At 71.3% G+C, this 115,343-nt stretch carries 91 protein-coding genes and 3 pseudogenes (1 of these 94 running past the window's edge); 55 read left to right on the top strand and 39 right to left on the bottom strand.

The features are described from left to right. Positions 1 to 98, bottom strand: partial view of a DUF808 domain-containing protein gene (locus LXN57_RS02335; protein WP_251796303.1) — the 5' end (the start) only. The gene continues 1,126 nt to the left of window position 1, outside the view; 98 of the gene's 1,224 nt are visible here — the first part of the coding sequence; it begins with the start codon at positions 96 to 98; its stop codon lies off the left edge, out of view. A gap of 83 nt (positions 99 to 181) precedes the next feature. Next, positions 182 to 2,845: a helix-turn-helix transcriptional regulator gene (locus LXN57_RS02330; protein WP_251796302.1), complete on the bottom strand. Its 2,664-nt coding sequence runs from the start codon at positions 2,843 to 2,845 to the stop codon at positions 182 to 184. Between the two features lie 135 nt (positions 2,846 to 2,980). Here LXN57_RS02330 and LXN57_RS02325 point away from each other — a divergent pair, with 135 nt between their 5' ends. From LXN57_RS02325 to LXN57_RS02315, 3 genes are read left to right on the top strand one after another with little or no spacing between them, the layout of a single operon-like run. Then, complete coding sequence (locus tag LXN57_RS02325) at positions 2,981 to 3,706, top strand: tetratricopeptide repeat protein (protein WP_251796301.1); 726 nt, start codon at positions 2,981 to 2,983, stop codon at positions 3,704 to 3,706. A gap of 31 nt (positions 3,707 to 3,737) precedes the next feature. Then, a complete protein-coding gene (locus LXN57_RS02320; protein WP_251796300.1) occupies positions 3,738 to 4,544 on the top strand; it encodes an alpha/beta hydrolase in 807 nt (268 codons plus the stop codon). Positions 4,545 to 4,600: 56 nt separating this feature from the next. Further along, complete coding sequence (locus tag LXN57_RS02315; RefSeq protein WP_251796299.1) at positions 4,601 to 6,361, top strand: hypothetical protein; 1,761 nt, start codon at positions 4,601 to 4,603, stop codon at positions 6,359 to 6,361. A gap of 6 nt (positions 6,362 to 6,367) precedes the next feature. Here the strand turns inward: LXN57_RS02315 and LXN57_RS02310 are convergent, their stop codons facing one another. Together LXN57_RS02310 and LXN57_RS47815 are read right to left on the bottom strand one after the other, a co-directional pair. Next, complete coding sequence (locus LXN57_RS02310) at positions 6,368 to 8,914, bottom strand: EAL domain-containing protein (protein WP_251796298.1); 2,547 nt, start codon at positions 8,912 to 8,914, stop codon at positions 6,368 to 6,370. Between the two features lie 57 nt (positions 8,915 to 8,971). Continuing rightward, positions 8,972 to 9,286: a cold-shock protein gene (locus LXN57_RS47815; RefSeq protein ID WP_285904583.1), complete on the bottom strand. Its 315-nt coding sequence runs from the start codon at positions 9,284 to 9,286 to the stop codon at positions 8,972 to 8,974. A 73-nt stretch (positions 9,287 to 9,359) separates the two neighbouring features. Between LXN57_RS47815 and LXN57_RS02300 the strand changes: the two are divergent. Further along, positions 9,360 to 9,668, top strand: a pseudogene (locus LXN57_RS02300) (NAD/FAD-dependent oxidoreductase); the annotation flags it as partial. 1 nt (position 9,669) lies between these two features. Here LXN57_RS02300 and LXN57_RS02295 read toward each other — a convergent pair. Beyond that, positions 9,670 to 12,438 carry an FAD-binding and (Fe-S)-binding domain-containing protein gene (locus LXN57_RS02295; protein WP_251796296.1) on the bottom strand — a complete coding sequence of 923 codons (2,769 nt, stop codon included), beginning with the start codon at positions 12,436 to 12,438 and terminating at the stop codon, positions 9,670 to 9,672. A gap of 16 nt (positions 12,439 to 12,454) precedes the next feature. Between LXN57_RS02295 and LXN57_RS02290 the strand changes: the two genes are divergently transcribed. Further along, complete coding sequence (locus LXN57_RS02290) at positions 12,455 to 13,108, top strand: GntR family transcriptional regulator (protein ID WP_251796295.1); 654 nt, start codon at positions 12,455 to 12,457, stop codon at positions 13,106 to 13,108. Here the strand turns inward: LXN57_RS02290 and LXN57_RS02285 are convergent, their stop codons facing one another. Next, positions 13,109 to 15,427, bottom strand: coding sequence for a bifunctional glycosyltransferase/CDP-glycerol:glycerophosphate glycerophosphotransferase (locus tag LXN57_RS02285; RefSeq protein WP_251796294.1), 2,319 nt, complete (start codon positions 15,425 to 15,427; stop codon positions 13,109 to 13,111). Positions 15,428 to 15,799: 372 nt separating this feature from the next. Here LXN57_RS02285 and LXN57_RS02280 point away from each other — a divergent pair, with 372 nt between their 5' ends. After that, positions 15,800 to 16,858 (top strand): FAD-dependent oxidoreductase, encoded by a 1,059-nt coding sequence (locus LXN57_RS02280; protein ID WP_251796293.1) that lies wholly within the window; start codon positions 15,800 to 15,802, stop codon positions 16,856 to 16,858. A gap of 72 nt (positions 16,859 to 16,930) precedes the next feature. Here the strand turns inward: LXN57_RS02280 and LXN57_RS02275 are convergent, their stop codons facing one another. After that, positions 16,931 to 17,359: a PPOX class F420-dependent oxidoreductase gene (locus LXN57_RS02275; RefSeq protein ID WP_251796292.1), complete on the bottom strand. Its 429-nt coding sequence runs from the start codon at positions 17,357 to 17,359 to the stop codon at positions 16,931 to 16,933. 75 nt (positions 17,360 to 17,434) lie between these two features. On the opposite strand from LXN57_RS02275, the gene LXN57_RS02270 reads away from it, so the two are divergent. Then, on the top strand, positions 17,435 to 17,854 hold the full coding sequence (locus tag LXN57_RS02270) for a Fur family transcriptional regulator (protein WP_285904582.1): 420 nt from the start codon (positions 17,435 to 17,437) through the stop codon (positions 17,852 to 17,854). Beyond that, complete coding sequence (gene katG / locus LXN57_RS02265) at positions 17,854 to 20,088, top strand: catalase/peroxidase HPI (protein ID WP_251796290.1); 2,235 nt, start codon at positions 17,854 to 17,856, stop codon at positions 20,086 to 20,088. Before LXN57_RS02270 ends, katG begins: the two co-directional genes overlap by 1 nt. A gap of 48 nt (positions 20,089 to 20,136) precedes the next feature. Here katG and LXN57_RS02260 read toward each other — a convergent pair whose 3' ends face one another. Continuing rightward, the gene (locus LXN57_RS02260) at positions 20,137 to 20,529 is read right to left on the bottom strand and encodes a DUF6188 family protein (protein ID WP_251796289.1); all 393 of its coding nucleotides are present in this window, start codon (positions 20,527 to 20,529) and stop codon (positions 20,137 to 20,139) included. 325 nt (positions 20,530 to 20,854) lie between these two features. Between LXN57_RS02260 and LXN57_RS02255 the strand changes: the two genes are divergently transcribed. Genes LXN57_RS02255 through LXN57_RS02240 form a run of 4 tightly spaced genes read left to right on the top strand, consistent with a single transcriptional unit; the run spans position 20,855 to position 25,071 of the window. After that, positions 20,855 to 22,801: a bifunctional copper resistance protein CopD/cytochrome c oxidase assembly protein gene (locus LXN57_RS02255; protein ID WP_251796288.1), complete on the top strand. Its 1,947-nt coding sequence runs from the start codon at positions 20,855 to 20,857 to the stop codon at positions 22,799 to 22,801. Positions 22,802 to 22,853: 52 nt separating this feature from the next. Continuing rightward, the gene (locus LXN57_RS02250; protein ID WP_251796287.1) at positions 22,854 to 23,402 is read left to right on the top strand and encodes a copper chaperone PCu(A)C; all 549 of its coding nucleotides are present in this window, start codon (positions 22,854 to 22,856) and stop codon (positions 23,400 to 23,402) included. Continuing rightward, positions 23,399 to 24,568, top strand: a complete 1,170-nt coding sequence (locus LXN57_RS02245; RefSeq protein ID WP_251796286.1) for a Dyp-type peroxidase — start codon at positions 23,399 to 23,401, stop codon at positions 24,566 to 24,568. Before LXN57_RS02250 ends, LXN57_RS02245 begins: the two co-directional genes overlap by 4 nt. After that, positions 24,565 to 25,071: a copper resistance CopC family protein gene (locus LXN57_RS02240; RefSeq protein WP_251796285.1), complete on the top strand. Its 507-nt coding sequence runs from the start codon at positions 24,565 to 24,567 to the stop codon at positions 25,069 to 25,071. The genes LXN57_RS02245 and LXN57_RS02240 overlap by 4 nt, the downstream gene beginning before the upstream one ends. A 776-nt stretch (positions 25,072 to 25,847) precedes the next feature. Here LXN57_RS02240 and LXN57_RS02235 read toward each other — a convergent pair. The 5 genes from LXN57_RS02235 to LXN57_RS02215 form a co-directional block, all read right to left on the bottom strand. Then, complete coding sequence (locus LXN57_RS02235; protein WP_251796284.1) at positions 25,848 to 28,793, bottom strand: 3-keto-alpha-glucoside-1,2-lyase-like domain-containing protein; 2,946 nt, start codon at positions 28,791 to 28,793, stop codon at positions 25,848 to 25,850. Between the two features lie 165 nt (positions 28,794 to 28,958). Then, positions 28,959 to 30,911 carry a LysM peptidoglycan-binding domain-containing protein gene (locus LXN57_RS02230; protein ID WP_251796283.1) on the bottom strand — a complete coding sequence of 651 codons (1,953 nt, stop codon included), beginning with the start codon at positions 30,909 to 30,911 and terminating at the stop codon, positions 28,959 to 28,961. A gap of 128 nt (positions 30,912 to 31,039) precedes the next feature. Beyond that, complete coding sequence (locus LXN57_RS02225; RefSeq protein WP_251796282.1) at positions 31,040 to 32,011, bottom strand: aldo/keto reductase; 972 nt, start codon at positions 32,009 to 32,011, stop codon at positions 31,040 to 31,042. Positions 32,012 to 32,074: 63 nt separating this feature from the next. Continuing rightward, positions 32,075 to 33,466, bottom strand: coding sequence for a cellulase family glycosylhydrolase (locus LXN57_RS02220; protein WP_438872819.1), 1,392 nt, complete (start codon positions 33,464 to 33,466; stop codon positions 32,075 to 32,077). Positions 33,467 to 33,522: 56 nt separating this feature from the next. Continuing rightward, positions 33,523 to 34,266 carry an esterase family protein gene (locus tag LXN57_RS02215; protein ID WP_251796281.1) on the bottom strand — a complete coding sequence of 248 codons (744 nt, stop codon included), beginning with the start codon at positions 34,264 to 34,266 and terminating at the stop codon, positions 33,523 to 33,525. A gap of 321 nt (positions 34,267 to 34,587) precedes the next feature. On the opposite strand from LXN57_RS02215, the gene LXN57_RS02210 reads away from it, so the two are divergent. The 3 genes from LXN57_RS02210 (at position 34,588) to LXN57_RS02200 (ending at position 39,912) form a co-directional block, all read left to right on the top strand. After that, positions 34,588 to 36,705, top strand: a complete 2,118-nt coding sequence (locus LXN57_RS02210) for a transglycosylase domain-containing protein (protein WP_251796280.1) — start codon at positions 34,588 to 34,590, stop codon at positions 36,703 to 36,705. A 58-nt stretch (positions 36,706 to 36,763) separates the two neighbouring features. Next, positions 36,764 to 38,545, top strand: a complete 1,782-nt coding sequence (locus tag LXN57_RS02205) for an alpha-amylase family glycosyl hydrolase (RefSeq protein ID WP_251796279.1) — start codon at positions 36,764 to 36,766, stop codon at positions 38,543 to 38,545. Between the two features lie 203 nt (positions 38,546 to 38,748). Next, positions 38,749 to 39,912 carry an MFS transporter gene (locus tag LXN57_RS02200; protein WP_251796278.1) on the top strand — a complete coding sequence of 388 codons (1,164 nt, stop codon included), beginning with the start codon at positions 38,749 to 38,751 and terminating at the stop codon, positions 39,910 to 39,912. Between the two features lie 4 nt (positions 39,913 to 39,916). On the opposite strand, the gene LXN57_RS02195 is transcribed toward LXN57_RS02200, so the two are convergent. Then, complete coding sequence (locus LXN57_RS02195) at positions 39,917 to 41,539, bottom strand: RecQ family ATP-dependent DNA helicase (protein WP_251796277.1); 1,623 nt, start codon at positions 41,537 to 41,539, stop codon at positions 39,917 to 39,919. Between the two features lie 134 nt (positions 41,540 to 41,673). Here LXN57_RS02195 and LXN57_RS02190 point away from each other — a divergent pair, with 134 nt between their 5' ends. Both LXN57_RS02190 and fdhA read left to right on the top strand, forming a co-directional pair. Continuing rightward, a complete protein-coding gene (locus LXN57_RS02190) occupies positions 41,674 to 41,862 on the top strand; it encodes a Flp family type IVb pilin (RefSeq protein WP_251796276.1) in 189 nt (62 codons plus the stop codon). Positions 41,863 to 42,029: 167 nt separating this feature from the next. Then, positions 42,030 to 43,271, top strand: a complete 1,242-nt coding sequence (gene fdhA, locus LXN57_RS02185; RefSeq protein ID WP_251796275.1) for a formaldehyde dehydrogenase, glutathione-independent — start codon at positions 42,030 to 42,032, stop codon at positions 43,269 to 43,271. 21 nt (positions 43,272 to 43,292) lie between these two features. On the opposite strand, the gene LXN57_RS02180 is transcribed toward fdhA, so the two are convergent. From LXN57_RS02180 to LXN57_RS02165, 4 genes are all read right to left on the bottom strand, one after another. Further along, positions 43,293 to 44,501, bottom strand: coding sequence for a YndJ family transporter (locus LXN57_RS02180; RefSeq protein ID WP_251796274.1), 1,209 nt, complete (start codon positions 44,499 to 44,501; stop codon positions 43,293 to 43,295). 174 nt (positions 44,502 to 44,675) lie between these two features. Beyond that, positions 44,676 to 45,524, bottom strand: coding sequence for a hypothetical protein (locus LXN57_RS02175; RefSeq protein WP_251796273.1), 849 nt, complete (start codon positions 45,522 to 45,524; stop codon positions 44,676 to 44,678). A gap of 178 nt (positions 45,525 to 45,702) precedes the next feature. Next, positions 45,703 to 48,660: an AfsR/SARP family transcriptional regulator gene (locus tag LXN57_RS02170; protein ID WP_251796272.1), complete on the bottom strand. Its 2,958-nt coding sequence runs from the start codon at positions 48,658 to 48,660 to the stop codon at positions 45,703 to 45,705. Continuing rightward, positions 48,657 to 49,760 carry a class I SAM-dependent methyltransferase gene (locus tag LXN57_RS02165; RefSeq protein WP_251796271.1) on the bottom strand — a complete coding sequence of 368 codons (1,104 nt, stop codon included), beginning with the start codon at positions 49,758 to 49,760 and terminating at the stop codon, positions 48,657 to 48,659. The genes LXN57_RS02170 and LXN57_RS02165 overlap by 4 nt, the downstream gene beginning before the upstream one ends. Before the next feature lie 139 nt (positions 49,761 to 49,899). Here LXN57_RS02165 and LXN57_RS02160 point away from each other — a divergent pair, with 139 nt between their 5' ends. Continuing rightward, positions 49,900 to 52,806 carry a helix-turn-helix transcriptional regulator gene (locus LXN57_RS02160; RefSeq protein WP_251796270.1) on the top strand — a complete coding sequence of 969 codons (2,907 nt, stop codon included), beginning with the start codon at positions 49,900 to 49,902 and terminating at the stop codon, positions 52,804 to 52,806. Positions 52,807 to 52,885: 79 nt separating this feature from the next. Here the strand turns inward: LXN57_RS02160 and LXN57_RS02155 are convergent, their stop codons facing one another. From LXN57_RS02155 to LXN57_RS02145, 3 genes are read right to left on the bottom strand one after another with little or no spacing between them, the layout of a single operon-like run. Further along, positions 52,886 to 53,596, bottom strand: a complete 711-nt coding sequence (locus tag LXN57_RS02155) for a VanW family protein (RefSeq protein ID WP_251796269.1) — start codon at positions 53,594 to 53,596, stop codon at positions 52,886 to 52,888. Beyond that, positions 53,566 to 53,754 (bottom strand): hypothetical protein, encoded by a 189-nt coding sequence (locus LXN57_RS02150; protein ID WP_251796268.1) that lies wholly within the window; start codon positions 53,752 to 53,754, stop codon positions 53,566 to 53,568. The genes LXN57_RS02155 and LXN57_RS02150 overlap by 31 nt, the downstream gene beginning before the upstream one ends. Then, on the bottom strand, positions 53,751 to 54,620 hold the full coding sequence (locus LXN57_RS02145; protein ID WP_251796267.1) for a serine/threonine-protein kinase: 870 nt from the start codon (positions 54,618 to 54,620) through the stop codon (positions 53,751 to 53,753). Before LXN57_RS02145 ends, LXN57_RS02150 begins: the two co-directional genes overlap by 4 nt. A gap of 133 nt (positions 54,621 to 54,753) precedes the next feature. On the opposite strand from LXN57_RS02145, the gene LXN57_RS02140 reads away from it, so the two are divergent. Continuing rightward, the gene (locus LXN57_RS02140; protein ID WP_251796266.1) at positions 54,754 to 55,626 is read left to right on the top strand and encodes a universal stress protein; all 873 of its coding nucleotides are present in this window, start codon (positions 54,754 to 54,756) and stop codon (positions 55,624 to 55,626) included. A 50-nt stretch (positions 55,627 to 55,676) separates the two neighbouring features. Here the strand turns inward: LXN57_RS02140 and LXN57_RS02135 are convergent, their stop codons facing one another. Then, entirely contained in the window at positions 55,677 to 55,973 is a 297-nt protein-coding gene (locus LXN57_RS02135; RefSeq protein WP_251796265.1) for a hypothetical protein, read from the bottom strand. Positions 55,974 to 56,393: 420 nt separating this feature from the next. Between LXN57_RS02135 and LXN57_RS02130 the strand changes: the two genes are divergently transcribed. From LXN57_RS02130 to LXN57_RS02105, 6 genes are all read left to right on the top strand, one after another. Further along, positions 56,394 to 57,725 carry a radical SAM protein gene (locus LXN57_RS02130; protein ID WP_251796264.1) on the top strand — a complete coding sequence of 444 codons (1,332 nt, stop codon included), beginning with the start codon at positions 56,394 to 56,396 and terminating at the stop codon, positions 57,723 to 57,725. A gap of 274 nt (positions 57,726 to 57,999) precedes the next feature. Beyond that, positions 58,000 to 58,899, top strand: a complete 900-nt coding sequence (locus tag LXN57_RS02125) for a hypothetical protein (protein ID WP_251796263.1) — start codon at positions 58,000 to 58,002, stop codon at positions 58,897 to 58,899. Between the two features lie 144 nt (positions 58,900 to 59,043). Further along, a complete protein-coding gene (locus tag LXN57_RS02120) occupies positions 59,044 to 63,105 on the top strand; it encodes a SpoIIE family protein phosphatase (RefSeq protein WP_251796262.1) in 4,062 nt (1,353 codons plus the stop codon). Next, positions 63,102 to 63,407, top strand: a complete 306-nt coding sequence (locus LXN57_RS02115) for an STAS domain-containing protein (RefSeq protein WP_251796261.1) — start codon at positions 63,102 to 63,104, stop codon at positions 63,405 to 63,407. Before LXN57_RS02120 ends, LXN57_RS02115 begins: the two co-directional genes overlap by 4 nt. Before the next feature lie 249 nt (positions 63,408 to 63,656). Continuing rightward, the gene (locus LXN57_RS02110; RefSeq protein ID WP_251796260.1) at positions 63,657 to 66,071 is read left to right on the top strand and encodes a penicillin-binding protein; all 2,415 of its coding nucleotides are present in this window, start codon (positions 63,657 to 63,659) and stop codon (positions 66,069 to 66,071) included. Beyond that, positions 66,068 to 67,339: a diacylglycerol/lipid kinase family protein gene (locus LXN57_RS02105; protein WP_251796259.1), complete on the top strand. Its 1,272-nt coding sequence runs from the start codon at positions 66,068 to 66,070 to the stop codon at positions 67,337 to 67,339. The genes LXN57_RS02110 and LXN57_RS02105 overlap by 4 nt, the downstream gene beginning before the upstream one ends. A gap of 197 nt (positions 67,340 to 67,536) precedes the next feature. Here LXN57_RS02105 and LXN57_RS02100 read toward each other — a convergent pair whose 3' ends face one another. The 3 genes from LXN57_RS02100 to LXN57_RS02090 form a co-directional block, all read right to left on the bottom strand. After that, positions 67,537 to 68,307, bottom strand: coding sequence for a metallophosphoesterase family protein (locus LXN57_RS02100; protein ID WP_251796258.1), 771 nt, complete (start codon positions 68,305 to 68,307; stop codon positions 67,537 to 67,539). Positions 68,308 to 68,459: 152 nt separating this feature from the next. Beyond that, positions 68,460 to 69,035: a dihydrofolate reductase family protein gene (locus LXN57_RS02095; protein ID WP_251796257.1), complete on the bottom strand. Its 576-nt coding sequence runs from the start codon at positions 69,033 to 69,035 to the stop codon at positions 68,460 to 68,462. Positions 69,036 to 69,155: 120 nt separating this feature from the next. Continuing rightward, complete coding sequence (locus tag LXN57_RS02090) at positions 69,156 to 70,262, bottom strand: glycoside hydrolase family 12 protein (RefSeq protein ID WP_251796256.1); 1,107 nt, start codon at positions 70,260 to 70,262, stop codon at positions 69,156 to 69,158. 320 nt (positions 70,263 to 70,582) lie between these two features. On the opposite strand from LXN57_RS02090, the gene LXN57_RS02085 reads away from it, so the two are divergent. The 8 genes from LXN57_RS02085 (at position 70,583) to LXN57_RS02050 (ending at position 78,161) form a co-directional block, all read left to right on the top strand. Beyond that, on the top strand, positions 70,583 to 72,004 hold the full coding sequence (locus LXN57_RS02085; protein ID WP_251796255.1) for a family 43 glycosylhydrolase: 1,422 nt from the start codon (positions 70,583 to 70,585) through the stop codon (positions 72,002 to 72,004). 89 nt (positions 72,005 to 72,093) lie between these two features. Then, on the top strand, positions 72,094 to 72,795 hold the full coding sequence (locus tag LXN57_RS02080) for a DUF3159 domain-containing protein (protein ID WP_251796254.1): 702 nt from the start codon (positions 72,094 to 72,096) through the stop codon (positions 72,793 to 72,795). A gap of 136 nt (positions 72,796 to 72,931) precedes the next feature. Next, positions 72,932 to 73,105: a CsbD family protein gene (locus LXN57_RS02075; protein ID WP_251796253.1), complete on the top strand. Its 174-nt coding sequence runs from the start codon at positions 72,932 to 72,934 to the stop codon at positions 73,103 to 73,105. Between the two features lie 312 nt (positions 73,106 to 73,417). After that, a complete protein-coding gene (locus LXN57_RS02070; RefSeq protein ID WP_251796252.1) occupies positions 73,418 to 73,996 on the top strand; it encodes a DUF3455 domain-containing protein in 579 nt (192 codons plus the stop codon). A 392-nt stretch (positions 73,997 to 74,388) separates the two neighbouring features. Continuing rightward, a complete protein-coding gene (locus LXN57_RS02065; protein ID WP_251796251.1) occupies positions 74,389 to 75,213 on the top strand; it encodes an alpha/beta fold hydrolase in 825 nt (274 codons plus the stop codon). Positions 75,214 to 75,304: 91 nt separating this feature from the next. Beyond that, positions 75,305 to 76,249: a S1 family peptidase gene (locus LXN57_RS02060; RefSeq protein WP_251796250.1), complete on the top strand. Its 945-nt coding sequence runs from the start codon at positions 75,305 to 75,307 to the stop codon at positions 76,247 to 76,249. 104 nt (positions 76,250 to 76,353) lie between these two features. Beyond that, positions 76,354 to 77,337 (top strand): ATP-binding cassette domain-containing protein, encoded by a 984-nt coding sequence (locus LXN57_RS02055; RefSeq protein WP_251796249.1) that lies wholly within the window; start codon positions 76,354 to 76,356, stop codon positions 77,335 to 77,337. Continuing rightward, positions 77,334 to 78,161, top strand: a complete 828-nt coding sequence (locus tag LXN57_RS02050) for an ABC transporter permease (protein ID WP_251796248.1) — start codon at positions 77,334 to 77,336, stop codon at positions 78,159 to 78,161. Before LXN57_RS02055 ends, LXN57_RS02050 begins: the two co-directional genes overlap by 4 nt. Here LXN57_RS02050 and LXN57_RS02045 read toward each other — a convergent pair. Beyond that, entirely contained in the window at positions 78,143 to 81,535 is a 3,393-nt protein-coding gene (locus LXN57_RS02045; protein WP_251796247.1) for an AfsR/SARP family transcriptional regulator, read from the bottom strand. The two genes, LXN57_RS02050 and LXN57_RS02045, sit on opposite strands and share 19 nt — an antisense overlap. 161 nt (positions 81,536 to 81,696) lie before the next feature. Here LXN57_RS02045 and LXN57_RS02040 point away from each other — a divergent pair, with 161 nt between their 5' ends. The 5 genes from LXN57_RS02040 (at position 81,697) to LXN57_RS02020 (ending at position 86,918) form a co-directional block, all read left to right on the top strand. After that, entirely contained in the window at positions 81,697 to 82,692 is a 996-nt protein-coding gene (locus LXN57_RS02040) for a Bug family tripartite tricarboxylate transporter substrate binding protein (protein ID WP_251796246.1), read from the top strand. After that, positions 82,689 to 83,186, top strand: a complete 498-nt coding sequence (locus LXN57_RS02035) for a tripartite tricarboxylate transporter TctB family protein (protein ID WP_251796245.1) — start codon at positions 82,689 to 82,691, stop codon at positions 83,184 to 83,186. The genes LXN57_RS02040 and LXN57_RS02035 overlap by 4 nt, the downstream gene beginning before the upstream one ends. Position 83,187: 1 nt before the next feature. Then, the gene (locus LXN57_RS02030; RefSeq protein ID WP_251796244.1) at positions 83,188 to 84,696 is read left to right on the top strand and encodes a tripartite tricarboxylate transporter permease; all 1,509 of its coding nucleotides are present in this window, start codon (positions 83,188 to 83,190) and stop codon (positions 84,694 to 84,696) included. 76 nt (positions 84,697 to 84,772) lie between these two features. Next, positions 84,773 to 86,008 carry an SGNH/GDSL hydrolase family protein gene (locus LXN57_RS02025; protein ID WP_438872821.1) on the top strand — a complete coding sequence of 412 codons (1,236 nt, stop codon included), beginning with the start codon at positions 84,773 to 84,775 and terminating at the stop codon, positions 86,006 to 86,008. 49 nt (positions 86,009 to 86,057) lie between these two features. Beyond that, the gene (locus tag LXN57_RS02020) at positions 86,058 to 86,918 is read left to right on the top strand and encodes an alpha/beta fold hydrolase (protein ID WP_251796243.1); all 861 of its coding nucleotides are present in this window, start codon (positions 86,058 to 86,060) and stop codon (positions 86,916 to 86,918) included. Here LXN57_RS02020 and LXN57_RS02015 read toward each other — a convergent pair. Beyond that, the gene (locus LXN57_RS02015; protein WP_251796242.1) at positions 86,883 to 87,716 is read right to left on the bottom strand and encodes an alpha/beta fold hydrolase; all 834 of its coding nucleotides are present in this window, start codon (positions 87,714 to 87,716) and stop codon (positions 86,883 to 86,885) included. The genes LXN57_RS02020 and LXN57_RS02015 overlap by 36 nt on opposite strands. 90 nt (positions 87,717 to 87,806) lie before the next feature. Next, positions 87,807 to 88,709: a TetR/AcrR family transcriptional regulator C-terminal domain-containing protein gene (locus LXN57_RS02010; protein ID WP_251796241.1), complete on the bottom strand. Its 903-nt coding sequence runs from the start codon at positions 88,707 to 88,709 to the stop codon at positions 87,807 to 87,809. A gap of 84 nt (positions 88,710 to 88,793) precedes the next feature. Here LXN57_RS02010 and LXN57_RS02005 point away from each other — a divergent pair, with 84 nt between their 5' ends. The 3 genes from LXN57_RS02005 (at position 88,794) to LXN57_RS01995 (ending at position 92,920) form a co-directional block, all read left to right on the top strand. Further along, complete coding sequence (locus LXN57_RS02005) at positions 88,794 to 89,528, top strand: ABC transporter ATP-binding protein (protein ID WP_251796240.1); 735 nt, start codon at positions 88,794 to 88,796, stop codon at positions 89,526 to 89,528. Beyond that, the gene (locus LXN57_RS02000) at positions 89,525 to 90,823 is read left to right on the top strand and encodes an FtsX-like permease family protein (protein ID WP_251796239.1); all 1,299 of its coding nucleotides are present in this window, start codon (positions 89,525 to 89,527) and stop codon (positions 90,821 to 90,823) included. Before LXN57_RS02005 ends, LXN57_RS02000 begins: the two co-directional genes overlap by 4 nt. Before the next feature lie 216 nt (positions 90,824 to 91,039). After that, on the top strand, positions 91,040 to 92,920 hold the full coding sequence (locus tag LXN57_RS01995) for an elongation factor G (RefSeq protein WP_251796238.1): 1,881 nt from the start codon (positions 91,040 to 91,042) through the stop codon (positions 92,918 to 92,920). Positions 92,921 to 92,975: 55 nt separating this feature from the next. Here the strand turns inward: LXN57_RS01995 and gap are convergent, their stop codons facing one another. Both gap and LXN57_RS01985 read right to left on the bottom strand, forming a co-directional pair. Continuing rightward, on the bottom strand, positions 92,976 to 93,971 hold the full coding sequence (gap, locus tag LXN57_RS01990; protein ID WP_251796237.1) for a type I glyceraldehyde-3-phosphate dehydrogenase: 996 nt from the start codon (positions 93,969 to 93,971) through the stop codon (positions 92,976 to 92,978). A gap of 63 nt (positions 93,972 to 94,034) precedes the next feature. Continuing rightward, on the bottom strand, positions 94,035 to 94,988 hold the full coding sequence (locus LXN57_RS01985) for a GlxA family transcriptional regulator (protein ID WP_251796236.1): 954 nt from the start codon (positions 94,986 to 94,988) through the stop codon (positions 94,035 to 94,037). A 47-nt stretch (positions 94,989 to 95,035) separates the two neighbouring features. On the opposite strand from LXN57_RS01985, the gene LXN57_RS01980 reads away from it, so the two are divergent. Both LXN57_RS01980 and LXN57_RS01975 read left to right on the top strand, forming a co-directional pair. Continuing rightward, a complete protein-coding gene (locus tag LXN57_RS01980; RefSeq protein ID WP_251796235.1) occupies positions 95,036 to 95,968 on the top strand; it encodes a thioredoxin family protein in 933 nt (310 codons plus the stop codon). Positions 95,969 to 96,142: 174 nt separating this feature from the next. After that, on the top strand, positions 96,143 to 96,325 hold the full coding sequence (locus LXN57_RS01975) for a hypothetical protein (RefSeq protein WP_251796234.1): 183 nt from the start codon (positions 96,143 to 96,145) through the stop codon (positions 96,323 to 96,325). On the opposite strand, the gene LXN57_RS01970 is transcribed toward LXN57_RS01975, so the two are convergent. Continuing rightward, positions 96,297 to 97,178, bottom strand: a complete 882-nt coding sequence (locus LXN57_RS01970; RefSeq protein WP_251796233.1) for an aldo/keto reductase — start codon at positions 97,176 to 97,178, stop codon at positions 96,297 to 96,299. The genes LXN57_RS01975 and LXN57_RS01970 overlap by 29 nt on opposite strands. Before the next feature lie 278 nt (positions 97,179 to 97,456). Between LXN57_RS01970 and LXN57_RS01965 the strand changes: the two genes are divergently transcribed. Then, positions 97,457 to 98,137, top strand: coding sequence for a response regulator transcription factor (locus tag LXN57_RS01965; RefSeq protein ID WP_251796232.1), 681 nt, complete (start codon positions 97,457 to 97,459; stop codon positions 98,135 to 98,137). Positions 98,138 to 98,302: 165 nt separating this feature from the next. Here the strand turns inward: LXN57_RS01965 and LXN57_RS01960 are convergent, their stop codons facing one another. The 3 genes from LXN57_RS01960 to LXN57_RS01950 all read right to left on the bottom strand — a co-directional run bounded on the left by LXN57_RS01960 (position 98,303) and on the right by LXN57_RS01950 (position 99,534). Further along, the gene (locus tag LXN57_RS01960; protein WP_251796231.1) at positions 98,303 to 98,626 is read right to left on the bottom strand and encodes an STAS domain-containing protein; all 324 of its coding nucleotides are present in this window, start codon (positions 98,624 to 98,626) and stop codon (positions 98,303 to 98,305) included. After that, positions 98,623 to 98,907 (bottom strand): hypothetical protein, encoded by a 285-nt coding sequence (locus LXN57_RS01955; protein WP_251796230.1) that lies wholly within the window; start codon positions 98,905 to 98,907, stop codon positions 98,623 to 98,625. The genes LXN57_RS01960 and LXN57_RS01955 overlap by 4 nt, the downstream gene beginning before the upstream one ends. 141 nt (positions 98,908 to 99,048) lie before the next feature. Next, complete coding sequence (locus LXN57_RS01950; protein ID WP_251796229.1) at positions 99,049 to 99,534, bottom strand: hypothetical protein; 486 nt, start codon at positions 99,532 to 99,534, stop codon at positions 99,049 to 99,051. 206 nt (positions 99,535 to 99,740) lie between these two features. On the opposite strand from LXN57_RS01950, the gene LXN57_RS01945 reads away from it, so the two are divergent. The 7 genes and pseudogenes from LXN57_RS01945 to LXN57_RS01915 all read left to right on the top strand — a co-directional run bounded on the left by LXN57_RS01945 (position 99,741) and on the right by LXN57_RS01915 (position 107,902). Next, positions 99,741 to 101,429: an aminotransferase class V-fold PLP-dependent enzyme gene (locus LXN57_RS01945; RefSeq protein WP_251796228.1), complete on the top strand. Its 1,689-nt coding sequence runs from the start codon at positions 99,741 to 99,743 to the stop codon at positions 101,427 to 101,429. A 61-nt stretch (positions 101,430 to 101,490) separates the two neighbouring features. Further along, positions 101,491 to 102,969 (top strand): family 43 glycosylhydrolase, encoded by a 1,479-nt coding sequence (locus LXN57_RS01940; protein WP_251796227.1) that lies wholly within the window; start codon positions 101,491 to 101,493, stop codon positions 102,967 to 102,969. Positions 102,970 to 103,072: 103 nt separating this feature from the next. Further along, positions 103,073 to 104,089 carry an arabinan endo-1,5-alpha-L-arabinosidase gene (locus tag LXN57_RS01935; RefSeq protein ID WP_251796226.1) on the top strand — a complete coding sequence of 339 codons (1,017 nt, stop codon included), beginning with the start codon at positions 103,073 to 103,075 and terminating at the stop codon, positions 104,087 to 104,089. Positions 104,090 to 104,307: 218 nt separating this feature from the next. After that, positions 104,308 to 105,207: a dioxygenase family protein gene (locus tag LXN57_RS01930; RefSeq protein WP_251796225.1), complete on the top strand. Its 900-nt coding sequence runs from the start codon at positions 104,308 to 104,310 to the stop codon at positions 105,205 to 105,207. 270 nt (positions 105,208 to 105,477) lie between these two features. After that, positions 105,478 to 106,128: pseudogene (locus LXN57_RS01925) on the top strand (DUF1800 family protein); the annotation flags it as partial. A 70-nt stretch (positions 106,129 to 106,198) separates the two neighbouring features. After that, the gene (locus tag LXN57_RS01920) at positions 106,199 to 106,690 is read left to right on the top strand and encodes a DUF1800 family protein (RefSeq protein WP_251796224.1); all 492 of its coding nucleotides are present in this window, start codon (positions 106,199 to 106,201) and stop codon (positions 106,688 to 106,690) included. 12 nt (positions 106,691 to 106,702) lie between these two features. Continuing rightward, positions 106,703 to 107,902 (top strand): DUF1501 domain-containing protein, encoded by a 1,200-nt coding sequence (locus tag LXN57_RS01915; protein WP_251796223.1) that lies wholly within the window; start codon positions 106,703 to 106,705, stop codon positions 107,900 to 107,902. Between the two features lie 3 nt (positions 107,903 to 107,905). Here the strand turns inward: LXN57_RS01915 and LXN57_RS01910 are convergent, their stop codons facing one another. The 4 genes and pseudogenes from LXN57_RS01910 to LXN57_RS01900 all read right to left on the bottom strand — a co-directional run bounded on the left by LXN57_RS01910 (position 107,906) and on the right by LXN57_RS01900 (position 110,928). Continuing rightward, the gene (locus LXN57_RS01910) at positions 107,906 to 108,457 is read right to left on the bottom strand and encodes a hemerythrin domain-containing protein (RefSeq protein WP_251796222.1); all 552 of its coding nucleotides are present in this window, start codon (positions 108,455 to 108,457) and stop codon (positions 107,906 to 107,908) included. Positions 108,458 to 108,488: 31 nt separating this feature from the next. Then, on the bottom strand, positions 108,489 to 108,935 hold the full coding sequence (locus LXN57_RS48555) for a hypothetical protein (protein WP_438872822.1): 447 nt from the start codon (positions 108,933 to 108,935) through the stop codon (positions 108,489 to 108,491). A 3-nt stretch (positions 108,936 to 108,938) separates the two neighbouring features. Further along, positions 108,939 to 108,983 (bottom strand): annotated as a pseudogene (locus LXN57_RS48550) (hypothetical protein); the annotation flags it as partial. A gap of 388 nt (positions 108,984 to 109,371) precedes the next feature. Beyond that, positions 109,372 to 110,928 (bottom strand): pectate lyase family protein, encoded by a 1,557-nt coding sequence (locus LXN57_RS01900; protein ID WP_251796221.1) that lies wholly within the window; start codon positions 110,926 to 110,928, stop codon positions 109,372 to 109,374. 229 nt (positions 110,929 to 111,157) lie between these two features. Between LXN57_RS01900 and LXN57_RS01895 the strand changes: the two genes are divergently transcribed. After that, positions 111,158 to 111,337, top strand: coding sequence for a hypothetical protein (locus LXN57_RS01895; protein WP_251796220.1), 180 nt, complete (start codon positions 111,158 to 111,160; stop codon positions 111,335 to 111,337). A 416-nt stretch (positions 111,338 to 111,753) separates the two neighbouring features. Here the strand turns inward: LXN57_RS01895 and LXN57_RS01890 are convergent, their stop codons facing one another. Beyond that, positions 111,754 to 112,926 (bottom strand): spore photoproduct lyase family protein, encoded by a 1,173-nt coding sequence (locus LXN57_RS01890; protein ID WP_251796219.1) that lies wholly within the window; start codon positions 112,924 to 112,926, stop codon positions 111,754 to 111,756. Positions 112,927 to 113,053: 127 nt separating this feature from the next. Here LXN57_RS01890 and LXN57_RS01885 point away from each other — a divergent pair, with 127 nt between their 5' ends. The 3 genes from LXN57_RS01885 (at position 113,054) to LXN57_RS01875 (ending at position 115,316) form a co-directional block, all read left to right on the top strand. After that, positions 113,054 to 113,533, top strand: a complete 480-nt coding sequence (locus LXN57_RS01885) for a glutathione peroxidase (RefSeq protein ID WP_251796218.1) — start codon at positions 113,054 to 113,056, stop codon at positions 113,531 to 113,533. Positions 113,534 to 113,890: 357 nt separating this feature from the next. Then, on the top strand, positions 113,891 to 114,805 hold the full coding sequence (locus LXN57_RS01880; RefSeq protein WP_251796217.1) for an AEC family transporter: 915 nt from the start codon (positions 113,891 to 113,893) through the stop codon (positions 114,803 to 114,805). A 28-nt stretch (positions 114,806 to 114,833) separates the two neighbouring features. Beyond that, positions 114,834 to 115,316 carry a flavin reductase family protein gene (locus LXN57_RS01875; RefSeq protein ID WP_251796216.1) on the top strand — a complete coding sequence of 161 codons (483 nt, stop codon included), beginning with the start codon at positions 114,834 to 114,836 and terminating at the stop codon, positions 115,314 to 115,316. Positions 115,317 to 115,343: the final 27 nt, after the last annotated feature.

The raw sequence follows: 115,343 nt of genomic DNA, 5'->3' as shown, positions 1-115,343 counted from the left end.
GCTTTCGCCGCCGCCGCCCCGATGTCGTCGACCGACGCGGCAGCGGCGCGAGCCAGCACCGCCACGTCGTCCAGCAGGGCTACGAGTCCACCGGCCAAGACAAGGTCCTTCCTCAGTTGGGCACACGTCCGTGCACCCACATTCTCGCCTAAGCGGGCCCGCCGCGCCGTCGGGGCCGGTATCAGGCGACGGAGAGGCCTGCCGTGATGACCCGGGCCAGCTCGGCCCGCGACCGGACGTTCACCTTCGGATAGATCCGGTAGAGGTGGGTGCTGACCGTCCGCGGCGACAGGAACAGCCGCTCGCCGATCTCGCGGTTGCTCAGTCCCTCGGCGGCCAGCCGCGCGATCTGTTGCTCCTGCGGGGTGAGGGCGTCCAGCGTGTCCATCGGCTTGCGGCGGGTCTCACCGCTGGCGCGCAGCTCGGCGCGGGCCCGGTCGGCCCACGGGGTGGCCCCGAGGGCGTCGAAGGTCGTCGCGGCGGCCCGCAGCAACGGACGGCTCTCCGAGATCCGGAAGGAACGGCGCAACACCGAGCCGTACGTCAGTTGCAGGCGGGCCCGGTCGAACGGCCAGTCGGTCAGGTCGTCGGCCAGGGCCGTCTCGTAGTCACCGGTCAGCACGGCCCGGGCGTAGCCGAGCCCCACGCGCAGGGCCGGCGACTGGCTGCGCTCGGCCACCGGTTCGAGCTGCTCGGCGACCGGCCGCAGCTCGTCCAGCAGGCCACCGAGCACGGCCGCCTCGGCCAGATGCCCCAGCAGGTGGAGGTGCTGGTGGGGGAAGTACGCCGTGTCGGCGGGGTCGAAGACTCGCAGGAGCTGCCGGAACGCGTCCTCGGCGTGGCCCTCGGCCAGGGCCGCCAGCCCGCGTGCCCGCTGCACGAGAGACAGCATGGGGAACCGCCGGGCCGAGGACAACGCCTGTTCCGCCTCGGCGGCCCGGCGCCGGGCTGATTCGGTGTCGCCCCGCAGCGCCTCGGCCTGGGCCGTGATGAGGATGCCGCCCAGCACCCAGGTCCGCTGCCCGATCTCCGTCGCGAGCGCGATGCTCTCGGCGGCCAGCGGCAGTGCGGAACGGGTGTCGCCCAGCGAGGCGTGGGCGGCGGCGGCCGCGTTGAGCGACACCGACAGGGTGCCGATCCGCCCCTGGTGACGCAGGTCGGTGGCGCTCGCGAGGCCGATGGTGGCGGCGATCTCGAAAGCCCCGACGGCCCAGGCGGCCACGGTCAGGTCGGCTCGCCACGTCGGCGGGATGTCCGTCCGGTGGACGAAGCGCCGCAGTCGCTCCAGCACGACGGCACCCTGTTCGACGGGCGCGATCAGCCCGAGGATGGCGGTCAGGCGGGGGCTGTCCTCGTCGAGACCGAGCGCGAGGGCCGCGTCGACGAGTTGCTCGCGGATGTGCGCCGGCGCGTTGCTGTAGTGGACGCCGAGCGCGATGTCGCACATGGCCTGGACGGCCATGTCGGGATCGCCGCCGTCCAGCATGGTGCGGATCATGCCGGCGTAGGCGGGCAGCCTTTCCGGGCCGTTGCTGACGCCGGGGAAGTAGTGGTCGCGCATGAAGACCACCCGGACGCGGTCGGGCGCCCGCAGCTCGCGGTCGTCGATCTCGGTCAGGATCCGCCGGGCCGTCTGCGGGTCGCCCTGCTCGTGCGCCGCGTGGACGGCCCAGATCTGCCGCCGGGCCCGCTCGGCCGGATCCTCGCTGAGCTGCACGGCCCGGTTCGCCGCGGCGAGGGCGAAGGCGACCGTCTGCCGCTGGACGGCGTCGGCTGCCAGCACGGTGAGCTCGCGGGCCAGGGCCTCGTCGCGGCCCGGCACGGCCGACGCCCGGTGCCAGAGCCGGCGGATCGGGCTGTCGCCGAGCACCTCGGCCAGTGCCGCGTGCATCCGGCGGCGGTCCCCGGGTGCCGCCTGCTGGCGCAGCGCCGAGCGTAGCAACGGGTGCCGGAACCGCAGCTCGTACTGCTCGTCGACGGTCACCAGCCGCGAGGTCACCGCGGGCTGGATCGCCTCGGTGGGCACCTCGGCGCCGGTCAGGATCGCCCCGGCGGCCCGGATCTCGTCGAGGCTGCTCCCGTCGTTCAGCGCCGCGAGCAGCAGCAGGTCGCGGGTCAGCGGGGGCAGCTCCGCGACCAGTCCGGCGAAGGTCCGTTCCACCCGGGCGCTCAGCGGCAGCGACGACGGCAGCAGCGCCGGCCCCCCGAAGCGGGCCGCGGCCGAGCCGAGCTCGACCACACCGAGCGGGTTGCCGGCGGCCTCGTCCAGAACCCGGGCCCGCAGGGTCGCGACGAGATCGGGCGCATGGCGATCGAGCAGGATTCCGGCGTCGGCGGCCGGCAGGGGGTCGAGCCGCAGCTCGGGCATCCCGGCCGCGGCCAGCCGCCGGTCGACGTCCTCGCCGTCGCGCACTGCCATGAGCACGGCGATCTGGTCGGATCCGACGCGCCGCCCCAGGAATGTCAGGGTCTCCCAGGTCTCCGCGTCCAGCCAGTGCGCGTCCTCCACGGCCAGCAGCACCGGCTCGTCCGCCTCGCCGAGCAGACCCAGAACGTCAACTGCGCGGCGGTACGGCGATCCGGCCCCCACCGCGGCGGTGCGCACCGGACGGAGCAGCTGGTCCAGCCCGGCGTACGGGATCTGGCCCTCGGCCTGCACGCCGGTGACCCGCAGCACGCGCATCCCGCGCTCGCGGCCGGAGTGGACCGCGTGCTCGAGCAGAACGGTCTTGCCGATGCCGGGCTCGCCCCGCAGCACGACCGTCGCCCCGTGCCCGCCGACCGCCTCGCCGAGAAGCGCTTCGATGGCGCTGATCAGCGCATCCCGCCCGACGATCTTCCCCATGCCCCCCATACTGCAACGGCACCCGGCCCGGCCCCAACCGGCGATGCGTGTGCCGCGTCAACTGGTTGTCAACTCGGCCCGGATACCGTGCCCGCGGAGCGTGATGGACGCGACATCGGACAGCACGGAGAAACGATGAGCTTCAGCGACCGGGTGCGATCGGCCTTCCGGCGGGGCGAGACCGACGCCGTGGTGAGCATGAGCGAGGCCGAGATCGCACGGGCCTCGGCCGCGGGCGACCCGGCGGGCGAGGTGGAGGCCCGCTACAGCCTGGCCCGGGTCGCCATCCGCGAGGGTGATCTGGCCACCGGCGAGGCCCGGGCCCGGAAGGCGCTCGAGGTGGCTCAGCTCGCCGGCGACCGGCGGCTCGAGGAACGGCCCCGGCACGTGCTCGCCGGGGTCGCGCGCATGTCGGGCGACCTGCTGCGGGCCCGCGACCTCTACCGGGCGAGCATCGCGCTCAACGAGGAGCTGGGCCGGCCGGTCCAGGTCAACTCGGAGTACCACAACCTCGCGTTCGTCGAGCTGAAGCTGGGCCGGCTCGACGAGGCGCGCCGGCTGTTCGCCGAGGGACGCGAGCGGGTGTTCGGCCACGGGTGGAAGGACTTCGTCCCGTACGTCTGCCTGGCCGAAGCCGCCCTCGGCGCCGCGGAGGGCGACCTCACCCGGGCCGCGCTGATGGTCGGCGTGACCGATGTCGCGTTCGCCGAACTCGGCCAGGTGCCCGACCCCGACGATGCCGCCGACCTGGCCGCCGTCCGCGCCGCTGCCCTCGAAGCGCTCGGCCCGGTCGCCTACGCCGCCGAGTACGCCCGGGGCCGGCTCACCGATCCGCGGGCGGCCTTCGCCGGAATCCACTGATTGTCCAGTGGGCCGTCCTAGCGTGCCCCGCATGAACAAGATTCCGATGGCGGCGGCCCGGACCGTGGTCTTCATCCACGGCCTGTGGATCCATTCCGGCTCGTGGCAGCCGTGGCAGGAGCTCTTCGCCGGGCGGGGCTACGAGACGCACGCCCCGGGCTGGCCGGGGGACGCCGAGTCGGTGGCGGCAACGCGGGCCGACCCCACCGGCATGCACGGGGTCGGCGTCGAGGAGGCCACCGACGCGTACGCCAAGTTCCTGGCCGGTCTCGACGAGCGGCCGATTCTCGTCGGGCACTCCTTCGGCGGCCTGATCGCACAGAAGCTGCTCGACCGTGACCTGGCCGCGGGGGCGGTGACGATCTCGCCCGCGCCGATCAAGGGTGTCCGGGCCGTGCCGTTCAGCCTGTTGCGCTCGGCCTTCCCGGTGCTGCGCTCGCCGGCCAACCGGGGCCGGGCAGTCGCCCTGACCGAGAAGCAGTTCGCGTACGGGTTCGGCAACGCGCTCGCCCCGGCCGAGTCCGCCGACATCTACCGCCGGGTGGCCATCCCGGCGCCCGGCCGTCCGCTGTTCGAGGTGTCGTCGGCCAATTTCACCCGCGACGCGCCTTCGGCAGTCGACACCGCCCGCGCCGGCCGGGCCCCGCTGCTGATGATCGCCTGCGGCCGCGACCACACCGTGCCGGCCGTCGTGGTCCGCGGCGCGCACCGTCTCTACGCGGGTTCCCGCACCGACCTCGTCGAGTTCCCCGACCGCGGCCACAGCGCGCCGCTCGACCGCGGCTGGCGTGAGCTGGCCGAAACCTCCCTCACCTGGATCGGCACGCACACCGCATGAGCTTCGTCACGACGGCGTCCGGCCGTGCGAGTCGGCGGGCACGGTAGTTTGCCGAAGTGGGGAGCGAGGACGAGCTGCGGCTGCTGCGGGCGTACGAGCCGGTGGCGCGGTTCACGCAGGGCGAGTACTTCTTTCCGGTGTCGGCCGGGAAGTACGTGGCCCGGGCCGGGCTGTGGCGGCTGGAGGCGGGTGAGAGCCCCCTCGAACAGGCGCCGCCGGGCGGGTTGACGCTCGACGGGCTGGCCGGGTCGGCCGGCGCCGGGCAGGGGCTTCAACTGTCGCTGTCGGGAATCGGCAACGGGCGCGGGCAGCTCGGGGTGGCGCACATCCCGTTGCGTGAGCGGCCGTCGCATCTGCGGCGGGCCAGCCGTCTCGCCTCGGTGGGGCTGACCGCGCGGTTCATCGACACGGCCAACAAGGTCTCGCTGTTGTTCCGGGGCAGCGTGCCCGGCGGCAGCGCAGCTCGCTCGTGGCTGCTCCAGCGCGACCACCTCGAGCCGGAGCGGCCCACCTACTACGGCCGGGTGCTGCGCGACGACCCGTGGATCGTCTGCCAGTACTGGTACTTCTACTGCTTCAACAACTGGCGGTCGGCGTTCGGCGGGGTCAACGAGCACGAGGCCGACTGGGAACAGGTGACCGTCTACCTCGACGGCAGCGGCGGCGCCGGGGCGGACGGGTTGCCGCCGCCGCGCTGGGTGGTGTTCTCGGCCCACGACGAGGTCGGGGACGACCTGCGGCGGCGCTGGGACGACCCGGACCTGGCGCTGGTGGACGGGCGGCACCCGGTGGTCTACGTCGGGGCGGGGTCGCACTCGGGGGCCTACCTGCCGGGCGACTACCTGATCACCGTACGGCCGCAGCGGTTGCGGGGTCTGGTCGGCGCGCTGCGCTGGTCGGGCCGGCTGTTCGCGCCGTGGGCGGGGGAGGGGCAGCACGGTGTCGGCATCCCGTACGTCGACTACGCCCGCGGGGACGGCCGTTCCGTCGGCCCGGGGCAGCCCGAGGCCTGGCATCCGGTCGCCATCGACGACGACACGCCGTGGGTACGGGATTTCCGCGGCCTGTGGGGGCGGGACACCCGCGACCGGCTCGGCGGCGAGCGCGGGCCGGCCGGTCCGCGCTACGAGCGGGACGGCACGGCCCGGCAGTCGTGGGCCGATCCGGTCGGGTGGGCCGGCCTGGCCAAGGTCGCCCCGAATCCCCGGGCCGAGCGGGCGCTGATCGAACGCCGTACGCGCGAGAACGACGACCGGCTGAAGGCGCTCGACGCCGAGATCGTGGCCCTGCGCCGCGAGTTGTCCCTGGCCGCGGCCGGTCTGCCGGTGGCCTCGCCCGAGGTGCGGGCGCTGCATCCGCAGGAGCGCCGGCTCCTGGCCCTGCGGATGGAACGGACGCGGCTGGCCGACGAGCAGGCCCGCACGGTCACGGCCGAGACGGTCGCGCAGCCCCCGCATGCCCACCTGATGCACCGGCGGCTGCCGATGGAGCCGGCGGCGGGGTTCCGTGCGCGCGCCTTGTCGTGGTGGGCGGTGCTCAGCACCCCGCTCATCCTGGTGGCTCTGGGCGCGGCGGTCTCGCCGCTGGGCGTCGGCGGCCTCGACATCGCCGCCGTCTGGCTTCTGGGCCTGCTGTGCGTCGAGGGTCTCGTACGCGGAAAGCTCCTGGCTGTGCTGCTGCGGCTGCTGCTGGTCGCGACCGCGCTGGCCCTGCTGGTGGTGTTGTGGTTCGAGGGCCGCTACGTCGTGGCCTTCGGCCTGTTCGCCGCCGCGGCCGGGGTGCTGCTGGTCAACGTGCGCGAGGCCTGGCGGCGCTGACCGGCCTCACCGCCGCCCGATGTCGTGGTGCTCTGCGAGCAGGGCCTCCAGCCGCTCGGCGGGCATCGGGCGAGCCAGCAGGTTGCCCTGGCCCAGGCGGCACCCGGCGGTCTGGGCGGCGTCCAGGTCGGCGTCGTCCGCCAGCCCCTGGGCGATCACCTCGAGGCCCAGGCGCCGGCCCAGCGTCACGGCCACGTCCATCACCGCTCCGGGCTGGCGGAACGACAGGGCCGGGTCGAACACCTCGCGGTCGATCTTGAGCAGGTCGATCGGGAGGATGCGCAGGCGGCTGAGCGTGGTCGGGCCGGTGCCGAAGTTGTCCACGGCCGTTCGCACGCCCCACGCCCGCAGCCGGCCCAGCGCGGACGAGATGTCCTCGACCGGTGGCTGATGGGCCTCATCGCGTACGTCGGAAAGGTGATGCTCGGCGATCTCGAGCACCAGGGCCGAGGGCGGCAGGCCGTGCTCCTCCAGGGCCGTCTGGAGGGCGGCCTGGAACGCGGGATCGACCAGTTCGCGGGGCCGGACGTTCACCGCCAGCCACAGGTCGCCGTGCAGCCGCCGCCAGCCCGCGAGCAGGCGGCACGCCCTTCGCAGCACCCCCTGCCCGACCGTGGCCAGCAGGCCCAGATCCTCGGCCAGGGCCAGCAGTTCCTCCGCGTCCACCGGGCCCGCCGTCGGGTGCCGCCACGCCGGCGCCGCCTCGACGCCGGCCGGGCGGCGGCCCGGGAGCTCGAAGATCGGCTGGTAGCTCACGTCGATCTCGCCCCGCCCGGCCGCGCCCGGCAGATCCTGCTCGAGGGTCGAGCGGCGCAGCAGCCGGGCCTCCATCTCGGTCTCGTACCACTCGACCGCGCCCGGCGGCCCCGAGCGCACGGACCGCAGCGCGAGCGACGCCCGGCGGATGACCTCGTCGGTGCCGTTCTCGGCGGTCAGGTCGGCCAGGCCGGCCCATGCGGAGAGGTGGGCGACCGTGCGGCCCGCCAGGTAGGGGGCGGACAGCGCGTTCACGAGCTGCCCGGCCATCAGCTGGGCCCGGATGGCGCCGCAATGGGTCAGCACCGCGAAGCGGGTCTCGGTCAGCCGGGCCGGCACGTCGGCGTCGCCGACCCGGGAACGCAGCCGCCGGGCCGCCTCGACCAGCACCACCTCGGCCAGGTCGCGCCCGTGCACGTCGCCGACCGCGGTCAGCCCGCCCAGCTCGACGACGATCATCGCGGCCGCGTCCGGGATGAAGTCGGCCGCCCGCGACAGCCCCTCCCAGTTGGCCAGCCCGGTCTGCGGGTCGAGGTGGGTGGCCTGGCTCAGCGCCTGTTCGAGGTCGTGCGTGTTGGTGACGTCGCGGATGTGGACGACCAGCGTAGCGCCGGGCTCGGCCGGGTCGGCCCCGGTGGTGGTCCACTCCGTCTGCCGCCACCGCCCGAAGCCGTCGCGCAGGCGCACCGGAAGGGCGCTCGCCTGCGGCTGCTCCATCCGCGCGGTCAGGTAGTCGTGCACCGCCTCGACCTGGTCGGGGTGCACGAGCACCGACACCGCGCGGCCCAGCACCTCCTGTTCGGACAGTCCGAACTGGCGGGCCGCGGCCGGCGACTGCCAGCGCACGGCCAGGTTGGCGTCGAGGATCATCGCCACCTCGGTGGAGCCGAACATCAGGCTGCGCAGCCGGTTGCCCTGGTCGGTGAGGTGCCCGGCCTGCCGGCGCAGTGCCGTCGCCGACATCCACTCCCGGACGGCCACGGCCGTGATCGCGACCGCGCCCAACATGATCGAGATGGAATCGAGGTGACCGCCGTTGATCAGGTGGTACACCGTGGCCAGGGCGGAGCCGAGGACGAGCAGCCCGAGCAGCGGGAAGCTGGCGATCGACTCGCTGCCGGGCGGCGGCACCGGGCGGGTGTCGGGGGCGATCCGCACCGAGCCGTGCCACAGCCCGGCCGCGGCCACGTTGATCGCGGCCGCCGCGGCCAGCCCGGCGATCACGGCGTTGGGCTCACCCGGGAAGTCCCGGGCGATGACCAGGGCGGTCAGGCCGGTCAGCGAGAACGCCGCCGCCGTCCCGCACCACTGGAGCGCGGCCCGATGGCGCAGCGCGTGCACTCCGGTGACGGCGGCCAGGGCGATGGCGCCGCCGCCGAAGATCAGCGCGGTGATCGACGCGCCCCGGCGTTCGCCGACCGTGAAGAGCAGCATCCAGCCCGCGTACATGATGCTGGCCCAGACGCCGAGTGTGTCGAGCCCGACCCGCAGCCGGGCCAGCGCGTCCCGGCGCTGCGGCGGGCGCAGCAGGGCGGGCAGGTAGAGCAACGCCGCGAGGAACACACACACCAGCGGGATCTCGGCGGGGAGGGGGACGCCGCCCACGAGCATGTCCGGCCGCCAGAGAGCGGCCAGGCCGCTGCCGATCCCGGCCAGCGCGGTGAGCGCGACGCCGGCGGCCAGAGCGAGCGCGCGCGGGCTGGGCCCGGCCGCCTGTCCCTTCCCGACGGCGCGCGCCATGAGCACGGCGAATACGCCGGAGCAGCCGGCCAGCAGGCCGGCGACCACACCTTCCATCACAGTCGTCCAGATCGTTCCGAGGGGTTCTGTTTCAACGAGCGACCGCGGCCGTGGTTACGGCCGCGGAGCGTCCGGTTCATCGAATGTCAGCGTCAGGGTGCTGGAGTAGGCCACGGAGGCGCCCCGGGTTCGAGGCTGATCGGGAGGCTCCTCTGCCCCGGTCCACACCTTCGTCGCCCGGAAAGCGAACCCGTCCTGGCGCGCCGCTTCGGCGCGGAAGGTTACCCGCTGCCCCGGCTCCAGCGACCGGAACCCCTCCATCTCGAGGGCGGAGAAGTGCACCCAGCACCCGCCGGGCACATCCGGGCCGTCGATCACGCCCCATCCTTCGTCGGCGTCGAACGCGCGCACTGAACCCGAGCTCGTCATGGGCCCAGTCTGCCTGAGCGGCGCCGTGTCCCAGCGGGATGCGGGCGCGGGAACTGGGTAGGTTCCGGTCATGGACGGCGACCGGCGGGGGGACGGAGCCCCGGTCCTGGTCGCGCATTCAACCGCCGAGCTGGCCGCCCGGCACCTCGACAATCCGGAGAGCGCCGGGCCGGTCCTGGCCGCCGCCGTCCGCGAGGTGCTCGCCCTCTCCGCGGAGCCCGAGGTGCACGTGCACCGCTGGACCTACGCCCAGCCCGAGCGGATCGACGGCCCGTACGCCGTCGACGGCCGCGTCTGGCTCTGCGGCGACGCCTTCGGCCGCCCGCGCGTGGAGACCGCCTGGCTCTCCGGTCACGCCGTGGCCCGAGCCCTGCTCGGCTGATCTACCCGGACGTGCGGTCCAGCAACTGAGCCAGGTGGACGGCCGGGCGGTCGCGCAGATCGGCCACCTGCGTGCGGCACGAGAATCCGTCGGCCAGAACCACCGCGCCGGGGGCAGCGTCCAGGGCCGGCAGCAGGTTCTGCTCGGCCACCGCCACCGAGACGTCGTAGTGACCGATCTCGACGCCGAAGTTGCCGGCCAGGCCGCAACAGCCCGCGAGCCGCTGGACCTGAGCGCCGGTCGAGGCGAGCAGGTCGGCGTCGGCCTTCCAGCCGAGGACGGCGTGGTGGTGGCAGTGCGGCTGGGCGACCACCGTGACGCCGGACAGGTCGGGCGGCGTCCAGCCCGGGGTCTCGGCCAGCAGTTCGGCCAGCGTCCGCACCGAGGACGCGACCACGGCCGCGTCGTCGGAGCCGGGGAGCAGCTCGTGCACGTCCGAGCGGAGCACGGCCGTGCAGGAAGGCTCGATGCCGACGATCGGGATGCCGTCGCGGGCATCGGGCGCCAGGGCGGTCACCGTACGGGAAAGGATCTTCTTGGCCGAGTCCAGCTGGCCCGTCGTGATCCAGGTCAGGCCGCAGCACACCGAGCCGGACGGGAGCCTCGGCTCGTAGCCGGCCGCGCGCAACACCCGTACGGTCGCCTCGGCCACCTCAGGCGAGAAGGCGTCCGAGAACGAGTCGGCGAACAGGATCACCGGCCGCCTTTCCGAGGACGCCGGCCGGAACGTGCGCCGGAACGGGCGCCGGGCGAAGGCCGGAACCGACCGTCGCTTGTCGACACCGGCCACCCACAGCGCCAGCGTCCGGATTCCCGGCAGCCGCGTGCCGAGGTTCGCCAGCCGCGGTGTCCATCCGGCCAGCCGGGCCCAGAACGGCAGCTTCCCGAGCGTGTAGTGCGACCTCGGCCGCAGGCGGCCCCGGTACGTCTGGTGCAACACCTCGGACTTGTACGTGGCCATGTCGATGCCGGTAGGGCAGTCCGACGCGCATCCCTTGCACGACAGGCAGAGGTCGAGCGAGTCGTGCACCGACGGGTCCGACCACGACAGCTCGCCCCGGACGACCTCCTGCAACACCCGCGCCCGGCCCCGGGTCGAGTCCTTCTCCTCACGGGTGGCCAGATAGGACGGGCACATGACGCCGTGCGCCGCCGAGTTGTCAGCCCGGCACTTGCCGACACCGGTGCAGCGGTGCACGGCCTGAGCCAGGTCGCCGCCGTCGTGCGGGTAGGCCAGCGCGAGGCCCTTGACCGGGAAGTGCCCGGCCGGTCGCACGTCCGCGTCGACCGGGTCGGGGTCGACCAGCACGCCCGGGTTCAGCAGGTTGCCCGGGTCGAAGGCGCGCTTGATGCCCGCGAACAGGGCGAGCGCGTCGGGGGAGTACATGTGGGGCAGCAGTTCCGAGCGCGCCCGCCCGTCCCCGTGCTCGCCCGACAGCGATCCGCCGAACTCGCCCACCAGCTTCGCGGCGTCGACGAGGAACTCCCGCATCACCTTCGTGCCACCGGGTTGGTCGAGCGGGAAGTCGAGCCGTACGTGCATGCAGCCGTCCCCGAAGTGCCCGAACGGCGCCGAGGTCATGCCGTACGTGGCCACGAGCTCGTCGAAGCGGGCCAGGTAGGCGCCGAGCCGCGCCGGCGGGACGGCCGCGTCCTCCCATCCCGGCCACGCGGGCCGGTCGGAAGGCGCCCGCCCGGCCAGGCCCGCGCCGTCCTCGCGGATGCGCCACAACCGGGCCTGGGTCGCCGGATCGGTCACCACCAGCGCGTCGTCCGCGATGCCGTCGCCGGCAAGCTTCCGCGCCCGGGATTCCACCTCGCCCAGCTCGTCGCCCGCCAGCTCGACGAACAGCCAGGCGCCCCCGCGGGGCAGCGGCGGCACAGCGTCCGGTCCGCGCCGCGCCCGCAGCACGTCCAGCAGCCGGGAGTCGAGCCCCTCGCACGAGGTCGGCCCGTACGCCACGACGGCGGGGGAGGCTTCACCGGCCGCCACGATGTCGCGGAATCCGAGCACCACGACCACGCGTACGGGGGAGTCGACGACCAGTTTCACCGTCGCCCGAGTGATGACGGCGAGGGTTCCCTCCGAGCCCACCATGGCCTGCGTGAGGTCGAAGCGCTCCGGCAACAGGTGCTGCACGGCGTAGCCCGAGACCTGCCGCCCGAAGCGGTCGAACTCGGTCCGCGCCGTGGCGAGGTGCTTCCCGACGACCGCCTTCAGGCCCTCGACGACGGGCCCCTGCGGCGCGGTCGTGCTGAGGGAGGCGCCGTCCGCGGTCAGCAGCTCGAGCCCCGCCACGTTGTCGGAGGTCCGCCCGTACGCGAGGGACCGCGAGCCGCAGGCGTTGTTCCCGATCATGCCGCCGATCGTGCAGCGCGGATGCGTCGACGGGTCGGGCCCGAACCGTACGCCGTGCGGCATGACCGCCTTCTGCAGAACCGCATGCACCGTCCCCGGCTCGACCACCGCCGTCCGCGCCGCCGGGTCGACCTCGAGCACCCGGTTGAGGTGCCGCGAGAAGTCGAGCACGATGCCCCGCCCGACCGCGTTCCCGGCCACCGACGTGCCCGCCCCGCGAGACGTGAACGGCGTCCCCGTCGCGCGGGCCACCGCCAGCGCCGCCGCCACCTCGTCGACGTGCCGCGGGCGCACCACCGCGAGTGGCGGAATGCGGTAGAGCGAGGCGTCGGAGGCGTACATGCCCCTCGTGCCCGCGTCGGCCCGGACCTCGAGCCCGGCCTTCTCCAGTGCCGCCACCACGTCGCTCATGGGTAACATGTTACCCATGCCGTCGCTGAAGTTGCCGCCGGAGGCTCCGTCCCTGGCCGATGCCGTCGCCCGGGCCGTGCGGGAAGGGATCGCCGCGGGGGAGCTGGTGCCCGACACCACGTACTCGGTGTATCAGCTCGCCGACCTGCTCGGCGTCTCGCGCAGCCCGGTCCGCGAGGGCATGCTGCGGCTGGCCGAGGCCGGCCTGGTCGAGATCCATCGCAACCGCGGCTTCCAGGTGCTGCCGCCGCGGGCCCACGACATCGAGGAGATCGTCGAGATCCGCCTGGCGCTCGAGCCCGCGGCCGCCCGCAAGGCCGCCCTGCTCGGCACCGACGAACAACACGCTGCCATCCGGGCCGCGCTGGACGCGATGGCCGTGGCCGACGAGGCCGCCTTCTGGCCCGCCGATCGCGCCCTGCACGACCTGTTGCTGCTAGCGGCCGGCAACGCCCGGGCCGCAGCCATCGTCGCCCAGCTGCGCTCCACGACAGCCCTGCTCGGCCCGCCGACCACGGCCAGCGGCCGCACCCTGGCCGAGATCCACGCGGAACACGAGCCCGTCGTCACCGCCGTGCTCGCCCGGGACGGCGACGCCGCCGAGGCAGCCATGCGCAGCCACCTCGAAGCGACGGGCCGCCTGCTGGTGACGAACCTCGCCGGCCGCTGATCAGCGGCCGACGACGGCGCTGGGCTCCTCGGAGATGTCGGTGTCGTCCTCGGTGGTGGCCTGGGCGGTGGACAGGTCCCGCGGCTGGGACTCGTCGAAAACGCTCCGCAGCTCTTGCAGCTGCTCGGTGTGCACCACCGGCACCGCGCCCGCATCCGGCAGGGCCGGGGCCGGCTGGTTGAGGAACACGCGGCGCACGACCCGCTCGGACGCGTGGCCGTCGTCGAGGTAGCAGAAGCGGTCGCGGAACACCTTGCGGGTGGCGGCCGCCGTCTCGCCGAAGACCTCGCCCGAGATGAACAGGTCGACCAGCTCCGACTCGTTGCGTGCCGTGACGCCCGGGCCCTCGGTGAACACGTCGAGGTAGGCGCCGCGGTTGGCCTTGTACTTGCTCCAGTCGGCCGCATAGATGGCCAGCGGCCGGTCGAGGACCGCGTAATCGAACATGACCGACGAGTAGTCCGTGATCATCGCGTCGGCCGCCAGGTAGATGTCCTCGACGCTGGGGTAGTCGCCCAGGTCGATGACCCGCGGGTGGGTGCCGGCCACGTGCGAGCGGTCGAAGTGGTGCACCCGCACGAGCAGCACCGTCTCGGGCGGCATCCGGTCGGTGAAGCGCTCCACGTTCAGCAGCGCGTCGCTGCCGAACTCGTAGTCGCGGTAGGTCGGCAGGTAGGCGATGGCGGTCTGACCCGGCTTGAGGCCGAGCCGCTCGCGGGCCGCCGCGACGTCAGCCGGGGTGGCGTTGGCCAGCGAGTCGTTACGCGGGTAGCCGACCTCGAGCGTCTCGTAGTCGCACGGGTACGCCCGCTCCCAGATCTCGGACGTGTAGGCGTTCGGGCTGATGTTGAACGTCCACCGGTCGCACCGCTTGAGCAGCCAGTTCATGTTCATGCCCTGCAGGCCGGCCGGGAACTTCAGCTGGTCGACGCCCATCGCCTTGACCGGGGTGCCGTGGTTGGTCGACAGGTGCACGGCGTCCCGTCGCTTGACCACCCAGCCCGGGTAGTTCACGTTGGTGATCAGGTATTTGGCCCGCGCCAGGGCCTTGTAGTGCTCCATCGTGCCGATGGTCACGGTCGCGATGCCGGCCGGCACGCTGTCTTCCTGGCCCGGCTTGATCTCCCAGACTCCCCGTACGCCCGGAGCCAGCTCGTTCATCTTCTCGTACACCGCCTTCGGGTTGCAGGCGTAGCCCTTGCCCCAGTAGGCGGAGTAGACCGCGAGGTTCTTGTCGACCGGCCGGCGCAGCTGCTGGCGGTAGTACCTCATCCGCAGCCGGCTGCGCAGACGCACCTTGCGCTGCAGCTTGTCCTTGCGGAACTTGACCGAGTTGGTCAGCCGGAGCGTGATCCGGGCGATCCGGTAGCGCGTCCAGGAACCGCGGGCGACCAGCCGCTGCCGATGACCCTCTTGTCCCTCGGGCAGTTCGTAGCCCCCGCTCGGCAGGTGCCGCTTGTACGCCTTGGCCAGAGCCTGGAAGAACTCGCGCCGGTCCGACTTGGCCACCCGCTCGCGATTCTCGAGCACCAGCAGGCACTGATAGAGCATCCGGCCGAAGACCAGCCCCCGGAACGGCTCGGCCCGCGCCCCGATCTTGTCGAGCCGCTCGAACAGCAGGTCGTACTGGTCGAAGACCTCGAAGTGGCGGCGGCCGGGGGTCGAGGTGATCGCCCCGCGGCGGCGCTGGCGGTAGTAGATGCAGACCCGTTCGAGCACGGTGATGCGGTCGGCCACCATGAGGACCGGGTAGCCCACCGGCACGTCCTCGTACAGCCCGGTCGGGTACGTGATCTCATTCTTGACCAGGAAGTCGCGCCGGAAGATCTTGTTCCACGCGACGTGGAACGTCTTGATCATGTTGGGGTACTCGGCCAGCGTGAAGACCCGCGGCAGTTCCTCGGCCCGGACCAGGCCGGAGAGCTTGCTGCGCCGGCTCTTGTTGTTCCACCACACCTTGGCGTAATCGACCACCAGCACGTCCGGGTCGGCCGTGATCAGACGATCGGCCACCGCGGCGAGGGCGCCGGGCGCGATCCAGTCGTCACTGTCGATGAACCAGACGAACTCGCCCGTCACGTGCCGCATCCCGGCGTTGCGGGCCTCACCCAGGCCGGCGTTCTCGGCGAGGTGGACGACCCGGACGCGCTTGTCGCGGGCGGCGTACTCGTCGAGGATCGCGCCGCTGTGGTCCGGTGAGCAGTCGTCCACGGCGATCACCTCGACGTCGGTGAACGTCTGCTCGAGGATCGAGTCGAGGCATTCCCGCAGGTACGCCTGGACGCGGTAGACCGGGAGAACAACACTCAAGAGGGGCATGTGGTTGAACCTTCGATCGAGCGATCGATCCGGGCCCACGGGTCGCCCACGGACGGCTCACCGCCGGCAGAATCCGGCACCGTCCAACGCGTTGCTCCCCGTGTGCCCTCGCCGATCAGACGGAGGGGGTGTTCCGCCTTGCCGGACAATGGCGGCGTGACGCTATCAAAGCGATCACCGGATGATCAGTTCCGTGTAATCAGCCGTTCATCTACGGCGACCGATTTGCCGTGTTGGTAAGAGATGTGAAGAAATTTCGGCACGTTCGGTTGACCTCGATGGTCTGATCGGACGAGAACGTGCCGGGAATAGGTGGTCCCTCCGTAGATGTTCTCCTCGCGCGGCGGTTTCCACAGCAAGGGGAGCGACACCATGACCGACAGATCAGCGACTGTCGTGGTCATCGGAGGCGGCCAGTCCGGGCTGTCCGCCGCCTACCATCTGCGCCGGCGTGGTCTTGATCACGTCGTCCTGGACGCCGAGCCCGCGCCGGGCGGCGCGTGGCGCCATCGCTGGGAATCGCTGCGGATGGCCACCGTGAACGGCATCTTCGACCTGCCTGGCCTGCCCCAGGATCCGCCCGACCCGGCCGAACCGAGCCGGGTGGCCGTTCCGCGGTACTTCGCCGAGTTCGAGCGCAAGTTCGATCCGCCGATCCTGCGCCCGGTGCGGGTCACCGCGGTCCGCCGGGCGGACCCCGGCCTGATCGTCGAGACCGACCGCGGCCGCTGGACGACCCGGGCGGTCATCAACGCCACCGGAACCTGGACCAACCCGGTACGCCCGCGCTATCCGGGCCAGGAGAGCTTCCAGGGCCTTCAGCTGCACACGTACGACTATGTGTCCGCCGGCCAGCTGGCCGGCCGCAGGGGCGCGGTCGTCGGCGGCGGCATCTCCGCCCTGCAGCTGCTCGAGGAGATCTCCCGGGTCGCCAAGACCTTCTGGTACACCCGGCGCGAGCCCTGGTTCCGCACGGACGGCTTCCAGCCCGAGGGGGCCGGTCGCGAAACCATCGCCAAGGTGGTCGCCGACGTCGAGGCGGGCCGCCCCTCCGGCAGCGTCGTCTCGTACACCGGGCTCGCCTGGACCCCGTACGCGCTGGAAGCGAAACGACGCGGCGCGCTCGAACGGCGTCCCGTGTTCACCGCGATCGAACCGACCGGCGTGCGCGAGGCCGACGGCACCTTCACGAGCGTGGACGCCATCGTGTGGGCCACCGGCTTCAAGGCCGCCCTGGCCCACCTCGACCCGCTGGGACTGCGCAACGAGTTCGGCGGCATCCGGATGCTGGGCACCCAGGTGGCCGACGAGCCCCGCGTGCACCTCATCGGCTTCGGCCCGTCCCAGTCGACCGTCGGCGCCAACCGGGCCGGCCGCGACGCGGTCAACGCGATCGTCAAGCGCCTGGCTCACCACCCGGCAGCAATCTGATTTCCCGTACGCGGGCCGGGCCGGCCTCGCCGTTGTCGGCGAGCCCGGCCCTCGCGTTCCCCGCCGCTTCGTTCAGCCGCGCAGGGACTGGCCATAGACATGCTCGACGCGCAGAACCAGCAGGACGCGACGGTCGGACACCATGACCTCCCGGTACTCCCGCCAGTCCGGGTGCTCACCGGCGGCCCGGCGGTAGTAGTCGACCAGGGCGTCGACCTCGGGACCGTCCGGGTCGTCGCCCGGGCCGATCAGCTCGACCGTGCCCTCGGCGGTGGCCCAGGCCCAGCCTTCGGGGTGGGTCACCTCGAGGGCGGCCCTCGGATCACGGCGTACGTTGGCCGTCTTGGCCCGGCCGTCGGTGACCGAGACGGAGATCGTGCCGGCCTCCCGGTCGTAGAACGGGGTGACGGGGGAGAGCTGCGGCAGGCCGCTCGACTTGATGGTGGCCAGCACGCCCAGCCGGCTCTCGGCCAGCAGCGACCGGGGATCGAAGTCAGTCATGCCTCATTCTCCGTCCCGCAACCTCACCGTTCCTAAACTTGATTTGTTCCAATCTAGGGGTCTAGGGTTCTGCGGGTGATGGTCGACTTCGAGGCACAACTCAGGTGCGCCTCGTTGCGGGTGACGAGGCCGCGGCTCGCGGTTCTCGCCGCTCTGCACGACCACCCGCACGTCGATACCGACACGGTGATCGCGCTCGTCCGCGCCGATCAGCCCAAGGTCTCCCACCAGGCGATCTACGATGTGCTGCGAGCGCTCACCGAAGCCGGGCTGGTGCGCCGCATCCAGCCCGCCGGCGCGACCGCCCGCTACGAGTCGCGCGTGGCCGACAACCATCACCACGTCGTGTGCCGCTCCTGCGGCGCCATCGCCGACGTCGAGTGCGTCGTCGGTCATGCCCCATGTCTCACCGCCTCGAACAATCACGGCTTCGTGATCGACGAGGCGGAAGTCGTTTACTGGGGCGTCTGCCCCGACTGTTCGGAAGGAAACTGATGAGCGACATTGACCCGAAGGGCGCCGGCTGCCCGGTCGCGCACGACTCCGTGACCGCGCACGGCAGTGAGAGCGAGAACCCGGCGATCGACTCGCCGACCCCGAAGACCGGTGGCCGTCCGCGCAGCAACCGCGACTGGTGGCCCAACCAGCTCGACCTGTCGGTGCTGCACTCCCACTCGTCCAAGGCCAACCCGCTCGGCCCCTCGTTCGAGTACGCGAAGGAGTTCGCCAAGCTCGACATCGAGGCGCTCAAGAGCGACATCGTCGACGTGCTCACCACCTCGCAGGACTGGTGGCCGGCCGACTTCGGCCACTACGGCGGCCTGATGATCCGGATGAGCTGGCACGCGGCCGGCACCTACCGCATCCAGGACGGCCGCGGTGGCGCCGGCGACGGCGGTCAGCGGTTCGCCCCGCTGAACAGCTGGCCCGACAACGCCAACCTCGACAAGGCGCGCCGCCTGCTGTGGCCGGTGAAGCAGAAGTACGGCCAGAAGATCTCGTGGGCCGACCTGCTGGTGCTCGCGGGCAACGTGGCCATGGAGTCGATGGGCTTCAAGACCTTCGGCTTCGGCTTCGGCCGGGTCGACACCTGGGAGCCGGAAGAGATCTTCTGGGGTCCCGAGGACACCTGGCTGGGCGACGAGCGCTACGTCTCCGAGCAGTCGATGTCCGAGGGCGTCGGCGCGACCGAGATGGGCCTCATCTACGTCAACCCCGAGGGCCCGCGCGGCAGCGCCAACCCGCTGGCCGCGGCACACTTCATCCGCGAGACCTTCGCCCGCATGGCCATGAACGACGAGGAGACCGTCGCTCTCATCGCCGGCGGCCACACCTTCGGCAAGACCCACGGCGCGGCCCCCGCCGACAACCACGTCGGCCCCGAGCCTGAGGGCGCCCCGATCGAGGCGCAGGGCCTGGGCTGGCTGAGCACGCACGGCAGCGGCAAGGGCAAGGACACCATCACCAGCGGGCTCGAGGTCACCTGGACCGACAAGCCGACGCAGTGGAGCAACCGCTTCTTCGAGATCCTTTTCGGGTACGAGTGGGAGCTCACCACCAGCCCGGCCGGGGCCAAGCAGTGGGTCGCCAAGACCACCGACGAGATCATCCCGGACGCGTTCGACCCGGCCCGGAAGCACAAGCCGACGATGCTGACGACCGACCTGTCGCTGCGCGTCGACCCGGCGTACGAGAAGATCTCGCGCCGCTTCCTCGAGAACCCCGACGAGTTCGCGCAGGCGTACGCCAAGGCCTGGTACAAGCTGCTGCACCGCGACATGGGCCCGGTCAGCCGCTTCCTCGGCCCGTGGGTGCCTGAGGCGCAGCTCTGGCAGGACCCGGTTCCCGCCGTCGAGGGCCCGCTCGTGTCGGACGCCGACGTCGAGTCCCTCAAGGCCAAGGTGCTCGAGTCGGGCCTCACGGTCGAGCAGTTGGTCTCCGCCGCCTGGGCTTCGGCCGCCAGCTTCCGCTCCACCGACAAGCGTGGTGGCGCCAACGGCGCCCGCATCGCCCTCGAGCCCCAGCGCAGCTGGGAGGTCAACCAGGGCGTCACGCCGACGATCGACGCGCTCAAGGGCATCCAGCAGGAGTTCAACGCGGCCGGCGGCGCGCAGGTCTCGCTGGCTGACCTGATCGTGCTGGCCGGCTCGGCCGCGGTCGAGAAGGCGGCAGCCGACGGCGGCGTCAAGGTGACCGTGCCGTTCCGCCCGGGCCGCACCGACGCCACCCAGGAGCAGACGGACGTCGAGGCGTTCCGCGTCCTCGAGCCGCGCGCCGACGGCTTCCGCAACTACCTGCGGCCGGGCGAGAAGACCCAGCCCGAGGTGCTGCTCGTCGACCGGGCCTACATGCTCAACCTGACCGCGCCCGAGATGACCGTGCTGCTCGGCGGTCTGCGCGCCCTCGGCAACAACTTCGGCGGCGCGCGGCACGGCGTCCTCACCGACCAGCCGGGCAAGCTCACCAACGACTTCTTCGCCAACCTGCTTTCCCCCGGCACCCGGTGGACGGCGTCGAAGACCGAGGAGCACGTGTACGAGATCCGCGACCTCGCCACCGACGAGGTGAAGTGGACCGCCACGGCGGTCGACCTCATCGTCGGCTCGAACTCGCAGCTGCGGGCCCTGGCCGAGGTCTACGCGAGCGACGACGCCCGCGAGAAGTTCGTGGCCGACTTCGTGGCCGCGTGGACGAAGGTCATGGAGCTCGACCGCTTCGACCTCGTCTGATCGTTCCGCAGGACGAGGCCCGGCCGGTGTACCGGCCGGGCCTCGCGCCTATCGTGCCTCGCGTCGGATGACCACTTTGGACGGCCCTTCGGTCCAGGCCGCCACCTCGCCCCCGGGCAGGCAGACGACCAGGCAGCCGTCCTCGCTCGCCACGGCCCACGACTCGGCGTCCTCGTCGGGGCCGACCGCCAGTTCCGGTCCGCCCTCGAAGCCGAGCGTCAGCTCACCGCTGTCGCGCACCGCGGCCGTACGCACAACGTCGCCGAGCACCGCTCCGAGCGCGTCCGAGGGGCGGTAGCCGGGCTCGACCTCGGCCCGTCCGTCCGGCCCGTCCAGCCGGGCCACCGTCTCGATCACCACCCGGCTGCCGCCCGAGAAGCCCAGCACGAGAGCCGGCCCGAGTTGCACGTAGTCCAGCCTCTGCCCGGCGAGCAGACCCACTGCTGCCGCTCCCTGCGGACACCGTCCGGCGACTGCGGCTGGCACCATGACAAACCTCGATCAGCTCGTATCGATCAGCGACCGCAGGAACGTAACGCGCGCTTTCATAAAGGATCCTTAAAGGCGTCGAAAAGGCGCTGGAAAATCGACGGGGAAACAGTAAACAATACTTCCCGTTAAGTCGATCGGCCTTTACCGATCGACGAGCGGGCGACGGCTTGATTTTCTGCAGCGCCGCCCAGGGAACTTCGGCGGCCGCTGCGGCGACTGATGGGCTGTGCGGAAAGGTCTGGTAGGAGCGGGCGCGGCGGCTGTCCTCGCGTTGGTGGCGGCATTGCGGTTCGGTGGGGCGGTCGACGACACGGTGCTGCCGGGCATCCCGAGCCCCGGGCCGGTCACCGAATGGGCCCTGCCGGTGCTCACGATGGTGGCGACCGTGCTCGGCGTGCTCACCGTCGGGCTCAGCGTCACCGCGGCCTTCCTGCTGCCGGGCGACGGCCGCAGCGTCGCCGCGCACGGCTGGGTGCTGTTACGACGCGTGACCTGGCTGGCTCTGCTGTGGGCGGCCACCTCGGCAGCGCTGGTCGTCCTCACCGTGTCGGACGTGCTGGGCGTGCCGGTCGACCGCCTGGGCCGCTCGTCCGTCCTGAGCTTCGCGCTCTCGGTCTCGCAGGGGCAGTCCCTGATGTGGCAGGCCGGCCTGGCGATCGCGGTGGCCGTGGCCTCCCGGGCCGGGCTGTCCCGCGGGCTCGCCGCCGCGACGGCCGGCCTCGCCCTGGGCGCCGTGCTGCCGCCCACCTTCACCGGCCACTCGGCGGGCGCGGGCAACCACCAGCTGGCCGTCAGCAGTCTGGCCCTGCATGTCGTGGCGGCGTCGCTCTGGGTGGGCGGTCTGACCGGCCTCCTTCTCGTACGCTGCCATCGCCGCTTCGGTGAGACGGCGGCGCGCTACAGCCGGCTCGCCCTGGCCTGTTTCGTGGCGACGGCGATCAGCGGCGTCGTCAACGCGGGCATCCGGCTGGGCGACTGGCCGGCGCTCTGGTCCTCCCGGTACGGGGCACTGGTGCTGCTCAAGACGGTCGCGCTGCTCGCCGTGGGGGCGATCGGCGCCGCTCATCGCGCCCGCACACTGCCCGCGCTGCGATCCGGCACTCCGGGGGTTTTCGTACGACTGGCCGTCGGCGAACTGATCGTGCTGGCCGCCGCCGTCGGCCTGTCGGTCGCGCTCTCGCGCAGCCCCACCCCGGTGCCCGGGACCGCGGCGGAGCCCGACCCGCTCGTCGAGCTGCTCGGCTTCGCCCAGCCGGGACCGCCCAGCGCCGTACGCATGCTCGCGGACCCGCTGCCGGACATGTTCTTCCTGACCGTGGTCGCCGCCGGCATCCTCGCCTACCTCGCGGGCGTGCGCCGCATGCGCCGTGCCGGCCACCCGTGGCCGGTGAGCCGCACCGCCTCGTGGGTCGGCGGCCTGCTGTTGCTGGGCGCGATCACCTGCCTCGGCGTGGCGCGGTACGCGTACGTCCTCTTCAGCGCCCACATGGTGCAGCACATGGTGTTGTCGATGGTGGTGCCGATCCTGCTGGTCGGCGGCGCACCCGTGACGTTGGCGCTGCGCGCCTTGCGCCGCCCGGCCGACCCGCAGGTGCGCGGGGCCCGCGAATGGCTGCTGCTGGCACTGCACAGCCGTCCCGCGCGTGTCCTCAGCCATCCGCTGGTCGCCCTCGCCATCTATGTGACCAGCCTCTACGGCCTCTACCTGGGTGGCCTGCTCGGCACGTTGATGCGGTACCACCTGGGCCACCTCGCCATGCTGACGCACTTCGTGCTGGCCGGTTACCTGCTGTTCTGGGTGCTCATCGGCGTCGATCCGGGCCGCCGCCGCGTGCACCCCGCGCTGCTCGTCGTCGTGCACTTCCTGGCCATGGTGGCGCACGCCTTCTTCGGCCTCGTGCTGCTTCAGTCCACAACGGTCGTCGCCGACGACTGGTACACCGCCGTCCACCCGCCCTGGGCCTCCTCCCTGCTGGCCGACCAGCACCTGGGGGCCGGGCTGGCCTGGGCCTTCGGCGAGCTCCCGGCCGCGGCGATCCTTCTTCTTCTCGTACGCCAGTGGATCCGTTCCGACGAACGCGAGCAGGCCCGCCTCGACCGTGCCGCCGACCGCGCCGAAGCCACCGGCGAGGACGACGATCTGGCGCGCTACAACGCCTTCCTCGCCGCCACCCGGCCCGGCTCGTCCACCATGCCCGAGCATCACGCTGACAAGTCCTGAAATTTCCCGCCACAGCGGGAACTATTCGCCGGCGGTCGCCGACCTATGCAGCATGCGAACCAACGTTCTCCGCGCGGCTGCCGCGCTGGCTGTGGCCACCCTCGGGCTCGCCGGTTGCGGCGGCAGCGGCAGTGACGCCGCGGCGCCCGCCCCGGCTCCCTCGGCCACCGCGGCGGCCACCACTCTGACGATGAAGGACCCGTGGGTGAAGGCCGGTCCGGCCGGCGAGATGACCGCGGCCTTCGGCACGATCGTCAACGACACCGACGCCGACATCACGGTCATGTCGGCCGAGTCCCCGGCCTCCCCGCTCGAGCTGCACGAGATGACCATGAAGGACGGCAAGATGGTCATGCAGCCCAAGACGGGCGGCTTCGTCATCAAGGCCAAGGGCGACCACGAGCTCGCCCCCGGCGGCGATCACCTCATGCTCATGAAGCCCGCGAAGGCCATCGAGCCCGGCGACGAGGTGACGTTCACGCTGAAGCTGGCCGGCGGCCGGACAGTCCCGTTCACGGCGATCGCCAAGCCGTTCGCGGGCGCGGGGGAGAGCTACGACCCCGGTCACTCGATGGCGCCGATGGGCAGCGCCGCTCCGTGACCTCGCGCCGACACCTGCTCACCGGGGCCGCGGCGGCCGGCCTCGGTGCGGCGGCGGGCGCTGGACTGGTCGCCGCGGCCGGCGCGGACAACGCCGTGCCGGCGGCGGCGGTCGAGCCGCTGACCACCGGCACGGCCACCGTCCCGTTCCACGGGCCGCGTCAGGCCGGTATCGCCGAGGATCCGCCCGCACACGCCGCGTTCGTGGCGTTCACGCTGCCCGCCGGCACCGACCGGCGGGCCCTGGCCCGGATGATGCGGCTGCTCACCGACGACGCCCGCCGCCTGACCCAGGGCGTTCCCGCGCTGGGCGACACCGACGCGACCCTCGCCCCGCTGCCGTCCCGCCTGACGGTCACCTTCGGCCTCGGCCCGGGCCTCTACCGCGCCGCGGGCTTGAAGGCGCCCGTCGCCGATCTCCCCCAGTTCCGCATCGATCGCCTCGAACGGCGCTGGTCCGGTGGCGACCTGCTGCTCCAGATCTGCGCCGACGATCCGCTGACCGTCGCCCACACCCAGCGCATGCTCATCAAGGACGCCCGCCCGTTCGCCGCCGTCCGCTGGGTGCAGCAGGGATTCCGGCGCAGTCCCGGCGTGCAGGCCCCCGAGCACACCCAGCGCAACGTGATGGGCCAGCTCGACGGCACGGCCAACCCGCGCGGCCCCGAGATCGACCCCGCGGTCTGGAACGCCGACGGCTCGACGACGCTCGTGGTGCGCCGGGTCCGGGCCGAGATCGAGACGTGGGACATCCTCTCGGTCGCCGACAAGGAGAACGCCGTCGGCCGCCGCCTCGACTCAGGCGCACCGCTGAGCGGTGCCCAGGAGCACGACGAGCCCGACTTCACCAAGCTGGACTCCTCCGGCCTGCCCGCGATGCCGGACTTCTCGCACGTCACCCGGGCCCACGTCACCGACCCGGCGTTGAAGATCCTGCGCCGGCCGTACAACTACGACGGCGTGCCCAACGCGGCCGGACAGCCCGATTCGGGCCTCATCTTCGCGTCGTACCAGAAGGACATCGCCCGCCAGTTCGTGCCGATCCAGCTGCGCCTGGCCGAGAAGGACCTCCTCAACGAGTGGATCACCCCCATCGGCTCGGCGGTCTTCGCCGTTCCGCCCGGCTGCGACGAGGACGGCTGGATCGGCGAGCAGGTGCTCGGATGAGGCGCCTGCTGCTCTCGGCGGCCGTCTTCGTCGCCGTGCTGGCCCCCGGCGCTCCCGCTTGGGCCCACGCCCAGCTCGTCAAGGCAGTCCCGGCCCGGGACGCCGCCCTGCCGAGCGCGCCGACGACCGTCGAGCTCACCTTCAGCGAAGACCTCAACCCCGAGTTCACGACGATCGTCGTCAGCGACGCCGCCCGGCAGCGCGTGCCCGCTGCCGCTCCAGTGGTCGACGGGGCCGCCGGCACACTGGCGCTGAGCCGGCCCCTGACCGACGGCGCCTACACGGTGGCCTACCGCGTGGTCTCGGCCGACGGCCACACGGTCCAGGGGTCGTACGGTTTCACCGTCGGCGAACCGATCCCGGCCGTAGCCGCTTCGGCTCCCGGATCCGGCGGTCTGCCACCCGCGGTCCTCATCGGACTGTGTGGAGTAGGCGTCGTGCTCGCTGGTGTCGCCGTGTACCTGTATCTCTCCGGAAAGCGAAGGCGCACAATCAATTCCTAGGCTGCTGCTCGACCGGTTCCGAGCTGTTTTCCATTGTGGGTCGGAGCGATAGACCCTGGGCTCTGCCCCAGACCCCGGCCGCTCGAGAAGATCAGTGAAGTTCCACTGCGAGGCTTGGCTGGTCTCCCCGGGACGGCGGCCAGAGCGAATCGCAAGATGAGGGGATCCGCAACCAAACCCCAGTTGCGGATCCCCTCATCTCACGATGAGCCAAGGCTGCCGCCCCGGGGAGACCAGCCAAGCCAAGGGCGAACAATGCCCGGGGGAGGGCAACAGATATCTACGCGCTGGCTTCCACGTCGCGCGTTCTCATCTCAGCCAACGAATCCGAGCCAGGTGCGCCGATGCCTCAACTTCAGGCGGCCGCCCCGACAACATGCGGCCGCGCGTAGGTAGCTCTCCCCCCTGCAAGGAGCCAATCCCCAACCACCCACCGGCCCTTGTCCACCCGGCCGCGCAAGCGGCACGGTGCGAACGCGCACCCCACCACCCAGGCCCGCCTGCGTGAGTATCCCGCCCAGCTCCGTCCACAGCGCGGAAGCCGGACCACCCACCCGCACGGGTCTCCTGAGCCCAACCCCGCACCCGGAGAAGCGCCGACCACTCACTCACCGCAAGGTGAAACCCCCGCAAGGCTGGGGCCGAGAGTGACCACGCCAGGCGTAGTTGCTTTTCAGCCTGGCGTGGTCACTCTCGGCCCCAGCCGTCCAGCGCAAGAAAGCCACAAAAGACAACTCCCCGGCGGCCTCTTCAGGCCGCCGAGGAGCCATCAACACCTACGCAGGCTCAATCCAGATATTCCGGTACTGCACCTTGTTCCCGTGATCCTGAAGCCGAATGGCTCCAGTGGAAGGCCCCTCAGGGATGTTCCCCCCCGTCCCGTTAGGAAGCTCGACATCACGATGCACAACACGACCATTCCAAACAACTGAAACGCGAGCATTAGACGATTTGGCGCCAGCATCGTCATACCTTGCTGCGCGGAACGTGATGTCGTAGGTTTGCCAGGTTTCGGGGGCGGTGGACATGTTGGCGTCCGGGGCCTTGATGGTGTAGAACGCGCCGGCTTCGTTGTCGGCGAGGGTGGTGTCGCCGAACGAGTCGAGGATCTGGAGCTCGTATCTTTCCTGCTGGTAGACGCCGCTGTTGCCGCGGTTCTGGCCGGTCACGTCCGGGGGCAGCAGCGGGACCTTGAATTCCACGTGCAGTTTGTAGTCGCCGAAGGCTTCCTTGGTGCGCAGGTCGCCGCAGCAGACTTCTACCGCGTTGCCGGCTACTGCGGGCCACTGCGGCTTCCGGCCGTCGGTGTGGATCCAGTTGTCCAGGCCCTTGCCGTCGAACAGGGTGATTCTCTTGCTGGGCTTGCGGACGCTGAGCAGGTCGAGGTTGACGTGGCCGCTGTCGAGGGCGTCGACCCGGTACTGGATCGCGTTCACGCCCTTCTTGAGGGTCAGCCTCTCGGTTACTGTCGCCCATTCTTCCCAGGTCACCGTGGAGGGCAGCGACACCTGCTTCACCTTTTTGCCGTTCACGTGGACGCTGATGGTCTTCGTGCCGGCCGAGGGGTTGGGGCCGTTGGAGTAGCGCAGGCCGACCTCGTACTCGCCGGCCTTGTCCACCGTGACGTGGCTGGTGGTGGCGGCGTTGAGGTTGCCGAGGCCGGCCACGAAGCCGATGCCGGAGAAGCCCCTGTGGTCCGTCGCCAGGGCCGCGCTTCCTTCGCGGTAGCCCTCCTCAGCCTCGTAGAAGACCTCCTGCGTCTGCCGGCCGGGCTTCTCGTTCATCGTGTACCAGGCTTCGGTGCTCCACAGCGTCTCGCCGTCACGGGCGCTGAACGGGCGCGGGGAACGCAGGTGCACCACGCGGTCGCCGCGCAGGCCGGGCACTGTGAGCGTGACTGTCTTCTTGTCGCTGGAGACTTTGGCCGCGGTTACTGCCAGCGCCTCGCGGTCGACCTCGGGGCCGCCGTACTGGGCGGTCGGCACGTAACGCCACTGCTCCAGGGCGTACGCGGAAGGCAGTTTGGCGATGGTGTCGTCGGACAGGGGCTTGGTGTACTCGATTTTGAAGCCGGTCTCGGTGGCTTTCATGGTCTTCATGTCGAAGACCTGCTTGCCGTTGGGGGTGAGCTTCTGGAGGCCGAAGCGCAGCTTGCCGTCCTGGCCCCAGTTGCCGTCGGCGCCGAGGCCGCCCAGGTAGATAGCGCCGTCCGGTCCGAGCGCGACCCGGTTGATGCCGGCCTCGAGACCCTGCGTGTGCCGGAAGACCGCGCCCTGTTCCTGGCCGTTCACCGTTTCGAGCGCGGCCCGCTGCAGGCCACCGTAGGTGACGTCGCCGATGACGAGCTGGCCCTGGAACGGGCCGGACTTGAGCAGCACGGGGGTGCTGGGGGAGTTCGCGATCTGGTTCTGCGGCAGCCACAGGACGGGCTTGGTCGGCGGCTGGGCGTCGTACCTGCCGTCGGGGTTGGTGTAGTGGTTGTAGAAGGCGCCCTCTTCGATTTTGAGCAGCTTCGAGGAGGGGAGCCAGCCGCCCTGGTTGTCGGTGACGTAGAGGTCGCCGCCGGCGCCCCAGCCGAGGCCGTTCGGGGTGCGCAGGCCGCCCGCGACTGTCGTCACGTCGCCGGTTCTGCGGTTGACCACGATGCTGGTGCCGCGGCCGCCGACCGGTTGCGGGTCGGTCGTGGCGCCGCCCAGGTTGATCGACACCGACAGGTTGACGTAGAAGTTGCCGCCCTTGTAGAGCAGGCCGAACGCGAACTCGTGGAAGTTGCCGCCGAACGGCCACACGGCGACCGTGCGCCGGGTGTCGAGCACGTCGTCGCGGTTGGTGTCGCGCAACTCGGTCAGTTCGTGCTTCTGCGTCACGTACACCAGGCCGTCGACCACCGCGACGCCCATCGGCTCCTTGAGGTTGCCGGCGATCTTCTTGTACGTCACCTTGTCCGGCCCGGCCGTGCCGGAGGTGCCCGAGACCAGGTAGACCTCGCCGGCCACCTTGTCCGTGCCGCCCCACGTGCTCAGGACCATTTTGCCGTCGGGCCGCCACGCGATGCCGGTGACCTGCGGCTCGAAGCCCGGCGGGCGCAGGTCGGTGAGGGTGTAACCGGGGTTGACAGCGGTCAGCGGCAGGCCATCGCCCGGGGCGTCCGTGCCGGCGACGCATTCCTTGGTGCCGGGGGCGGTCACCCGCACCACGCCGGCGTCCGTGCTGAGGGCGCTGGTCGGCACCACGGCGAACTCGCCGGCGCCGGGCGGGCGCCACGACAGTGTCAGCCGCTGGCCGCCGTCGCGGTCGAAGTGCTCGACCCGCAGGGGGTGCACGCCCGCGGTCAGTTCGACCGTGCCTTCCTTGGGCGGCTCGACGTCGTGCGGACCGTCGTGGTCGACGACGAGCTTGTCGTCGATGAACAGCTTCGACCCGTCGTCGCTGACGAGCCGGAAGGTATAGGTACCCGCGGCGGGCGCGGTGAGATTGGCGATCACGTGCGTCACGAACTGGTTGTCCAGCCCGAACTGCTCGGCGGTGGACCAGTCCACGGTGGGCATGAGCTTGTCCACATTGGGGGTCTGGCCGGGCTTGAGCTCACAGACGCGGCTCATCGGCTGCCCGATGTGGTAGGTCCGGAGCGTGACGCCCGGTTCCTGGGGCGGGTCAGCCGCGTACGCGGGCGCCGCGGCGAAGGTGGAGACGAGCAGTGCGGCCAGCAAGATACGTTTCATCGCGCTCCCCGGTTACCGGTTCTATTCAACGTTGTGAACATCCTGGGTCACTTCTGCCGGGGCGTCCATATCTTTCAATGTTTCAATCCAAACTTTTGTCCGTCTGGGCAAAAGCGACGGACCAAGCCGGGTGGCGGCTTGGTCCGTCGGGCTGTGGCGCGCGGGTCAGGCAGCGGGCAGGATCAGCACCTGGCCTGCGATGATGCGGTCGGGGTGGGTCAGGATGGCGCGGTTGAGGGCGAAGATCTCGGGCCAGCGGTCGGCGTCGCCCAGTGTGGCCCGGGCGATGCCGCTCAGGGTGTCGCCGCGCTGGACCGTGTGCAGGCGCGGGATGTCACCGACCGGCCGCAGCGGCGGCAGCACGAAGACCTGGCCCGCGAAGATGCGGTCGGGGTCGCGGATCAGCGCCTGGTTCAGCGCGTAGATCTGCGGCCAGCGGTCGCCGTCGCCCAGCTTCGCCTCGGCGATGCCGAAGAGGGTGTCGCCTTCCTGCACCGTGTGGGTCGCGGGAGTGACGGCCCCGGCCAGGACGCCGGCCAGACGGAGGATGTCGGCCAGCTCGAACGCGCCGGGCTTGGCCGACGGCAGCGACGGCGTCCAGCCGGGCTGGGCCAGGATCGAGTCGGGGCTGCGGCGCACCAGGCCGACGAGCACCTCGGCGATGAGCGTGCTGCCGACCGGGCCGAGACGATTGCCGTTGCCCAGCACCTTGGCCTCGGCCAGGACGTAGTACCAGAGCGGCGTACGGAACTGGAACCCGCCCGCCTCCAGCGCGAGACGCTGGTCCTCGCCGGCGGCCTCGAGGATCTCGTCCTTGGTGAGCACCGGGGCGCCGATGTGCTCGGCGACCGCCTGACCGGTGGGCAGGCGCAACCGGTAGCCGCGCAGCAGGTTGCGTACGGCGAGGCGGGCGGCCAGGTCGGGCTGCTCCGGCTGGCCGGTCACGTCCTGCAGCGCGAACAGCGCCTGGAACCGGTTGTTCTTGACCGCGGCCAGGCTGGGATCGAGCAGTCGGGCCAGGCTGATGTCCGGGTCGTCGCCGATGATGTTCTCCCACTGGATGATCCAGTTCTCCGGGAGCGTGTCGAAGTCGCCGAGGCCGTCACTCAGCGCGGTGAAGGTGAAGAGCAGGTCGAGCGTCGCCGGGATCCCGCCGCGCAGGTTGAAGTTGTCGTTGAAGTGGTAGGCGAAGCGCACCATCGAGTGGCCGAAGCGGTAGCCGGCGACCGAGAACTCCAGCGGCATGAACGACGGCTCGCTCAGCGGGTCGAACCAGCGGTTGCCGTTGGCGACGATGTCGTCCACGACGGCCGGGTCGGCCACCCGCTTGAGGAAGTCCTGGATCACCACGTGCTGGTAGTGCTGGCGCAGCACCCGGCGGGCCTGGTCGAAGGAGAGCCCCTGGTCGGCCAGCGCGTTGTGAGCCCGCAGGAATGCGGTGTGCAGCTGGCCGATGATGGTGTTCTCGTCGTTGCGCGGGTCGCCGATCACGGCCGCGCGGTCGTGATCGATGTTGCCGGGGCTGCGGCCCTCGCGGGGCAGGTCGTGGAAGTCGTCGCCGGCCTTGCTGTCGGGACGCTTGCCGGGCGGGGTGGTCGAGCCGGTCGGCGACACCTTGCCGACCAGCATCTTGTTGCCGTCGGCAGGGTCGCGCGGGGCCGGCAGCCCGTACACGCTGTCGAGGTCGAGCGCCGGCGTGCGCTGGTTGAGCAGGGCGTTGCGGATGGCGGCCACGCCCAGCGGCACCATCGCCGGGTCGAGCAGCTGGGCCATGGTGGCCGAGCCGAAGCCCTGCTGGATCTCGAGCGTGATGTCGTGGTCGACGAACTGCCCGAAGTAGGTGTATGCGGCGGGGATGTCGCTGTCCTGGCCCACCACGTCCGTGTCGACCATGGCGTTGCCGAGGTCCTTCAGCAGGCCCGGGGTGTTGGCCGCCTGTGGCAGCAGATTGGCCTCGTCGTCCTGCAGGCCGGGGAACAGGAAGTCGAAGCTGTGCCCCTCGACCGGCCGGACCAGCGAGAATGCGCCTGCGCTGGTGGCGGCGGCCTGGGCGAGACTTCGTTCTGCGGTTTCGAGATCGTTCTGCGTGATCGACTTTCCGTGTCCGAGTCGCGGCATGGTCACTTCCCCCTGTGACGAGATGACTGACGGCTGCGGTCACGGTAGGTAGTCAATGTGGCCGAGGCAGGCGGAAAACCGACACTGACGGATCAGGTGCACTTATCGTCATCTCGCCATCGGGGACGTCAGTAGCCCGAGGGCAGTCGCGGGGTGTAGTGCTCCTCGAGGGCCGTGACCTCGTCGTCGGTCAGCTCGAGGTCGAGGGCCGCGACCGCGTCGGTCAGGTGGTGGGGCTTGGTCGGGCCGACGATCGGCGCGTCGACGACCGGGTTGTGCAGCACCCAGGCCAGCGCCACCTGGGCCATCGGCACGCCCCGGGCCTCGGCGACCCGGCGGACGGCCTCGACGATGGGCTTGTTCTCGTCGCCCTCGTACCGGGCGTGCATCGGATCGACCTTGGCCCGCTGAGTGCTCCGCTCGTCCCACGGGCGGGCGAGGCGGCCCTTGGCCAGCGGGCTCCACGGGATCGAGCCGACGCCCTGGTCGGCCAGCAGGCCGAACATCTCGCGCTCCTCCTCGCGCTGCACGAGGCTGTACTGGTTCTGCATCGACACGAACCTGGTCCAGCCGCCGCGGTCGGCCGCGTGCTGCAGCTTCGCGAACTGCCAGGCCCACATGGACGAGGCGCCGAGATAGCGGGCCTTGCCCGAGCGGACCACGTCGTGCAGCGTCTCCATCGTCTCCTCGACCGGGGTCTCGGGGTCGAAACGATGGATCTGGTACAGGTCGACGTAGTCGGTGCCGAGGCGGGCGAGCGACGCGTCGATGTTCTCCAGGATCGCCTTGCGGGACAGCCCGGAGCCGCCGGGCCCGTCGTGGAGCCCGAAGAACACCTTGGTGGCCAGCACGATCGAGTCGCGGTCGGTGTACTTGCGCAGGGCCCGGCCGACGATCTCCTCGGAGCTGCCGGCGCTGTAGATGTTGGCCGTGTCCCAGAACGTCACGCCGAGCTCGACGGCCTGCCGGAACAGCGGCTCGGCCGCCTCGTCGCCGAGGGACCACTGGTTGGCGCCCCGGTCGGGCAGGCCGAAGCTCATGCACCCGAGCGCGATCCGGCTGACCTTGAGACCCGAGCTGCCCAGACGTGTGTATTCCATGATTTCAACCTATGCCCGTCCGGTGCGGGCCCCGCGGCCCGCACCGGAGAGGGCGTCAGGGCGTCAGAAGTCGTCCGGGGTGCGGATCCGGTCGCGGATCCACACGCCGGCCTCCTTGAGGCGGCCGGTGCCGGAGTAGGCGCCGGCGGCGCACGTGCCGGTGGTGAACACCGCGCCCGTCCGGCCGTCGTCCGAGTAGTTCCAGTTGGTCCAGCTCACCTTGTTCTGCGCCATCAGGTCGAGGTATCGCTGGGCCTGGACGAAGTTGTTGCCGCCGTCGCCCGAGGCCTGCTGGGTGCCGAACTCGGTGACGAACAGGGGCAGCTTCGCGATCGCGTCGCGGAACGTGCTGAGGTAGTAGTCGTCGTGCGAGGCCGCGTAGAAGTGGAACGTGTACATGATGTTCGCGGCGTTCACCGGGTCGGCCAGGATCCGGGCCACGCCCTGACCGTCGCCCGAGGCGCCCAGCGACGACCAGTCCTCGGTGCCGACGAGCACGACGCCGTCCGGGTCCTGGGCCCGGATGACCGGGATGATCTGGTCGGCGTACGACTTGATGGACGACCAGTGCACGTCGCTCGGCTCGTTCGCGATCTCGTACAGGATGTTCGTCTTGTTCCTGTGCCGCGCGGCGATCTCGGTGAAGAAGGTCCGGGCGCGCGCGAGGTTGAAGTTCGGGTCACCCGGCGAGAGCATGTGCCAGTCGACGATCGCGTACATCCCGCGCGCGGTGGCCTTCTCGATGTAATCGTGCACCTTGGCCGTGAAGCCGGCCGGGTCGGTCTCGTAGCCGCCCTCCTGGATGTACATCGAGATCCGCAGCACGTCGGCGTTCCACTCGTCGGCCAGCACGGTCAGCGAGGCGTCGTTGACGCAGCTCGAATACCACTGCAGGCCGTGCGTGCTCATGCCGCGCAGCTGGATCGCCTTGCCCTGCGCGTTGCACAACTGCCGGCCGCAGACCTTCAGCTGGCCGTTGCGGGCGACCGGCGTGGCGCCGGCCGGCGGCGTGGTGGTGGGCGGCGTGGTGGCCGGGGGAGTCGTCGGCGGGGTGGTCGTGCCGGTGCAGGACACGCCGTTGAGCAGGCAGCCGGTCGGGCTGCCGGCGCCGGCGCCGACGAAGCCGAACGTCACCGCCGCGCCCGGGGCGATCGTGCCGTTGTACTCACGGTTCCTGAACGTATAACGCCGGCCGGACTGGGTGAGCAGGGAATCCCAGTACGAGCCGACGCTCGTGCCGGACGGCAGCGTGAACTCGACACGCCAGCCGTTGATCGGGGTCGAGCCGCCGTTGGTGATCGTGTACTCGCCCTGCCAGCCCGATCCCCAGTCGGAGACCTTGGCGAACGTGGCGGTGGTGGCGGCGGCGGAAGCGGGGGAGACGGCGAACAGGGACAGGCCGGCGGCGACGACCGCGGCCGCCATGGCCAGTAACAGGGAACGGGAACGGCGCATTGACGTCCTCCACCAGGTCGGGGAGAACGATTATTAATTAAGTTAACTAACGTTGTCTAGGGTAGATGAGTATCGATGTGTTTCGCGAGCTGGGCGCGCCACGACGGCCAGTCGTGCGGCGTGTCGGCGTCCCACAGGTCGTACTCGTGCCGGATGCCTTTGACCGCAAGCAGTTCGGCCATCCGGGGCGTCGACGCGAGCGCGCCGGTGGTGTCCTCCCACCGGCCCTGGCCGCAGACCAGCAGGATCGACAGCCGCTGGCGGAGCCAGTCCAGGTGGTCGCCGTGCAGGTGGGCCACGTAGTCGGCCGGATTGTTGAAGTAGACGGCGTCGCCCCGCTCGCCCCAGCCGTTCCAGCTGCCCGGGTCGTAGTTCCCCGAGAAGCACAGGGCCGTCGGAAACAGGTCGGCTCGGCGGAAGGCGAAGTTCAAGGCGTGGTACGCGCCCAGCGAGCATCCGATCGCCCCGAGTTCCGCCTCGTCACCGCAGTCGGCGCGCACGTGCGGCACGACGCTCTCGAGGATCCACGTCTCGTAGCCCGCGTGCATTCGCGCCCGTTCCTCGAGCGGCAGGTGGTGGGCCGACCACGTGCCCGCGTCGAACGAGTCGACGCAGTACAGCTTGAGCCGCCCGGCCTCGATCAGCGGCTCGACGGTGTCCACCATGCCGTTCGCGGCCCACTCCCACGCGTTGCCGCCCTCAGTGGGAAACACGATCATCGGCCGGCCCCAGTGACCGTAGGCGGCCACGGTCCCGCTCGCGCCGTTCGAAGCTTCCAGCTCTACGGAGTAGTGGCGCATGAATGACCAGTCTGCCGCACCGGCCGGCGTTGTGACATTTTCCGTAGTGATCCGCGTCATGGCCCACGGGCGCCCGCCCCGACCGGTCCGGCCCGGGGCGCTCGTGAGCAACCACCGGTTCGCAGGCAACTGCCAGGCACTCTTGAGAGGTTGTCGGGAGTGCGCGGGCACGGTCGCGGGTAAGGAGCCAGGCGGCTGGGGCCCACCACAAGATCACGTACGCTTTCGGGCGATCCGTGCGCGGGTGGCGTACTGTGCCGAGTCGCTGTGCCGCTTGCCGTTGAGAAAGGTGTCTGGAGATCCGTGACTGTGGGTGACCGGATGAAGAATCGATCGTTCGCCGGCAAGGCCGGGCTGCTGCTCACGTGCGGCCTGCTGACCGCCGTGGTGGTTTCCGCCGCCTCGTTCCCGGCCGTCGCGCTCGGCGGCCTGGTGGCCAAGGCCGGCGCCGAAGGCTTCGCCGCGATGCCGAGCACGATCGAGCAGCAGTCCGCCCCGCAGGTGACGCGGGTCTTCGCGAGCGACGGCAAGACGCAGATCGCCGTCCTCTACGACGAGTTCCGCAGCGACGCGCCGCTGAGCCAGATCAGCCAGAACATGCAGAACGCCATCATCGCCGCCGAGGACCACAAGTTCTACGAGCACAACGGCGTCGACGTGAAGGGCATCGCCCGCGCGTTCGTCAACAACAGCCAGGGCGGGTCGCAGCAGGGTGCCTCGACGCTGACCATGCAGTACGTGCGCATGGCCCAGGCGTACGGCGCGAAGACGCCGCAGGAGGCGATCGACGCGACCAAGGACAGCCCCGAGCGGAAGATCGCCGAGATCAAGTACGCGCTGCAGATCGAGAAGGATCTCGACAAGAAGGAGATCCTCCGGCGCTACCTGAACCTCGCGCCGTACGGCAACGGCGCGTACGGCGTCTACGCCGGCAGCCAGGTCTACTTCAACAAGTCGCCCAAGAACCTGACCATCGCCGAGGCCGCGCTGCTGGCCGGCATGGTGAAGGCGCCGTCGGCGTTCGACCCGACCACCAAGACCGGCTACCCGCAGGCGCTCGACCGGCGCAACTACATCATCGACAACATGGTCGCGCTCAAGCAGATCACCAAGGCCGAGGGCGACGCGGCCAAGAAGACGAAGCTCAAGCGCACCGCCAACCGGCCCGGCAACGGCTGCACCTCGGTGTCGGTCAACAGCTGGGGCTTCTTCTGCGACTACTTCTACCGCTGGTGGATGGAGCAGAAGGCGTTCGGGGCCAACGCGTACGAGCGGGAGCGTCAGCTCAAGACCGGCGGCTACACGGTCGTCACGTCGCTCGACATCAAGGCGCAGACCGCGGCCCGCAAAGAGATCACCAGGAAGATCGACGACGACAACAAGAACGCCGTCCTGATCGCCGGGATCGAGCCCGGCACCGGCCACGTCAAGTCGCTGGCGGCCAACCGCAAGTTCAAACTCGACGACGGTACGAACCCCAAGAGCTCGAACCCGCAGGCGCGCAAGGCCGGCGCCCGGGCCACGTACCCGAACACCACCAACCCGATCATCACCGGTGGCGGCGACATCAACGGCTACCAGGCCGGCTCCGTGTTCAAGATGTTCACCATGGTGGCCGCGCTCGAGAACGGCTACGAGCTCGACCACCAGATCACCTCGGGGTCGACCTACAAGTCGAGCTACCCGATCGCGGCCGGGGCGCCGGCCGCCTGCCCGGGCACGACGTTCTACTGCCCGAGCAACGCCTCGCCCAACGAGAAGGGCACCTTCAACATGTGGACCGGCTTCGGCAAGTCGGTCAACACCTACTTCGTGCCGCTGCAGGAACAGGTCGGGGCCGAGAAGGTCGTCGACGTGGCCAAGCGGTTCGGCATGCAGTTCCGCTCGCAGAGCGAACGTGATCTGGTCGACACTCCCGAGGCCGCGCACAACTTCGGCGCGTTCACCTTGGGCGTGACCACTTCGACGCCGCTGGACATCGCCAACGCGTATGCGACCCTGGCCGGCGACGGCATGTTCTGCGCGCCGACGCCGATCCGGCAGATCACCGCGGCCGACGGCTCCAAGCTGAAGACGGGGCAACCGTCCTGCCGGCGGGTCACCGACGCCGACGTGGCCCGCAAGGCGCTCGACGCGGCCCGCTGCCCGGTCGGCGACCGCGCCCAGCTGGGCAGCTGCGGCGGCGCCACCGAGCCCAACGCCTACCGCACGATCGGCCACCCGGTGTTCGGCAAGACCGGCACCACGGACGCCGACAAGACGGCGTCGCTCGTGGTGGGCTCGCGCAGCATGGTCGTGGCCGGCTACCTGGTCAACCCCGACTGGGCCAACCACACCGACCGCATGCGCCACAACATCATCAACCCGGTCGTCTACCGCACGCTCGCCGACTACATGGAGGGCGCGGAGCGTCAGGAGTTCAAGAAGCCCGGCGAGTAGCTGTCGGATCTGGGATGCACCCGGTGAGCTCGATCGCCGGGTGCACTTGGATGGCCTCATGGGTTTCCGACGTGTCTCCGACATCGACTTCGACCGGCTGACCGGCGACCGCGCGTTCCATCCGTCACCGCCCGCCTGGGAGGACGAGGTCCTCTACTTCCTGATGCTCGACCGGTTCGCCGACGGAGACGACACGACGCCGTTGCTCACCGAAGCCGACCGGGACAGCGCCTGGCGTACGGCGGAAAGCAAGCAACAGTGGCAGCGGGCCGGCACCGAATGGGCCGGGGGCACGCTCGCCGGCCTGCGCGGCAGGCTCGGATACCTGAGCCGGCTCGGCGTGACCGCGGTGTGGATCAGCCCGATTCTCAAGCAGGCGCCGCGGACGAACAGCTACCACGGCTACGCCACGCAGAACTTCCTCGAGGTCGACCCGCACTTCGGCCGCGCCGACGAGCTGCGTGACCTGGTCGCCGAGGCGCACGGGAGGGGCATCCGCGTCATCCTCGACGTGGTGCTCAACCACGCGGGCGACGTCTTCGCGTACGAGGAAGGGGACGTCCGCTGGGACGGCCGTACGCACGCGGTGGCCGGGTTCCGCGACGCTGATCGGGCTCCGACATTGCCGTTCGGCCCCGTCGACCCGGCTGCGGGTCCGGACGCCGCGGTGTGGCCGGCCGAGTTGCAGAACCCGGGCACCTTCACCGCCAAGGGCCCGATCAGCAACTGGGACTGGCACCCGGAATACCTCGAGGGCGACTTCGAGGGACTGAAGGACATCGCGCTCGGCTCCGGCCCGGCCGACGGCTACCGGCCGTCGCCGGCGCTGCGGGCGCTGACCCGGGTCTACCAGTACTGGATCGCCTTCGCCGACCTCGACGGCTTCCGCGTCGACACGGTGAAACACATGGACCCCGGGGCGGCTCGGTACTTCGCCTCGGCCGTCCACGAGTTCGCGCAGTCGCTCGGCAAGGAGAACTTCTATCTGATCGCCGAGATCACCGGCTCCCGCGAGTTCGCGTACCGGACGCTCGAACAGGTCGGGATGGACGCCGCGCTCGGTCTGGCCGACGTCCAGGACCAGATGGAATGGCTGGTCAAGGGCTTCCGGGACCCGCGCGAATACTTCGGGCTGTTCCGCGACTCGCTGCAGCTGGGCAAGGACTCGCACACCTGGTTCCGCAACCGGGTGGTGACCGCGTTCGACGACCACGACCAGGTGCGCAAGGGCACGAGCAAAGCCCGGTTCGCGGCCGACGACCTGGGTCGGAAGCTCGGCGTCGCGGCGATCGCGTTCAACGCCGCTACGCTCGGCATCCCGTGCCTGTACTACGGCAGCGAACAGGGTCTCGACGGCAGCGGCCCCAGCGACCGCTACCTGCGCGAGGCGATGTTCGGCGGCGAGTTCGGCGCCTTCCGCAGCCGGGGCGCGCACTGCTTCGACGAGAACAGCCGGACGTACGCCCAGGTCTCGCGCATCCTCGCCCTGCGCCGCCGCCTGCCGGCCCTGCGCCGGGGCCGGCAGTACCTGCGCCCGATCTCCGGCGACGGGGTGAACTTCGGCTACCCGCAGCTGTTCGGCGGCGAGATGCGGTCGGTGCTGGCGTGGTCCCGCCTGTTCGCCGGCGCCGAGGTGGTGGCGGCCATCAACACGGATCCGGATCACCCCCGTACGGCGTGGGTGACGATCGACGTCGACCTGCAGCCCGCGGGCGGGAAGCTGACCTGCCTGTTCAGCACGGACCCGGGGCAGGAGGGCTCGCAGCTGCCCATCGAGCCCCGTAACGGCAAGGCCGTCGAGGTGACGGTGCCCGCCGCGGGCTTCGTGGTGTACGGCTGAACGGACTTCACGGGGCCCTGGCCACCCGCCACGACCGGCGCGACGTCGACCACGGGGATTTGGCCGATGCCGCGATGCGTCGGTGAGGCGCTCATGCCCCGACGCTAACGGCTCCCGCGGGCCCGCGCTCGGTGAGCAGCCAGAGCCCAGGACTTCGGGTGGGCGCTGTGCCGGCGCAGGCGGGCGTGGGGTAAGCCTTGATCATGACACGTCGGCTCACGCTTCTGTTCGCTGTGGCCGCGGGGGCGGCCGTGGCGAACCTCTACTGGTCGCAACCGCTGCTCGACCTGATCGCCGACGATTTGGACGCCGGGCCGGCCGCGGCCGGGTGGCTGATCACCGCGACCCAGCTCGGGTACGCCGCGGGCATCCTGTTCCTGGTGCCGCTGGGCGACGTCGTCGAACGACGCCGTCTCGTGCGGACCGTTCTGTTGTGCTCAGCCGGCGCCGCGCTGCTGTGTGCCGTGGCGCCCTCGCTGGGGCTGCTGATGGGGGCGCTGGTCCTGCTCGGGGTGACAACCGTGTCCGGGCAGATCCTGGCGCCGCTGGCCGGGGATCTGGCCGACGACGCCGAGCGGGGTCACGTGGTCGGCACGGTGATCTCGGGAATTCTGGTCGGCATCCTGATTTCCCGTACGGTGGCGGGGTTCGTGGCCGGAGTGGCGGGGTGGCGGGCCATCTATGTGGTCGCGGCCCTGATCGCCGTCGGCTCGGCGGTGGTGCTGTCGCGGCGCATCCCCGTGCTGCCGGCGCGGGAGCACATCCCGTACTGGAGCCTGATCGCGTCCGTCGGTCAGGTGCTGCGGCGGGAACGGACCGCGCGGTGGACCGTGGTGCTGGCGGCGACGGCGTTCGGCGCCTTCACCATGTTCTGGACGGCGTTGACGTTCCTGCTGAGCGGCCCGCCCTATCACTATTCGGTGCAGGCCATCGGATTGTTCGGGATCGCGGGGCTGGCGGGCGCGCTCGCCGCCCAGCGCGCCGGGCGGCTGCACGACCGCGGGCTGTCCCTGCCGGCCACCGGCGTCGCCTGGGCCCTGCTGCTGGTGGCCTTCGGGCTCGCGCTGGCCGGACGGAACTCCGTCGTGACGATCGTGATCGCCGTCGTGCTGCTCGACGCGGCGGCGCAGACGATCGGCATCCTCAACCAGACGCGGCTGTTCACGCTGTCGCCGGGGGCCCGTAGCCGGCTCAACACCGTCTATGTCACCAGCAACTTCCTCGGCGGCGCTGCCGGTTCGGCGGCGGCCACCCTGCTGTGGTCGGCCGGCGGCTGGGCCGCCGTCTGCGTGGCCGGCCTGGCCGCGTCCGGCTTCGCCCTGACGGTGTGGGCCGTCGGCCGTCGCGGGGCTCTGGTCCCGGGCTGAGGCACTACACCTGGTCGATGGTGAGCAGGCCGTTGGTGAGCACCGCCGGGGTCAGGTGGCGGTAGCCGACCGAGTCGAACAGCACCGAGATCTCGTGGTCGTCGCGGGCGAGCAGCAGGCCGGAACCCCAGTACTTGTGGGTGACGCGCGTGCCGTCGCCGGTTGTCGGTGACCACGACGGGCCCGGGGGCGGGGCGTCGTCGTCGTTGTCGCAGTTGCCGCAGGGGGCGGCGTAGTGCTCGCCGAAGTAGGCCAGCAGCTCGGCCCGCCGGCACCGGGTGGTCTCGGCGTAGTGGCGGGCCGTGTCGATCTGGCTGGCCAGGATGGTCTGGCGCCGGTCGCCCGAGGCCAGCACAGCGTCGCGGGCCGAGGCCGGCACCGGGACGCCGACCGTCACCTCGTCATGGCCGGACGGGGTCAGGAAGTGCTGCTCGACGAGCTCGGCGGCGACCCGCTGGGCGGCGGCGTGGCTGACCCCGGCCGCCCGGGCCACGTCGGCCAGCGCCACCCGGCCGTGGGCGGTCTCGAGCTGGTCGACCACGGCGGTGACGGTGTCGGCGGGCACCCGCGCCCGCGCGGCCAGCAGCCGGGGGATCCGCATCGCGCGGCTGTCGTGCACGAGCACGGCCGCCCCGGGCCGGCCGTCGCGGCCGGCCCGGCCCACCTCCTGGTAGTACTCGTCGAGGCTGCCGGGAACTCCCGCGTGCACCACCGTACGGATGTCGGGCTTGTCGATGCCCATGCCGAAGGCGCTGGTGGCGACGACGATGTCGAGCTCGCCGGCGAAGAACGCGTCCTGGACGCGGCTGCGCTCGGCGGCCGGCACCCCGGCGTGATAGGCGGCGGCCTTGTACGAATCCCTCCGCAACCGTTCGGTCAGCTCCTCGCAGTGGGCGTGGGTCAGCGCGTACACCAGGGCCGGTGTCTCGTGGGCGAGCATCACCTCGACCGTACGATCCTCGATCGCCTGCGCCTCGGGCCGGTCGGGCCGGGTGAGCCGCACCGACAGGCTCAGGCTGGGGCGGTCGAAGCCGGCCACGATCACCTTCGGGTCGGTCATGCGCAGCCGGCGGGTGATGTCGGCCTGCACGGGCGGCGCCGCGGTCGCGGTCAGCGCCAGCAGCGGCGGCCGCCCGAGCGTTTCGGCCACGTCGGCCAGGCGCAGGTAGTCGGGCCGGAAGTCGTGGCCCCACTGGCTGATCAGGTGGGCCTCGTCGATCGCGATCAGCGTCACCGGGCGGCTGCTGCCGGCGATCGCGGCCAGCGTCTCGTCGTTGGCCAGCTGCTCCGGTCCGAGCAGAACGAAGTCGGCCGACCCGTCGCCCACGGCGGCCAGCGCCTCGACCCGTTCGGCGTGCCGCAGGCCCGAGTTCAGCATCCGCGCCGCCACGTGCCGGCCGGTGAGCGAGCGCAGCTGGTCGCGTTGCAGGGCGACCAGCGGCGAGACGACGACCGTCAGGCCGCCGCGGGCCAGGCCCGCCACCTGATAGATGGCGCTCTTGCCGCTGCCGGTCGGCAGCACGGCCAGGGTGTCCCGGCCGGCGGCGGACGTGGCCGCCGTTTCCTGCTGGACGGGCCGGAGGGTGAACCCGAGCACCGACTCGGCGATGGCGTTGACGTCAGACACCCGGTAAGTGTGGCCTACGGTCGCGGCGGTCACGGCAACGAAGCTGCACCCGTGGCCCTCTCCGACCGTCACCGGCCGGACCGATAGGAGCTTTCGACCGGCTCGACGGGCCGGCTGAAACGGGGGAGACAGCGATGTTCCATTACCTGACCGCGTGGTTGCAGTCCCACCTGCCGGCGAAGGACGAGGAGGGCGCGACCGCCGTCGAGTACGGCCTGCTCGTCTCGCTGGTGGCCGTCGTGATCATCGTCGGCGCCACCGTGTTCGGCCAGCAGATCAGCGACCTGTTCGGCGCCGTCGCCGGAAAGATCAAGATGCCGTGAGCTCGCCGGGCCGGCCCCGCGGGGCCGGCCCCGCGACGAATGAGGTGGATGTCGGTATCGACCTCTTTCGCCACTACTCGGGGTTCTGTTTCCGCTGCCGTCCGTGAAGCATGGCGGTCATGGCGGCGTGACCATCCCGGCCGCCGGTCCGACGATGGGAGGCAACGATGCCAGCCAATCGCGCGGTGGTCTACGAGGGCCCCGGCACCGTCGAGGTCCATGACATCGACTACCCGACGTACGAGCTGAAGGACGGCCCGGGCGTCAACAAACTGAACATCGGCCGCAAGGTGCCGCACGGCGCCATCCTCAAGACGGTCGCCACCAACATCTGCGGCAGCGACCAGCACATGGTCAGGGGTCGCACCACCGCCCCGCACGGTCTCGTGCTCGGTCACGAGATCACCGGCGAGGTCGTCGACGTCGGCCCCGGCGTCGAGTTCATCAAGGTCGGCGACGTGTGCTCGGTGCCGTTCAACATCGCCTGCGGGCGGTGCCGCAACTGCAAGGAGGGCAGGACCGGCGTCTGCCTGAACGTCAACCCCGACCGTCCCGGATCGGCCTACGGCTACGTCGACATGGGCGGCTGGGTCGGCGGGCAGGCCGAGTACGTGCTGGTGCCGTACGCCGACTGGAACCTGCTGAAGTTCCCCGACCGCGACCAGGCCATCGAGAAGGCGCTCGACCTGGCCATGCTGGCCGACATCTTCCCGACCGGCTACCACGGCTGTGTGTCCGCGGGCGTGACGACCGGCTCGACCGTCTACATCGCCGGCGCGGGACCGGTCGGCCTGGCGGCGGCCACGTCGGCGTGGCTGCTCGGCGCCGCGGTCGTCATCGTCGGCGACCTGAACGAGGAACGTCTGGCCCAGGCCCGCAGCTTCGGCTGCGAGACGGTGAACGTGGCCCAGAGCGACCCGGTCGAGCAGGTCTCCCGGATCCTCGGCAGCGACGCTGTCGCGATCGGCGAGCCGCTGGTCGACGCCGCGGTCGACGCGGTCGGGTTCGAGGCCCGCGGGCACGGCGAGAACGCCGGCGTCGAACAGCCGGCCACGGTGCTGAACTCGCTGATGCAACTGACCCGCGCGGGCGGCGCGATCGGCGTTCCCGGCCTGTACGTCACCGGTGACCCGGGCGGCGTCGACGAGGCGGCCAAGGTGGGTTCGTTGTCGCTGCGCCTGGGGCTCGGCTGGGCCAGGTCGCACTCGTTCGTGACCGGCCAGTGCCCGGTGATGAAGTACAACCGGAGCCTGATGATGGCCATCCTGCACGACCGGGTGCAGATTGCGAAGAACGTCAACGCCGTGGCGATCCCGCTCGAGCAGGCCCCGGAGGGCTACCGGGACTTCGACCAGGGCGCGGCCAAGAAGTACGTCCTCGACCCGCACGGCATGGTCGGCAAGCGGTAGGCCCTGCGCGGCTCCGGCTCGTCACCGGCGAGCCGGGGCCGCGACCGGTTTCGCGGTACGCAGCGCGGTGGCGCAGCGGGCGATGAACAGCCACTGCGCGACCGGGACGAGCGGGCCGGCCAGCCGCGCCACCAGCAGGACGGGCTGCGAGCGTACGGTCACCTCGAAGCGCACTGCCCCGTCCGGGGCGAGCAGCACGGTGAAGCTTTCGTCGCCGGCGAAGGTGTGACCCGGCAACGCGACGTAGTGCATCATCGTGCGGTCCGATCGCCGGACCACGTCGGTCACCCGGCACGGCTCGTGAACCCGCAGGCGGCCGAAGCCGAGCGAGGAAAGCATGTGCAGCCCGGGGGTGGCCGGGGGAGTGGCGGGGTCGACCCGGGCGCCCGAGCGGCGGTGCATGTCCCACGTGAGGAGCGCGTCCGACGCCGCCTCGAAGCGGCCGCGGCCGGCGCCGATCCGGTGCGACCAGGTGTGCTGCGACCAGGGCTGGTCGCGGCCGGCCCAGGCCACGACAAGGGCGGCCAGGACGGCGGCCGCGTTGAGCACGCCGTGGGTCAGCACCATCCAGGTCAGGTCGAGGTGGGGCAGCCCGGTGACCTGTCCGGCCGCGTAGAGCAGGGCCAGCGACATCGTCACCAGGCTGAGGGCGAACAACCAGCGGGCGCCGCGGCCCGCGTGAGTGGCCAGGGCCAGCCAGAGCCCGGCGGTCAGCACGCCGGCGCCGACCAGCTCGACGACGTCGCCCGCGGCGCCGCCGATGAGAAAGCCGATGCCCACGATCGCCACGCCGACCGGCGCCGGCAGGCGGTAGCGGGACCTGGTCAGCGCCAGCAGCAACAGCGCGCCGAAACCGGCCACGTGGAAGTGGGCCGCGGTCAGCCCCAGGACGCCTGCCGGGAAGCCGAGCAGCGCCACCCCGGCCCGCTCGGCGAGCAGCCCGGCCGCGGCCACCGGCAGGCACGCCGCCGCGAAGGCCACGAGCCGTTGCTGCCGAAGCACCACTGGCACCGCGAGGCAGGCGGCCAGGTAGGGAAGGCAGAGCAGCGCCGCTGTCACCCCGCGTGGCAGAGCGAGCGCCACCGCGGCCGGCACGGCGACGACCGGCCACCACCGTACGAGCTGACGCCCGCGGCCGAGCGCGCCCAGCGCGAGCGGAACGAAGAGCAGAACGCACACCGCCACCACGAGGTGCAGGACTGCCCAGCCCGGTCCGGTCAACCTGTCCATGGGTTCCTCGCTCTCTTGAACGCGTTCAACTTAGCACGGTGGTGCGTGGGATCGGATGTCGGAGGACGCGGCGAAGGTGGCGCGGCACAGCGCCGAGCTCATGCTCAGCCGGTTGGGGCAACCACGAAGAAGCGCCCTCCGACGGGTGTCGGAGGGCGCTCCTGCTGGTGATGGTCAGCGGGCACAGATGGCGTATCCACGCAGACGCCAGGAGCCGCTGAGGCCGTCAGCATCCTCGACGGCGTGGATCGAGGCGCCCCGGCCGGCCTTGCCCAGCCGGTGGACGTGCGTCTCGCCGGCGCCGCCGCCGCTGGGGCCGGTGATGTCGAAACCGAGGCTGTGGACCTGTTCGGTCGACGGGCACTGCGGCGTCGCCACCTTGACCGGATCGGTGTCAAAGCCGTCGGCCGCGCCGACCGGATGCTGGCCGGCGACCGGGTTCATGCACACGGCGGTCGCGTAGGTGCGCCAGTTGCCGCTGAACCCGGTCTGGTCCTCGAACCCGGTCGCGGTCACCTCGGTGCCGGCCGAGTTGGGCCGGATCCCGGTGAGCACGACCTGGCTGCGGTCGGACAAGCTGCTGTACCACCCCTCGCCGCCCATTCCGATCAGGTGCTTGCCGGGGCTGCAGACAGCTTTCGCCTCGAGGGTCTTCGGAGAGCCGAAAGCGGACTGGTCATTCTTGTACTCGAGGCCGGGCAGCGAGGCGGTCGGCGCACAGATCGCCGTGCCCTCGATCCGCCAGTTGGCCGTGGCGCCGGTCTCCTGCTCGCTCGCGACGATGCCGAACCCACTGCCCGAGGAGCCCGAGCCGCTCGGCACCGCAGCAAGGATGCGTACCTGGTTCGTTCCGTAGATGGAGGCGGTACCGCCGATCGCGCTGTGGAACGGCGGGCACTCGACGCTGAGCTGCTTCAGCGCCACCGAGTTGTACGCGGAGACCTCGCCGCGTTCCACCACGCCGCTCACCGCCGACGCGGGGGACGAGACAGCGGCGATGCTCGTGGCCGCTCCGGTGAGCATCGTGGCCGTCAGGATGACCCGGCGCCATCGGTGGGTTGCCGGCCGGTTTCCGCGGCGCGGTGGATTGGAGCTGGTGCCAGTGGTCGTAGTCGACAACGGACTGTCCCTTTCTCTCATGGTGGTCGTTGCTGATGTCCACTGTTCCGGCGGGCACTCGCAGCCCTCTTCCACAGCGCTCTCACGCCGGTGTCACCCCTCCGACAGCCGCCGGACAGGCCGGCTCCGCCTCGGGTGTCCGCTCCGCCGACAGGACCCGGATCACCGCGTCCACGGTCAGCAGCTCGCCCGCGCGCACCAGATCGCGGTCGGCGGGCCGTCGGGTCATCTCGCTGTGCGCCGCGTCGAACTGGCGCCGGATCCACGGTGAGAGGGTCAGCTGGAAGCGTTCCAACTGGCGTTGCGCCGCGCCCAGCACGAGCGCGGCCGCACGGTTGCGGCCGCCGCGGAACAGCGCGCAGGCGCAGCCCACGATCGCCTCGGCCACCCAGCGCCGCTGGTCGGTGCGTGCGACCTCGTCGGCAAAGGTCTGGAACCACCGCAGGGCGGTCACCGGGTCGCCGGTGGCGAGATGGGCCCAGCCGAGCTTGATCCGGTATCCCAGCAGCCCGTCCGGGATGTTCCGCAGCTCACGGAGCCCGCTGTTCAGCACCTCCACTGCCACGAGACCCTGGCCGGCTTCGATGAGCGCCTGTGCCGCGTTGGTGCGGGTGCCGGCCCGCAGCGCGAGCGAGTCGACGTCGTCCAGCATGGCCAGCGCTTCCACGGCGACCTCGGCCGCGCGCGCCGGGCGGTCCGCCGCGACGTACGCGTACGCCAGGTAGCCCAGCGCCTCGGGCAACCGGCGCGGGACACCCGCCCGAGCCGCCCGGACCCCGGCCTCGGCGCACCGCACGGTCTCCTGGGCGTCGCCGCGGTCGTCCGCCAGCGCCGCGCGCAGAGCTTGCGCGGTGAGCAGCCAGTCCTGGTTCCCTGCCGTCGCGAGCACGGCTGTGCCGCGCGAAGCCAGCTGGGCAGCCTCGTCGAGACGGCCGAGGTTGCGCAGGAACGCCGCGTGCAGCACGTCGGCACGTGCCCGCCACGACGGTGAGCCCGCGAGGCGAACCGCGATCCGGTCGAGCCACCCCAGGGCCGGCTGCGGTAGTTCCCGCCAGAGCCAGTAGAGAACCATCGCGATGGCCAGGCCACCGAAGTCTCCGTCGTCACCGGGATGTGCCATGCCGTACCGGAGTGCGGCGAGGAAGTCCGGGTAGCCGGTCTCGATCCGGCCGAGCAACTCGTCGTCGAGGAACTGCGGATTCCGGCACTGGCCGGCGTGGTACCGAAAGTGGGCGATGCGCGCGGCGGCACGCTCCTCCTGGCGCCGCTGATCCCGTTCCAGGTACGCGGAGATCATCTGCGGGACCGAGTACCGAACCTCTGACCCGCCTCGATGTGCAACCAGCAACCCGAGGGCGGTGAGCCGCTCGACCGCCGTTTCCAGCGTGGAGTCAATGCCCGCACATACCGCCCGCGCGGCGGCGATGCCGAACGGGCCGCTGAACGCGCACAGCCGCAACAGCACGCCCCGCTGCTCGGATCGCAGCCGTTCGTAGCTCCATCCGATTGAGGCGGCCAAGGGGCCGGCCACGTCGTGTGCGGCTGCGGACTCCCGCAGCGACCGCATCAATCGGTCAGCCATATCGTCGATCGATCGGTGGGCGGCGAGCGCGGCGGCCATTTCGATGGCCAGTGGCAGCCCGCCCAGTTCTCGGCACAACTGGCCGATGCGGGACACCAACGCCTGTCCATCCGGCCACGCAGCGGGGAAGGGGCGGGGAATGCGCTCGAGGAACAGCGTCACGGCCGCGCTGCCGACCACATCGTCCGAATCGGCGTCCACTGCCGGCACCGGCAGCGTCCGCACCGGAAACTCGATCTCTCCCGGCGCCGCGAGCCGCTCCCGGCTGGTAACCATCGCCACCGCGCCAGGGCAGCGGGACAACAGATCCACCAGGAAATCCCGGGCCGGCAGCACCTGCTCGAAGCCGTCCACCACGATGAGCAGTTCCTCCGAGCCGACCGCCGCGGCGACGACCGCCGTCGGGTCCTGCCCCGCGCGGCCGGCGCCGTGGGCGCGGGCGAAAGCGTCCGGCACGTCGGCCGCTGTGCTCACCTGCGACAAGTCCACGAACACGGCGGCCGCATTCCACTTGCGGCGCGCCACCTCGATGGCGAGTCGTGTCTTGCCCACCCCGCCGGGGCCGGTCAGGGTGATCAGCCGGTGCCCGCCGCCGAGCATCTGGACCAACTGGCCGGCCTCGGCTTCCCGGCCCACGATCGGGGACACCGGCTCGGGCACCGCCGTGACCGTCGGCGGTGCCCGGCGGGGCTGCTCGACCGGGTCGGCGGACGCGCCTCGCGCTTCCTGGGCGATCAGCCGTTCGTACGCCGCTTCGATGGCGGGGCCCGGGTCCAGGCCGGTCTCGTCGATCTGCGCCCTGCGGTAGGCGTGGTACTGGGCGACCGCCTCGGCCGTGCGGCCCTCGGCGGTGTGGGCGCGCATCATCAGGATCCGGGACTGCTCACGCAGCGGGTCCTCGGCGACAGCACGGCGCAGATAGGCCGACGCGGTGGCGGTGTCACCGGCGTCCAGCAGTCGTGCCGCGGCCCGTTCCATCCAGGACAGCTTGAGTTCGGTCAGCCGCCGGGCCTCGTCCCGCAGGGCGGGGATGTCGCTCATTCCCAGGTAAGCCTCGCCGCGCCAGAGCGCAAGCCCGGTGGCGAGCAGATCCGGCACGGCCGCCGGTTCGCAGTCTTCCACCCGGGTGCGCGAAACCAGCGCCTCGAAGGCCAACGCGTCAAGGTCGGACGGCTCCGCCAGCAGCACGTAGCCCGGGCCCCGGCGTTCCAGCCGCAGCCCCGTGGCGGCCAATGTCCGGCGCAGCCGCCAGACCTGGCTGTGCAGCGCTGCGGCCGGGTCCCGCGGCCCATCCCCCGGCCACAACAACTGCACCAGCCGGCCGGCCGGCACTATCCGCTGGACTCCGGCGCACAGGAGCGCGACCAACTGCTCCTGGCGGCGCCCGCCGAGGGCTATCGGATCGCCGTCCGCCCCGGTCAACTCGACGGGACCGAGGACCCGCAGCCGCGTGGTCAACGCTCCAGCCGGTACAGGCGGAAGCAGGCGTCCTGGACCGGTAGATCGACGCTGCGCGTGAAGCCTGCCTGAGCCGCCCACCGGTGAAGCGTGCCCGGACGCAGCACGGTGCCGGTGGCGACGGATCCCCGGTCGGCCAGTTGGCTCGGCAGGCAGTGGGTGACGCTCCAGCCGTACATCATCCGTTCGACCTCGGTGCCCGGAGCGGTGAAGCGGTCGGCCACGCGTTCGTCCACGATCAGCACCACGCCGTCCGGCGCCAGCGCTGCCCGGGTGGCCCGCAGCGCCTCCACCGGCTGGGGCATGTCGTGCAACGCCTCGAGGAAGAGCACCAGGTCGTACGGGCCTTCGTCAGCCGCCCGGGCGACGTCGGCGTGCACGAAGCGCACCCGCCCGTCGAGTCCGGCGTCCGCGGCGTTGCGACGCGCGTCATGGATCGATGCCGAGTCGGCGTCGATGCCGTCCACCCACGCGCGCGGAAACGCACGTGCAAGCGACTGCACGGACCAGCCCTGCCCGCAACCGACGTCCGCGATCCGGGGGCGGGACGCCGACTCCAGCCGCGACACCACGTCCGGCATCGCGCCCAGCCATGCGGCGGGCAGCTGATGGGTGAACGCCGGCCGGTTGATGTGGCCTTGGCCGTACCGGAACGCCGGACCGTACGCCGCGTAGGCGACGCCACCACCCTCACGATAGGCGGCGGCCACCGCGGGCAGGACACTCCCGATGCCGGCCAGCAGGTGTGCGAAGGGCGCGACGTGCGCTGGATCGTCGACGTCGACCAACACCCGGGCGTGCTCGGGGTCCAGTCGGTAGCGGCGGTCGCCGGCATCCGCCCCCGAGCCCGGGGCGGCCGGTTGATCGACAGTCAACAGGCCGGCCACGGCCTGCTGCTCGAGCCACTCGACGGCATAGCGGGAAGCGATTCCCGCCCGTGCGCTCAACTCGGCTGCGGTCAGCGCGCCGTCCCGGCTGAGCGCACGGTAGAGCCCGAGCTCCACGCCGAGGTAGATCGAACAGAGCTCCAACGCCGAAACCGTCGCCGAGAACAGGCGATCTACGAGTTGGCCGGTGAGGTCGGTCGTCGTGGTGTCCAACGGAGTGTCCCTTCTGGGCGAGATACCGGATACCTCGGATAGTGGCCGGTGCCCGCCCGAGCCGGTATGGGTGGCGGCACCCACCGGAGCACCCAAATTCGCGTTTCCCGACGGCGGCGGTACGCGTAGGGTCGGGTTCGTGACACGCCGTCGGCTGGCACTGGTCGGGCGAGAATCCGAGCTCGCCGCGACGCGACGCGCGTTCGAGGAGATCGCGGAGGGGCGGGCCTGGACGCTGTGCCTGCGCGGTGAGCCAGGCATCGGCAAGTCCCGCTTGTTGATCGAGCTGGGCGAGCGCGCGCGGGAGCACAGCATGCTGCTGCTCGTGGGCAGGGCAGCGGAGCTGGAGCGGGATCTGCCCTTCGCGCTTCTGGCGGACACCTTCGACGGCGCCTCCGTCGAAATCACCCGGGCTCTGGCCGGCCTGCAACACGACGATGTCGAGCAACTCGCCTCCGCCCTTCCGGCATTTCGCCGGCACGGCCACGGATCCCCGGCACTGTGGACCGAACGCCACCGGGTCGCCGGAGCGGTGCGCACCCTGCTCGAGCTCCTGGCCGCCCATGGCCAGCCCGTCGTGCTGCTCCTCGACGACGTGCACTGGGCGGATCCGGCCACCGTCGACGTGCTCGCGCTCCTGCTCCACCGTCCGCCACGCGGGCCTGTTCTGCTGGCGCTCGCCACCCGGGCTGGACTGACCGACACCGTGGCGCTCGCGCTCGCGCAGGCCGTCCGCGACGGCCGGGGCGAGCTACGCGATCTTCAGCCGTTGTCTGCTGAGGACGTCGCCCGCCTCCTGCCCGATCTGCCCGGCGGAGTGCGGGACAGGCTGTATCGGGAATCAGGTGGCAATCCGTTCTACCTCGAGGAGCTGGCGCGCGGATTCGCCGGACGGCCGACGCCGGCATGGGGTGATCTCCTGGGAATTCCACGGGTCGTGCGTGCCGCACTCGCCGGAGAGGTGCGCCACCTCTCCACCGGCGCACGGCTGGTGCTGGAGGGCGGAGCTGTGGCCGGCGATCCGTTCGACCTCGAGCTGGCCGCCGCGGCAGCCGACCTCGGCGAAGCCGACGTGCTCGCCGGGCTCGACGCGCTACTGGCCGCGGACCTGCTCCGCCCGACCGGCCGGCCACGACGCTTCCGGTTCCGCCATCCACTCGTCCGCCGTTCGGTCTACGAGGATTCGGCCGGCGGCTGGCGTATCGCCGCGCATGCCCGCGTCGCCGAGGCGTTGCGGGCGCTCGGCGCCACGCCGGCGCGGCGGGCGCACCACGTCGAACGATCGGCCCGCCCCGGGCAGCTCACCGCGATCTCCGAGCTGGTCGAGGCAGCCGAAGAAGCCGCCGCGGCGGCGCCGGCGACCGCCGCCGGCTGGTACGAGGCGGCGTTGCGGCTGCTGCCCGACGACGCCGAGCACCACGAACGACGCCTCTCCCTGCTGCGGGCGCAGGGTGGCGCACTCGCCTCCGCCGGGCGTCCGGCACACGCCCGGGACGTGCTGCGCAGACTGCTGCGGCTGATGACGGCCGGCGCCGGACGTGCACGGGTCGAGGTGGTCGAACAGCTCGCCCAGCTGGAAGGGATGTGGACCGGCAACACGGCCGACGCGGACAGGCTGCTGGAACAGGAACGCGCCGCGCTCGGCGCGGGCACATCTTGGGAAGCGGCCGTGCTGACCCTCGCCGTGGCCCGCAACCACGGCACCAGCGGAGAGCACACGACGGCGCTCGTCCTCGCCGAGGAGGCCGCGGCGCTGGCACGCGCTGCCGGCGACAGCGTTCTGGAGGCCGACGCCGCGTGCGAGGCCGCGGACGCCGCGCACTGTGCCCAGCGCAGCGCCGACCCGGCCGGGCGGGCGGCCGCCGACGAGCGCATACTCCGCGCAGCGGCCTTGGTCGACGCGCTGACTGAGGACCAGGTCGCCGAACGGCTGCAGATGCTGCTGTGGCTCGGCGTCGCCCGCGCGTTCACCGGAGACCTGACCGGCGCGGTCGCCGACGGCGACCGCGGTCTGGTGCTGGCTCGCCGGACCCGTCAAGGTCTGCTGGCGCCGTCCTTTCTGATCCTGCGTGGATACGCCGACGAGGAACTCGGCCGGCTCGACGCCTGCCAGGTGGCCGCGGAAGAGGTCCTGGACAACGCCATCGTCTCCAACAATCCGCAGCTCGGTCTGTGGGGCGCCATGGTCGCCAGCCGGATCGCCCTGATCCAGGGTCGGATCGACGCGGCACTCAGACACGGCGAGGCCGCCTGGGCCTTCTGCGGTGTGGATCCGGGGTCCGCGGCCGGTTGGACCCTGGCCGACGCCCGGCTCTCCGCGGGTGACCTGGACGGGGCCACCGCGGCCCTCGACGCGTTCGGCTGGGTCGGTCCAGGGCTGTGGACCCGTGACCGGGTGCGTGCTACCGACGTCGGGGTCCGGGTGTTGCTGGCTCTCGGCCAGGTCGAGAAGGCAAGCGACCTGGCGGCCCGCGCCCCGGCGGAAGCCGGCGGGCGATGCTCCGGCACCTTCGCCGGCATGATGGCGCGCATCGACGCTTCGGTGGCGCTCGCCCGCGGCGATGCCGCCACCGCCGCGCGAGTGGCCTTGTCGGGGGCACATGCCGCGGATGCCGCCGGCACACCGTTGTGGGCGGGGCACTGCAGGATCCTCGCCGGAGCGGCTCTCGCCGAGCGCGGCCGGGCCGACGAGGCCCGCCGCCACCTGCACGACGCTGACCGCGACCTGCGAGCGCTGGGCGCCCATGGCATCCGCGATGGTGCCCTCGCTGCCCTTCGCCGGCTCGGGGACCGCCCGCGCGTGCCGACGAAGCCGCCAGATCTCGGCAACGACCGTCTCGCCGCCCTGACCGTAAGGGAACGGGAGATAGCCGAACTGGTCGGTGCGGGACACACCAATGCGGGCATCGCGCGCCGGTTGCACCTGAGCGAACGCACGGTCGAGAAGCACGTCTCCAGCGTCCTGGCCAAGCTGGGCCTGCGATCCCGCAATGCGGTAGGTCGCTTGCTCGCCGCACAACCACGAACCGTCCACCCGCCGCGCTGAGCTTGCTGTTCACCTCAACTCGACCGCCGGCGCCGTCCGCGGCCGGCCTGCGGGAGCGGCTCGGCCGGGACTGAGGCGGTCAGTCGAGACCCTGATAGGTCCAGTTCAGGGTGTCGGCGCCGCGCTCGGCGCCGTCCTGCTTGACCGTGCGGGTGACGGTGATGCGGAAGCCGCCGTTGTCGCGGGGGCGGCGGGGGCCGGTCACCGACTCGACCTCGCGGTTGCCGGTGTGGCCGTAGATGCCGACCGTGACCGACGTGTCCGTGGTGCGCACGCGGATGACGAACGGGGCCTCGGTGTCGTTGTGGATGACCTGATCGATCGAGCGCCAGTCCAGCGTCGCCTCGCGGCCCGGGGGATAGCGGCTGGTGTAGAGCGAGTGCGGCTGGTGCTCGCGGATGTCGAGACCGGCGAACCAGGCCGCGTTGAACAAGGTGGTCGAGAACTGGGAGACGCCACCGCCCAGCTGGTCCTCCAGCTCGCCGTCGACGATGGCGGGAGCGGGCACGAAGCCGGCGGACCGGGTGCGCTCGCCCGCCGCGTCGTTCAGCGAGAACGTGTCGCCGGCGGGGACGACCGTGCCGTCGATCAGCTCGGCGATGCGGTGGATGTTCGTGACGCGCGGGGCGCAGCACGGGTGGTAGGTGGTGAACGTGCCGATCAGCTGGTCGACGCCGGCCAGCTTCGGGGTGTCGTCGCCGGGCGGCAGCGTGGTCACGGGCAGGCTCAGCGTGGCGCCGCCGCTGCGGACGGTCTCGGTCAGCAGCCGTACGGCGTCGGTCGACTGCACGCCACGGCCGGGCTCACCCCGGTCGAGGGTGCGGCCCCCACCACGACCACGAGCAGGCCGATGGTGAGCCACAGGATCCAGCGGCGCGATCGCCTCGGTGGCGGCGGCGCCGGGATCGCCGCCGAGGCCGTCCAGCGTTGATTCCCGTACGTCGTCATGCCTTGATCATGCGCCGGGCGCAGGTCTCCGGCATCGGTCGTCTGACTGCCGTCACGTCCGCTGCGACCAGCGCCTCGCGGGCCTGGCCGAGGGTACACCGGCGGGCCGGATCGGCTGCCAGCAGGCCCTCGATGACCGGCCGCAGCGGCCCCGCGAGGCGGAACGGCGCCGGAGTGGCCTCGGTCACGGCCAGCATCGTCGCGAACAGGTCGCCCCGGTCGAACGGCGAGCGGCCCTCGACGGCGGCGTAGAGGGTCGCGCCCAGCGTGAACAGGTCGCTCGCGGGCTCGGGCGGCGCCCCGCGCAGCTGCTCGGGCGAGACGTAGGCCGGGCTGCCCTCGAAGCCCTCGGCGGGCGGCCGCGGTCCGTACGCCCAGGAGCAGGCGATGCCGAAGTCGATGAGCACCACCCGGCCCTCGGCGCAGAGCTGCACGTTGCCCGGCTTGACGTCGCGGTGCACGATGCCCGCCCGGTGCACCGCTTCCAGCGCGTCGAGCAGGCTCAGCCCGACGCGGCGCACCCGCTCGACCGCCAGCGGCCCGTCCTCGCGCAGAACGTCGGCCAGCGTCCGCCCGCTCAGCGCCTCCATCACGATCCAGGGCTCGCCGCCGTCACGCACCAGGTCGAGGATGCGTACCGTGCCGCGGTGCACGACGCTCGCCGCGGCCCGTGCCTCGTCCAGCGTCCGGCCCGGCTCGTCGGCCCGCTTGAGCGCGACCGGCCGCCCCAGCAGCTCGTCGTCGGCGAGCCACACCGATCCCATCCCGCCCCGGCCCAGCAGCGCGCCGAGCCGGTAGCGTCCGGCAACCAGCCGGCCGGCCGGTCCGGTCCCCGCGTGCCGGGGTTCGTACGGGAGAGTTTCCATGCCCTTGACAATGGCGATCTCCCGCGCCCGTGTCGTCACGGCGAGCACCCAACCGCACTACCGGCTACCCGGAAACCCTGTCACGTTTCCCGCGGCCCGCTGGTCATCGAGGGTGGAGCGAGAGGGGCTGCCCATGAGGGAGCGAGTGATCGTCGGTATCGACGGATCCGAACAGGCACTGGCCGCAGTGCGGGCGGCCGCGGGCGAGGCTGCCCGCCGCCGCATGCCGCTGCACGTCGTGCACGCCTTCGTCTGGCCGATGTTGCGTGTGGACACCGGGCCGGTCTCGGCGGACATGCCCGACACCGGGCTGGAGAACTTCGCGAACGACATGCTGGCCGAGGCGGTCCGCGCCGCGCAGGCCGCGGAGCCGGGGCTGCGCGTGACCAAGGCTCTGATCGACGGGCCGGCGGCGCCGGTGCTGATCGAGGCGTCGCGGGGAGCGGCCCTGCTGGTGCTGGGCGACCGCGGCCTGGGCGCGATCAGCGGTGTGATCATCGGCTCGGTTGCCGTGCACGCGGCTGCGCTCGCCGACTGCCCGGTGCTGGTGGTCCGCGGGGACGAGCCGACGGCGGGGCCGGTCGTGGTGGGCGTCGACGGGTCGGAGTCGTCCGAGCTCGCGGTCGGCTTCGCGTTCGACGAGAGCTCGCGGCGCGGGGCGCTGCTGATGCCGGTGATCGCCTGGAACGAGGCCGGCGCGTCCGGCGCCCACCAGTGGCACTCGGCGTCGATCGCGGCCGAGGCGCTGGCCGGGGAGGCGGAGCGCACCCTCAGCGAACAGCTGAGCGGGTGGCGGGGGAAGTATCCCGAGGTCGAGGTTGCCCCGGCCGCGCGGCGCGGGCATCCTCGCAAGGTGCTGGCCGACCTGTCGCACGAGGCTCAGCTGACGGTGGTCGGGGCCCGCGGCCTCGGCGCCTTCAAGGGCCTGATGCTCGGGTCGGTCAGCCAGTCGCTGCTCTACCACTCGGCCGGCCCGGTGGCGGTCGTCCGAGGGGAATCGTCATGAGGGTCGCCGTGCTGGCCGAGACCACCTGTCGGCAGTGGTTGCGGGCCTGATCAGGCGCCCATCCGGATCAGGGCGTTGCCGCCGAGCATGAGCAGGTCGGCCCCGGCCACCAGGGCCAGGCTCAGGTGCAGGTGGCGGGCGGCGATCTCGGGGTCGTCGCCCCGGATGCCGCGCAGCGCGAAGACCCCGGCCGCGATCACCAGCGGGACGCCGCCGATCAGCAGCAGGCCCACCGTGCCCGGCGTGTGACCGCCGGTCACCAGCAGGGTCAGCAGCACCGTCGGCACGATGCCGAACACCACCACGGCGATCCCGCTGTACCAGCGCAGCGGCCTCGTCGCTTCCATGTCTGTCACCCTCGACCTCATCCTCGGACGATCTTCATGTGGTCCGCCCGGCGAACGCTATGACGATCTTCGTGTTGCCCGCACGGCGACCGCGGTGCGGACGTTGACCCCCTGGATTCTGACGGCTCCGGTCGATCAAGCCCGGCTCGGGTACGGGATCTTCCCGCCGGCCGGGTCACGCTACCGGCACACTGGCGGAAGGCTGCCCGGTACGTCTCCGGTCCCGCCCCGTACGCGCCGGAACTGCCGCCGCAGCGTCATCGTTCTCGCTCCGGTGCTTCCGGCGCTCGTCAGGGGGCTGTTCCCGACACGGAATCCTCGTGCGGCAAGTGACCCATCGCGCATCCGTTTGCGGGTGCTGGGGCTTCGGCGGCAGTGTGGGGGAGGATGGAGCGGTTGCTTGTTGATCAGGAGGGGCCCATGCGGTCACGCACCGACGTAGTCGAAGACTTGATGGCACGCTTTCCGCACGTTCCGCGGGAGGCCGTCGTCAAGGAGGACCTGCTGCGTGGCGGGCTGGCGTTCGACGACTCGGCGCTGACCGACAACGAGAACGGCGACGTCAAGCCGAAGTCCTACTTCATCTTCTCGTTCGACCACCGCACGCTGCCCGAGCTGGGCACGGCCGCGCTGCGCCGCCCGCCGGAGGAGATCGTGCTCACCGGCGGCCCCTACGACTTCCGCCGCACGGTGGTGTCGGTCCGCGTCAACCCGAGCTCCCCCTACCGCGTCAAGACCGACGACGACGGCGTCATGCACCTCTACCTCGACGGCAAGCCGATCGCCGACGTCGGGCTGCCGCCGATGCCCGACTACTACCGGCACACGCTGGCCAACGGCAAGCAGGTGATGGAGGTGGCCCCGACGATCCAGTGGGGCTACCTGATCTACCTGACCGCCTTCCGGGTCTGCCAGTACTTCGGCGCCAAGGAGGAGTGCCAGTACTGCGACATCAACCACAACTGGCGCCAGCACAAGGCGGCCGGGCGGCCCTACACCGGCGTCAAGCCGATCGACGAGATCCTCGAGGCGCTCGCGATCATCGACAAGCACGACACGGCGCGGACGTCGCAGGCCTACACGCTGACCGGCGGCAGCATCACCTCGCAGGTGCAGGGCAAGGCCGAGGCCGACTTCTACGGCCAGTACGCGCAGGCGATCGAGGAGCGCTTCCCCGGCCGGTGGATCGGCAAGGTGGTCGCCCAGGCGCTGCCCAAGGCCGACGTCCAGCGCTTCAAGGACTACGGCATCCAGATCTACCACCCCAACTACGAGGTGTGGGACAAGAAGCTGTTCGAGCTCTACTGCCCCGGCAAGGAACGCTACGTGGGCCGGGAGGAATGGCACCGCCGGATCCTCGACTCGGCCGAGATCTTCGGCCCGCGCAACGTGATCCCGAACTTCGTGGCCGGTGTCGAGATGGCCGCGCCGCACGGCTTCACCACCGTGAACGAGGCGATCGACTCGACCGCCGAGGGCCTGCAGTACTTCATGTCGCGCGGCATCACGCCGCGGTTCACCACCTGGTGCCCCGAGCCGACGACCCCGCTGGGCAAGTCGAACCCGGAGGGCGCGCCGCTGGAATACCACGTGCGGCTGCTCGAGACCTACCGCGCGGTGATGGACGCCAACGGCCTGTCGAGCCCGCCCGGGTACGGCCCGGCCGGGGCCGGCCGGGCCGTGTTCTCGGTGAGCTCGTTCATGGACTCGCTGCCCGCGAACGACGAGACAGCGGAGGTCACCGCCAGGTGATGTCCGGCACCTGAGAGAGACAGCTGCCGCCGTCCGCACCGTTACCGGTGTGGGCGGCGCGCTGCGCTTCGGGGTTTGTCCCTTTGTGCGCTGAGGCGTAGACACGCGGGCCTGGACTTCCTGTGTGGGCCTTAAGGTCGTCGCTTTGGGTGAGCAGACGCGATGTGACGGCCGCGCCACTGAATGGCTTTCGCGGCGCGCTTTACGGGGTCGTTTATTCCGATTTCCCCATGGCCTGGCTGGTCAGGTCGGTCAATTCAGAGATCGTTTCTCGGTGATCTTTCATAGCCACACCGAGCTGCTGAAACTTAAATTGTTGCGCCTTGTCAACCCGTCAATTCCGTACGGCGTGAAGGCTGTTGACGGGGTCGGCAGTATGTGGGTCGTGGCAGCGGAATTATCTGACCCCACCCGAATGCGGCGGCGTCGCCGGTCCTCCGTCTCGGGCTACGCACCGTCATCGCCCCGACATTCCTACGAGATCCCGGGCGCGCCCGTCACGCCGGCGGTCGTGCGCGGCGAGGGGATCGAGGCCCTCACCCACGACGTGCTCATCCGGCGCAACCTCGAGGTGTCGCCGAACGGGTTCATCACGATCATCAGCATCATCCAGGGCGTCGCGCTGGCGCTGCTGGCCGAGAAGACCTTCGACAAGCCCAGCCTGCTCGTCGCCGTCCAGAGCGTCTCGCTGCTGCTGATCTTCGTCAGCGTCTTCTACTGGTATCTGACCCTCAGCGTCCTCATCCGCTGGGCGCCGTCTTTCCTGGACTGCTTCCTGCCGTTCGCCATCGCCGGATTGGAGATCCCGCCCGCGTTCTTCCTGGGCGATTCGCGCGCCTGGAACCTGTGGCTGGCCATGTTCTGGGCCGGCACCGCGGTGGGCCTCTTGATCACCAAGAAGTGGTGCCCGCCGTCCCACTTCGGCCCGGCCCGCGAGGCCTATCGCATGTTCATCGATCTGCTGCGCGAACTCCAGATGATCGCCGGCGTGGGCGCGCTGGCCCTCGCCTTCTGCGGCATCTTCGCGTACCTCGACTGGACCCATCAGTTCTTCTGGGGCATGGCGGGCGCCCTCACCGTGCTGACCACGGTCGCCTTCACCGTCTATCGCGTCGAACACGGAGCCGCGCGGATCCATGAGCACTTCGGCGTGAGCCGTCCTCCGTTCAACTGAGCTCCCGGGGGCAACGCTTCGCAGGGGTAAGTGATCTCGACCTGGGTATGTGGCCTCCGCCCGGAGGACATCCGGGCGGGAGGGTTTGCGTATCCTACGAGCGGCTACGCGCCCGCGGGGCTGAGAACGGGAGACGCTCGCGCGATGACTCAGGACGTGTTCGCCGATGGCGGTGACGTCGGGCGGGATCTCGCGGCGGTGCACTGGGACCGCACGCTGCTCGGCCCGCCGGAGCAGTGGCCGCAGAGCCTCCGCACGGCGGTCAGCATCCTGCTCTCGTCCCGCTTTCCGATGTGGATGGCCTGGGGTCCGCAGCTCACGTTCTTCTGCAACGCGGCCTACCGACGCGACACGCTGGGCCGTAAGTATCCCTGGGCGCTGGGCCGCCCGGCGAACGAGGTGTGGGCCGAGATCTGGGACGACATCGGCCCGCGCATCACGACCGTGCTCTCGACCGGCCGGGCCACCTGGGACGAGGGCCTGCTGCTGTTCCTCGAACGCTCCGGGTACACCGAGGAGACGTACCACACCTTCTCGTACAGCCCGCTGCGCGACGACGACGGCGCGCTGGTCGGCATGCTCTGCGTGGTCAGCGAGGACACCGAACGCGTGATCGGCCAGCGGCGGATGGCGACGCTGCGCGACCTCGGCTCGGACCCGAGCGTGGTGCGCACCGAGCAGCAGACGCTCGCCTTCACCGGCGCTCAGCTGGGCCGCAACCTGCACGACCTGCCGTTCACCCTGACCTACCTGTTCGAGATCGACGGCGTACGGCTGGCCGAGGCGACCGGCATCCCGGCCGACCACCCGGTGGCACGGCCGGGCGCCTGGCCCGTCGAGGCCATCTCCCGCGGGGAGTCGGTCGTGGTGCCGATCGAGGGCGACCTGCCGCTCGGGGCCTGGCGCGAGCCGCCCGTCGAGGCGCTGGTCGTGCCGCTGTTGCAACAGGGCGACAGCCCGTACGGGTTCCTGGTCGCCGGCCTCAACCGTTTCCGCGCTCTCGACGACGGTTACCGCGGGTTCGTCGAGCTGACCGCCGGGCACGTGTCCGCCGGCATCGCGAGCGCCCGCAGCTATCAGGCCCAGCAGCGCCGGGCCGAGGAGCTGGCCGAGCTCGACCGGGCCAAGACCGCCTTCTTCTCGAACATCAGCCACGAGTTCCGCACCCCGCTGACCCTGATCATGGGACCGCTGGAGGAGCTGCTGTCCCGGTCCGACCTCGCCGACGACCAGGGTGTGCGGGCCGAACTCCAAGTCATCCACCGCAACGGCCTGCGCCTGGGCAAGCTGGTCAACGCGCTGCTCGACTTCTCCCGTATCGAGGCCGGCCGCATGCAGGCCCGCTTCGAGCCGGTCGACCTGGCCAACGCCACCGCCGAACTGGCCAGCGTGTTCCGGTCTGCGATCGAGCGGACCGGCCTGACGTTCGAGGTCGACACCCCGCCACTGGCGCAGCCGGTCCACCTCGACCGCGGGATGTGGGAGAAGATCGTCCTCAACCTGCTCAGCAACGCCCTGAAGTTCACCTTCAGCGGCGGGGTGCGCATAGCCGTACGCGGGGAAGCCGAAGCCGCCACGGTGACGGTGACCGACACCGGGGTGGGGGTGCCCGAGGACGAGATGCCGCGCCTTTTCGAGCGCTTCCACCGCATCGAGAACGCTCGGTCGCGCTCCAACGAGGGCAGCGGCATCGGCCTGGCGCTGGTGAAGGAGCTGGTCGAGCTCCACGGCGGCACGATCACGGCGGACAGCACGTTCGGCCGCGGCACGACCTTCACCATCCGGCTGCCGCTGGGAGCCGCTCATCTGCCGGCCGACGCCGTGAACACCGCGCCGAGCGCCCGTGCGGTGTCGTCCGGCGCCGAGCCGTACGTGCAGGAGGCCCTGCGCTGGACGCCGGGCGCATCCGATTCGTCGGACGAGGCCGTCCCCGTGGCCAAGTCGCCGGCCACCGTCCTGGTGGCCGACGACAACGCCGACATGCGCGACTATCTCGCCCGCCTGCTGCGCTCGGCCGGTCACCGCGTGCTGGCCGTCGGCGACGGGCAGGCCGCGCTCGAGGTGGCCCGCCGGGAAGATCCCGGCCTGGTCGTCAGCGACGTGATGATGCCCCGCCTCGACGGGCTCGAACTCGTGGCGGCGTTGCGGGCCGACCCCCGTACGGCCGGGACGCCCGTCCTGCTGCTGTCGGCGCGCGCCGGTCAGGAGGCGTCGATCGAGGGCCTGGACGCCGGCGCCGACGACTACCTGGTCAAACCGTTCTCGTCGGCCGAGCTGCTGGCCCGCGTACGCGCCAACGTCGAGCTGGCCCGGATGCGCAACCACCACGCCCGCTGGCGCACGGCGCTGATCGACTCGCTCCAGGAGGCGTTCTTCGTCTGCGACGAGGACGGGGCCGTCATCGAGATCAACTCGACCTTCACCGACGTCCTCGGGTTCGGGCCCGAGGGCCTGCCGTACGCGCCGGTGCACCCGTGGTGGCCCGACCGCGATGCCGACCCGGAGGCGTACAACCAGGTCGCGGACGCGCTCGCCATGCTGGTGGGCAGCACCCGGGGCACCTACACCATCCCGGTGCGGCACCGCGACGGGCACCGGCTGTGGGCCGCGGCGTCGTTCAACCAGGTCGCCGACCCGGACACCGGCCGCAAGGTCATCGTGGGCACCTTCCGCGACGTCACCGCCGAGCATTACGCCGTGCAGCGCGACAGCGCCCTGGCCGCCCTGAGCGTGCGCCTCTCGCAGGCCGAGAGCGTCTCCAGCGCGCTGCACGGCGTGCTGCCTGAGCTGGGCGAGCTGTGGCAGGCCCGGCAGGTGTACGCCGCGGTCTTCCACGACTCGGGCCCGCCCACCCTGGTCACCACCGACGAGCAGGCCCGCTGGGAGGGTCTGACTGCCGAGCGGCGTACGGCGTTGACCGCGCTGCGGGACGAGCCGCTGCTCACCCCGGTCGCCGACCAGCCCGGCGGCGCCGGCATCGCGCTCGAGCACCCGGACGGGACCATGGTGCTCCTGCTCGAACTGACCGAGCGGCGCCCGTTCACCGAGCAGGACAGGACCCTGCTGACGCTGCTGGCCGGGCATCTCGGGCAGGGACTGCACCGCATCCACCAGATCGACCAGCAACGCGAGACGGCGCTGGCCCTCCAGCGGGCGATCCTCGGGCCGGCTGAGCTGCCCGCCGGGTTCGCCGTCCGCTACGCGCCCGCCACCCGCCCCCTCAAGGTCGGCGGCGACTGGTACGACACCGTCATGCTGACCGCCGGCCGGATCGGCATCGTGGTCGGCGACTGCGTCGGGCACGGACTGCGGGCGGCCACCGTTATGGGCCAGCTCCGCAGCGCCTGCCGGGCCCTGCTGCTGCAGAACACCGACCCCGCGCAGACGCTCACCGCCCTCGACCGGTTCGCCGTCCAGCTGCCGGGCGCGATGTGCGCGACCGTCTTCTGCGGCGTGCTCGACCCGGCGACGGGGGAGCTGACGTACGCGAGCGCCGGGCACCCGCCCGCGGTCGTCGCCCACCCCGACGGGACCACCGATCTGCTCGACCAGGGCCGCTCGCGGCCGCTCGGGGTGCGCTCGGCCGGCGAGCGTCCCGAGGCGCACTACACCGTGCCGGTGCGGGCCACGCTGCTGCTCTACACCGACGGCCTGGTCGAACGCCGACGGCAGCCGCTGACCGCCGGCATCGAACGGGTGGCGGCCGCGGTGCAGCAGGGCCGGGCGGTCGCGCTCGAAGAGCTGGCCACCGACGTCATGGCGAGCATGGCTCCGGCCGGGGGCTACGACGACGACGTGGCCATGCTGCTCTACCGCCACCCCGGCCCGCTCGAGCTCGACTTCCCGGCCGAGGCGACCCGGCTGGCTCCGCTGCGCTCGATGCTGCGCACCTGGCTGGCCCGCTGCGGCGTCGACCCCACAACGGCCCAGAACGTGCTGGTCGCGGCGGGGGAGGCGTGCGCCAACGCGATCGAGCACGGCCACCGCCACCTGCCGGGCGGGCTGATCAGACTGCGGGCGTCGGCCACGGCCGACGACCTGCGCCTGACCATCACCGACAGCGGCCTGTGGAAGACCCCGGAGCCCGCCGCCAACCCGCACCGCGGGCGGGGCTTCGCCCTGATGCGGGCGCTGATGAGCGAAGTGACCGTGACGACCGGCGCCGCCGGCACCGTCGTCGGCCTGCAAGCGAGGATTCCCCGATGAGCACACCGCTGACCTGCACCACAGGCCGCCGGCCGGACGGCGCCGTCGTGCTCACCGCCGCCGGCGAGATCGACATGAGCAACGCCGCCGCCTTCGCCACGGCGCTGACCGAGGCCCACGACGAGTCGGCCGGGTCCACGTTCGTGGTCGACCTGACCCGGGTGGAGTACATCGACAGCGCGGGCCTGGCCGCCCTCTTCCCGCACGTCGACCGTCTGCGGCTGGTCTCCAACCCGCTGTTGTCCCCGGTCCTGACGATCGCCGGCCTCGACGACATCACCACGACCGCGGCCGAGTCGTAGGTCTACCACTTCCTCCGCCGGTCGGCCTGACCGACTGGGCTGGCGGGCTCGTCACTGCTTCCGCTCCAGGCGGTGACTTTGCGTCGTGTGGGTCGCCGGGAAGGCGTACGTCGGCTTTCTGATTTCGATCTTTTGGTCGAAGATTGTGGGGGGAATGCCGGACTGAGGGGGAATTGCCGGGCCCGCGCCTTGACAAAGCAAGGTGAAATAGACGGGACTCGCTCCCGACGAGGCTCTGGTGGTGGTTCGGTGAGTTCGTGGTGGCGCAGGCGTGATCACAACGTCTTCTTCAATGTGTTCGCGCTGCTGACCTGTGGGCTGGTGGCGGGCGTGGTGGTGGCGGCCGCGGCGTTCCCGGTGGCGGCGATGTCCGGTCTGACGGCCAAGGTCGGCAACCAGGCGTTCGCCAGCCTGCCGAGCGAGCTCAAGGATTTCGCCTCGCCGCAGATCACGCGGGTCTACGCGTCCGACAACAAGACGCAGATCGCGCAGTTCTACGACGAGTTCCGCAGCGACGTGCCGCTCAAGCAGATGTCGCCGCACATCCGCGACGCCATGGTGGCCGCCGAGGACCGCGAGTTCTACAACCACAACGGCGTCGACCTCAAGGGCGTCGCCCGGGCGGTGGTCAACAACAGCGGCAAGTCGGAGTCCAAGCAGGGCGCCTCGACGATCACCATGCAGTGGGTGCGCATGTCGCTCGCCTACTCGGCGACCAGCCCGTCCGAGGTCGTCAAGGCCACCGAGGACACGAACGTCCGCAAGGTCACCGAGATCAAGTACGCCATGCGGGTCGAGCAGGAGCTCAACAAGGACCAGATCCTCGAGCGCTACCTCAACATGGCGCCGTTCGGCAAGCAGACGTACGGCATCTTCGCCGCCAGCAAGGTCTACTTCAACAAGAGCCCCAAGAACCTCACCATCGGCCAGGCCGCCCTGCTCGCCGCCGTGGTGCGGGCGCCGTCGTTCTACGACCCCACGACCAAGCAGGGGTACGACGAGATCCGCCAGCGCCGCAACAACTACGTCATCCCGGGCATGCTCGAGATGGGCGCCATCACGCCGGCCCAGGCCGCGGCGGCCAAGAAGGAGGCCATCCCGCGCAAGGTGGCCCCGGTCGGCAACGGGTGCGTCTCCGTGGCGTACAACAGCTGGGGTTTCTTCTGCGACTTCTTCTACCGCTGGTGGATGGATCGCCCCGAGTTCGGCGCGACGAACTTCGAGCGCGAGCGGCGCCTCAAGAGCGGCGGTTACCGCATCACCACCACGATCGACCTCAAGGCCACGAAAGAGGCCAAGGCCCGGGTCGGCGACCTGATCAAGGAGAAGAACAAGAACGCCCTGCTGCTGGCGGCGGTCGAGCCGCGCACGGGCAAGGTCAAGCTGCTGGTCACCAACCGCAAGTACAGCCTCGACGACTCGAAGAACCCGCTCTCGTCCGACCCCAGGAAGCGGCGGGCGGGCGTCAAGGGTTCCGCCCCCAACACGGTGAACCCGCTGATCACCGGCGGCGGCGGCGTCCACGGCTACCAGGCCGGCTCGGTCATGAAGATCTTCACCCTGATCGCGGCGCTCGAGAAGGGCTACCCGCTGCACTACACGATCAAGGCCGAGAAGTTCTACAAGTCGCGGTACATCGTCGAGCGCAGCAGCGACTCGGCCTGCCCGGGCACGCACTTCTGGTGCCCGCAGAACTCGGGCGGCGGCGGCGAGGGCGTCTACAACATGTGGAGCGGGTTCGGCCGCTCGATCAACACGTACTTCGTGCCGTTGGAGGAGCGGGTCGGCGCCGACAACGTGGTGAACGTGGCCAAGCGCTTCGGCATCAAGTTCCGCGACCCCGAGGACGCCAAGCTCGCGTCGGACGGCTACTCGCACCAGTGGGGCGCCTTCACGCTCGGCGTGTCCGCGACCACCCCGCTCGACATGGCCAACGCGTACGCGACCCTGGCCGCCGACGGCATGTACTGCGAGCCCACCCCGATCGAACAGATCACGACCCGCGACAACCAGAAGCTCGACATCGGCAAGTCCCACTGCGAACGCGCCACCTCGGTCGACGTCGCCCGCGCGGCGCTCGACGCGGCCCGTTGCCCGGTGGGTGACCGCGCCCGCACCGGCAGTTGCGAGGGCGCCACCGCCCGGGTGACCCGCGGCGTGGTCGGGCACCCGGTGTTCGGCAAGACCGGCACCACCGACCGCGACCGCACGGCCTCGCTCATCGCCGGCACGACGTCCCTGGTGGTGGCGGGCTACCTGGTCAACCCCGACTACCAGGCCCACAAGGACCGGATGGACCACGACCAGGTCAATCCGGCCGTCTACCGCACGCTCGGCGACTACATGGACGGCAAGCCGAAGGTCCAGTTCAAACGACCCGAGAACCGCAAGATCGTGTACGGCGACCAGCGGCGCATCCCCGACGTCGAGTGCCTCTCGCTGACGCGGGCCCGCGACCGCATCGAGAACGCCGGATTCGACGCGGTGGTGTCCAACAGCGAGGTCGAGTCCAAGTGCCCCGCGGGCACGGCGGCCGGCACCAGCCCCAGCGGCCGCACGGTCAAGAACGGCGTCGTGGCCATCGAGGTCAGCAACGGCAAGGGCGCCGAGCCGCCGGACGGACCGGGAGGCACACCGCGGATCATCGTTCCACCACCACGGTGACCAGCCCGGCGGTGACGCCCGGCGGTGGCCGGCGCGCCGCCGCCGTCATCGCCCTGATCGCGCCACTGCTCGCCGTCGCGGCCACGCTCGAGACGACGGTGCTGCACTTCGGCACGTTCGTGTCGTTCGTGCTCGCGGTCGTGGTGGTGACGGCGGCGACCTGGTATGCGCTGACCCGCCGCGGACTGCTGCGCTGGCTCGCCGTGCTGGTGGCGGCGGTCGGCGTCCTGATGATGGTCACGATCGGCCTGTCGTTGTTCCTGACGCAGGCGGCCATGCTGATCGTGTTCGCCGTGGCCGGACGCTACGCGCTCGGCCCGCACAGCTCGGCGACGATCAGGGGCGGTCATCCGGCCCGTCCGGTCCCCCCGGCCCGTCGCGGCGTCCTGCTGATCAACCCGCGGTCGGGTGACGGCGCGGCGGCCCGGGCCGGCCTGGCCGAGGCGGCCGCGACCCGCGGTCTCGAGGTGATCACGCTCGGGCCCGGCGACGACCTGGCGGCGCTGGCCGAACGGGCCGCCGCGGAGGGCGCTGACGTGCTCGGCATGGCCGGTGGGGACGGCTCGCAGGCCCTGGTCGCCACCACGGCGATGCGCCACGGCCTCCCTTTCGTCTGCGTGCCCGCCGGCACGAGGAACCACTTCGCCCTCGACCTCGGGCTCGACCGCACCGACGTGGCCGGCGCGCTGGACGCCTTCACCGACGGCGTCGAGCGGCTCGTCGACCTGGCCTCGGTCAACGACCGGATCTTCGTCAACAACGCCTCGCTCGGCGTCTACGCCGAGGTGGTCCGGGCCAAGGGCTACCGCAAAGCCAAGATCCGGACGTGGGGACGGCTGCTGCCCGACCTGCTGGGCCCCGCGGCCGCGCCGTCGGACCTCGAGTTCGACAGCCCGGAGGGTCCCCCGATCAGTGGGGTGTCGCTGGTGCTTGTCTCCAACAACGCGTACGACCTGTCGCGGGTGGGCCGGTCGGGCGGGCGGCCGCGGCTCGACACCGGCCGGTTGGGGATCGTCGCCGTGCGCGGCGCCGTCCCGGCGGTGGAGTTCGTGGCCCGCAAGTTCACGGTGCGCTCCAAGGCCGACGTGCCGGCCGGTGTGGACGGAGAGGCGATCCTGCTGACGCCGCCGCTGGTGTTCCGATCGCTGCCCGGCGCCCTGCGCGTGCGCGTGCCCCGCTCGTCCGGTGCCCGGCCGCGCGCCGCGGCGCTCAGCCGGCGCGACCTGAACGCCCTGGTCCGAGTGGCCTCCGGCGTGCCCGCCGTCTGACCCGGCCGCGCCTGTTTCGTCCGCCGTTTACGCGTGGCTGCGTCTCGTCTGCCTTTTCCGCGGGCGTGGCTGCGTTGTGTATGCCGCGCTTCGACCGTCTGCGCGGTCGTGGTTGCAGCGCCCGGGACTGTCGCACGAGCTCGGCGTTGTCGTGGTTGCCGCGCTTCGGCGCGCGGCCGCGTCGCAGGCGCCCTGCCTCAGGCGTGCCAGCGGCCGTCGGCGGTGCGGCGCCATTGTGTCGTGCGCGCTGGCCGGAAGGCGCCGTCGACCCAGTGCCGTACGGTCAGCCGCAGGTCGTCGCCGTCGAGGTCCAGCATGGTCCAGGACTGGCTCTCGTCGGTCCGCACGCGCCAGGAGCAGGCCGTTCCGCTCATCAGGCCGATCATCCCGCGCAGACCGGCCTGCGCCGCCACATGGTCGTGCCCGCACAGGATGACGTCGACGCCGGCCGCCGCCGCTGCTCGCAGCGTGTCGTCGGCGCCGTGCACCAGGGCTTCGCCCGGCCGCTGCTCCGAGCGGAACACCGGATGATGCAGCATCAGGACTTTGAGATCAGCCGCCCCGGCCAGGTCCGAGCCGATCCGAGCCACCTGCGCCGCGTCGATCCGGCCGCCCTTCCACAGATACGGCCGGGGCGAGCTCAGCCCCAGCAGGAGCAGACCGCCGTCGCGGATGATCGGCTCGGGCTCCGGATCGACGAACTGCCGGTAGGCGCCCAACGGGTCGAAGGCCCGGGCCGGCCGGTCGAGCGGCAGGTCGTGGTTGCCCGGCACGCACGTCCAGGGTTTGCCGACCGACGCCAGCAGGTCGACCGCGGCCCGGAACTGGTCGTCCCGGGCCCGCATGGTCAGGTCGCCGCTGACCAGCAGCCGATGTGGCGCCTGGGCGATCAGGTCGGCCCGCAGCCCCGCCACCACGGCCGGCTCCTCGGCCCCGAGGTGCAGGTCGGTGACGTGGGCCAGGCGCATGCCCCGAGCGTAGCGATCTCCCGCCCCGGGGCCGGCGCGTCGACAGCCGACGGGGGCGGAGTGCTCGGCAGCCTGTTCTCCGCCTGCCTGTAGATGAGGCCGGCCACGACGCTCGCCGCTGGTCAGCGAGGCGGCGCGAGGCCGGCCGCGCCTCAGCGCCGGACCAGGTAGCGCAGGTGGGTGACGCCCTTCCCGCTGACTGTGCTGACCGGTCCCTCCAGCTGCAGGGGAGCGCCTTCGAAGGGGCCGATGAACGGTGTGCCCCCGCCGAGCAGCACCGGCACCAGGTCGACGTGGAACTCGTCGAGCAGATCCGCCTCGAGACACTGCCGGGCGATCTGGCCGCCGTTCAATCCGACCTCCCTGCTCCCCGCTATCTTCTGAGCGGTGGCGATGGCCTCCTCGATGCCGCCGGTGACGAAGACGAAGTTCTCATCCGCGACCGGGCGGTCCTCGGGCGGACGGTGGGTCAGGACGACGGTGGTCAGATCCATGGGGTGCCGCCCGCCCCAGGCGTTGGTCAGGTCGTACAGGTGGCGCCCGACCACCAGCGCGCCGGTCCGCTCCTTCACCCGGCGCAGATGCTCGGCGTCCGACTGGGAGGCGCCCGTGACCTCCTCCGGCAGGCCGGGTCCGTACCACTGAAAGAGCAGATCGAAGCCGCTCTCGCCGGGCCCCGCGATGAATCCGTCGAGCGACATCGTCGCGCCCGTGCAGACCTTGCCCATGATTGCTTCTCCTCTGACCGATCCGGCGGTGGCTCCGGCCTGTGTCCGTAGGCCGCAGCCGTCACCGCCGACGGCGGTGACATCTCCTGGTCGGAGCCGTCGCCGCCGTCTCGACACGGCTCAGCTGTAATTCAGGGAGAAGCTGTTTGTGGTGAAGGCGGACTGTCCGGCGGTGCCGGTGATCTCGAAGCCGAACTGCAGCTCACCGACGGTGACGTTGCCCCACCAGTTGTTCGTGCGCAACCAGTTCATGACGGCCAGCAGGTCGATCGTGCCCGAGTTGGTGTTGGTGCGAATGAACGAGAAGACCGCGTTGGCCCCGTTCGAGCCGCGGTAGACGTTCCAGGTGTGCCCGCCGACCGAGAGGTTCCGGACGTTCGGCACGGCTCCGTTGGCGTCGTAGCTCTCGGCGATCGGACCGACCGCGCCGTGCTGGTTGGTCCAGATCATCACCTCGTACGCGTGGTTGTCGGCCCAGATGTCGTAGGTGGTGGCGTAGTCACCGTCGGCCGGGACCGACACGTTGAACGAGCTGGTCACCGAGGACAGCGAGCTCAGCGTGCGATTGAGCGTCTTGCCGGTGTTCGGGTACGACTTCACCCCGCTGGTGCGCGGGTGGTTGGCGACGACGCCGAAGTTCGTGCCGCTGCGGGCCCAGATCGTCTGCGTCCCGGCGCCACCACCCCAGATGTTGTTGTAGAGCGTGTACCCGTTGTTGGTCCACGAGGCCCACTGTCCCGAGTCGGCCCAGGCGGCGTCGGACGGCACACCGGTGCCCGGGTTCGAGGGCGGGGGAGTGGTCGGGGTCGGCGGGTTGGTCGTGGCGCCGGTGCAGGCTGTCCCGTTGAGCGTGAAGGCCGTCGGCACGCTGTTGGTGCCGCTCGCCGCGCCGTTGAAGCCGAACGACACCGTTCCGTTGGTGCCGATCGACCCGTTGTAGCCGGCGTTGCGGGCGGTGACCGTCGAGCCGCTCTGGCTGACGGTGGCGTTCCAGGCCTGGGTGATGGTCTGGCCGTTGCCGTACGACCAGGCGAGCGTCCACGAGGAGAGCTGATCCCCGAGGTTGGTGATCGTCACGTTGGCCCCGAACCCGCCCGGCCACGTGCTGCTGACCGCGTAGGCGACGCGGCACCCGGCCGCCGCCGACGCGGGAAGGGCGGTGAGGACGGCCGCCCCTCCCGCGACGACCGCCACGGCCGTCGAGAGCGCAAGAACACGTCTGCGCATGGTGTCCCCTCTGTTCCGGACGCCCTGTCGAAGCGCTTCGACGGTGGCATCAAGCGTCGAAGGACGTCAATGTGTGTGTGCCGCGATGCTAGAACTCGGGAGCGCCCACGGCAACCGGGGCCGCCCGGGCTTGACCGCGACATTGTTATCGCTAACACTGTCGGCAGGAACTTCGAAGTTCGTCGATGCCATGTCGTGCGCGGTCACACAGGGGTTCGTCAGACAACTGCTCGTCATACAACTGCTTGTCGTACAACTGCTCGTCATACAGCTGGCGGTCTTCTGTGGCCAGCAACCGACTGTCGGAAAGGCGGTGCGGTGTGAAGCGACTCGTCAGTCTGCTCATCCTGGCGGCGGCTGTTCTTCTTGTTCCGGCGGGGCCGGCGGTGGCCGCGCCGCCGGTGGCCTACTCGAACCCGATCGCCAACCAGCGGGCTGACACGCACGTCTGGAAGCACACCGACGGCTACTACTACATGACCGCGACCGTTCCCGAGTACGACCGCATCGTGCTGCGCCGGGCCACGACCGTTCAGGGCCTGGCCGGCGCGAGCGAAACGGTGATCTGGCGTAAGCACGCGAGCGGCGAGATGAGCGCCAACATCTGGGCGCCGGAGATCCACTTCATCGACGGCAGGTGGTACGTCTACTTCACGGCCGGACGCGCGGACGACCGGTTCCGCATCCGGATGTACGTACTCGAAAGCTCGTCCGCCAATCCGCTGACCGGCGCCTGGACGGAGCGCGGGAGAATCGTCACCGCGTGGGACACGTTCTCGCTCGACGAGACCACGTTCGTCCACAACGGCGTCCGCTACCTCGCCTGGGCGCAGCAGGAGCCGGGCGTCGCCACCAACTCCAACCTCTACCTGGCGCGGATGTCGAACCCCTGGACGATCACCGGCACACCCGTACGCCTGGCTGTCCCGACTCTGGCCTGGGAGACACGCGGGTACGCGGTGAACGAGGGACCGGCCGTGATCGTGCGCAACGGCCGGGTCTTCATGACGTATTCGGCCAGCGCCACCGACGCGAACTACTGCCTCGGCCTGCTCACCGCGTCGGCCACCGCCAACCTGCTCAGCGCCTCGTCATGGACCAAGAGCCCCAACCCGGTCTTCGTCAGCAACGCGGCCACCGGCCAGCACGGCCCGGGGCACAACTCGTTCACCGTCGCCGAGGACGGCCAGAGCGACCTGATCGTCTATCACGACCGCAATTACCGCGACATCAGCGGCGACCCGCTCAACGACCCGAACCGCCGCACCCGCGTGCAGAAGTTCTACTGGAACGCCGACGGCGCCCCGAATTTCGGCATCCCGATCCCCGACGGCCTTCATCCCGTACGGCTGAGGTCTCACAACGTCCCCGACCGCTACCTGCGTCACTGGGAGTTCCGGGCCCGCCTCGACCCGAACGTGACCGCGCTCGCCGATTCGCAGTTCCGGATCGTTCCCGGTCTGGCCGGCGGCGGCTCGGTGTCGCTCGAATCGACGAACTATCCCGGCTCGTACCTGCGCCACCGCAACAACGAGGCATGGGTCGACCGCGCCGACGGAACGGCCCTGTTCAACGCGGACGCCAGCTTCCAGCGCCGCTCCGGCCTGGCCGACGCGGCCGGCGTCTCGTTCGAGTCGGTGAACTTCCCCGGCCGCTATCTGCGGCACGTCAACTATCTGCTCCGCCTCGAGACAGCCACCGACGCCCTGAGCCGCGGCGACGCGACGTTCCACCTGGAGTGAGCCCCCGCTCCGGCTGCGGTTAGGCTTTCCTAACTGTCGAGCAGACGGTCCGCTGCCGGGTCCGTCTGCCGAGCGGACGGGGTGTGGGGATGACGCAGCCGGAGTCGCTGTCGCAGCTGCTCAACGGGCGGCGGGCCGCGGTCGACGCCACGCTGCCGGCCGTCGGGTTCGTGGCCGGCTGGCTGGCGGCCGGCCAGTCGATCTGGGCCGGCGCCGGCGTGGCGGTCGTGTGCGCGATCGCCATCTCGATCTGGCGCCTGCGCCGCGGCGAGAAGCCACGCGCGGTGCTGATCGGCCTGCTCGGCGTGTGCGTGGCCGCGCTGATCGCCCTGCGCACCGGCCGGGCCGAGGACTTCTTCCTGATCCAGCTCCTGAGCAACGCCGCCAGCGCCCTGGCCTGGGCGGTCAGCATCGTGATCCGCTGGCCGCTGCTGGGCCTGATCGTCGGCGCCGTCCTCGGCCAGCGAACCCGCTGGCGTCGCGACCCGGCTCTGCTCCGCTCGTACGGCCTGGCCAGCTGGGTGTGGGTGCTGCAGTACGTCGTACGGCTGGCCGTCTTCCTGCCCCTCTACGCGGCAGGCCAGGTGGTCGCGCTGGGGGCCGCGCGGGTAGCCCTGACCTGGCCGCTGGTGGCCGCCTGCCTGGCCGTGAGCTGGTGGGTGATCCGCCGCACCCTGCCGGCGGACCATCCCGGCCTCCGCCACCCCCGGATTCCCGGCGGGCCCACCGAAGCCACCCGCAACGATGCCACCCCTGAGCAGCGCACCGAGGTCACCCCGGACGGCCAATAGCGCGGACCAACGGCCATCGTCGCGGCCTTGCCTTCGTTCGCGCGGGTGTCACCTTCGAGTTTCGCCCGGCGGAAATGATTGCCGCAGGCAAGCAGGGGTAGTCCTAAGTCGTTGGCACGACGAAGTGGAGGCTGACATGGCATTCGATGACAAGGTCGACAACAAGGCCGAAGAGGTTGGCGGCAAGGTCAAGGAGGGCGTCGGCCGGGCCACGGACGACGAGCAGCTCGAGGCCGAGGGCAAGGCCGACCAGAGCAGCTCGAAGGTCAAGCAGGCTGTCGAGAACGTCAAGGACGCTTTCAAGTCCTGACCGCCCAGCACACCACGAACGGCCCGCGGCTCTCGAAGCCGCGGGCCGTCGTCGTGCGGGGGCCCAGGGCGCAATCGGGGCTTCGTCGCGACGGGCGCGTGCCTCCGCCGGCGAGCCGCGCTGGTTGCGGCAGGATGCATCTTAAGCTGCGGAAATGCCTTCGGAAACCGCTACTTAACAGTAGGGTCAGCCGAACGGACCATCCATCGAGGACGAACGGGCAACATCGACTCTCATGTACATCTGGAGGCATCCGGGAACCGTGTCAGGAGGCGAAGGGGCGACGCTCACGCCCCCAAACAAGGAGTTTCCATGCTCAACACGAAGCGTTCCCGGGTTCGCGCCGCCGCCGGGGTGGGGATGGCGGCCGTGGTCGCCACCGTCGGCGCCGTGACCTTCAACGCCTCAGCCGCCGAGCAGGCCGCCGTCGCGCCGGCCGCCGTCGGAGCCGATGCCCGCGCCGTGTCGATCCCGGGCATCCCGGCCGCGATCAAGCCGCCGAAGGGCGCCAAGCCGATCGGCGCGTACTTCGTCGCCTCCGGCACCCAGACCTACACGTGCGCCGGCGGCATCTTCACCGGCGCGTCCGTGCCCGAGGCCCAGCTGATCGGCACCGGCGGCCGCGTCCACCACTTCGGCGGCCCGAGCTGGCAGTCGACCCGCGACAACTCGCTCGTCAAGGCGAAGAAGATCGGCGAGAGCGCGCGCGCCGGCACGATCCCCGAGCTGCTGCTCGAGGTCACCGAGAAGTCGGGCAGCGGCGTCATCGGCACCTCGACCCACATCAGCCGCCTGCTCACCTCGGGCGGCACCGCCCCGGCCGGCGCCTGCGCCGACGGCGCCAAGAAGGCCGTCAAGTACGGCGCCGTCTACGTCTTCTGGAAGGCCTGACCGCCACGCTCCACGCCGTCGGCTCGCGCCTCGACCGGGTCACCGCCCGGTCGAGGGCGTGGCCGGCCCGCCGGCACGGCCACATCGAGCCGTCCATCACCCGGCGCCTGGTCGAGCGCTTCGGCTCCCCGCGACAGCCCGCGGGCCCGCCACCCGAACTGGCCGCCCCGACCGACCGCGAGCGGGACGTGCCGCGGCTGATCGCGCGGGGCCTGTCTGTCCAACGCCGCCTTCGCCCGAATGGCCGAATCGTCGCCGGACCACCTTCCGGCCGTCGGTGTGACAGCGAATTCGCAAGTTGTCGTTCATCACGTATTGCTGTCGGATTGCACCTCCGCGGGCATAGCTTGGCCGGTGGGAGCACCTCCCAGCACAGATGAGCGGAGACCGGCATGGGCTACGTAACCACTTCCGACGGCGTCGAGATCTTCTACAAGGACTGGGGCTCGGGGCAGCCCATCGTGTTCAGCCACGGCTGGCCGCTGTCGGCCGACGACTGGGACACGCAGATGCTCTTCTTCCTGAGCAAGGGCTACCGGGTCGTCGCGGCCGACCGGCGCGGGCACGGACGGTCCACTCAGGTCAGTGACGGCCACGACATGGACCACTACGCCGACGACCTCAAGGCCGTCGTCGAGCACCTCGACCTGCGCGACGCGATCCACGTCGGCCACTCGACCGGTGGCGGCGAGGTCGCCCACTACATCGCCCGGCACGGCGAGGAGCGGGTGGCCCGGGGCGTGCTCATCAGCGCCGTTCCGCCGTTGATGGTGCAGACCGAGGCCAACCCGGGCGGCCTGCCCAAGGCCGTGTTCGACGACCTGCAGGCGCAGCTGGCCGCCAACCGGTCGGAGTTCTACCGGGCGCTGCCGTCCGGGCCGTTCTACGGCTTCAACCGGCCGGGCGTCGAGTCCTCCGAGGCGATCATCCAGAACTGGTGGCGCCAGGGCATGATGGGCGGCGCCAAGGCTCACTACGACGGCATCGTGGCGTTCTCGCAGACCGACTTCACCGAGGACCTCAAGAAGATCACCGTGCCGGTGCTGGTCATGCACGGCGTCGACGACCAGATCGTCCCGTACGCGGACGCGGGCCCGCTCTCGGCCAAGCTGCTGAAGAACGGCACGCTGAAGTCGTACGAGGGTTTCCCGCACGGCATGCCGACCACCCAGGCCGACACGATCAACGCCGACCTGCTGGAGTGGCTGCAGTCCTGAGCCGTTCGTCCCCGGGGGCAGGCGTCCCCGGGGGCCTGTGTCGCCAAGGATGCGGTCCGTAATTGGCGGTCTGCCTCTATTGTCGTCCCCGATGAGAACGCTATCGAGGGTCCTCGTCGCGTTGGCCGCCATCGTGGCCACCGGGACGGTGAGCACGCCGGCCCACGCGATCGCGAACGGTGACGGTGTGCCCGACGGAACGTACGAGTTCGCGGTCAAGCTCACCGACATCGGCATCCCGACCGCCGACGGGGGCAAACGGAACAGCTCCTGTTCGGGCGGGTTGATCTCGCCGCACTGGGTGCTGACCGCCGGCCACTGCTTCAAGGACGAGAACGACAAGCGCGTCTCGCGCACGGTCGCCGACAAGACCATCGCCACGATCGGCCGCGCCGACCTCAAGGGCAAGGCCGGAGTCACGGCCAACGTCGTCGAGGTGCGTCAGCACGGCTCGGCCGACGTGGCGCTCGCGCGGCTCGACAAGGCGATCACCGGCATCACCCCGCTCAAGCTCAACCGCAGGAAGCCCGTCGACGGCCAGCGGTTGCGCCTCGTCGGCTTCGGCCTGACCAGCGGCACCGCCAAGCGCACGGCCTCCCGCCTGCAGACCGGCCAGTTCGAGGTCACCTCGGTCGCGAAGGTCGAGCTGGGTGTGGAGGGCGCGGCCCCGCGCAAGACCACCAGCGCCTGCCCGCACGACTCGGGCGGCCCCTACTTCACCGACGGCAAGCCGGCCGTCGTGGTGGCTGTGGTGAGCCGTGGCCCGCGCTGCCCGCACAGCGGCGCTGACACCTCCACGCGCGTCGACGCGATCGCCCCCTGGATCCTGTCCGTCGTCGGCGCCGATCTGAAGCCGAAACCGTCGCCCCCGCCGTCGCGCGCGCCCCAGAAGCAGCCGCAGAAGGTCGCGCAAGCGCCGGTGAGCGAGCCCACATCTCCGCTGCTCTGGATAGCCGCGATCCCACTGGTCCTGCTGGTCGGAGCGCTGTTGGTGTGGACGCTGAGGCCGCGCAAGGGCATCCATCGCCGCCGCTGACACGGCTGTGTCAGCGATATGTGCGCGGGATGTCAGCGCACCGCGCGAACCTTCTCGTCGAGAGCCGGCGCCACACGGCGCCGCTCGCGACGGGAGGAAGTGACATGAGTGACCTCGTAGTGCGCGCGGAGGGACTCCGCAAGCGCTTCGGCAAGACACAGGCACTCGACGGGGTGGACCTCGCGATGCGCCGCGGCACCGTGCTCGGCGTGCTCGGGCCGAACGGAGCCGGCAAGACCACGGCCGTACGCGTCCTGGCTACCCTGCTGCGTCCCGATGAGGGCTACGCCGAGGTGGCCGGCATCGACGTGCTCAAGCAGCCGGCCCGGGTGCGCCGTCGCATCGGCCTGACCGGCCAGTACGCCAGCGTCGACGAGGACCTGACCGGCACCCAGAACCTGGTGCTGATCGGTCAGCTGCTCGACCTGAGGACCAGCGACGCCAAGAAGCGGGCGGCCGAGCTGCTCGAGTGGTTCGACCTCGCCGAGGCGGCCAACCGGATGGCCAAGACCTACTCCGGGGGCATGCGGCGCCGCCTCGACCTGGCCGCCAGCCTCGTCGGCCACCCCGAGGTGATCTTCCTGGACGAGCCGACGACCGGCCTCGACCCGGCCAAGCGCGAGGACATGTGGGGCGTGGTGCGCACCCAGGTCACCCAGGGTTCGAGCGTCCTGCTCACCACGCAGTACCTCGAGGAGGCGGACGCCCTGGCCGACGAGATCGTGGTGATCAACCACGGCCGGGTGATCGCCCACGACACCCCGGACGGGCTCAAGCGGCGCGTCGGCGGCCTCACCCTGAGCGTCCGCCCGGCCGACCCGGCCAAGGTGCCCGACACGTTGCGGGTGCTCGACGCCGTCGCCGCGCCCGGCACGAACGCGTCGGCCGAGACAGCCGCGGGCGCCCGCCCCGGCGCGGTCAGCGTGCCGGTGGCCAGCGACCTGGCCCTCGACGAGGCCGTTCCGGCGCTGCGCCGGGCCGGGGTCGAGGTCGTCGACTTCGGCCTGCACCTGCCCAGCCTCGACGAGGTCTTCCACGCCCTGACCGAGGGGACCCCCACGCCCACGAAGGAGAACGAGCTCGTATGACCGCCCTCGACGTTCCCACCCGCGGTTTCACCGGCGACATCGACCGTCCACGCGGCGGCGCGCTGGCCGCCTTGATGCGCCACAGTCTGGCGCTGGCGCGGCGAAGTCTGATCAAGACCGTTCGCACGCCCGAGGCCCTGATCGACGTCACCGTCCAGCCGGTGATCTTCCTGCTGCTGTTCACCTACCTGTTCGGCGGGGCCATCGGCGCCGGCGACCGGGGCGCGTACCTCCAGTTCCTGCTGCCCGGCCTACTGGCGCAGTCGCTGGCGCTGGGCGGCATCGCGCTGGGCCAGAACCTGAACGCCGACATCGAGAAGGGTGTCTTCGACCGGTTCCGCTCGCTGCCGGTGGCCCGCTCGGCGCCGCTGGTCGGCGCGGTCTCGGCGGACATCGTCCGCTATCTGACCGTCTGCGTGTTCATGCTGGGCTTCGGGACGCTGATGGGCTTCCGCGTCGAGACGGGCTTCCTGCCGGCGGTGGCCGCGGTCGCGCTCTCCATCGGCTTCGGACTGTGCTTCTGCTGGATCTCGGTCTGGGTCGGCATGCTGGTCCGCACCCCGGGCGCCGTGCAAGGCGTGATGTTCCTGCTGATCTTCCCGCTGTCGTTCGGCAGCAACGTCTTCGTGCAGACCGACACGCTGCCGGGCTGGCTGCAGGCGTTCGTCCAGGTCAACCCGATCACCCCGTTGGTGTCGACGATCCGCGGCCTGCTGGTCGGCGGCCCGGTGGCCCACAACCTGACCGTCACCCTGGTCTGGATGGCCGGTCTGCTGGTCGTCTTCGTCCCGCTGGCCCTGCGTGCCTACGCGCGGCGGGCCTGAGCGGGGGGCAGTTCGCCGCGGCGCAGACGGGCCGGATCGACCTGGGCGGAAGCACTCCTGCCGTCCAGGTCGAAACCTTCCCCGTACGCCGCGGTGAAGCCCTGTTCGCCCAGAGCGGCCCGGGTCCGGGTGGTCACCTCGCGGATGTTCGGATCGCTGCTGTCGTGGCTGCCGCGCAGACGGGCGGCCGCGCCGAGCAGACGGGCCGCCTCGCCCGGGTGGCCCTGGCGTTCGGCGAGACCGGCCGCGGCCACCGCCACGAAGGCCAGGATCGGTTTGTCGCGGCTCTCCACGGCCGCCGTGTAGGCGCCGGTGAGCGCCCGCTGGGCGCCGGCCAGATCGCCCACCTCCACGTTGAGCGAGGCCCGCACGGTGCCGGCGATGGCCCGGCCGTGATCGCCGGCGAACAGCGGGTCGGCCGCCATCTCGGCCTCGGCCAGGTCGATGAGCTCGCGCGCCCGGGCCAGGTCGCCGAGGCGGATCCACATGCCGGCCTCCAGCGCGTTGAGCAGCACCAGCATCTCCGGGGCGGCGCCGTGCAGGGCCCGTTCCCGCAGGGTGACCAGCATGGCGACGGCCTGCTGCTCGTTGCCCTGGCGCATGTGCAGATCGATCCAGCGCAGATCGATGAAGAGCTCGTCGTTGAGGCTGAGCGACCCGAACTCGCGGGCCAGCGAGCGGGCCCGGCTGAGGTCGGCCAGCGCACCGTCCAGATCGGCGCCGTACTGGCGCAGCAGGGCCCGCATGGGCAGCGCGGTCGCCTGGCCCCAGCGGTCGCCGACACCGGCGAAGCACTCCAGCGCGGCGGTCACGTGGACGTCCATGGTCTCGATGTCGCCCTCGTTCTCGGCGAACTGGGCACGGAACAGGTGGGCCAGGCCGGCCAGCCAGACGTCCCGGCCCTCGATCAGGCGGTTGATGACCGACAGCGACCCCTCGTCCTCCCGCAGGAAGAACAGCGACAGCGCGGTCAGGGCGCCGGCCAGGCCGGGCAGCGCGGGATAGGCGAGCAGGCGGTCGGTCAGCGCCCGCAGCTCCGCCTCGCTCCGCTCGACGGCCTCGGTGGTCATCGTCGAGCGGGCGCCGACCCGGTTGAGCAGCAGCACGGCCTCGGCGCAGTCCCGCCGCAGCGAGTGCCCCGCCGCCGGCGCCTCGAGCGCCTCGGTCAGCCAGAACGTCGCGTCGGTGTGCCGGCCGAACATCTGCCAGTACCAGGCCAGGTCCATCGCGAGGGCGACCGCGCCGGCGCCGTCGCCGATGTCGCACAGGTGGCGCAGGGCGGCGAGGGCGTTGTCGTACTCGGCGTTGAGCTCGCGCAGCGCGCCCAGCTGACGATGGTCGCGCAGCTCGGGCTCGAGGCGGGCGACGAGCCGGGCGAGATGACGGGCGGCCAGGCCCCGTACGGCGGTCAGCTCGTCCCGGTCGGCCAGGCGCTCCATGCCGTACTCGCGCAGGGTCTCGAGCATGCGGTAGCGGCCCGGCTCCGGTGCGAGCTGAAGCAATGAGCGGTCGACGAGGGCGCCGAGCAGCTCCGGGATGCCGGCCGGAGAGACGGTCGTGCCGGCACAGACCGCGGCCGCCGTAGCTGCGGTGACGCCGCCCGGCAGCACGGCGATCCGCTCGGCCACCGTACGTTCGTGGTCCCCGAGCAGATCCCAGCTCCAGGCGATGACCGCGCGCAGCGTGCGGTGCCGAGGGCTGGCGGCGCGGCTGCCCGTCGTGAGCAGGCGGAACCTGTCCGACAGGCCGTCCGTGAGCTCGGCCAGCGACAGTGTGCGCAGCCGGGCGGCGGCCAGTTCGAGAGCCAGCGGCATGCCGTCGAGTCCCCGCACGACCCGTACGATGTCGCTCCCGGTGGTCTCGTCGACGTCGAAGCCGGGGCGCACGGCTGAGGCCCGTTCGACGAAGAGCCGGACCGACGCCGTACGCCGGACGTCGTCGAGGCTGTCGCCGGGTGCGGGCAGAGTCAGCGGCCCGAGCGGCACCAGCGCCTCACCGTCGACCGCCAGGGGCTCGCGGCTGGTGGCCAGCACCTTGAGGCCCGGGCACCGTGGCAGCAGCGCGGCGAACAGATGCGCCACGGCGTCGATGAGATGCTCGCAGTTGTCGGCGACGAGCAGGCTCTCCCGTCCGCTGAGCTGCTCGACCAGGACGTCCAGCTCCGCCCCGGACGCCTGCATCCGGGCCGACGGCTCGAAGAGCGCCGACCCGCGCAGCCCGACCGCAGTCAGCAGCGCCGCGCCGACCTTGGCGGGCTCGGTGACCGCGGCCAGGTCGATCAGCCAGGTGCCGTCCCGGTACTCGTGCCGCCGCCGTCGCGCGGCCTCGATCGAGAGCCGCGTCTTACCGGCTCCGCCCGGCCCGACGATCGCCACCAGCCGCCCGCCCGCCAGCAGCGTGTCGATCCGCGCCAGATCGTCGTCCCGTCCGACGAAGCTGGTGAGCGGCGCCGGCAGGTTGCTGGGCGGCAGCGCCTCGATCCGGTCGGCCGAGCCGGGAGCCTCAGCGCTCGAGGGCGGGGCAGCGCCTGATGCCGGAGTGAGGCCGGTGGGGTGGGTGGTGGAAAAGTCCGCGGGATGGGCGAAATCCGCTGGGGCCGCGGTCGCGGAACCGGGGGAGCGGAGCAGGCGCAGGTGACGTTCGCGAAGGGCGGTTCCCGGGTCGGCGCCCAGCCGGTCGGCGAGGATCTCGCGCATCGATTCGTAGACACCCAGCGCCTCGGCCTGCCGTCCCTGCGCCGCGAGAGCATCCATGAGCAGGGCCGCCGCCCGTTCGTCGACCGGTTCCTCGGCCAGCAGCGCCGTGAGCCGGGCGGCCGCGTCGACGGCCCGCCCCAGCACGAGTTCGGCCTCGGCCAGGTCGGCCACCGCCTCGACCGAGATCCGCCTCAGCCGGGTGGCCGTGGCCGGTGCCACCGCGCCGACGATGCCCGGCTCCGCGGCGACCGGGCCCACCCACAGGGCGACCGCCTCGGCCAGCAGGCCGGCGGCGGCCCGTGGATCCCCGGTCCGCAACTTCTCACGCCCGCTTGCGGCCAGCCGTTCGAAGCGCAGCGCGTCGACGTCGTCGCCGGTCACATCGAGCCGGTAGCCACCCTCGACCGGCACCACCGCACCGGCCCGGCCCAGGATTCTCCGCAGCCGCGACACCAAGGCCTGCAGCGCGTTGCCCGGTTCCGCCGGCCGCCCGTCGGCCCAGACCGCGTCGACCAGCGTCCCCGCGTCGACCGGCCGTCCGCCGCCCAGGGCCAGCCGCACCAGCAGCCCCCGAATCCGGGCGCCGGGAACGGCAACCACGGCCTCGCCGCAGCTCACCTCGAAGGCGCCCAGCAGCCGTACCCGCAGCCGCGTCGCTGAGTCCCCGTCCCCGCCCACGTCCTGATCCTCCCGCGCGGCACCGCACGAACCCAAACCACCCCCTCAGCATTTCGGTTTGTGAGCGGGAAGCCGGGTGCGGGGCGATTGACTAAAAGATCCAGGTAGCTGAATCTATGGGGAGTGTCGGGCGGAACGTCACGAAAGCGCGGTGAGGACCGATGCGGTACTCCTGGCGGCCCGCCGTCGCGGGGCCCTTCGTGGCCGCGGCGGCGGCAACGTTGCTGCTCGTCGCGGCGCTCGTGGGGGGCGGGGACGACGACGCGGGTTTTCTCAACGGGAAGCAGTTGCGGCTGATGGCGCCGGCCGGCCCGGGCGGGGGATGGGATCAGACGGCGCGCGAGATGCAGACGGCCCTGCGGGAGCAGGCCGGTCGCACCGAGGTCCACAACGTGGCGGGGGCGGGCGGGACGATCGGTCTCAGCCAGTTCGTCCGCTACGAGGGCGACCCGACCCAGCTCATGGTGATGGGGCTGGTCATGGTGGGCGCGATCGAGAGCAACGACTCGCCGGTGGCGCTCGACCGGACGACGCCGCTGGCCCGGCTGCTCACCGACTACGAGGTGATCGTCGTGCCCGCCGGCTCGCCCGTGAAGAACCTGACCGACCTGGTGTCGGCCATGAAGGACGACGTCGGCAAGGTCAGCTGGGCCGGCGGGTCGGCCGGCGGCATCGAGCAGATCCTGGCCGGGCTGGTGGCCGACGCCGTCGGCGCGGACCCGGCCGAGGTCAACTACGTGGCTCACTCCGGCGGCGGCGAGGCGCTGTCCACGCTGCTCTCGGGGCGGGCGACGGCCGGCGTCTCCGGGGTCTCCGAGCTGGTCGGGCAGATCAGGGCGGGCACGATCCGCCCGATCGCCGTCTCCAGCCCGCAGCGCCTGCCGGCCCTGCCCGATGTGCCCACCCTCAAGGAGCAGGGGGTCGATGTGGAGCTGGCGAACTGGCGCGGCGTCGTAGCGCCGCCGGGTATCAGCGCCGCCGACGAGCGGCAGCTGGAAGACCTGCTCCTCCGGATGACCCGCACCGAGGCGTGGCGGGAGACCCTGGAGCGGCGCGGCTGGCTCGACGCCACCCTGACCGGCGACCAGTTCGAGCAGTACATCGCGAGCGAGCGCCGCACGGTGACGGAAGTGCTGGTCAAGATGGGCCTGGCATGACCGACATCGAGGAGGGGCGCCCGCTCCCGGAGACTCCCGAGGTCGCGCACCGCGAGGCCCGGGCGGCCGGCGCGCTCGGCGTGCTGATGGTCGTGGCCGCGATCGTGGTGCTGCTCGACGCCGCCCGCCTGCGCGATTCCGACGACGCCCTCGGCCCGGCGGCCGCGCCCACGCTGCTCGGCATCCTGCTCGGTCTGCTCGGGGGCGCTCTGGTGTTCCAGTCGCGCCGGTTCCTGCGTACGCCGGGAAGCCCCGGACGGCGCCTCTGGCGCCTGGCGGCCCTGGTGCTGGTCCTGGTCGCGTTCGCCCTTCTGCTGCCGATCATGGGGTGGGTGGTGAGCAGCGCCGGCCTGTTCACCGCGGCCGCCCTGCTGCTGGGTGCGCCGCACCCGGCCCGCGTGGCCGCCTACGGCTGGACCCTGGCCGTGGTGGTGTTCCTGGTCTTCGACGTGCTGATCGGGCTGTCGCTGCCCACCGGGCCGTGGGGGTTCTGACATGGGTGACCTGCTCAACGGCTTCGCCGACGCGCTCACCCCGGGCAACCTGCTGTGGGCGTTCGTCGGGGTGACGATCGGCACCGCGGTCGGCGTGCTGCCGGGCATCGGCCCCGCGCTGACCGTGGCGCTGCTGCTGCCCGTCACGTTCCGCCTCGAACCGGCGGCCGCGCTCATCATGTTCGCCGGCATCTACTACGGCGGGATGTACGGCGGCTCCACCACCTCGATCCTGCTGAACACGCCGGGCGAGAGCGCCTCGGTGGCCACCGCGCTCGAGGGCAACAAGATGGCCCGCGCCGGGCGGGGTGCGGCCGCACTGGCCACGGCCGCGCTCGGCAGCTTCGTCGCCGGCACCATCGGCACGATCGCCCTGTCCGTCGCGGCGCCCCTCGTCGCCGACATCGCCGTCAGCTTCGGGCCGCCCGAGTACGTCGCCCTGATGGCGGTCGCCTTCGTGACGGTCAGCGCACTGCTCGGCCCGAGCCTGCTCAAGGGCGCGGCCGGCCTGGTCATCGGGGCCACCATCGGCCTGGTCGGCATCGACACCCAGACCGGTCAGGCCCGTCTCGCGTTCGGCCTGCCCTCGCTGTTCGACGGGATCGACGTGGTGATCGTCGTGGTGGCGCTGTTCGCGCTGGGCGAGACGTTCGCGCATCTGATCGCCGGCACCGGGGACAGCCGTGTGGAACCTCTGCGGGGCCAGCCGATGCTCTCCCGCGAGGACTTCCGCCGCTCGTGGCCGGCCTGGCTGCGGGGCACCGCGCTCGGCTTCCCGATCGGCAGCCTGCCCGCGGGCGGCGCGGACGTGCCCACGTTCCTCAGCTACAGCGTCGAGAAACGGCTCTCGAAGCGGCCCGAGCAGTTCGGCCGCGGCGCCATCGAGGGTGTGGCCGGGCCCGAGGCGGCCAACAACGCGGCGGCGGCCGGCGTGCTCGTGCCGCTGCTGACCATCGGCCTGCCCACCTCGGCCACCGCGGCCGTCATCCTGACCGCCTTCCAGTCGTACGGCTTGCAGCCCGGCCCTCAGCTTTTCAGCGAATCCGGGGATCTGGTGTGGGCCCTGATCGCCAGCCTCTACATCGGCAACGTGCTGCTGCTGGTGCTGAACCTGCCGCTGGCCCGGGTCTGGGTGCGGCTGCTGGGCATCCCGGCGTACGGCATCTATGCCGGCGTTCTGGTCTTCGCCTGCCTGGGCGCCTTCGCGGCCGGCGGCACGGTCGCCGACCTGATCGTGCTGACCGTGCTCGGTCTGGTCGGCCTGCTGATGCGTGAGGCCGGCGTCCCGGTCGCGCCGGCCGTGGTCGGGCTCATCCTGGCCCCGTTGGCCGAGCAGCAGTTGCGCCGGGCGCTGGCACTCTCCGAAGGGGACTGGACGACGCTGGTCTCGTCGCCGCTGACCGCGGCGCTGTGGATCGTCGTCGTGCTCGCCCTGGTGGCGCCCGTAGTGCTGGCCCGGCTTCGCCGGCGAGTTTCGCCGACCCTTGACGAAACATCGTCGACACATTGACGACCTCCGAACCAGATGATCGGATCGGAGTTCCGAAGATTATTCGGTTCTTCCGGTTCTGGAGGCCGCCTTGTCCGTGTGGCGTCGACTCGCCGTGCCCGTTGTGCTCGCCCTCACCGCCCTGACCGCTACCGCCGTTCCCGCGCAAGCAGCCCCGCCCACCGCCGCCGTCGCGCTCGGCGACAGCTTCATCAGCGGCGAGGGCGCCGGCGCCTACCAGCCCGTCGTCGACGTGAACGGGCAGGCCCAGGCCTTCCCGGGCTGGTCCGCGGCGAACAGCAACGCCTTCTTCTGCCACCGCTCGGCCAACGCCTCGCTGCTGCGTGCCTCGCTGCCGGGCATCCAGGACAGGTTCAACCTGGCCTGCTCGGGCGGGCAGCCGCACGACATCGCCACCGCGTCGAACGCCCGCGAGAAGGGCCGCACGGTGGCGTCGCAGCTCGACCAGTTGCGCGCGGTCGGGCGTACCCATGACATCGACCTGGTGCTGATCGGGCTGGGTTCCAACAACAGCCAGTTCACCTTCGGCGATGTCGCGGTCAAGTGCGCCAACCGCTTCGTGGCCGACGCCTGGACCGGGTGGTGGGAGTTCTGGGCCTACATCGGCGGGCCGGTGCCGCAGGCCCCGTGCGCCGCCGGCGACCTGGCGACGGCGGCCCAGTTGAGCGCGGCCCGGAGCGAGACCCTTTCCGCCGTACGGGAAATCCTGCGCACCCTCGACCAGATCGACGCCGACGGGGCGCACCGCGTGGTCTTCCAGGACTACACGAACCCGCTGCCGACCGACCTCGAGAGCGCCCTGTGGGAACAGGACGGCCGGACCGACGACCGGGACAAGTTCCGCGAGCTCGGCGCCGAACGGTACCGGGCGGGCTGCCCGATCCACCGCGCCAGCCTCGCCGCCGGGCACCTGTTCTCGGGCGGGCTCGGCAAGCTTGTCTCCGGGGTGCACAGCTCCCTGCGGGCCGAGTTCCCCGGCGACGACCTGGTCTATCTGAACGTGCAACGCGCCTTCGACGGCGCCCGGCTGTGCGAACGCACCGGGAGTCCCGGCAACGCGCTGGCCACCCCGATCCGGCTCATGGACGGACCCACGGGAACGTTCCTGACCGACCTGTCCGGCTACGACAAGATAGCCATCCAGCGGATCGCCAACTCCTGCGTCACGTACTTCCAGACCTGCCAGGAGTCGTGGCATCCCAACGCGGCCGGTCACGGCGTTCTCGGCCAGTGCCTCGCCGGAGCCGCGGTCACGGCCTCGCGCTCCGTCCGATGTGTGCGCTCCTCGAGCGGCACGATATCCGTCAGCTGACCGGGTAATCCCGGCCGCGGTGAGGCCGCGGCCGGGCTATCCTCTGCGCGTGACGGACTCCCTGAACACCGGACAGCCGCACGTGGCGACGTTCGTGACCGCCGGGCCGCTGCGGCTGTGGACCGAACGGACCGGGGACCTCGCCTGTCCCGCGGTGCTGCTGATCGCGGGCGCCTCGGCTCAGGGCTACACCATGCCCGACGCGCTGGTCGCCCGCCTCGTCGACCGCGGCGCGCAGGTGATCCGGTACGACCACCGCGACACCGGGCGCTCCAGCACGGTCGACTACGACCGGGACCCCTACGGCCTGACGGAACTGGCCGGCGACGCCGTGGCGGTCCTCGACGCGTACGGCCTGGATTCCGCCCACATCGTCGGGGGCTCCATGGGCGGCATGATCGCGCAGTGGCTGGGCGTGCACGAACCGGCCCGCGTGCGCTCGCTGACCCTGCTCTCGACGAGCCCGGTGGGCATCGACCCCGCCTCGTCCCCGCTGCCGCCGCCGGCTCCGCATTTCCTGCGGCACGAGGCCGGACCGCCCGGCGTCGAATCCGACGTGGTGCTCTTCCGCCTGATGAACGGCGACGTCCGCCCGTTCGACGAGCCGGCCGTCCGGGCCATGCTGGAACGCTGCTGGGCGCGGGCGGCCGACCCGTCCGCCGCGGCCAACCACGGCCGGGTCGCCCAGCGGATGACCCCCGACCTGCAGGTCCCGCTGTCGGTGATCACCGCCCCGACCCTCGTCGTCCACGGCGACCAGGACCCGATCTATTCGCCCGCCCACGGCGAAGCGCTGGCCGCCGCGATCCCGGGCGCGCGCCTCGAGCTCGTGCCGGGCATGGGCCACGTCTACCTCTCGCCGGGCCTGCCCGAGCTACTGGCCGATCTGGTGCCGGTGCACACCGCCTGACCAGGTCAGCGTTTCCCACCAGTCCGCCGGTGAGGGCGTGTGGCCGGCCTCCTCGCTGATGCGCACCTCGGTGTCGGGCAGACGGGCGGCGACCAGGGGAGCATCCGGAACGGCCCGCCCCGGATCGCGGCGACCGGCCCAGATCAGCACGCGACCGGTCACGTCGCGCAGTGCGAACCCCCACGGGTGGACGTCGGTGGCGAGCCAGTCGCTGATCAGACCGGTAGCGTTCTGGCGAGCGCCCTCCCGCTGGGCGTCCTCGGCCGGCCGCAACCACGGGTCGTCGCCCGCGGCGAGCGCCCGCCGGTGCTGGGCAAGGGGATCCACGGCGTACCACTGGGCCGCGTGGGTGACGTAGCGACGGCCTGCCCCGGGAACGAAGCGCATCTTCCAGCTCTGCCAGAGCTGCCGGCCGCGGAGGGTTCCCAGCTCCCGGTACGGCCCCGTCAGGGCGACCGCCGCCACCCCGGTGAGCCGGTCCGCCAGCCGAACCCCGCAGGCCAGCGCGTACGGCGCTCCGCCTGAGAAACCGGTCACCCCGAAGCGCTCGATCCCGAGCGCGGTCGTCAGCGCCCCGACATCGTCGGCCACGCCGAGCAGGGTCGACCGTTCCACCGGGTCGGACCGGCCGTAACCCGGCCGGTCCATCGTGATCAACCGGATGCCGCTGAGCGCCTGCTCATCCGGGCGGCTCAGCCGCGAGCCGGGCGTGCCGTGCAGGAACACCACCGGCAACCCCGCCGGATCGCCGAACTCGGCCCAGCTCAGAACCCGCCCGCCCGGCAACACCAGATCCATGACCGCCCCCGCCTCCGCGCTGGGCAACTATTGAAACAGATCGATGCCGTGCCGCGTCGGGCGGTAGACGAGTTCCCGCCCTGATCGCGATCACGTCTCGTGGGCGGACAGCTGGGTTTCGAGGCCGTCGAGCAGGCGTTGCAGGCCGTATTCGAGCAGCAGGTCGAGGGTCAGCTCGCGGTTGTCGGAGGCCATGAACCGGGCCATCAGGGGGAGTTTGCCGGTGGCGAGCACCTCGGTGAAGCGTTGCTGCTGGGCGTCCATCCATTCGGCGTCGGTCATGCCGGTCTCCTGGACTGCCTGCTTCTCCTCCTCGAGGTTGACGGCGGTTCCCCGGATGTAGTTCGCGAGGGTCACCGCGGCCCGGAACTGGGTGTTGGGGTCGAGGCCGCGGCCCTCCAGCGCTCGCATCGTCCATTCGGTGTGGGCCATGGCGTTGGGGGCCAGCAACGGGCGGGTGAACGAGATGGCCTGGGCCAGCCAGGTGTGGCGGCGATACATCGACCACTGCAGGCGGGCCAGGGCCTCGACGCAGACCCGCCAGTCGTCGCGGGACGGATCGAGGCGGGGCGGGGGTGGGTTGGCCGCCATGACCTTGTCCATCATGAGCAGCACCAGTTCCTCTTTGTCGGCGACGTGGCGGTAGACCGACATCGTGGGGATGTCGAGCTCGCCGGCCAGGCGCCGCATCGTGAGGCCGGACAGGCCTTCGGCGTCGGCGATCGTGATGGCGGTGCGGACCACGAGGTCGCGATCGGGGGCGGCGCCGGCCGGCCGGGTGGCGCCGGCCACGATGGTGCCGACGCCCGGTTTCGGCCGCACCAGGCCCTCGGCCCGCAGGTGGTTGATCACCTTGGTCGCCGTCGCCATCGCCACGTCGTACTCGGCCATGATCTGGCGGGTCGACATGATGCGCTCGCCCGGGGGTGGTTCGCCCGCGGCTATGCGGTCGGCGAGTTCGGCGGCGATCCGGCGGTAGACAGGAACCTGCACTAGTGCACCCTACCTCTCCGCACTACCCGAAACGGGGTGCCAGCACTACCGATTTCCGGGGTAGTGCGTTCGTACGGTGTACTTATGACAGACGTTGTGAGCCTCGAAGCCCTCTACCAGACGTACGACGGTGGCGTCACCGCCCTCGATGGGGTGACCGCCTCTTTCCCGGCCGGCAGCTTCACGGCCGTGATGGGTCCCTCCGGGTCCGGCAAGAGCACGCTGTTGCAGTGCGCGGCCGGGCTCGACCGGCCCACCGGCGGCCGTGTGTTCATCGACGGCGCCGAGTTGACGGCCACCAAGGACACCGCGATGACGAAGTTCCGGCGCACCCGGGTCGGCTTCGTGTTCCAGGACTACAACCTGCTGCCGTCGTTGACCGTGGAGCAGAACGTCGTGCTTCCGTTGCGGCTCGCCGGTCGCCGGGCCGACCGTCACCGCGTACGCGAGATCCTCGACCGCCTGGGCCTGGGGGACCGCCGGGACGAGCTGCCGGAGCGGCTCTCGGGCGGCCAGCGGCAGCGTGTCGCCGTGGCCCGCGCGCTGGTGGCCCAGCCCGCCGTGGTCTTCGCCGACGAGCCCACCGGCGCGCTCGACCTGCGCAGCGCCCGCGAAGTGCTGACTCTGCTGCGGTCGGTGGTGCACCAGCACGGCCGTACGGTCATCATGGTCACGCACGACCCGGTCGCCGCCGCGTACGCGGACTCCGTGCTGTTCCTGGCCGACGGCCGGCTGGCCGGTTCGTTGCGCGCGCCGACCCCCGACGCCGTGGCCGAGCGCCTGGCCCACCTCGGCGACCGCGTGGGGGTGCCGGCATGATCGCCGTCGCGCTGCGCAATCTGCGACACCGTCCCGGCGGCTTCGTCGCCACGTTCCTGTCCGCCTTCCTGGGCGCGGCGCTCATCATGGCATTCGCGTCGTTGCTGGACACCGCTTCCGGCGCCGACGCGGCGAGCAACGAGTCGCTGGTGACCACGGCGAGCGTCGGCGGTGGCTGGTGCCTGGTCATCGTGGCGTTCGCGGTGACCTCCACCCTGACGCTGGCGGTGCGACAGCGCGACCAGCAGTTCGCGCTGCTGCGGTCGGTGGGGGCGACCGGCCCGCAGCTGCGCCGGATGATCGTGGGGGAGGCCGTGGCGGTCGCCTTGCTGGCGTCGGCGGTGGCCGTGCCGGTCGGGTGGGCGCTGGGTCGCGTGCTGGTCGATCTGTTGCAGAACACCGGCCAGGTGGCGTCCACCGTCGACCCCGTGTTCGGCCCGATCGCGCTGGGCGCGGGCTTCGGGGTCACGCTGACCGGTTCGCTGGCGGCGGCGGTCGCCACGGCCCGGCGTACAGCCGCTCAGAGCCGCCGGAGGCCGCGGCCGCTGCTGCGGCGCATCGGCGCCGGGCTGCTCCTGCTGATTGGGGCCAACTGCGCCGTGCTGACCGCGACGCTGATGGACGGCAAGGGCATCGACGCGATGCAGACCGCCGGTCAGGCCGGCATCTGGGCGGCGATCGGCCTGGCGCTGCTGGCACCCGAGTTGCTGCGGGTGGTCACGGCCGTGCTGAGTCCGGTTGTACGCCTCTTCGGCGCCCCCGGCGAACTGGCGCTCAGCGGCCCGCGCCTGTCCTCGGCGGTCATGCCCGTGCTGCTGTTCACCGGCATCGCCACCGGCACCGTCTACATGCAGGGGATCGAGGACCGCGCGGCTGCCGGCCAGATCCAGCCCGCCTACGCCCAGGACATCCAGACGCTCAACTACGTGGTGGTCGGCATGGTCACCGTCTTCGTGGCCATCATGCTGGTGAACACCCTGATCGCCGCGACCACCCACCGCCGCCGCGAGTTCGCCCAGCAGCGCCTGGCCGGCGCCACCCGCGGCCAGGTGACCGGCATGGTCACTCTGGAGGGCGTCCTGATCACGGTGACCGGGATCCTGGGCGGCCTGGTGGCCTCCCTGTTCACCGTCCTGCCCTTCGGCTCGGCCCGTGCCGGCCGCGTCTGGCCCGACGCCTCCCCGGCCGCGTTCGGCATCGTCGCCGCGATCGCTGTCGTGCTGACGGCTTCGGCCCTGGTGCAAACGGCCCGCAGCACATTGCACGGCCCCGCCACCGCCGCCGTGCGGGCGTGAAAACCGGTCGACAGGGGCGGAGGGAAATCCGTACGGTTTCCGAAGTTGATCGATGAGCGAGGGGAGGACGCCGTGCAGTACCGCACAGCTCCTCTCCTCGTGTCCGGTGTGCCCAGCCTCGGCTGCGCCACCGAGGCTGGTCGTTCCTGACCGCGTCCGCCAGGACGCGGCGGGTGGGCGCTGTCCACCGCTGGAACTCCCGAAAGCCGTTCAACCATGCGAAATCTCGGCATCCTCGCGCACGTCGACGCGGGCAAGACCACCCTGACCGAACGCATCCTGTTCCTGACCGGCGCCACCTGGAAGCGGGGCGAGGTGCGGGACGGGACGACGGTCACCGACTTCGACCCCCAGGAACGGGCACGGGGGATCACCATCTTCGCGGCCGCGGTCAGCTGCGACTGGAACGGCCGGCGGCTCAACCTGATCGACACACCGGGGCACGTGGACTTCACCGACGAGGTCGAGCGCGCGCTGCGGGTGCTCGACGGCGCCGTCGTCGTGCTCGACGCGGTGGCCGGGGTCGAACCGCAGAGCGAAGCCGTGTGGCGGCAGGCCGATCGGTACGGCGTGCCGCGAATCGTCTTCGTGAACAAGCTCGACCGGCCGGGGGCCGACCTCGACGCGGCCGTGCGGTCGCTGCGGGAGCGGCTCGGCGTCACGCCGCTGGTCGCCCAGGCGCCGATCGAGGGCGGTGTCGTCGACCTGGTCGGGCGGCGCACCCTCACCTGGCAGGACGGCGAGCTGGTGGTCACGCCGGGCGGTGACCCGGTGGCGCGGCAACGGCTGGAGGAGGCCGTGGCCGAGCTGCACCCGGCCGCTCTGGAGGAGTTGGGCGCGATGTCGGACGAGACCCTGAGGAAGGCCATGCGTGATCTGACGGCGCGGAACAGGGCGGTCGTCGTGCTCTGCGGTTCGGCCTATCGCAGCATCGGCGTCGAGCCGCTGCTCGACGCGGTGGTCGACTATCTGCCGGCGCCCAGTGTCGACGACGAGGCGCCACCGGCCGCGCTCGTGTTCAAGGTGCAGACGGGACGGCAGGGGCGCCTGACCTTCGTCCGCGTCTACTCCGGCACGCTCGTCAAGGGCGGCACGGTGTGGGACGCGGTCGAGGGCCGGGCCGAGCGGGTCGGGCGCATCCTGCGCGTGCAGGCCGACCGGCACACCGACGTCGACCGGGCCGCGGCGGGCGACATCGTGGCGCTGGCCGGGCTCAAGGCGGCCCGGGCGGGCACGACGCTGTCGACCCGGGACCGGCCGGTGGTGCTGGAGGCCCCGGCGACGGCCGAGCCGCTCGTCTCGGTCGCGCTCGAGGGGCGTACGCGGGCCGACGCGCACCGGCTGCCCGGTGCGCTGGCCGCGCTGGTCGAGGAGAACCCGTCGCTGTCGGTGCGCACCGACAGCGAATCGGGGCAGACGCTGCTCAGCGGAATGGGGGAACTGCAAGTGGAGGTGGCGGTGACCAGGTTGCGCGAGTCCGGGGTGGCCGTCACGGCCGGGCGGCCCCGGGTGGCGTACCGGGAAACCGTGGTCCGCGGTGTGCGCGGTCTGACCCACCGGCACGTCAAGCAGGACGGCGGATCCGGTCAGTACGCGCACGTCGTGCTCGACGTGGCGCCGGCCGACGGCGCCGGGTTCGCCTTCGCGTCCACGGTGACCGGCGGGCGGGTGCCGGCCGAGTACGTGCGCGCGGTCGAGGCGGGCTGCCGGGAGGCGCTGGCCCACGGGCCGCTCGCCGGGCATCCGGTGACCGGTCTGCGGGTCACGCTGACCGACGGCGCCACGCACGTGAAGGACTCGTCGGAGATGGCGTTCCGGGCGGCGGGCCGGTTCGGTCTGCGGGCGGCTCTCGAGGCGTGCGAGCTGGCGCTGCTGGAGCCGGTCGCGGACGTGACGGTCCACGCCCCGGCCGAGAACCTGGGCGGCGTGCTCGGCGACCTCGCGGCTCGTCGCGGCCGGGTCACCGCCTCCGACGGCGAGTCGGTGTCGGCTGTGGTGCCGCTGGCTGAGCTCTTCGGGTACGCGACCGATCTGCGCAGCCGTACGCGGGGCCGCGGCACCTTCTCCACCCGTCCGGCCGGCTACCGCCCGGTCTGATGCGAGAAGCCGGCGGCGCCCTGTTTCCGCGCCGCCGGCTTCTCGCCGCTGTTTCCTAGGCGGCCAGCAGTTCGAGGGTGTCGATCACCCGGTTGCTGAAGCCCCACTCGTTGTCGTACCAGGCGACGACCTTCACGTGGCGGCCGTCGACGCGGGTCAGGGCCGAGTCGAAGATGGACGAGGCCGGGTTGCCGACGATGTCGGACGAGACCAGGGCGTCCTCCGAGTACTCGAGGATGCCGGCCAGCGGGCCGTCGGCGGCCACGCGGTAGGCCGTCAGGACCTCGTCGCGGGTGACCTCGCGGGCGACCGTCGTGTTGAGTTCGACGATCGAGCCGACCGGGACCGGCACCCGGATCGAGTCGCCGGACAGCTTGCCCGCCAGGCGGGGGAGCACCAGGCCGATGGCCTTGGCGGCGCCCGTCGTGGTGGGGACGATGTTGACCGCGGCGGCCCGGGCCCGGCGCGGGTCGCGGTGCGGCCCGTCCTGCAGGTTCTGTTCCTGGGTGTAGGCGTGGACCGTGGTCATGAAGCCGTGTTCGATGCCGGCCAGCTCGTCCAGCACCGAGGCCAGCGGGGCCAGGGCGTTCGTCGTGCAGGAGGCGTTCGACACGATGGTGTGGACAGCCGGGTCGTACGCGGCGTTGTTGACGCCGTAGGCCAGCGTCACGTCCGCGCCGTCCGAGGGCGCGCCGACCAGAACCTTGCGGGCCCCGGCATCCAGGTGCGCGCGAGCCTTCGACGCGGCGGCCAGCCGGCCCGTGGCCTCGAGGACGATGTCGACGTCCAGGTCCTTCCAGGGCAGGGTGGCCGGGTCGGGTGAGGACAGGACGGCGATGCGGCGGCCGTCCACGACCAGGGTGGAACCGTCCACGGTCACCGGGCGGCCCAACCGGCCGGCCGTGGTGTCGAAGGCGAGCAGGCGGGCCAGGGCCGCCGGCTCGGTGAGATCGTTGACGGCGACGACCTCGAGCTTGCTGTCCCGCTCGAGCAGCGCCCGCAGCACGTTGCGCCCGATGCGGCCGAATCCGTTGATGGCGATGCGAGTCATGCGTCCAGCCTCGCCCGCGCGCCACAACGGAGACAGTGGCGGCCTCGCCACCGTTCGCAAGGATCACGCCACGAAGGTTCGGCGGTACTGGCTCGGGGTCGTGCCGAGGATCCGTTGGAAGTGCAGACGCAGATTCGCGCCCGTGCCCAGTCCGGCGCGCACCGCGATCTGCTCGACCGAGAGCTCCGAGAGCTCCAGCAGTTCGCGTGCCAGGTCGATCCGGGCCCGCATGACCCACTGCATCGGCGTGTACCCGGTGTCCTCCACGAACCGCCGCGAGAAGGTGCGCGGCGACACGGCCGCGTGCCGGGCCAGCGACTCGAGGGTCAGATGCTTGTCGAGCCGGTGCAGCGCCCACTCCCGCGTCGCCGCGAAGCGTTCGCCGATCGGCGCGGGGACGCTGCGCGGCACGTACTGGGCCTGGCCGCCGCTGCGGTAGGGGGCCGCGACCAGCCGCCGCGCCGCGTGGTTGGAGGCGGCCACCCCGAGGTCGCCGCGCAGCACGTGCAGGCACAGGTCGAGGCCCGAGGCGGCGCCGGCCGAGGTGAGCACGCTGCCCTCGTCGACGAAGAGCACGTTCTCGTCGACGTTCACCTCGGGATGCTTGCGGGCCAGTTCCCGCGTGTAGTGCCAGTGCGTCGTGGCCCGCTTGCCGTCCAGCAGCCCGGTCGCGGCCAGCGCGAACGCCCCGGTGGAGATGGCCGCGAGCCGCGCCCCGCGCTCGTGCGCAGTGATCAGGGCCTCGACGACGGCCGGCGGCGGATCATCCTGGTCGGGAAAGCGGTAACCGGGCAGGAAGACGATGTCGGCCCAGTCGAGGGCGTCCAGGCCGTCGGCCACGTGGTACGACAATCCGTCGCCACCCGTGACGAGCCCCGGCGCGGCGCCGCAGACCCGTACCTCGTACGGCATGCTGGCCCGTGTCGTGAAGACCTGGGCCGGGATGCCGACGTCGAGCGGTTTGGCGCCTTCCAGCACGAGGACGGCGACGCGGTGCAGGCGTGGGAGCAGCGTCACTCAATTGACGATAGAGCCGGGACCCGCGTTGCTGGCACGGTGTCTGTATGAGAACGCCCTCGCTAGCGGACGCCGAGTGGCTCAACTCGCCACCACTCGGCCCGGACGACCTGCACGGACATGTCGTCCTCTACGACTTCTGGACGCTCACCTGCGTCAACTGGCTGCGCACCGCGCCCTACCGCCTCGCGTGGTGGAACGCGTACCGCCAGGACGGGTTGATCGTCGTCGGGGTGCACACGCCCGAGTTCGGGTTCGAACACAGTCCCGAGCTGGTGCGCCGCGCCGTGGCCGGGCGTGGCATCGACTACCCGGTCGTCATCGACAACGACTACGCGGTGTGGAAGGCCTTCGACAACCACTACTGGCCGGCGCTCTATCTGGCCGACGGTGCGGGCGTGATCCGCGACCATCACTTCGGCGAGGGCGAGTACGAAGGGTCGGAGCGCTCGATCCAGCGGCTGCTCGGCATCAGCCGCCCGCTGTCGCAAGTCGAACCGGCCGGCGTCGAGGTCGAGGCCGACTGGACGCACCTGCGCACGCCCGAGACATATCTCGGGTACGCCCGCGGCGAGCACTTCGCGGCGGCCGGGGAGGCCGAGTTCGGCCGCCGCCACACGTACACGTACTCGAACTACTTGCTCTTCAACCATTGGGCTCTGGACGGTGAGTGGACGGTCGGCAGCGAGCACGTGACCCTGTCCGAGCCGGACGGGGGCATCGCGTTCCGCTTCCAGGCCCGCGACGCCAACCTGGTGCTCGACCGGGCCGGCGGCGAACCTGTCCCGTTCCGCGTCACCCTCGACGGCGAGGCCCCCGGTGACGCCGCCGGCCTCGACATCAGCGCCGACGGCGCCGGGGTGCTCGACCAGGGCCGTATGTATCAGCTGATCCGCCAGCCGGGCGCGATCGGCGAGAAGTTCCTCGAGATCACGTTCACCGGTCCGGGCGCCCGCGCCTACGTGTTCACCTTCGGCTAGGGGTCCTGGCGGGCGCACGGCGTGGTGAGGCTGCGCCGGTTACTCGTGTTGCTGGTTGTTCCGCTGAAGGTCGCCGTCGTGCGTGTCCGCCGGTGGCGACCGCCAGCTCGTCGCCGTGCCGGCGACCCTGGATCCCGGCGACACCGGGCGGCTCGAGGCGAGCCCCTGGTTCTGATGCGTGACCACGTCTTCGAGCCCCGGGACGACGACGCCGACCGCGGCGCCCACGGCATGTTCGACGATCAGGCGAAGTCGCGCGACGCGTGGTCCTGGGCCTCGATGCATCGCGCGGCTCTCGCCGGCGTCGCCGTGGCGGCCGTCGCGGCGGTCATCCCCAGGGCAATGCGGCGCGGGTAGCCCAGTAGAGCTCGGCCGGTTCGGCCTCGACCGGCCGGACGGACGAGGGGCCGAGGCCGGCCGCGCCCAGATTCGAGGTGAGCTGGGCCGCGGTGGCGGCGCCGGAGAGGACGACTGTGGCCCAGGGCTGGTGCAGGGCGGCGGCCAGGGCCTCGGCGTCGCGGGCGGCCAGGCGGCCGTTGGCCATGGCCTCCTTGACGATGACGGCCCGGCCTGACGCGTGGGCCTCGGCCAGAGCGGGACCGGCGCTGGGCTCCAGCAGGTTCCAGGTGGCCTGGACGCTGCGGAACAGCGGCTCGCCGTCCACCTCGATCCCGAGGGCGGCCCGGATCGCGTCGGCCTGGCGGGGTCCGCTGGTCGACAGGCCGACGACGGCGCCCTGGCCGGACAGCCGGCGGTGCAGGGCCTTGTCGGTCAGGGCCGGGCTGTCCGGCGTCACCGAGTGGATCTGGTAGAGGCCGAGCCGGTCGCCGAGCAGGGCGCGGGTCTCGGCCAGCTGGCGGTCGAAGGTGGCTACGCTGTGGTCCTTGACCTCGTGGGCCTCGGCCTTCAGCTGCCAATTCGCGGTGTAGGTGTAACCCCATTTGCTGCCGACCAGCGCGTCGTCATGGCCCGGAAGCCAGGAAGCCAGGAACTCTTCCGAGCGGCCGTACGAGCGAGCCACGTCGAAGTAGCGCACGCCGGCCGCGTACGCCTGGTCGAGCAGTTCGTGCGCCCGGTCGCGCATCGCGTCGACGCTGCGGTCGGCGGGCAGATCCGCCTCGCGCCCGAGATTGATGTACGCCGGCCGGCCCACCGCCGCCAGCCCCAGTCCGATCCGCGCGGCCCCGGTCAGCCCGTCGAAGAATTCCATACCGCCATCCAACACCGTCAGCTCACTGACGCCTGGCGCTCCGGGCGGGAGCCGGAGAGGCCTCGATGGCGGTCCAGGTCTCTCCGGCCTGAAAGCCCGCGCCCCGTCCACCGAACCGGCGGCCGGGGCGCGGGCCTTGTGGGGAGGGTTGGTTCCCGCCATCGATGCTGCTTGTGGCCGATGGCGGTATCCCCCCGGGCATGTGACGGTTGGGTGACGAAACCGGGGATTCGCCGCTGGGCCGTGTCGGAGTGTGCCGGGCGCGGCATCATGCGGTTATGAGTGCCGTGCTGTTGATCGAGGACGACGACCGGATCAGGCTGTCGCTGGCCATGGCTCTGGAGGACGAGGGCTACCAGACCCACGCCGTGCCCACCGCCGAGGAGGGGCTCGAGATGCAGCGCCGGCAGCCGGCCGACGCCGTGCTGGTCGACCTGATGCTGCCCGGCATGGACGGCTTCGAGTGCATCCGGCAGCTGCGGCGCACCGACGACGTGCCGATCATCGTCGTCAGCGCCCGCGACGACACCCACGACATCGTGGCCGGGCTCGAGGCCGGCGCCGACGACTACGTGGTCAAGCCCGTCGCCGTGAAGGAGCTGGCGGCCCGGCTGCGGGCGTTGCGCCGCCGTGGCCGGTCCGCGTCGGCCACCCCGGCGGTCACTGTCCTCGCCTTCGGCGACCTCGAGATCCGGCCCGAGGCGGGCGAGGTGCGCCTGCACGGCGAGCCGGTCGCGGTCACCCGTACGGAGTTCCGTCTGCTCTGCGAGCTGGCCGAGCACCCGGGCCAGGTGCTCTCGCGCCAGCAGCTGCTGAGCCGGGTCTGGGAGTACGAGATCGGCGACGAGCGCCTGGTCGACGTGCACGTCGGCCGGCTCCGCCACAAGATCGAGGACAGCGCGGGCAAGCCCAGGCACCTGGTGACCGTGCGCGGTCTGGGCTACAAGCTCCAGCCGTGAGGCGGGCCGGGCTGCGGGCCCGGGGTCAGCGCCGCGTTCGCCGTGGGCGCTCCGGCCCTGTCAGCCGGCGTCACCCTCGTCCGAAGGAGCTGACCAGCAACACCCTGTTCCGCGAGAGTCTCGGCGACCGGCCCGGCGGCGGCGCGCGGTTCCGGATCGACCCGCCTACGCGCTGAGGGCGGCGCCGACGTCCTCGTACAGCGGGAACACCTGGTGCAGCTTCATGGTGTGCAGCACCGTCACGACGTACCGGGACGGCGCGGCCAGCGAGAGGGCGCCGCCGTGGCTCTTGGCCTCGTTGTACGCCCGGACCAGCATGCTCAGGCCGGCCGAGTCGATGGTGGGGGCGGCGTGCAGGTCGACGATGACGTGCCGATGGTCGCGGACCGCCTCGGCCAGCGACTCGCGCAGCAGCTCGACGGCATCGGCGTCGAGGTCGCCGAGCGGCGTGACGACGGCGGTGCCGGTGGCGTCGCGGACATCGGTCATCGGATGCCCTCCTTCTCGGGCGTACGGCGGTCGGCGGTGGTCACCACGGCGGCGACCCCGGCCCCGCCGAAGAGCGCCTGGAGGCCCAGCTCGGCCGGGCTGAGCCCCGAGGGCAGGTCGGCGGCGATCCGCGCGACGGTCGTGGCGAACACCGCCGTCCCGACGCCCACCGTGGGAGGGAGCCAGAAGGGCACCCAGCGACCGGCCCTCGTCAGCAGGTGCCCGGCGACGCCGAGCACGCCGCCGACGAGGACGGCGGTGACCAGACCGGTGACCGTCATGCCTCCACAGTGCCCCGCAAGGTTTGCGGAACCCTCCCGGCGATATGACAGTTCCATGACGGAGCCCGCCGACGGCAACCTGACCGGCGGCCCGCTGCACAGCAGCGACTACGCGCGACTGTCGCGGCCCGGATGACTTCGTCAGCGAGCCGAGGCTGTCCGGGCGCCGATCATCTGGGCCGCGGTGAGGCGGTCGACCCGCGTACGCCGCCCGGTGCGCTGACGCAGGCGTGCCGCCGCGAGTTCGGCGGCATCGACCGCGGGCGTCTGCTCGGCGGCCAACGCCGGCTGGGCCAGCGAGGGGTGCCGGGCCTCCCACTCGGACCGCACCTTGGCCGGCAGATGCAGGTGGCGCCAGATGCGGCGCAGCACACCCGGGTTGAGCAGGTCGTTGATCTCGCAGCAGTCGGCGGCCTGGCACAGCACGGTCTGGTAGGCCAGCCGCTGCTGGGCCGGGTCCTCGAGGTCGAGCAGGCGGCGGCTGCGATGCCCGGGGGCCATGTGTTTCGGCAGCTCGAGCAGGCCCACGCTGTGGCCATGAAGGTCGTCGAGGCGATCGGGGACGCTGGGGGCCCGGTTGGTCGGACCGCGCTGCTGGCGGCCGTCCCGGGCGGCGACGTACGGCATGAGGCCCAGGCTAGGCTCGGCCGGGCGCCCGGACCGGCGGGTCGGCCGGACAGGTTGTCAGGGTGCCGAGTGGGTTGAGTGTGATGAGTGGCATGTCGCATTTCCCACTCACCGCGTGACAACCGGCCCGGTCGGGCGGCACCCTGGGCCACGTCGCATCGGTGCGCGAGATCCGCCGCCGCGTGCGACAAAACGCGGAGGGGACCATGGACACACCGATCCTGCGGCGGCTGCGCGAGGGTTCGATCGGCACGGGCGCGGTCATCGACGGCCCGTTCGGGCCGCGACGGGTCACGTACGCCGACCAGACCGCCTCCGGGCAGGCGCTCGATTTTGTCGAGGACTTCATCCGCGACACGGTTCTGACCGGCTACGCGAACACCCACACCGAGGCGTCGGCGACCGGCGCCCGGACGGGAGCGTTGCGCGAGCAGGCCCGCGAGCTCATCCACCGCTCGGTCGGCGCCGGCCCCGACGACGTCGTGCTGTTCTGCGGGTCCGGGTCGACGACAGCGGTCAACAAGCTTGTCGCCACGCTCGGGCTGCGCGTTCCCGAGAACCTCGACGACCGGTACGGCTGGAGCGCCCGGATCCCGGCTGCCGAGCGCCCGGTTGTCTTCGTGGGCCCGTACGAGCACCACTCCAACGTCCTGCCCTGGCGCGAGTCGATCGCCGACGTGGTCGAGATCGGCAGCGACGGCAGCGGCCGGCCCGACCTCGGCGAACTGCGGGAGGCCCTGCGGTCGTACGCGGAAAGGCCCCTGCGGATCGGCAGCTTCAGCGCCGCCTCGAACGTGACCGGCCTGCTCACCGACGTGGCGGCGGTGTCGGCGCTGCTGCGCGAGCACGGCGCCCTGTCGGTCTGGGACTATGCCGCCGGCGGCCCGTATCTGCCGATCACCATGGCCGGCAAGGACGCTGTCTTCCTGTCCCCGCACAAGTTCCCGGGTGGCCCGCAGACCCCGGGCATTCTCGTCGTCGGCAGGCACCTGCTGGTCAACCGGGTGCCCACCGTCCCCGGCGGCGGAACGGTGGCGTTCGTCGACCCCGACACCCACCGCTACCTGGACGACCCGGTCGCCCGCGAAGAGGGTGGCACTCCCGCCATCGTCGAGTCGATCCGAGCCGGCCTGGTCTTCGGGGTCAAGGAGACGGTCGGCGCCGAGGTGATCGCGTCGCAGGAGCGCCGCCTGTGGCTGCGCGCCCGTGACCGCTGGGCCGCCGACGACCGCATCCAGATCCTCGGCGACCGGGAGGCCGACCGCCTGCCGATCGTCTCGTTCCAGCTGCGTTCGGGCGAGCGCTACCTGCACCACAACTACGTGGTCACGCTGCTCAACGACCTGTTCGGCATCCAGGCCCGCGGCGGTTGCTCGTGCGCCGGCCCGTACGGCCACCGCCTGCTGGGCATCGGCGCGGAGCTCTCGCAAAGCGTCCAGCAGGAGATCCAGGACGGCTGGGAGGGCATCAGGCCCGGCTGGTCCCGCCTGAACTTCCTGTACTTCTGGTCGGACGAGCTGGCCGACTACGTGATCGAGGCGGTGTCCCTGATCGCCGAGCACGGCGCCCGCTTGCTTCCGGACTACCGTTTCGACCCGCGCACCGGCCAATGGCGGCACGCCGGCGCCGTTCGGGTGCTGCCCCGGCTGACCGACCTCAAGCTGCACACCGACGGCACGGTGACCAGACCGGTGGCGCCGTCCCAGCTCGGCGAGGACGTCCTGCCGTCTCACCTGGCCGAGGCCCGGTCCGTGTTCGCGAGCCGCCCGGCGCCGGCCGACGGCACGGGCCAGAAGCTGCCGGCCGCGTTCGAGAAGCTGCGCCGCTTCCTGCTGCCGGACGAGTGTCTCGACGGCTGGGTGGGGGAGCACGGCGGCGGGACGCCCCGCCCCTGAACCGATGAGTTCGACGCCCTAGGTGTTGACATGTGTCGATGTTAACGTTCACCATGCCACCATGAAGACCTGTCTCCGCGCGGTCCTCGCTCTGCTCCTCATGGCGGCAGTCGTCGTCGTGCGGGCGCCCAGTGGTCAGGCCGCCATCTCGTTCACCAACCCGCTGGCGGCCGCGCCCTACGGCGCCGACCCCTGGGTGGGTTACGACAACGGCTGGTACTACCTGGCCGCCACGACCTGGAACTCGCAGATCGTCATCAAGCGCGCCCGGTCGGTGGCCGCGCTGCCGGGCGCAGCCGAGTCCGTCGTCCACACCGGCAGCGGCTCGACCAACTGCTGCAACGTGTGGGCGCCCTCGCTGCATAAGTTGAGCGGGCCCAACGGCACCCGCTGGTATCTCTACTACAGCGCCGGCACTCCCGTCTGCTGCGACGGGCAACGCTCGCATGTGCTCGAGAGCTCGGGCAGTGATCCGATGGGTCCGTACGCCTACAAGGGCCGGCTGGACGTGCAGGCGAACAACGGCTGGGCCATCGACGGCAGCGTCGCCACCATCGGCGGCCAGAACTACTTCTTCTACTCGTCGTGGGTGGGCGACCTGCAGAGCCTGTTCGTCGCGCGCCTGACCAACCCGTGGACGGCCGCGGCGTACGGGACGAGAATCTCCTACCCCACGTACGACTGGGAGAAGCAGGGCGGCAACACCGAGGAAGCGCCGTACGTCGTGCAACGCAACGGCGTCACGTACCTGACGTTCTCGGCCAGCTCGTGCAACACCCCCGACTACAAGCTCGGCCTGCTGACCCTCGCCGGCAGCAACCCGCTCGCCGCCTCGTCGTGGACCAAGAAGAGCACGCCGATCTTCCAGCGCAGCGACGCCAACGGCGTCTACGGTCCCGGCGGCCAGGGCTTCTTCAGCTCTCCCGACGGCGCCGAGACCTGGCTGGTCTACCACGCCAACGAGAGTACGGCCCAGGGCTGCGGCGGCACCCGCACCACCCGGATCAAGAAGGTCGGCTGGAACTCCGACGGCAGCCCGAATCTCGGTACGCCGGACCGGCTCTCCACTGCGCTGACCGGGCCGTCGGGTGACCCGGGCGGCACAGTCCCGTTCCCGGTCCCAGGCGCCCCGTACCGGTTGGTCAACCAGAACAGCGGCAAGGTGCTCGACGCCACGAATTGTGGGACAGCCGACGGTACGACGATCAGACAGTGGAGCTCGCTGGGCAACGCGTGCCAGCAGTGGACGTTCACGAGGACGACCAGCAACTACTACCGGATCACGAACGTGAACAGCGGCAAGGTGCTCGACTCGGTGAACTGCGGAGCGGCCAACGGGACGGCGCTCAACCTGTGGAGCTCGCTCGGCAACGTCTGCCAGGAGTGGAGCGTCACCCCGGTCGACGGCCGCTATCTGATCGCCAACCGCGGCAACGGCCTCGTGCTCGACGCGGAGAGCTGCGGGACGGCCGACGGGGTCGTCGTGCGTCAGTGGGGCGCCCTCGGGAACGCCTGCCAGCAGTGGTCCATCACCGCCTGACCTGCCCGGCGCGCCGCCTGGTCGCGCCCCGCCGATCCATCCGACCGGTCGCGCCTGCCCGTTCCGCCGCGGTGCGGGCGCGGCCCCCGATCGAAGGACAATCATGTTTCGTACCCTCGCGGTGGCCGGAGTCCTCACGGTCGCCACCGTCACGGCCGCGGCCGCGACGCTCAACGCCCACGCCGCGGTCAACGCCGGCCCGGTCGTCGCCGCGGCGACCCCGACCACGCCGCCGGGGCAGTACCCCAACCCGGGCGTGGTCACTGGCGCCACCCGCACGCACGACCCGTCCGTCGTGAAAACACCCAGCGGCGGCTACATCGTGGCCCAGACCGGCGACAACCTGCCGCTGTCGACCTCGGCCGACCGCACGGCGTTCCGCGCGGCCGGCGCCGTCTTCCCGAACGGCGCCGCCTGGACGACCGCCTACACCGGCGGCAGCCGCAACCTGTGGGCGCCCGACATCTCGTACCGCAACGGCCGTTACTACCTCTACTACTCGGCCTCGACGTTCGGCTCCAACCGTTCGGCGATCTTCCTGGCCACCAGCACCACCGGCGCCTCCGGCAGCTGGACGCACCAGGGCCTGGTCATCGAGTCGTTCAGCGCCGACAACTACAACGCCATCGACCCCAACCTGACCGTCGACACGGCCGGCCGGTGGTGGCTGAACTTCGGCTCGTCCTGGTCGGGCATCAAGCAGATCCCGCTCGACGCCGCCACCGGCAAGCGCTCCGGCACGACGATCCGCAGCCTGGCCGGTCGCGGCGGCGGCGCGATCGAAGCGCCGACGCTGGTGCGGCACGGCTCCCACTACTACCTGTGGGTGTCGTTCGACTTCTGCTGCCGCGGGGCGTCCAGCACCTACCGGGTCATGGTGGGCCGCTCGACCAGCCCGAACGGCCCGTTCACCGACCGCAACGGCGTCGCCCTGACCGCGGGTGGCGGCACCCAGGTGCTGGCCGGGCACGGCAGCATCCACGGCCCCGGCCACCAGACGGTCATCACCGATGCGGACGCTGACGTGCTCTTCTATCACTACTACGCCGACAGCGGCACGTCGTACCTCGGCGTCAACCTGATCGGCTACGACTCCGCGGGGTGGCCCTTCGTCTACTGAGCCCTGACGGCGGGCCGCCGTCGCAGGGTCTGACACTGCGGGGTGGCCCTTCCTCTGCTGAACCGCGACGGTGGGCCGCCGCCGCAGAGACTGACTCTGCGCCGGTGGCCCTTCGTCTGCTGAGCCAAGCGTGCTGTCGGCAACAGTTATTTGACGAATCAAGTTTCTGGCGTATCTTTGATGGAGCTTGTAGCTTCAACTAAACGCCGGGAGTACGCATGTCCAGCACCACCGCTTCGGCCGATGCCCGTATCCCGGCCGCCCACCCGTTCGCCCAGCACGTGCGGAGGGCGACCGAGTCCGAGGCCGCTGACCCGCACCGCGCCTGGACCCCCGAGGACGGGCCGCTGCCCAGCCTCTACGTCAGTCACGGCGGCGGCCCGATGCCGTTCGAGAACCCCGAGTGGCTCAACCCGCTGCGCCGCTGGGCCCGCGCCCTGCCCAAGCCCCAGGCGATCCTCGTCGTCAGCGCCCACTGGGAATCGGCGCCGCTGTCGCTGAGCGCCACCCGGCCCGCCGAGCTGGTCTACGACTTCGGTGGCTTCGACCCGCTCTACTACGCGTTCCGCTACGACACCCCCGACGCCGCCCCGCTGGCCCAGCAGGTCGCCGCGATGATGCCGGACGGCGAGCGCGCGCACCAGCACAACCGCCGCGGCCTCGACCACGGCGCCTGGGTCCCGCTGAAGATCATGTATCCGCTCGCCGACGTGCCGGTGCTCCAGCTCAGCCTGCCCACCGACGACCCGGACCAGCTGCTGGCCCTCGGGGCGCGGCTGCGCCCGCTGCGCGAGCAGGGCGTGCTGGTGGTCGGCTCGGGCCACATGACCCACGGCCTGCCGTTCCTGACCCGCGAGCAGTTCGTGGACAACAAGGTGCCCGGCTGGTCGGCCGACTTCGACGCCTGGGCCGCCGAGGCCCTCGACCGCGGCGATGTGGCCGAACTGGCCCGCTTCCGCAGCGCGGCCCCCGGCATGCCCTACTCGCACCCGACGGTCGAGCACTTCACGCCGCTGTTCGTCGCCCTGGGCGCCGCCGCCGACCCGACCGCCCCCGTGGTCACCAAGCTCGAGGGCTACTCCCTGGGCCTGTCCCGCCGCTCCTTCCAGGCCGCCTGAGGTCCTAGACCCAGCCGCCCCGAACTGGTTCCGGCCATCTCGATCGCGGACGTTCGTTCCGGCTGTTTCGAGCGTGTTCGTGCTGGTCGTTTCGATCGCGGACGTTCGTTCCGGCTGTTTCGAGCGTGTTCGTCCTGGCCGTTTCGATCGCGGACGTTCGTTGCGGCTGTTTCGAGCGCGCTTTCGTTCGCTCGGTTGAGGGCTGCGGCCTGTACAAACCGCGTATCCGGCCCTTACCGAACGCTTACACGGGCCGCCTAGCGTCGCGGCATGACCGATCGACGCTTGGTGATGCATCTGCTGCGGCGGCTCACCTTCGGGCCGACCGCGGCCGAGGTCGACGCGGCCGTTCGAGCCGGCTACGACGCCACGCTCGAACGGCTGCTGACCCCGGCGGCCCTGCCGCAGCCGCCCGACCTCGGTGCCCAGCCGGCACCCGGTGACAGTCGTGCGGAACGCCAGGCCGCTCGCAAGCAGCAGCGTGAGCAGCTCACGGCCCTGGTTCGCTGGTGGCTGGGGCGGATGGTCGCCGACCGGACCGCGGCCGAGAAGCTGACGTTCTTCTGGCACGGGCACTGGGCGACCAGCGCGCAGAAGGTGCGCTCGGCCCACCTCATGCTCGGGCAGCAACAGACCTTCCGCCGCTACGGGACCGGGCCCACCGGGCCGCTCGTGCGCGCGATGCTGCGCGACCCCGCCCTCATCCTGTGGCTGGACGGTCAGAAGAACACCCGCAAGGCGCCCAACGAGAACCTGTCCCGCGAGGTCATGGAGCTCTTCACGCTCGGCGTCGGCGCGTACAGCGAGGACGACGTGAAGGCCGGCGCGCGGGCGCTGACCGGCTGGCAGGTCGACCGGGCCACGGGCCGGGCCCGCCTGGTGGCGCGGCGGCACGACAGCCAGGCTGTCGAATTGCTCGGCGGCACCGTCGACGATCTGGATTCGTATGCCGATCTGATCGTCCGACAGAAGGCAACACCTGCCGTTCGTCGTGAGCCGGCTGTGGGCGCGCTACGGCGGCCCGGGCCCGGCCCCGGCCGTCACCGGGCGCGACACGACGGCCCTTCTCAAGGCGATCTGCACGACGCCCGAGTTCGCCGCCACCGCCGGCACTCTGGTGAAGCAGCCCGTCGAGTGGCTCATCGGCGCCGTACGCCAGCTGGGCCTGGAACCCGACGGCGTGGAGCCGATCCTGCGGGCGCTGGGGCAGATGCCGCTGCGGCCGCCGTCGGTCGGCGGATGGCCCGAGGGCGCGGCCTGGCTCACCACCTCGTCCACGCTGACCCGCCTGCGCGCCGGCCAGAAGCTGGCCGCGCGGGCCGACGTCGACGGCCTCACCGGCTCCGACCGGACGGAGGCCCTGGCGGCCCTCCTCGCCGTGGACGGCTGGAGCGACCGCACCCACGCCGCGCTGACCGCCACCAAGGACCCGCGGCGGCTGCTCGCACTCGGCCTGGCCAGCCCCGAATACGCCGTGCACTGAGGAGGAACGAACATGGACATCATCACCAGGCGGCGGTTCCTGGTTGCCAGCGGTGTGACCGCGGCTGCGGCGGCGACCACGCTGGGCGTACGCGAAATCCTTGCCACCGCGGGCGACCGTGACCCCGCGGCGAAGACGCTCGTGCTGGTCACGCTGTACGGGGGCAACGACGGACTGAACACCGTCATCCCGTACGCGGACCCGGCCTATGCCACCGCCCGGCCCGACTTCGCCTATCAGCCGGAGGAACTGCTCGACCTGGGAGAGGGCGAAGCTCTCAACCCCGGGCTGCCGGGGCTGCACAAGCTTTTCGGGGAGGGACGGCTGGCGATCGTGCGCGGGGTCGGCTATCCGAAGCCGAACCGCAGCCACTTCCAGTCGATGGACATCTGGCAGACCGCCCAGCCCGACCGCCCCGGCACCACGGGCTGGCTGGGCCGCTGGCTCGACTCGGCGGGCGGTGACCCGCGGCTGGCGATCTCGTTCGAACCCGTGCTGCCGCCCCTGTTGGCCGGCGCGACCAGCGCCGGGGCGACCGTGCCGGGCGGCGACCTCAAGCTTCCCGCCGGCGTGACCCCGGGCCTGCTGGCGAGGATCGGCGCGCCGGCTGCGGGGGAGTCGCCCGCCCTGGCCCGGGCGGCCGCCTGCTTCGCCGACCTCGGCCGCGTCCGTGACCTGATCGCCTCGGCGCCCCTCGACGACGAGGACGACGCCGAGACCCCGGCCACCGCGACCGGCGGGGCCGCGCCGCCGCTCGACCAGCAACTGGCCCTCGTGGCGCGCTGCATCGAGGCGAACGTGGCCACCCGCGTCTACTCGGTGTCGCTGGGCGGCTTCGACCTGCACGCCGACGGCAAGGACGCCCAGAAGGCGTTGCTGGCCAAACTCGACAAGGCGCTGGCCGCGTTCGCCACCCGCATGACCGGTAAGGGCGTGGTCGTCGCCGTCTACTCCGAGTTCGGCCGCCGGGTCAAGGCCAACGCCTCCGACGGCACCGACCACGGCACGGCGTCGCCGATGTTCCTGCTCGGCGACGGCATCGACGGCGGCCTGCACGGGGAGCCCTCGAGCCTGACCGACCTCGACGACGGCGACCTGAAGTTCACGACAGACTTCCGGGACGTCTACGCGATGCTGCTGTCCGACGTCCTCGGCGCCGATCCCGGCCAGGTCCTCGACGGCTGGAAGGGCCGCTTGGACCTGGCCGGCTGACGGCTATCTCGTGGCCCGGCCGGTGAGCTTGTCGCGCAAGCGGTCGACCAGGCCCACCCCCGGGCCGGCGAGCTTGTGGAACAGCTCGTTGTTGGGAGCGCCCGGGTGCGGGCGGGTCGGGGCCAGCTTCTTCGCGGTCTCGACCTTCCCGGCCAGCTCGACCAGCTCGTCGGCCGGGATCAGGCGCCGCAACTGGGGGAACTGCTCGGACTCCTCGTCCTGCACGTGGTCGGCCAGAATCGTCTCGAGCTTGCGCAGCGACTCGTCGAACTCGGTGCTGTTCACGTCCAGGTCCTCGAGACTCTTCATGGCCTCCTCGAGCTCCTTGTGCTCCTCGACGTCGTGTTCCACGGCCTTCTCGCCGTCCGGCAGGTACTTCTTCATCGCCGGGTAGACGTACATCTCCTCGGCGACGGCGTGCCGCACGAGCTCGCTGATCGCCGTGTCGGTCAGGTCCCGCCGCATCAGCGGGTCGCGGATCGTCCAGATCTCGCCGATCAGGGCGGTGACGTCCCGGTGGTCGCTGGTCAGAATGTCGACGACGTCGCTGGTCATGTTCTCTCCTCGGTAGGCAAGCCGCCCCCGGTTACCCAGGATGTCGACCGCCATACGTCAGGGCTGAACGTTGAGCACCGGCGTGACGCAGTTCGCTCCCGTTGCGGTGGAACCGGGCGAAACCGGCCTGATCGTCCTCGGCCGCCGAGAGGTCTGATGTTTCGTCGCCGCCGACCTGACCGGCCTGCCACCGGCGTTCATCGACGTCGGCACGGTCGACCTGTTCCGCGACGAGGACATCGCGTTCGCACAGCGTTTGATGGCTGCCGGGGTGCCCACGGAGCTGCACGTTCACCCCGGCAGCTAGCACGCCGCCGAGACCTTCGCGGCCGATGCCGCGTTGTCCCAGCGGATCTGGGGCATGCGGCTCGATGCTCTGCGGCGGGCCCTGTCGGGAGCGTGCCGGTAGCTTCTCGGCGGGCTCGGTGCGGGAGGTCGCGCCGAGCTTGCCGAAAACCCTGCCCAGGCGCCATTCCACGGTGCGGGCGCTGAGGAACAGCTGGCTCCGATCTCGGGGGTTGCTCAGACCCTCGGCGGCCGGCCAGGCGATCAGGGACTCGCGGCCGGGGCGACGTTCCGGCGGCGGCGGACCGCCCGCTCGCCGGTCGCCATCAGCTCGCGGCGGGCCCGGTCGGCGTACCCGGCCATGCCCATTCCCTCGAACATCTGGCGGGCGGTGCGCAGCCGTTCCGGGGCCGCACGCGATGACGGGGGCGTCAGCGCGTGCGCGCTCGGACCGGGCCTCGTCGAGGCGGCCGGCCCAGCGCAACCAGTCCTCGAGGTAGGGGCCTGGAAGTCGGCGCCGAAGGCTGGACCGCCTTCCCGTTCTTCGAGGAGCCGGGCGCGTTCTGCTGCCAGGTCGCCGCCCTCGCCGCCGAACACACGGCGGCAAAGGCGGCGACCGCCACGACCGTCTAGGACGCGTACGTCTCGAACTCGGCGATGCGGGGCGCCGAGCTCGCGCCGGTGATCTCGAAGGTGACCTTTTTGAGCGCGGTCGCGGTGAAGCTGATGGCGCCCGAGCCGCTGCCGGTCTTCAGCACCGCGCCGGTGTCGGCGTTGACGATCCGGTAGGCGCTGATCGAGCCGCCGCCGGAGGCCTCACGGATGTTGACACGCCCGACTGTCGTGGCCGCGCTCCACTTGACGGAGATGGAGCCGGTGGCGCCGGCCGGCGACCAGTACGTGCTCAGGCTGCCGTCCTTGACGTTGCCGTAGCTCGTGCCGCTCGCCTTGCTCGAGCCGTCCGCGCCGCCGGCCAGGCTCAGGTTGGTGCCGCCGGGCTGGGTCGGCGGCGGGGTCGTCGGGTTCGGGGTGGTGGGGTTCGGGGTCGTGGGGTTCGGCGTGGTCGGCGACGGTCCGGTCGGCGAGCAGCTGCCGGTCGAGGTCCGGATGCCGGTGTTGGCCCCGGCCGTCTGCCGCACCACATCCGGCACGCAGGAGCCGCCGTCGAGGCGGTACGAGTAGGGGACGCTCACGCTGGTGGTCGAGGTCAGGTTCGGACCGGCCGGGTTGTTGTCGGTGCCGGGGCTCGACCAGGTCACGTTGTCGAGCACGTTTCCCGCGACCTGCCAGTAGCCGGCCTGGTCGGTGTAGAACGTGCCGAGCACGTCCTTGGAGTCCTCGAAGTAGTTGTTCTCGACCTTGGCCCGCGCGCCGGCCCGCGAGTTGATGCCCGACTCGTGCAGTTGAAGGTAGTGGTTGTTGTAGATGTGGGCGACGCCGCCGCGCAGCAACGGCGTACGGGAATCGATGTTCTCGTAGCGGTTGTGGTGGAAGGTGATGAAGCTGTTGCCGGTGTCGCTCTCGCTGGAGCCGATGAGCCCGCCCCGGCCCGAGTTCCGCAGGATGCTGTACGACAGGGTGACGTACTCGGTGTCGTCCTTCATGTCGAACAGGCCGTCGAAGCCCTCCGACTCGCCGCCGCTGGCCTCGAGCGTCACGTGGTCGACCCAGACGTTGCGCACGGTGCTCTCCATGCCGATGGCGTCGCCGCCGTTGGACGTGGGGGAGCCCGACTTCTTGACGTTCCGCACCGTCACGTTCTGGATGATGATGTTGCTCGAGTCGCGGAGGTGAATGCCCAGCTGGTCGAAGACCGCGCCGCCGCCCACCCCGATGATGGTGACGTTGCTGATCTCCTTGAGCTCGATCTTGTCGGCCGCCGTGTTGCAGCTGCTGCCCGACACCTTGGTCGTGTTGCCGTGGTTGATCGTGCCAGAGACCTCGATCGTGATCGGCGTGCTGCTGCTGGCCCGTCCGCAGAGTGCCTGGTGGATCTGGGTGCCGGTCGTCGCTCGTACGGTGGCTCCGCCGTTGCCCCCGGTCGTCCCGCCGTTGGCCGAGGCAAAGCCGTCGGCCGTGCCGACCGCCGCCGCGCTGGCCTGGGGGAGGGGCAGCGCGATGACGACGGCCGCACCCGCGGCTCCTGTCGCCAGCGCTGCCAGGGCGCGTTTGGCTGTTCGTCTCATGGGTTCGCTCCTTGTCGCATACCGGGCTCTGCCAGTACGAACCGTTGTCCCGGGTCCCCGGCCGTCCGGGCCGTGAACCAGCCACCCACGCGGCGATTCGTATGCAGGAAAGCGCTTACCTCTGCGAGGATAGAAAGTCGTAAATGGAAGAAGCAAGCGTTTGCAGTGTTTGCATCGCATGGGTGCGTGCCAACCGGGGTACTAGGGCCGGTTGACGAAGGAGGCTGACATGAGTTCCCGCCAACCGAACGAGCAGCCAGAATTCGAACGCCCGGTCGACCTGACCGACCTGCCCGAGCGCGGCGCCAAGCCCCAACCGGGCCGGCTCCCCGAACACCACCCGGACGACTCCGGAATGCCGGGCGATGTCCCCGGCCCGAGCGGCCCCGACACCCCTCGCCGCGATTAGGTTCGGTCCCGCGGGCCGGACGGGCACTCTCGGAGGACGGTCGTCGGTCCGGCGATCTGAGCAGTGACGAACGGGCTGCGCCGCAGCGGTTGCTGCGGCGCGGTCTGTCCGGGGCGGGCGGTCAAGTTGCCCCCGCCGTTGTTCGAACTCGGCGGTTTGGTGACCGGTGGCAGGCCGCTGGTTGCGCGGTTCGGTGTTCGAACTCGGCGGTTTGGTGACCGGTGGCAGGCCGCTGGTTGCGCGGTTCGGTGTTCGGACCCTGCGGTTTGGTGACCGGTGGTATGCCGCCGGTTGCTCGGTCCGGGCCGAGTTGCGCGGCGCGGCCGTGATGAGCGAGGCACTCATGCCGTTGGCGCCGGCTTGCGCGTTGCGTCCGGTCCGGCACCGGTGGGGCGGGCCTTGAATTGCGCGTTCGCTCACGTCCAGTACAGGATTCGGCAAGCCGGCAGCCGGGAGGCGATCTCCGACTCGAACCAGCCGCGCAGCTCGGTCATGATGTCGGCCGGGTAGACGTATTTGACCGCGCCGAACTTTCCGTGTTTGCGGGTGCGGGCGTCCTCGTCCATCTCCAGGCGTGTGCGGGGATACCAGCCGAGCAGCACTTCCTTGCTGCCCGGGGTGAAGCGGTGCGTGATCAGTTCGGCGGTCAGGTCCAGATCGGGTACGCCGTCGATCGCGGCCGCCACGGCGTCGAGCAGCTCGCCGTAGCGTTCGCGCCAGTCGTCGACCGTCATGATCGGCGCGATCGTCAGACCGACCGGATAGCCGTCGAGCGCCAGCTTCCGCAACGCCGCCAAACGGTCGGCCAGCGGGCTGGTGCCACCTTCCATCCGCGTGGTCACCGGCAGACAGTTGACGCTGAACCGCACCCGGGTGCGCCGATTGTGTGACAGTCCGACAAAGTTGTCCACCTCGTCGAACTTGGTGGTCCAGCGCAGCTGTACCGGAGCGTTCCAGGCCCCGAAGTGCTGCACTGCCCGCTGCCAGCTACCGGTCAGGTGGTCCAGCGCGAGCGGATCCGTGTAACAGGACGCCTCGAACGTGGTGCCTTCGTCCCGCCGGGATGCGCGCCGGGAGGTGACGGTGCCGTGGCCGGCGTACTCGGAAAGGCCGTCGAGAATGTCGTCGAGGTCGGCGTAGACGCGGGTGACCGGCGGGCCGGAGAGCGACCCGGCCAGGTAGCAGTACTGGCAGTGCGCGGGGCAGCCCTCGGCCAGGTCGAAGCGCCAGTCGGCACTGGGTGCAATCGGTTGCAGCTTTCGGCGCGACGGCGGGCTGACCACGATCGCCAGCGTCGACTTCGCCCTCGCGTACGTCTGGCGGTCGTTCTCGCCGCGGACCCCGGTCAGCCGGGCCGACGTGAGCCGTTCGACCTCGATGCCGTACGCCTCGATCCGGTCCATGATGTGGCGGCCGTGCGGATGGTCGTATGCGGGCGGGGTGGCCACGACTCGCTGGGGAAACCAGCGCCGGGCCGGACGCGCGGGCGGCGCCACGTCGCTCAGGTCGTGGGTGGGCACGCTCTCGCCGCTGGCGCTGTGCGGCGCGGCCGGGTCGTCGAGGGCCAGGGGCGCATCCAGATCGGTCACCCTCGGCAGGTACCCCGGCCAGCGCGGATGTACCGTGACACGTGCGGATCGCGTATGCCGCCGGCCGAGCCCATGATCACGGCGTCCGCCCGGTGGCCGCCGGCCAGAACAGGGGAGTAGCACAGCGATGACGGCTATCCAGGAGATTCCGCTGACGACGATCACCGGCGGGTCGAGCACGCTCGGTGACTACAGCGGGCAGGTGCTGCTGGTGGTGAACGTCGCGTCGAAGTGCGGCCTCACCCCGCAGTACGACGGGCTCGAAAAGCTGCACGAGCAGTACCGCGACCGGGGTTTCGCCGTGCTCGGCTTCCCCGCGAACGACTTTGCCGGCCAGGAGCCGGGCACCGACGGCGAGATCGCCGATTTCTGCCGCAGCACGTACGGCGTCGAGTTCCCGATGTTCTCGAAGATCTCCGTCCTCGGCCCCGAGCGCCACCGGCTCTACGACGCCCTCGCCGGTGACCAGGACGTCCGGTGGAACTTCGAGAAGTTCCTGATTTCCCGTACGGGTGAGGTGGCGGGCCGCTTCGCCCCGACCGTCACGCCGAGCGACGACGAGTTGGTGACGGCGATCGAACAGCAGCTCGCCGCACCGCAGCCGTAAGCGACGCTCCCGTCGCAGTCGCAGTCGCAGTGCAGTCGCGGTCGCAGTCGGTCGCGGTCGCAGTCGGTCGCAGTCGCAGTCGCAGTCGGTCGCGGTCGCGGTCGCAGCCGCAGCCGCAGCCGCAGTCGCGGTCGCAGCCGCAGCCGCGGTTGCGGTCGCAGCCGCGGTTACGGTTACGGTCGCTCTCGTAGTCGCGGCCGCCGGCGTAATGCAGGTCGGCGTTTTCATCTCGGTGGCCGCAGCGAGTTCAGCCGTCGCGCGTTTACAGCCGGAGGCCGCGTTTGCTGCCAGCGGCCCGATTGCCGCCGACAGCGCGTGCCGGGCGCCGACGGATGACGTGCCGTAACGTCCGGATGCATGATCTCGGCGCTGTCGGGCTTCGCCGTCATCGGCGTGATCGTGCTGGTGGGATGGGTGGCGGGGCGCTGGGGACGGCTGCCCGCCGAGACGCAGGCGGTGGGCGGGCGGCTGGCGTTCCTGATCCTGACGCCCTGTCTGATCTTCAGTGGGGCGGCGGCGTCGGATCCGGCCGCGCTGTTCACTCAGCCGCTCATCGTGTCGACGGCGGCGGCGCTGCTCTGCTTCGGGTTGCACGCGCTGACGACGCGGGGCCGGGAACCCGGCACGCGCATCGTGGGTGCGCTGTCCGCGGGCTACACCAATGCGACGTACATCGGGGTGCCCGTCGCGACCTACGTGCTGCGCGACACCGCGCTGGTCGTGCCCATCGTCCTGCTGCAGCTGCTGATCATCACGCCGGTCGCGCTGACGGTGCTGCAGTTCGTCACGACCGGTCACGCGTCCTGGCGTACGTCACTGACCGCACCCTTTCGCGTCCCACTCACCGTAGCGGTCGCGCTGGGCGTGCTGGTCGCCGTGACCGGAGTCAAACTGCCCGCTGTGCTCGCCGATCCCATCGCGGCCCTCGGTCAGGCCGCCGTGCCGGTGGTTCTGCTGGTCTTCGGGATGTCGTTCTCGGGCCGTCGCGTGCTGGAGCCCGGGCCCGACCGCCGGCCGATCATCGCCGCGGTCGTCATCAAGGTCGCGATCATGCCGGCGTTGGCGTTTCTGCTGGCCCTGACCCTGCGGCTGACGCCGGCCCAGACGTACGCGGTGACGATCATGGCGGCCCTGCCGACGGCCCAGAACATCTTCCTGTACGCCCAGAGCTTCGGTACGGCGTTGATCCTGGCCCGTGACGCGATCTTCCTGTCGACGCTCGCCTGCGTGCCCGCCCTGCTGATGATCACTCTCCTGCACGCCTTGACTTGAAGTCAGCTTCACGTTTTAGGGTCGTGGAGTGCCCCCCAGCGTCCGTATCGGCGTAGCCGAGCAGTTCAAGGCGGCGTTCCGCCGTTACCCCACCGGCGTCGCCATCATCACCGCGGCCGGCCCGGTCGGCTTGACCGCCTCCAGCGTCGCCTCGGTGTCGGCCGACCCGCCGGCGTTGTCGTTCTCGGTGATGGCGTCGTCGTCGGCCCACGCGATCCTCGAAGCGCCCAGCTTCGTGGTCAACCTGCTCGGCCCGGGCTCGGTCGCGCTGGCCGAGGCGTTCTCGGCCGGCGGCGGCCCGCGCTTCACCCCCGACCAGGCCTGGGACTACCTGCCCACCGGCGAACCGGTCCTGACCACCGCCCTCGCCTCGTTGCGCGGCGTCCCGCTCGACCGGGTGCCGGTCGGCACGTCCACCCTGGTCATCGCCCAGGTCGACGACGTCCTGCTGGGCCCCTCCACCGGCCACCTGGTCTACCACAACCGCGCCTACATCGAGACGCCACACTGACGCGGTCCCGCCGGACGTGCTGCCGCG

This window comes from Paractinoplanes hotanensis, from assembly GCF_023717965.1.
Lineage (GTDB): Bacteria > Actinomycetota > Actinomycetes > Mycobacteriales > Micromonosporaceae > Actinoplanes > Actinoplanes polyasparticus.
Note: the sequence above shows the minus strand (reverse complement) of the source record. Positions and strands in the feature narration are given on the sequence as shown.

Bases quoted from the DNA above. Each gene is read 5' to 3' on its own strand.
- LXN57_RS01995 (WP_251796238.1), top strand. From the start codon at position 91,040: ATGCGAAATCTCGGCATCCTCGCGCACGTCGACGCGGGCAAGACCACC.
- LXN57_RS02140 (WP_251796266.1), top strand. From the start codon at position 54,754: ATGAGGGAGCGAGTGATCGTCGGTATCGACGGATCCGAACAGGCACTG.
- LXN57_RS02055 (WP_251796249.1), top strand. From the start codon at position 76,354: ATGAGTGACCTCGTAGTGCGCGCGGAGGGACTCCGCAAGCGCTTCGGC.
- LXN57_RS01960 (WP_251796231.1), bottom strand. From the start codon at position 98,626: ATGACCGATGTCCGCGACGCCACCGGCACCGCCGTCGTCACGCCGCTC.
- LXN57_RS02290 (WP_251796295.1), top strand. From the start codon at position 12,455: ATGCCGTCGCTGAAGTTGCCGCCGGAGGCTCCGTCCCTGGCCGATGCC.
- LXN57_RS01880 (WP_251796217.1), top strand. From the start codon at position 113,891: ATGATCTCGGCGCTGTCGGGCTTCGCCGTCATCGGCGTGATCGTGCTG.
- LXN57_RS02225 (WP_251796282.1), bottom strand. From the start codon at position 32,011: ATGGAATACACACGTCTGGGCAGCTCGGGTCTCAAGGTCAGCCGGATC.
- LXN57_RS01940 (WP_251796227.1), top strand. From the start codon at position 101,491: ATGAAGACCTGTCTCCGCGCGGTCCTCGCTCTGCTCCTCATGGCGGCA.
- LXN57_RS02235 (WP_251796284.1), bottom strand. From the start codon at position 28,793: ATGAAACGTATCTTGCTGGCCGCACTGCTCGTCTCCACCTTCGCCGCG.
- LXN57_RS02150 (WP_251796268.1), bottom strand. From the start codon at position 53,754: ATGACGACGTACGGGAATCAACGCTGGACGGCCTCGGCGGCGATCCCG.
- LXN57_RS02040 (WP_251796246.1), top strand. From the start codon at position 81,697: ATGCGGTACTCCTGGCGGCCCGCCGTCGCGGGGCCCTTCGTGGCCGCG.
- LXN57_RS02205 (WP_251796279.1), top strand. From the start codon at position 36,764: ATGGGTTTCCGACGTGTCTCCGACATCGACTTCGACCGGCTGACCGGC.
- LXN57_RS01945 (WP_251796228.1), top strand. From the start codon at position 99,741: ATGGACACACCGATCCTGCGGCGGCTGCGCGAGGGTTCGATCGGCACG.
- LXN57_RS02280 (WP_251796293.1), top strand. From the start codon at position 15,800: ATGACCGACAGATCAGCGACTGTCGTGGTCATCGGAGGCGGCCAGTCC.
- LXN57_RS02120 (WP_251796262.1), top strand. From the start codon at position 59,044: ATGACTCAGGACGTGTTCGCCGATGGCGGTGACGTCGGGCGGGATCTC.
- katG (WP_251796290.1), top strand. From the start codon at position 17,854: ATGAGCGACATTGACCCGAAGGGCGCCGGCTGCCCGGTCGCGCACGAC.
- LXN57_RS02275 (WP_251796292.1), bottom strand. From the start codon at position 17,359: ATGACTGACTTCGATCCCCGGTCGCTGCTGGCCGAGAGCCGGCTGGGC.
- LXN57_RS02115 (WP_251796261.1), top strand. From the start codon at position 63,102: ATGAGCACACCGCTGACCTGCACCACAGGCCGCCGGCCGGACGGCGCC.
- LXN57_RS01975 (WP_251796234.1), top strand. From the start codon at position 96,143: ATGCGTGACCACGTCTTCGAGCCCCGGGACGACGACGCCGACCGCGGC.
- LXN57_RS01970 (WP_251796233.1), bottom strand. From the start codon at position 97,178: ATGGAATTCTTCGACGGGCTGACCGGGGCCGCGCGGATCGGACTGGGG.
- LXN57_RS02065 (WP_251796251.1), top strand. From the start codon at position 74,389: ATGGGCTACGTAACCACTTCCGACGGCGTCGAGATCTTCTACAAGGAC.
- LXN57_RS01950 (WP_251796229.1), bottom strand. From the start codon at position 99,534: ATGCCGTACGTCGCCGCCCGGGACGGCCGCCAGCAGCGCGGTCCGACC.
- fdhA (WP_251796275.1), top strand. From the start codon at position 42,030: ATGCCAGCCAATCGCGCGGTGGTCTACGAGGGCCCCGGCACCGTCGAG.
- LXN57_RS01915 (WP_251796223.1), top strand. From the start codon at position 106,703: ATGGACATCATCACCAGGCGGCGGTTCCTGGTTGCCAGCGGTGTGACC.
- LXN57_RS02285 (WP_251796294.1), bottom strand. From the start codon at position 15,427: ATGCCCCTCTTGAGTGTTGTTCTCCCGGTCTACCGCGTCCAGGCGTAC.
- LXN57_RS01955 (WP_251796230.1), bottom strand. From the start codon at position 98,907: ATGACGGTCACCGGTCTGGTCACCGCCGTCCTCGTCGGCGGCGTGCTC.
- LXN57_RS02190 (WP_251796276.1), top strand. From the start codon at position 41,674: ATGTTCCATTACCTGACCGCGTGGTTGCAGTCCCACCTGCCGGCGAAG.
- LXN57_RS01895 (WP_251796220.1), top strand. From the start codon at position 111,158: ATGAGTTCCCGCCAACCGAACGAGCAGCCAGAATTCGAACGCCCGGTC.
- LXN57_RS01885 (WP_251796218.1), top strand. From the start codon at position 113,054: ATGACGGCTATCCAGGAGATTCCGCTGACGACGATCACCGGCGGGTCG.
- LXN57_RS02325 (WP_251796301.1), top strand. From the start codon at position 2,981: ATGAGCTTCAGCGACCGGGTGCGATCGGCCTTCCGGCGGGGCGAGACC.
- LXN57_RS01900 (WP_251796221.1), bottom strand. From the start codon at position 110,928: ATGAGACGAACAGCCAAACGCGCCCTGGCAGCGCTGGCGACAGGAGCC.
- LXN57_RS02145 (WP_251796267.1), bottom strand. From the start codon at position 54,620: ATGGAAACTCTCCCGTACGAACCCCGGCACGCGGGGACCGGACCGGCC.
- LXN57_RS02000 (WP_251796239.1), top strand. From the start codon at position 89,525: ATGATCGCCGTCGCGCTGCGCAATCTGCGACACCGTCCCGGCGGCTTC.
- gap (WP_251796237.1), bottom strand. From the start codon at position 93,971: ATGACTCGCATCGCCATCAACGGATTCGGCCGCATCGGGCGCAACGTG.
- LXN57_RS02320 (WP_251796300.1), top strand. From the start codon at position 3,738: ATGAACAAGATTCCGATGGCGGCGGCCCGGACCGTGGTCTTCATCCAC.
- LXN57_RS02135 (WP_251796265.1), bottom strand. From the start codon at position 55,973: ATGGAAGCGACGAGGCCGCTGCGCTGGTACAGCGGGATCGCCGTGGTG.
- LXN57_RS02240 (WP_251796285.1), top strand. From the start codon at position 24,565: ATGAGGCGCCTGCTGCTCTCGGCGGCCGTCTTCGTCGCCGTGCTGGCC.
- LXN57_RS02130 (WP_251796264.1), top strand. From the start codon at position 56,394: ATGCGGTCACGCACCGACGTAGTCGAAGACTTGATGGCACGCTTTCCG.
- LXN57_RS02230 (WP_251796283.1), bottom strand. From the start codon at position 30,911: ATGCCGCGACTCGGACACGGAAAGTCGATCACGCAGAACGATCTCGAA.
- LXN57_RS02330 (WP_251796302.1), bottom strand. From the start codon at position 2,845: ATGGGGAAGATCGTCGGGCGGGATGCGCTGATCAGCGCCATCGAAGCG.
- LXN57_RS02005 (WP_251796240.1), top strand. From the start codon at position 88,794: ATGACAGACGTTGTGAGCCTCGAAGCCCTCTACCAGACGTACGACGGT.
- LXN57_RS02080 (WP_251796254.1), top strand. From the start codon at position 72,094: ATGACGCAGCCGGAGTCGCTGTCGCAGCTGCTCAACGGGCGGCGGGCC.
- LXN57_RS02210 (WP_251796280.1), top strand. From the start codon at position 34,588: ATGAAGAATCGATCGTTCGCCGGCAAGGCCGGGCTGCTGCTCACGTGC.
- LXN57_RS02050 (WP_251796248.1), top strand. From the start codon at position 77,334: ATGACCGCCCTCGACGTTCCCACCCGCGGTTTCACCGGCGACATCGAC.
- LXN57_RS02035 (WP_251796245.1), top strand. From the start codon at position 82,689: ATGACCGACATCGAGGAGGGGCGCCCGCTCCCGGAGACTCCCGAGGTC.
- LXN57_RS02295 (WP_251796296.1), bottom strand. From the start codon at position 12,438: ATGAGCGACGTGGTGGCGGCACTGGAGAAGGCCGGGCTCGAGGTCCGG.
- LXN57_RS02100 (WP_251796258.1), bottom strand. From the start codon at position 68,307: ATGCGCCTGGCCCACGTCACCGACCTGCACCTCGGGGCCGAGGAGCCG.
- LXN57_RS02310 (WP_251796298.1), bottom strand. From the start codon at position 8,914: ATGGAAGGTGTGGTCGCCGGCCTGCTGGCCGGCTGCTCCGGCGTATTC.
- LXN57_RS01935 (WP_251796226.1), top strand. From the start codon at position 103,073: ATGTTTCGTACCCTCGCGGTGGCCGGAGTCCTCACGGTCGCCACCGTC.
- LXN57_RS02030 (WP_251796244.1), top strand. From the start codon at position 83,188: ATGGGTGACCTGCTCAACGGCTTCGCCGACGCGCTCACCCCGGGCAAC.
- LXN57_RS02095 (WP_251796257.1), bottom strand. From the start codon at position 69,035: ATGGGCAAGGTCTGCACGGGCGCGACGATGTCGCTCGACGGATTCATC.
- LXN57_RS02220 (WP_438872819.1), bottom strand. From the start codon at position 33,466: ATGCGCCGTTCCCGTTCCCTGTTACTGGCCATGGCGGCCGCGGTCGTC.
- LXN57_RS01980 (WP_251796235.1), top strand. From the start codon at position 95,036: ATGAGAACGCCCTCGCTAGCGGACGCCGAGTGGCTCAACTCGCCACCA.
- LXN57_RS01965 (WP_251796232.1), top strand. From the start codon at position 97,457: ATGAGTGCCGTGCTGTTGATCGAGGACGACGACCGGATCAGGCTGTCG.
- LXN57_RS01930 (WP_251796225.1), top strand. From the start codon at position 104,308: ATGTCCAGCACCACCGCTTCGGCCGATGCCCGTATCCCGGCCGCCCAC.
- LXN57_RS02090 (WP_251796256.1), bottom strand. From the start codon at position 70,262: ATGCGCAGACGTGTTCTTGCGCTCTCGACGGCCGTGGCGGTCGTCGCG.
- LXN57_RS02215 (WP_251796281.1), bottom strand. From the start codon at position 34,266: ATGCGCCACTACTCCGTAGAGCTGGAAGCTTCGAACGGCGCGAGCGGG.
- LXN57_RS02250 (WP_251796287.1), top strand. From the start codon at position 22,854: ATGCGAACCAACGTTCTCCGCGCGGCTGCCGCGCTGGCTGTGGCCACC.
- LXN57_RS02060 (WP_251796250.1), top strand. From the start codon at position 75,305: ATGAGAACGCTATCGAGGGTCCTCGTCGCGTTGGCCGCCATCGTGGCC.
- LXN57_RS01910 (WP_251796222.1), bottom strand. From the start codon at position 108,457: ATGACCAGCGACGTCGTCGACATTCTGACCAGCGACCACCGGGACGTC.
- LXN57_RS02015 (WP_251796242.1), bottom strand. From the start codon at position 87,716: ATGGATCTGGTGTTGCCGGGCGGGCGGGTTCTGAGCTGGGCCGAGTTC.
- LXN57_RS02175 (WP_251796273.1), bottom strand. From the start codon at position 45,524: ATGCTCACCGGAGCGGCCACGAGCATCGCCGCTGTCTCGTCCCCCGCG.
- LXN57_RS02070 (WP_251796252.1), top strand. From the start codon at position 73,418: ATGCTCAACACGAAGCGTTCCCGGGTTCGCGCCGCCGCCGGGGTGGGG.
- LXN57_RS02180 (WP_251796274.1), bottom strand. From the start codon at position 44,501: ATGGACAGGTTGACCGGACCGGGCTGGGCAGTCCTGCACCTCGTGGTG.
- LXN57_RS02075 (WP_251796253.1), top strand. From the start codon at position 72,932: ATGGCATTCGATGACAAGGTCGACAACAAGGCCGAAGAGGTTGGCGGC.
- LXN57_RS02200 (WP_251796278.1), top strand. From the start codon at position 38,749: ATGACACGTCGGCTCACGCTTCTGTTCGCTGTGGCCGCGGGGGCGGCC.
- LXN57_RS47815 (WP_285904583.1), bottom strand. From the start codon at position 9,286: ATGACGAGCTCGGGTTCAGTGCGCGCGTTCGACGCCGACGAAGGATGG.